Below are 115,343 nucleotides of genomic sequence, written 5' to 3'. Positions count from 1 at the left end.
AACTTTAAGTCCCTTGACAAAGGGCAGATTGCTCTGCTTCATTGCAGAATAATCACATACACCAACAATTAAGGCACGCAATGTTGCCATGTTTTTTTCACCCACCTGAAATGATTTATAACTAATTATATCATACGATTGTAGCTTGCAACCCTAGCTCTATAGCACATAACTTTAAACATCGGGCCAACTTGCCCTGCTTGCCGGTTTGTGAAGCTCCCCAGATTCCAAGTATCTATTTACATCTCTACTTCCATGGTAATCTTTGTTACATAGTCCTCTTTGCTCCTTGCAGTATCTTCACCTATCAGATATTCTTCATAAGCAAAGCTCCCCATTTGAAGGTGGTTTCTCTCTAAAAAGGCAAGCATTCTTTCATATGCTTCTCCCATGCTACCATATCCCCCTCGATGGTAACCAACAGCGTATAATCCTTTTGGTTTTATTCGGATATTCGGACGATCTTGCTTGTTGGTTATTTTTACAAAAAAGTAAGAACTATCATTATAATTGCCACTTAGGATTTTTTCCTTTGCCTGCATTATGCCAGCAAAAGAGGTTCCCTGTGACGACATGTTGGCTTCAAAATTATAAAAAGCCCACAGCCATTTCCAATAGTCATTTGAGCTGTCTTCGGTAAATAAACCGCTACAAATAATGGTTTCTTCTTCTTGTTCTTCTAATATAATTCTATCAATATCAGCCTGCATTCCTTGGTTCGTAAGATTGATATATTCTTCCAGAATTTGTTTAATATAATTCAACTGTTCAATTTCTTTATCGACCTCTATAATTTTCTGCTTTGATAGATTAACAATTAGCTCTGGTGTTCTTATATCCAGATAGGCTTTTATCTCTTTAAGAGGCATATTTAATTCTTTTAAGCTGGCAATGGTATAAAATACTTTTATTTGATGGTATGAATAATAACGATACCCTTTTTCATCTGTGATGGAAGGCTGGAACAGTCCAATGTCATCATAATAAAAGAGGGTTTTTTTATTAACTCCACAAATCTTGGCAAATTCTCCTGTCTTAAAGTAAGTTTTTTTGATTGTACTCATTTTCAATCTCCTTTCTACTATCCAGTTACAGTATACTAAATAATGCGTTATAACAAATATATAAAAGATAAATTTTAGCTGTATTAAAAGGGTTTGATAGTCATTTTCTTTTTTTGAGTTTTCCTATTGACTATACAGCTACGGCATACTTTATCTTATGATTATTAATAATTTGAGTCAAGAATGCAGATTGATTTCTGTGACTTCGTTGCTATAAACAACACATTGGTTCATTGAATTATGAGGAGAGTTTTTATGCAAAAAAATTGGAAAAAGAATGCTGGAATTTTTATCGCAAGTCAAGCGATATCCCTTTTTGGGTCATCTCTTGTGCAGTTTGCCATTACATGGTATGTCACCCTCAAAACACAATCAGGCATTTATGCCACGTTGACTATTATCTGCGGATTTTTGCCGACCTTTCTCCTATCCCCATTTGCAGGGGTATGGGCTGATCGATATGATCGCAAGAAGCTAATCATGCTGTCTGATGGTGGTATTGCAACATGTACCTTGGTGCTGGCAATCCTGTTTCTCACGGGGCATGACTCTATCTGGTTATTGTTTGTTGCATCGGTTATTCGTGCGTTAGGAGCAGCGATACAAACTCCTAGCGTGAATGCACTACTACCGGATATTATACCGAATGAACATCTGACCAGAATTGGTGGTATTAACAGTTCAATTCAATCTTTGATTACGCTACTGTCACCTATGGCCAGCGGCGCATTAATGGGATTCGCCAGCATTGAAAGTATATTCTTTATTGATGTGACAACCGCTGCCATAGCAATAATTTCTATGCTGGTTTTTTTTAAGCTACCTAAACAGGAAAAGAAAGTGGACATAGCGAAAGCACCGGACTACATGGGTGACTTGAAAGAAGGTCTTTCCTATATTTTTAGGAACAGATACCTGCGCAACGTTTTTGTGTTCTTTGCTGCTTTTGATTTTTTAGCTGCACCGATGGAACTGTTAACCCCTCTCCAAATCACTAGAACCTTTGGTAGCGATGTTTGGCGACTCACCGCAATCGAAATGACCTACTCGGTTGGTGTGCTGGCTGGTGGGATTGTTATAGCAGTCTGGGGAGGACTGAAAAACAAAGTCCATACCATGGCGTTGGCAGGGCTTATCATGGGTATAACGACCATCGGTATAGGATTACCGATTAATTTCGGCTTATATCTTCTATTTATGGTTTTATGTGGTGTGTCGGCAAATATCTTCTACACACCTGCTGTAGTGCTGTTGCAGGAAAAGGTTGAACCGGAATATCGGGGTAGAGTGTTTGGCATAATAACTATGATGACCAGTAGCCTGACCCCCTTAGGAATGCTCCTGTATGGTCCACTCGCTGATGTGGTTTCAATTGAATGGCTTTTGCTGGCAACCGGAGCTTTAGTGCTGATTATGACTTGCGCACTCCGGCTCAATAAGGCGTTGCTGAAAGCCGGAGAAAGCGGGACTACCTTTCAAAAGTAAGGATCGGAATGTGTCTAAAAATAACCCGTCGGCAACAATTTTAACGAAATAACGGGAACGATAGTTGAACATTGTAAATGAGAGAGCCCGCATATTCTGATGGCTCTCCTTATTAACTTGCTGGCTCTATTTCATTAACATCATGGCTCTCACTAATTAACCAAGTGGCTCTGCCGCAACGAAATATTCAAGAGATACTAAAAGGGCGTGATAACCTTTTTAATCAGGACTGGAAAGACGGTGAAATCACCCGTAATGATTACCGTCATATGAGTGAGGACTACGAGCGGCAAATTGAAGCGGCGCAAACGGTTATTGGAAATCTGAAAGCGGAACAGGCCGAGCTAGAAAAAGGCGTGGATACAGAGAATCCGTTTTTAACGGCATTCAGTAAGTACGAAAACATCGACAAGCTGACAAGAGAAATCTTGATTGAACTGATTGACCACATCAAGGTACACGAAGGCGGTGACATCAGCATACGGTTCAAGTTTGCCGACGAATACCGCAGGGTAACGGAGTACATTGAAGTCAACACCCATGAGGCGGCTATCTAACGCCGCCTATCCAAAGGCAGTTTGTTTTTCTAATATATATGGCCCATAGGAGCATACGGCGATGATATCCTTCACAGAGACACTTACTTTATATTGACTTACATCTTTATAGTTATCAGATCCTTCTATAGCTTGTAATATATTATGTAATGCAACCTGATGTGGTTTTGTTTTTAAATGATACGAGAACAGCGTATAAAAGAACTTTGTTATGTAAATTGCTTCACCACTTTTGCTGCAAATCTCGATAGCCTCACCGATTTTACCCTTGAAGTGATCCAAAACTGAATCAACAGGAAAGCCGTGGTTAATTGCTGAAGTAAGGATCGTCATTTACCCTGGCAGCAGCTCTTCAACTCTGGACTCTTTAAGGAATTGAACATAAGGGTCGAGGTATTCCTGCCTTCCATCTAAGAGGGAAATAGAGAGTGTATTGGCTTTAGCGAACATTTTAAAGGCTGAAATTTCTTCGCCTGCTTCTGTGCTTCCATCATCTAACAAAGACAAATCCGAATAGTCTTTTATACAGGCCAATGCAATTCCCTTCATTAGTTGGCTGAATCCGAAATAATAGACGATATGGCGTGTTCCATCCAAATAAATGTACCGTTTCCCAGACTCTAAAGATTGTTTTTGTCTAGAATATACTCTTTCGGCTGATAGAAGAAGTTTGCCGGCTATTTCAGTCATCTTATCCCATTCCTCAAAAGAGTACGCAGCTTTTAATAAATCCACCAAGGAGTAATTCTTAGATCGTCTAAGTATAATCCATCCAAGACCTCTACCCCCGCTTCATTCATTTTATCCGATTCCATAGCACTATTTTCCATGGGTCAATTGCAAAAATTCGGAATATGTTTCTGTGCGATAGTATTTAAAGTAGAGTACAATTCATCATTTTATATAATTATTAGACAACAAATGTAATACGACCAGGATAGTCAATTTTTCCATCCCCACTAAAGCCAACAAATCCGAAGCTTCTTCAAATAGGGCAGTGCTTCTTTTTTCAAATACCATATCATTAAATTTATCAGATAATTCCAAGGCTTTTAATGTGTAGTGGATTCCATCTTTATAGTTTCCTTCCCTAAAGAGATATAGAGACATTATATGATAGTATTTCGATAAATACTTTGTCATGCTATTCTGCTTTTCATAGTAAGAGATTGTATCTAAAACATCTGTCTTAAAGGATTGAATAACTTCATCTACATTAAGATTGTGTTTTAATGCTGCTTCAAGAATTGTAATTAATCCAGGAAACAGCTCTTCTGGCCTGGATTCTTTTAGAAATTGTACATAAGAATCCAAAACCTCCAGCTTCCCCTCAAGTAAACATACTATGTATGAATTGCCTCTGGCGAATAATTTAAAAAAATCAATTTCCTCTTTGGCTTTTTTGCTGCCATCGTCTAGCCAAGATAGATCAACATATTGTTTGATGCATTCTTTCGATTCCTCAAACCTCTCCATTTTGTGCAGGGCAATGCCTTTTGACATATAACTAAAACCAAAATAATAGACGACATGCCTTTTACGATCATCGAAAACATACCGTTTGCCAGCCTCTAAAGCCTTTTTTTGTTCCGAGTATACTTTGTTTGCTGATAGAAGAAGTTTGTCTGATATTTGAAGCATCTTACTCCATTCTTCCAAGAAGAAAGATGCCCTTATAAGATCAACTAAAGAATCAATTCTTAAATCGTCTAAATGCAAATCATCCAATGTACTCCCTCCACCTCGCACCATTTGCTTCGATTTTATAGCCTTACAATTTTTCATCCGTTGGTTTTCTCGCTTCCTCGCTACTCGACATGGGTAAAATAGACTGCGATTTTATATGGAGGGGCAGGCATGATAAGCTGGTTAGCATCGCGAAGACCTTGTGCTTCGCGGCTTTCGCGAGTACTCATGCCCGCAGAGGCTCCATGTCAAATCGCTCTATCGGCTTGAAAAAGGTGACTTTTACCGCAGAGTATAGCGAAGAGCCGTTTACTCATTGGTGTCTAATAAGGATTAGTGTCCTACACCATGAGCATTGGTTGTAACTGTGTTTGTGCTTACGGGGACCACTAAACTAATTAACCCGAATGTGATCATCACTGATATAAGTATTTTTTTCATTTTCCAATTCCTCCTTTAAAATATTGCTCATTAGGGCTACGTATCGTTGTTGCTGATCTACGCCTGCATAGCCCCTAAGCGACTCAAACAACGCTACACTTTTTCTAAACACTATTACGTCGTTAAAGTTACCAGAAGCTTCTAAAGCTTTCAATGTATTATGTAATGCAGCTTCATACTGCCCAGTTTTAAAGTAGTAGATTGAAAGCTTATAATAGAATTTTGCTACATAAATTGCTTCACCTTTTTTACTACAGATCTCAATAGCCTTGTCAATGTCGTTCTTAAATCGATCGAGAACCCCATTCGCGGAGAAACCATGGTCAATTCCTGACTTTAGGATAGTCTCCAAGCCAGGCAACAATTCTTCAATTCTGGATTCTTCAATGTACTGTACGTAGGGGGGAAGATATTCCTGCTTGCCTTCAAGAAGTGAAACAGTAAGGCTATTGCCCTTAGCAAACATTTTGAAAATATTAATCTCTTTTTCAGCCTCTTCTGTTCCATCATCCAGCCAAGAGAGATCAGTGTAAAACTTGATACACTCTTGTGCTTCCGCGTATCTTCCCATTTTTTCAAAGGCAGTTCCCTTCATCAGTTTGCTAAATCCAAAATAATAAACAATGTGCCTCTTCCCGTCTAAATAAATGTATCGCTTCCCTGAATCTATTGATTGTTTTTGCTTTGAGTACACCATTTCTGCTGATATCAGAAGTTTGTCAGCAATTTCAATCATTCTATCCCAATCCTCAAGAGAGTAAGCAGCTTTTAATAAATCTACCAAGGAGTCAATTCTTAGATCGTCTAAATATAATTCATCCAAGATCATTACCCCCACTTCGCACCATTTACTCCGATTTTATAGCATTATTTTCCATAGGTCAATTACAAAAATTCGTAATATATTATTTTCGCAATAGTATTGAAACATATTTGAGAATGTGGTAATTAGATTTCCAATGCGAAAGCGTAAAGTATGGGAACGGCAGGATAAATCTGTACTAGAACAACGGGAAGCCTGAAGTAAAAACATTAACTACCCGTCTCCTGAAAGAGGCGGTAAGAGCAAAAAAATAAATCCGACTTTCTCCAGTCGGATTTAAAATGTGTTTCTGCCTTTTCGGATTGTTCTTTTGGATTGAATGTACTTCTTCAAAGCAATCACGTTGATGATCGCAATGTCATACGAAAAAGAAAAACCGCTCCAAAAGGAACGGAATTTAATATACTTGCTTACGCCATTCTTCAATGGTTTGGATGGAAAACCCGGTAGCCTGAGCAATTGATGAACTATCCATGCCCATCATTATTAACTGTTTAGCCACCTCTTCCTTGCCTTTTAGCTCGCCTTTGTGCTGCCCTCTGCGCTCAATGTCATCCAAGATTTTTTCCAGTCCCATGAACAAAGCATCCCCTTTCACCCTTTGGTTAAATTGCAAGTTCGGCTCATTTTCCGGCACTTTTGCATTCCATTATACAACACAATCGGAATGATGGGCGGTAAATGATAAGCCTTTCGGTTGAGAACAGCGGTCTAGACATTTTTCATCTGGCAAAAAGAGCTTCAACCCACTGCAGTGAAGTTGAAGCTCTTTTATCAAACCGGCTGCATCACCTGCATAAACCTTCCCATCCGCTCCAAGGCCTTCTCCAAGTCGACAAGCGAGGTTGCATAGGAGCAGCGAATAAAGCCCTCTCCCCCCGATCCGAATACATGTCCCGGCACGACGGCCACCTTCGCTTCTTTCAACAGGCGCAGAGCGAATTGCTCGGATGACATGCCGGTAGAAGCAATGGACGGGAAGGCATAGAATGCCCCCTCAGGCTCATGACAGGCCAGCCCGATGGCATTCAAGCCGGCAACAAACAGCTTGCGGCGTTCATTATAGCTCGCCATCATCTCATCCTTGGCAGCAAGGCCTTGACGCAAGGATTCGAGCGCCGCGATCTGTGCAATGGTAGGAGCGCACATGGTCGTGTACTGGTGGACTTTCAGCATGCCGGCGATCAGCTCGCGCGGGCCGCAGGCATAACCTATCCGCCAGCCTGTCATGGCGAATGCTTTGGAAAAGCCGCTGATGACGATCGTACGCTCCTTTATGCCTGGTAAAGATGCGATACTGACATGTTTTCTCCCATAAGTCAGCTCAGCATAAACTTCATCCGAAATGACCACCAAATTATGCTTGATAACGAGCTCTGCAATCGGCAGCCAATCCTGCTCTGTCATTACTGCTCCGGTCGGATTACACGGATAATTGATCATCAAAACCTTGGAATAAGGCGTAATCGCCGCTTGCAGCGCTTGTGGGGTCAGCTTGAACCCCTCTTCGGCCGTAGCTGTCACCTCCACGATTTTACCGCCATGCAGATGGGCGATCGGTTCGTAGGCAATATAGCTTGGCGCCGGAATCAGCACCTCATCGCCGGGATCGATCACGGCCCGAAGCGCCAGGTCAACGGCTTGACTGCTGCCCACCGTCACGATGATTTCCTGCTCAGGGTCATAGGAAAGAGCGAAGCTGCTGGCAAAATAAGCCGAAATCTCTTCCCTCAGCTCCATCAACCCGGCATTTGAGGTATATTTCGTCTGACCTTCACGCAATGCCTGGATGCAAGCTTCACGTACCTTTTCCGGTGTAACGAAATCCGGTTCTCCGACGCCAAGGGCGATAGTATCTCCGCCAGCCGCATTCAGATCAAAAAAAGCGCGAATTCCCGATGGCCGAATCTCCCGTACACGAGAGGACAAAAACTGGCCTTTTCCCTCTTTACTAAACATATTGCACCATCCCCCACTCCCGTTTTCGTTCATGGAGCGAGCTGGCAATAATACGATCCAGCAGCTGTGTAAAAGTCATTCCTGCAGCAGCTGCGCTCTTCGGCAGCAGGCTGTTCACGGTCATTCCCGGCAAGGTGTTTACTTCCAGCACGTAAGGTACGTCGTGGTGCAAAATCATATCAACTCTTGCATAAATCTTGCACTGCAGCAATCGATAGCTGGCCAGTGCCGCCTCGCGCACACGCTGCTCAATAACGGGAGGCAGCTGAATCACCTTCTCCTCGGCGCCGCCGTCCTCATATTTTGCTTTATAATCAAACCATTCAGAATGCGCGGAGCGAATGCCGATGATTGGCAATACCTCGCCATCCACAATCGAGCAGGTAAGCTCCGTCCCTTTAATATAGGGCTCAATCAAGATCGTTTGGTCCAAACGGCAAGCCTCCTGCACAGCCGGCAGCAGTTCTTTCTCATGATGCACAAGCTGAATGCCGATGCTGGATCCCCCCATATTCGGTTTCACAATAACCGGATAGCCCAGCTGCTCTACCGCCCGCGGATCATAATCGTCTATTCCCTGCCAGTAGAGGCCCGCAGGCGTAAACACGCCCGCTGCCTTCAGCAGCATCTTGGACAGCTGCTTATTCATGCATAGGCTGCTTGCCAGGACACCGCTGCCGGTATATGGAATGCCCAGTGTCTCCAGCGCTCCCTGCACCGTGCCGTCCTCACCATATTGGCCATGCAGCGCCAAGAGCGCGAGATCGATGCCTGCCTGCTGAACCTGTGTGATTAAATCCGCCCGCTGATCGATCACAATTGGAACCACCTCATAGCGGCTGCGGTCCAAATGATGAATCATCTCTTGCCCTGTCTGCAGAGAAACCTCACGCTCAGTGGAAATCCCACCCATAATAACGCCAATCTTCATTATGACACCTCATTTTTCTTGAATAATCGTTATATGATTGCGAATTGCTTTTCCCGTTATGCCTAAAGAAAGCTGCGCGCCTGTTGGCCGATGATCCGAATCCCCCGCTCGATATTTTCATCCGTTACTCGTGAAAAACCAAGCCGCAATGTATTCGTCCCTTCGCCTTCCTGAATGAAAAATCTGTCTCCCGGTGTGAATATAACACCCTGCTCTCTGCAAGTTTCCAGCAGCTGGCGTGTATCTACGCCTGACGGGAAGGTCAGAAACAAATGCAAGCCCCCGTCGCCGGACAGCTGGGCCTGAGGGAGATGCGCTTCACAGCATGCTTTCGCAAGCTCATATTTGCGCTTATATTCCATACGTGCTTTTTTGACATATTTATCGAAGTTTCCATTGAGTAAATATTGATATAATACCGATTGATCAAGTGTTGATGTATGAATGGAACGTGCACGCTTAATGCTTTCCAGATGGTCGATCAGTGTCTTGTCTCCAAGCACCCAGCCCACCCGCAAGCCAGGGAATAGCACCTTGGAGAAGCTGCCAATATAGATGACCCCGTTCCCGCGCCCTGCTGTCGCTATTAATGGCGCAACATGCGCTCCCGAATAGCGCAGCTCCTCATTGAAGCCATCCTCGATTACCGGAATCTGATAACGCATCATGAGTTTCATCACGGCGCTGCGTTTCGCGGGTGACATGACGATGCCAGTAGGATTGTGATAAGACGGGGTCAAATAGGCCAGATCGAAGCGGTGTGGCTGCTTCTGCAATACCGCCTCAAGTTGCTCCACATCCATACCGTCACGCTCCATTGGAATGCCGGTAACCTCAAACCCTTGCAGCTTCAAATTTTTAATCGCTGTATGGTGGGTCGGATTTTCACAAATTGCCGCTCCGCAGCGGGCAGCTGGGCGCAGTGCAGACAGCACAATGTCAAAGCCTTCTGTAAACCCGCTTGTAATCAGCAAATCTTTGCCGCTGATATCGACTCCCTTATTCTCCATATAACGCGTCAGGTAATCGATCAAGGGCTTGTAGCCCTTGGCATAGCCATAGTTGAGCAGTACCTGCCCTTCGATGGCCATCCGGTCCAGAAAGGCCCGCCTTACATCCCCCAGATCAAACAGCTGCTCATCCGGAGCGATACTTGTGAATGAGATGGTTCCTTTTTTGGCACGAATGCCCTGCTTCATCATATCCAGCTCTACAGCCGATACGGCATACTCGTTCATTCTTGTCTTCCAGTCGATCTGCCACGCGGCGGCGGAGCCGTCAGCTCCTTCGTTATCTACGGTCAAATGGCCCGCCATAACAGCCACATAGCTCCCTTTTCCGGGAATCGCATACGTAAATCCGTCGTCCTCCAGGCCTTCATAAGCTGCAATGACTGTATTGCGGCTCACCTTGAGCACACTGCTCATTTCTCTTGTGGAGGGCAGCTTCTGCTCCGCCTGAAGCGCCCCTTTTATAATTAAACGTTTGACGTATTCTTTCACTTGTATCGCGACCGGGCGGTCATCGACAAGCTTGAAATCCTGGAACATCCTTCATCGCCCCCACTTGTAATGATGACACGCTACACGAAAGAAAAAAAGAACCACCCTGCTGGATTTTTCATCCTGGGATGGTTCCTTCATTTTGTTTAAATTTTCGAATCCGATTGTTCAACCTCAAACAGATCCAGGAAAAACATAAAGATCGGAATACCGATGATGAGGCCCCAAATCCCCAGATAATGCTGAGAAAAGATGAGGACCATGAACGTGTAAAACATCGGGATCTTTGTTTTATGTGCATACAGCCTGGGATTGAGAAAATACGTTTCAAGCGCATGAATGGCCAGGATCATGACGACCGTCCAGATGACAAGCGTAATGCCGCCGATCTGGAACCCAATGATGCCAATGGGGATGAACGAAATGACTACACCCGCTACTGGAATGAGACTAAGCAGGAACACCATGATCGTCAAAGCGAACAAATACGGAAATCCCATAATCCACAGTCCGATCATTGTCAGCACCGTGTTGAACAGCGCGATCAGCAGCTGTACTTCGATGACCTTGCCAAAAGAGGAAGTGAACTTTCGGCCAAAATATTCGAATTCCTTGTAAAGCCAGCTGATTTTGCTTGTGCGGAATTTTTCCGTGAAGGCGATAGTTTTCTTCCGCTGCAGCAAATAGAAGAAGCTGAGAAAAATGACAAAAAGGATGATCTCCAGCCACTTGCCCAATTTTGCAATGTAGTCGATGACATTTCCCAGATAGTCCTCGTACTTGACATCCCCTTTATGGAGTGCATCGATCAACCACTGAATGACTTGATTGTCGTTGGGAGTGGCAAGAAAAAGGGTGATGCTGTTAATCACGTCGCTAACCTGGCGGATGAGCTTCGGAACGTAGTTTGAAATGCCGATGACCAGCCCTGCCACGAGCAGCGCATACAAGATGATGACAACGACGGTCGGCGAAACGGGAAAAAGGCGGTTCAATTGCTTGGTGATGAATCCCTGCAGGCGTCCCATGACAAAGGTGACGAGGAACAGGAGAAGCAAAAGATTCAGCATATGCCGAAGACTGTACAACAGCACAACGACAAGTAGAAAAAACGAGATTCTTCGAACCCAGGTCTGGGCAAAAAAAGTGCGCAATGCTTCCATGAATTCCCCTCATTTACATTCATTAAAACCTCTATTACGGTGGTGAGCGTCCCGGGTTGCAATTCTGCTCAAATTATTCCATCCGTTCTATGTTGTTTAAGAATACCCCACTTCGAAACAAGAGGCAAGCCCGCATCTTACAGCTTCTCAAACAAGAAAATATCGCCAGCAATGTGGCGATATTTTCTGACCGTCAGCGGTATTTTCTTCAGCAGTTATCTGATATCACACATCCATCGGTGCCCGTTCATTAGAAGCATCGAACTTGCGCAATTCGTTCCTCATTTTGCATCCCATTTTGCAAAAAGTGCTTCTACCTTAGTGGAGTGTTTTCAACGCATCTGGCGAAAATGGAGTCAACTCGTCGATACGGCCATCGCGGATTTTACTTGCCCAAGCGGGATCAGCCAATAATGCCCGACCTATGGCTACCATATCGAACTCCCCGCGCTCCAGTCTCTCGATCAGCCCATCGATGTTGGCAATACCGGCTCCCTTTCCTTCGGTCAAGAGAGCCATAAATTCACTGTCCAATCCGACCGATCCAACTGTGATTGTCGGTTTGCCTGTCAGCTTTTTCGTCCATCCGGCAAGATTCAGATCAGAGCCTTCGAATTCAGGCTCCCAGAAGCGGCGGGTGGAGCAGTGGAAAACATCGACTCCCGCAGCGGTTAACGGTGCAAGAAATTGCTCCAGTTCAGCTGGCGTTGTGGCCAATTTGGCCGAATAATCACTGCCCTTCCATTGCGAGATGCGCAGCACGATGGGGAAGTCCGGTCCGACGGCGCTGCGGCAAGCTTCGATGACCTCCACCGCAAAGCGGGTGCGTTCGACCATATCACCGCCATAGCGGTCGGTGCGCGGGTTCGTTTGGTTCCAGAAAAACTGGTCAATCAAATATTGGTGTGCACCGTGCAGTTCGATCCCGTCAAAGCCGATGCGCTTCGCATCGGATGCAGCCTGCGCAAAAGCTTCCACGATTGCGGCGATATCTTCTTCCGTATAATCGCCGACATGGCCGCGGGCTCCCATATGCCAGATCTGCGGTATGATCCGCCCGCCCGCTTTATGTACCTCAGCCACTACGTTGGCCCAGCCGTTTAATGCCTCTTCGCCATGGAAGTGTGGTACATTTTCCTGATTGGACGAATCCGGATGATTGATGACCGTGCCTTCGGTCACAATAAGTCCGACTCCGTTTTCCGCCCTGCGGCGGTAATAGGCGGCTACATCAGCCCCCGGCACGCCTTCAGGAGAAAATTGCCGGGTCATCGGCGCCATCACGATGCGATTGGACAAAGTCATATTTTTAATTGAAAACGGCTGGAACAAAGCCTGAACGGAATTAGAGTTAGTCATAACAACCTCCAGATTTATTTTGTATTTTGACGGCAGTTTTTTGAATCTACAGTCAAGGAAAATCGAAAAAAAATATAATGCGTTCTATCTTCTTTTAGTATCACCTCCTTCACGGAGTTATTGCATACTCGCCTTTCTTGACTACAGAGTCAAGAAAATTTCAAAAAAAGACATGCATGCATTTTGTGGACAATACATGCACGTTGTTATAGTTATAGCCCCAGTCCCTCACCGCTCACAAGCCTTCAAGCGTCCTCCGCCATCATAAGCGCAATAACCGTACGCCATACCTCCGCGATCTGCTCCCGGGAAGCACCGGACTTTTCCATCACCTTTGCCCCGCTAAGAGAGTTGTTAAGGTGAACGGCAAGCTCTTTGCTGGTAAGACGGGTCGTAATCAATTGTTGTTCCTGGCCGCTGCGAATCACCTTCTCAAGTACCTGTTCGACCTGATTGAACATCAGCGCGACCTCACGGTTGACCTCTTCGTCTTCAGTACCAAATTCAAGCGCTGAATTCACGATGAGGCAGCCTCGGCTCATCGTTTCGTCGTTTTGACTCAGCGCAGCCTCGCATATAGCCTCCAATTTATTCAAGGGAGACACCTCCCGGGAGGCCAACTCTTCCAGCTTGGCTGTGTTCTGCTCCCTGTAAAGCGCCAATGCTTTTAAAAATAACTCACGCTTGTTCTTAAAGACACAATACAAACTTTGCTTCTTCACTTGCGTCGTACGGGTCAGATCATCATAGGAAGTCGCATTAAAGCCTTTCGTCCAGAATACCTCCATGGATTGGTTCAGCGCACGATCAACATCGAATTCTCTTGGTCTGCTCATAGGGGTATCATATCAGTTCTTGACTACGCAGTCAATTATCGTAGGTGTAATTGGCCAAATTCCTTTACAAGCATAACCGGCACCACGATCCTTTTTGCCTCACAAGCCCCTTCGATCTGTTCCATCAGCAGATTTACGGTCAATCGGCACATTTCCTCCTCATCTTGACGGACATATGGGACATTCGGCAAATCCGGCGGATCAAAGCTAATCAGCTCCAGATCATCCGGTACCCGTTTACGGGTTGCAGCCGCAGCTTCATAGGCGTTTCTACATAATTCCGTATTAGCTGTAACGGCACAGGTAATATCGGGGTTATTTTCAAAAAAATCTGCGATCTTAACGACAGATTGACCCGATGCGATCGTTTCCAACGGAAGGAGACACCATAAGCTTTTGTCGATCGGCAAGCCGCGTTCAAGGAAAGCCTGCTCAAACCCCTGCGCCCTCTCGTCTGTTACCGTATTCGTAATTTCCGGTGAAATGAACGCAATGGCCGAATGGCCTTTGTCGAGCAAATGCCTCACCGCTTCTCTTGTGCCGTTTACGTTGTCTGAGCTTACACTGTACGTCTTGATCTCTTTCAAAAAACGGTCGATCAGGACAAAAGGGAAACGGTCCAGCGACAGCCTCAGAATGGAATCGTTGTACGTCTCGTTTTCCACCGGAAAAATGATCAAACCGTCCACACCCTGCTTCAAAAAAGACGAGATAACCCTGGACTCCTCCAGCTGGGATTCGCGCGTAATTCTCACCATCACCTCATAACCTGCGGCTGTTGCATATTTCTCGATATAGTCCAGAAATCGCTGGTCCACTTTCGTTTTCATCGTCGGCAGCACTAGCCCGATACGTCCGCTTCTGCCCGGACCTGTAGTCCATTCGCCCAATTGCTCAAGCGTGGAAGCGTTCTCAGGTCTGCTCATGACAAACGTGCCCTTGCCCTGGATACGCACGAGCAGGCCTTCCTCTCTTAGTCCGACCAATGCATTTTTGCTTGTAATTTGACTGACACGGTATCGTTCGGACAATTCCTTCTCCGAAGGAACCCGATCGCCTTCCCGCAGTTTGCCAATGGCGATCATGCGCTTGATATCTTCCTGGATTTTTCTGTATAACGGCAATGATTTCAACGCCCACCACCACCTTTTAGAGGTTGTTCAAAAAGTCATCTTTTGATCACGAAGGAAGTCAGGGAGCGGACTCGACATCGAATCTTGAATTCAGCCGGGACTAAGCGGATGCTTCCGAAGCATGTTTCCTGCGGAAACATTTCAGGTGCTCACGTACCCCAAGTACGCTCCGCTCTTCAGTCCCTAGCTTCATTCAACTCCAGCGTTTTGAAAAAACGCACTTCGGAAGCATAGGCTTCGGTGCTGAAAACCTGACTTTTTGAACACGCACTTTTATGATGAAAGTTATCATAATCATATTATTATAAGATGATTTTCCGCTTGTAAATATGAAAAACGGTCCGGACCAGGTCCAGACCGTGGGTTATTCCGTTCCGTGTTTTGAAAAAACTGCTTGAAGACTGAAAAAATATCCTAAATTTAGTATATCTTATTTTGTACCGACTCGATACAATTCAATCTAGAAAGCGTTTTCTAAATCAGATTGGGAGGTACATTGCACATGAAACGGAACAAACGCTTATGGTTTAAACCGCTTTCCTTCGTCGTTATACTCGCACTGGCTTTAACGGCTATTCCGCTGCCGGCGGCTTATGCCGCATCATCCGGAATAGCGTGGCCCTCGCAGCAGATTGCCATCTTCACTCCGCCTTCAGGAGGAGCATGGTACCCGAGGATGCTCATGATTTCGCCGAGCGAGTGGCTCGTATCCTTCGACACCAACGCCGGTGGAGGCAATACGCGCGTTGCAGTTTCCAGAACGCAAGACGGCGGCTCCACCTGGAGCGAACCGGTCACAGTCGTCTCCAATGCGGGCGGCAATACGGCGAATGGCCAAATGATCAAGCTGCCAAACGGCGAGATTTGGTTAGCCTACCGGCTGGTTGTGCAGAAAGGCTCAACCTATGAAACCCAGTTGAATGTCCGTAAAAGCACCGACAACGGCCGCACCTGGAGTGATTTGCCGGGCGGATTGATCGGGAGTGCGACCGCCGACAGCTTTAAGGGATTGTGGGAGCCGCATCTGGAAATGATCAACGGCAAGATCGTTGTGCTGTATGCGGATGACAGTCCTGCCACGGCCGGAACGACCGGGAGGCAAAATTTGTACATGAAGACATGGAACGGAAGCGGCTGGGACAACCGCATCACAGTCAGCGACGGAGTCGCTGCCGGCTCCCGCGACGGTATGCCAGTCATCACGCGGATGAAGGACGGTCGTTATATCACCGTATTTGAGGCCTCGGATGTTCCCGGCCACCCTTTTGTCGTCAAATATAAAATTTCGCCGGATGGCTTTAATTGGTCGGGTCCCCGCCAAACGCTGTACGTGCCGACAGGCAACGGCAAAAAGGCCGGCGCTCCATTCGTCGTGAAGCTCGCTGACGGCCGTCTCATGGCCTCCTTCCAGACGGATGAAAGCAGCGCCAATACGGGAGATGCCTATAGCTCGATGCATACGATGATCAGCTCCGATAACGGCGCGACGTGGCAGGACAAATACAATGTATTCCCGGTATCCGATACGAAGTCCGCCAATTGGAACGCTCTGATGACCGTCGATTCGACCCGAGTCGCGGCTCTCACCAGCTCGGATTACCCGTCGTCAGGTATCTATTTGCGCTTCGGGTATACCAAGACTCCGTCACAGACGAATCTCGTCAACAATCCCGGCTTTGAAACGGCGAATGTGGCGGGTTGGACCACATACGGGGATGATTACCCCAATCGCATTCTTATCCATGGCGCAAATGATGGCGTCGGGCTGCCAGCGGCGGAAGGTTCCTACTTTGTCGGGCTCGCTGGCACAAGCGGCCCTTCGACAGCATATGTCGGCCAGACGGTCACCGGTCTGGATAATGGCACATATACCATGCGGGCCCGCTTGCGCAGCAGCGGTGGTCAGAACAGCTGTGTCATGGAAGTGAAGGATTATGGAGGCAGCACGCTGCAAACCGCCTTCCCGGTTACGGCTTCATGGACGCCTGTGACGATTCCGAATATTCAAGTGACAGGTGGCAAGGCGACGATCGGATTTTACGTATCCAACTCCTCCCCTTCCCAATGGGCGGATATCGATCAGGTCGAGTTTGTCCGGGAATGAACGGGACTCAATTACGTTGATTTCCGGTAACTGCCATGTTGCAGCTTTAGTGGAGCTGTGTGCTGGCCGTTCGTAGCTTGTGGCACATCTCCTTTCTTGAAAGAAGCCGCGATTTCCGCGGCTTCTTTGACGTTATCATTATCCAAGGTTCCTGTTAGAACGTCGAGATGGTCCACATTAAACCACAATGTTAGCCGAGAAAGCAAATCTTTATTATAATTGGGTCTTTTTACCTATTCACATGGAAATTAATCCCTGGTAGATTTTTCTTAGGCCAAAAAAGATCCAAATATTCAACATGGTACGACAGCAGCGGCCCATGAAAGTGGGTACGTAAAGCTACACGGCCAAGTTGGCATATTAGGCCAAAAGGCCGCCCAGTTTCGGAATACGACGGAAACCTCCGTCTATTCATATTACTCCACGATAGACAGGGGGATTTTACGAAGATAAAAGCGGTATTCAAATTGCTGGTAAAGACGTTAAGCAGATATCCTTACGAGAGCTTTTGCTAAGAGATCGACAACTATGAAGGAGGCAACATGAGCATGGAAAGAGGAAATTACAACAACTTAACGGAAACGGTGAGCCTGTCTGAACCAGTGAAGCCATATAGCCAATATGCGCCGGACATGCATGTGTCGGTGGGCTGCATCCCTTGCACCAGAGCCCACTTGTCGGCGGTTTCTGCCGCACTTAAGGCGGGAGATGCAGAGACAGCCCGGGAAGAGATCTCCGCTTTGCTGGAGTATGATTTGACACCGGACAAGCTGGCCGCCACACCGGAGAAAGACCGTGAAGTTTTAGCCAAGTATGCAGAAGCTATTTCCTCTATTCAACAAAAGCTGGCCGAACCTGTACCAGAGCTGACAGCAATAGCGGCATCCCTCAAAGAAGCGCTCCGCTTCGCTAGGGCAGACGGTATAGAGCATCCCGAAGTTCAAATACGGCTTGAGCGTTCGGAAGAGCATGCGAACGGATTGGAAAGAATTCGTTACGCCCCTGAAAATCTGCAGCAGTTAGACGAGAAAATGCGTGAGGAAATTAAACAGGTGCTGCCTGAGCTCCGTGAAGCGCGCCATAAACTTATAAATGGCATGGTTACACCGGATGATCTTGAATGGGTGGCAGCCCGTTATGCTCAAATCTCGCGTAGAGTCAATGGAGATCCGGATGCGGAGACTTTGGAACTTGCTCAGAAGGAAGCGACAGAACTGAACTCAAGATTTCGCAGGGATGTGCTGAAAGCCTGGGGAGGCCAATCGTATGAGTCAACCAGACAATGAGAAGGTGTATGAATTAGGCAAGACCTGCAGCCTCGAAGATCATCGCCAGTGCCAGCTTTCCACAGTTGTCGGCATGGCGGCTGACATCAGTCAACAGGAAGGTCTTGAACTGCCGCCGCAGCTTCAGAAGATCGTGGAGATGCAGACTGTGACTGTGAGTGGTTTGCAGTCAGCGCTTCGGGAATGGATGCATACCATTCCCGAGGATCAAAAAGAAGTTGCCGCAGACCTGCTTGATCTCGCTGAAAACGGATGATGTTATGGAGGGGGCCGCCCCCCTCCTTTTTTTCGCATCAATGTTAGACAACTGTTTTTTGCAGATCCATTAGTTTCTGTATAGTGACCAGAACCCCATTTTCTTCATTTGATTTTGTAATAAAACTGGCTGCCTCCTTGGTGTTATCACATGCGTTAACAACGGCAAAGCTGTACTTGGCAATTCCCATGAGCTCTACATCGTTTTCCCCATCTCCAAAAGACATGGTTTCCTCAAATGTTACGCTGAGCATGTTCTGCAGTGTTTTGACTGTCTCCCCTTTATGTGTATGAAGAGCCGTAATATCCAGCCATTTGGGTTCGGAATCTACAATATAGATTTGATCCGGCAATGTATTTTCAACATGTTTTCTTAGCGCAGAACTTCTGCTTTCCGGGTCGAAAACCGTAATTTTAATAAAATTGCTTTCAATTTGCTGAAACGAGTCAAGTTTAATCACGTTTTCATAAGAATGTTTAACTACGTTGAAAAGTTCGTCTTTTATTGAAGTGAGTACATAAGCGGCTTCGCTTGTACAAGCAATAATGGTGATTCCGGGATCAAATTGTTGGATGATGCTAATGGCTTTCTGGGCCAAATGATTGTCAATTGTAAATTCCTTGATGAGCTTTCCGTCTTTTTTTATTCTTGTTGCACTGTCCCCCAATATCCAGATGCCTTTGCCATGTTCTGCAAACAGCTTCTCCACCCGCTCACACTGCTTTCCGGTACATGCAGCAAAAGCAATATTTTGCTTCTGCATCTCGGCATACACCTGTTCAAATAATTCCGTATCAAATGATCCTTTGTTGTTTAAAAAGGTTCCGTCCAGATCAGTCACGATGAGTTTTATCATATGAATCCTCCGTAATGTATTTAATATTGGGCTGGGCTTCCGCAAATCGAAGTTTACTGTATGACATATTTTCAGCTCTGATGCTCTATTGTTTTTATCCATTTGAATCGATTTACTTTAACGAGCGCTACAAAACATTTCAGAATCTGATCACTCTTAAGAATGATAAAGATCATGACAGGTGAGAAATCAAAAACGAATGCTGCCAACAAAGATACTGGCAATATGAACAGCCACATAAAAATAAAATCATTATACATCACAAATGTCGTATCTCCGCCGCTTTGAATAATCCCCGATAATGCTGGCATTTGATAAGACGTTCCGATAACGGTTATAGATAGTATGGTCATAAACGCTACAGCAAGGTTCTTTGCTTCATCAGAAATGGAATACAAAATAAGAAAATAATCTTTAGTAACAAATAATACGATTGCGGCACATACACCAATCAAAATATATAGTACCTGAAGGGTTTTACTATAAGCTTTAACTTTTTCCAAACTGCCCTCGCCTACTGTTTTCCCCATGATTACCGCTGAAGCGCTTGCAGAAGCATAGGTTATCACCGTAACAAACTGGAAGATCGTTGCTGCTACACTATTAGCTGCAATGGCTGCAGTCCCCATATGACCCAGAATTCCAGTTTGCACAGCCATTGCCCCCGCCCATGACAGACTGGACAATAAGATGGGAAAAGCAATTTTTGCAAATGGTTTCAGAATCGACATATCCAGCTTCAAAAAATCTCTTATATGAAGTCGCAAAGTTAGATTGGCTTTTAACATATAGGCAATGACGATAATACTTTCGATAATACGTGAAATTAATGTAGCTATGGCCGATCCGTTTTGCCCCAATTCAGGCCATCCCAAATACCCATAAACCAATAAATAATTAAGAGTGACATTAATAACCAGAGTACATAGGGAAACCATTAAACCAATTTTCACAATTTCCATACTGCGCAGCGTGGCCAATAAAACATTGCTGATGGCAAAAAAAACATATGAACATGAGATGATCCTTAAAAACGTGGCCCCTTCTTGAATAACAACCTCATCCGTAGTTAGCGTTGATAAAAGCCCCGAAGAGCAAAACATGGCTACAAACCACATGAGACAACTGATCAAAAGTGATACCGCCATACCTGTGCCCGCGACTTTTCGAATAGAATGTATCTCTTTAGCGCCCCAAAGGCGTGATGCCAGAATAATGACGCTTTGTGAGCAGCCTATGATCAGAAATGTTGCGATAAATTGAATCTGATTGGCAAGCGCTGCTGCTGAGAGAGCGGTCTCACTATATCCACCGAGGATCAGGTTATCCGAAAGATTGACTCCTATTGTAATGATGTTTTGGAGACCGATGATCAAAGTCAGACTGAAGAAGGCTTTATAAAAACTTCTTTCTCCAACCAAGAGTTTCATGGATCTACTCCTTTACCCTAGTCGCATACGAGTTTCTTGCCCCTAAGCCGTTCCTCCGGCAGACCTTCCCTCTGCTTTATTGATATTCGCCTTCTTTGTTTCTTATATATTATGAGGAAAGTTTCGTTTCATTGTTTTCTTTTCCAAGTCCAATGGGCTTTGCCGCTTGAGCCAGCAAACCAGCGATGGTTACAGCGATAAGCACAATAATTAAGGCGCGAAGCAGGCCGACCGATTCGCCGATAATCCCCAAAAAAGGCGGGCCGACAAGGAATGCCAGATAACCGGCTGTTGATACCGCTCCTACCCTTGCCGCTACTCCACGGGGGTCATCTCCAGCAGCGGACAAGCCTACTGGAAAGCCGAATGCGGCGCCAAGTCCCCAAAGCACAATCCCGACCGTTGCAAAAGCGTAACTATGCCCGAATATAACAATAAGCAGTCCTGCTATAGCGAAAAGTGCGGATCCCCGCAAAATGGCAACTCTGCCGAACCGGTCGAGCAGCATGCCGCCTGCTGCGCGGCCAATCGTCATCGCGGCCACAAATAAGCCAAAAGCGAATGACCCCATGGCTGGCGTAACCTTGTATCCGTCTACCATGACAAGCGGCAGCCAGTCATTTGCAGAGCCTTCCGCAAAAGCCATGCCAAGCACAATGATACCAATCAGAACCGTACGCGGCTCTTTCCATACGGCCATGCGTTCTCTGGCACTCATTGGCGGATCATTCGAATCATTGCCAGTTTCTTTCCCGGTGCCTGCGGGTACCAGCCGCACTAAAAATATCACAGACAACAGGATAACTGTCACGACAAGCCCCATATGAATAGCTACCGGTATACCGGCCTTAATCGCAGCCGATCCTGCAACGGCTCCAAGCAGCGTACCTACGCTGAACGCGGCATGATAACCGGTCAGGAGCGATTTTTGGACAGCTTTCTCAACTGCCGTCCCCTCCACGTTCATTGCCACATCACATATCCCGTTCCCGAAGCCGAAGACAGCCAATCCCAAAAACACAGTGAGGCCGTTAATCAGCCATGAGCCGCCAATACCTACAATGATAAGTCCAATCGTACTGACTGTCAGCCCGGCAGCCATGACAAAACGACCGCCTTTATGCGCTATAAGATGACTGGAACTCAACAGACCGATAATAGAACCCAGGGCCAATCCAAAAATAATCCAGCCCATTTGTGACGTTGTAGCTCCCAGAGCATCCCGAATCGTTGGCGTGCGCGATACCCAGGATGCCATAGAATACCCGGGCAGTGCAAAAAAGAAATAAATAGCGATACGCCATAAATGAATTTGATGACTGTTTAATGCTTGGTTCATACTTGTCCTCCTAAGTCAAAGTGTTAAAAGCGCAACTTTGTAAATCTATTTTATAAAGTGTATTTATTAAGTATGCAGCATTTTTTTTCTTTGTCAAGAAGTCAATCAGCTGAACGGCAAAACGAAACCCCTTGAATCGAATCAAAGGGTTCCGTTTTGGTGAATTATTTGTAAAAGACCGCCTATTGGCGGTCAAATTGCACCTGCATCTCTTGCCGAATAGAACGACGGGTAATTCGGTCGATTATGACTTGCTCGGCTTGGCATCCAGACTGTGCTGCATTGCCCTATTCCAGGTGGACCCAGTCCAGGACGAATAGGCTCGGGGGTCCACGTGGTTTAGAAATGGGCCAGAGTCGGCTCCAATTCTTTGAGCGTCAGCCAGCGCATGCCTGCTTCAAAATCCTGCTGAAATGTCTGCTGCAAAATCACTTCAGGATATGACGGCATGGGCTGCCGAATCTGATAAGTTTCCCATACGGTCTTCCATGTCTCTTCTTCCACCGTGTCCTGATAGATCACTATTTTGTCCGGAGCGAGAACGGCATTGACGGTCTGAATGATTTGACATACCTTACCCGCAAACGTCATTTTGTCCATCCCGCCATTCCAATCCAGATCCATGGGGAGAAACTTGATCTCACCGGCCATGCCGTTTTTTCCTTTGACTATTTTTCCATCCAGATAGATCCCCATCCCTGGTGGGTATTTTGTGGGGAAATAGATGCCAAGCACAATTTGCTCGTCATCCAAATCCTGCTGCGCACAATATCCAATGACGGCAGCATTCACATCATTCTCCACCATCACGGGCAATCCGAATTGGGATTCAATTTCCTCGATCATGCGAACACCCGTCAGCTCCTGATGACTGGTCACGGTAATTTCACCATTGACCGCCTGCCCGGGAATGCCTATACCAATCACTTTAATGGAAGGATACAGTGTGAGGAAGTGACCGATAATTTCATAGAAGTGCTGCCGGTCAAAAACCGGCATTAAGTGTTCTTCTTTTACCAAAATATGATCTTCCAAATTCACGACTGTTACGGAAACAAGCTCCTGTTCTTGTTTCTCCTTGATGTAAATAACGAGCGCAAGACTAAAATCATAATTATAACGATAGGTCAGCGCGGGCCTTCCCCCGTTGGATGGAACGATCTCATCTTCAAATAGCTCTCCAAGATCATGCAGTTCCTTCACAAGGGAATTCACCGTAACTACACTCAGATTAGTCAGTTTGGCCAGCTGTGGTTTGGTTGCTGTTTCAACTCGTTTCATCACCTGGCGTACATTGTTTAAATTGATTTCTTTCATTAGAGTAGCGTTTGCTCTTTTCATAGGTCCACCTCTAATGCAATACTATAACATGACTGAAAGATAGATCAACCAATTAGGCTTGGCTGACCTATCTTTCAGTCGCGCAAATGCGAAATGAAATGAATTATGATTTACAGCGTGGATACATCAATAACGAACCGGTAACGCACATCACTGCGTAGCACCCGCTCATAGGCTTCATCTACCTGGTCGGCATGGATGACCTCGATTTTAGGGGCAATGCCGTGCTCTGCCGAGAAATCGAGCATTTCTTGGGTTTCACGAATCCCGCCTACGAGTGACCCGGCGATGCTGCGGCGACCCATAAGCAAGGAAAACACATTGTAATGATCGGGTGTGCCTGGTGCGCCGACATTGACAAGTGTACCGTCTATGCGAAGGAGCGATAAATAGGCATCAACGTCAAGATTGGCAGATACGGTGTTTAAGATGAGGTCAAAGCGACTGGCTAGTGTTTTGAATGTTTCCGGATCGCTGGTTGCAAAGTAATGATCTGCGCCCAAACTCAGCGCCTCATCCTTCTTATTCATGGAGCGGCTCAGGACCGTTACTTCAGCTCCAAGGGCATGCGCATATTGGATCGCCAGGTGGCCCAGCCCTCCAACCCCCAAAATGGCAACTTTTTTACCGGGACCGGCATTCCAGTGCATCAAGGGAGAATACGTCGTGATCCCTGCACACAGCAGCGGACTCGCTGCGTCCAGTTCCAGAGCGTCAGGAATTCGGACAACAAATCTTTCCGTAACCACAATTTTTTGGCTGTATCCGCCGTAGGTTGGATTACCATCGTAGTCCAGTGAATTATAGGTCTGCACCACGCCTTTTGTACAATACTGTTCCTCACCCTTAAGGCAATATTCACATTCCCCGCAAGAGTTTACAAAACAGCCCACGCCAACGCGATCGCCAACCGCAAATTTTGTAACTTTAGGGCCCACTGCCGTCACGACTCCGGCGATTTCATGGCCGGGAACCATCGGGAAAATCCCCTCCCCCCATTCACCGTATACGCTGTGAATATCGGAATGGCAAATTCCACTAAACTTAATATCGATTAATACGTCGTCCGGCCGCAATTCTCTCCTTTCAATCGTAGTCTTTTCGAATGGCATCTTTGCACCTGAGGCGCTAAGCACGCGTGTTTTGCACATGTTATCTCTACTCCCTTGCTTGAATTTTGCTTGCTTTTACAGCATAAATGTTAAAGTGAACTTGAAGTCAAGGGTGTTTTTTTCTAAGATAAATCAAGTATAATTAAATAGGTTCCGGCTCCACGTCGGTTAACCATGAATATGGGTATTGTTCCACGGGGCAAGCAGTTAGCACCGGTGGACAGATTGTTATTCCACGGATACGGCCTGTTTCACGTTAACATCCAACTGCGAATCCGATACAAACTGCTTCAGCGATTTGACTATTTTCAATGGCTTGAATGTGTTCTTCATAGCCAATATTGTTTGAATTATGTTAAAGTTCACTTTAATGAAAGCGGGGAGAGAAAAACATGCTAAGTATTAAAGAAGTCACTGAGATAACAGGAATAACCGCCTCAACACTTCGGTACTATGAAAGTGAACAGTTGCTTCCTCATGTAAAACGTGATGAAAATGGAAAACGTCTATATGATCAAGAAGATTTAAGCTGGATTGATTTTATTACCGCACTTCGGGCAACAGGAATGCCTATTGCCCAAATTCAGGAGTATGTATCTTTGTATAAAGAGGGAAATCATACAATTTCTGAACGTAAAATGATGATGCTTAACCACAAAAAAGAGATTGAGAAGAAAATAAAAGAACTCTACTATAATATGGATAAAATCAATTATAAATTAGCACTATACGATATTCTTGAGGCTCAAATAAACAATACAACAATTAAATTTTGATAAATTTGCTCCATCAATGCCATCCGCCTGTTCCATAATTTCCCCTTCCAGCAATAACATTTTTATTGAGACATTCATATATTTTAAGACCAAGAGATGAATGTCAATCCGAGAAGAAAAATGCTTCCCAACGACCAATAGGAGTGTGTTGCATTCATGAATCCCATAGAAGCTCTATTTTCAAATTTTTGCCCCGTCGGAAGGGGAAGTCTTAATGCCCTCTAATCAGGACTCGAAAAGGCGGTTAAAAATTGTTCAGGTCATATCTCCCAATGCACAGCCCCTCCCCTCCCATAAAGGAGGAACAGAGAAGGCTGTTTATGAATTGACCGAGGAGCTGGTGCGGCGCGGCCATGATATTACGCTGTTTGCTCCACGTGGCAGCAGAAGCAATGCCAAGCTCATCACCTATCCTGGAAATCTGACTCATGAGGGGCTTGCCGACTTTGTTCTGGATCGCCTTCCCAAGAACGTTGACGTCATTCATGATCATTCCTTCCGCTCATCGCTGGGATTGAGAAAACCGAATTTGCCAACTGTATGTACCATTCACCTCCCGGTAAAGCAGCAGGTTGATCATCCGGTGTATGTGAGCAAGAGAGCGCGGCAGCTTATGGGAAACAACCGCGGATACTGCGTTTACAACGGCATCAATCCTGACGAGTACCAATTTAGTACAGAAAAACATGATTACCTGCTGTTCTTAGGGCGGATCATCCGTAATAAAGGCATATTACAGGCCCTTGATATTGCCGAAAAGACGGGAAAACGTTTAATTATAGCCGGTCCGATCAAAGCCCCCTCTTTTTTTAAGAAAGAGGTTGAACCCCGTATATCGAAGAACCCGAAAATACGCTTTGTTGGGGCAGTGAACGGGAAAGAAAAACAGAAGCTGTTGAAGCATGCCCAGTGCCTTCTGTTTCCAATCTTATGGGAAGAGCCCTTCGGATTCGTCATGGTCGAGGCGATGGCATGCGGCACACCTGTACTCGCTTTGAAAAAAGGGGCGGTGTCCGAGGTGCTGTCCGATTTTCCTCAATTGATATGCAATTCGGTGGATGAAATGATTCAAAAGATTAAACGCCCGGACTACCCGGCGCCTTCGGATCTTCGGAAGCATGTAGTTAACCGATTTACGAACAAGAAAATGACGGAGGAGTATTTGAAAATATACCATGAAGTGATGGCCGAACGAAATGTGACAGCAAAACGGAAATTGACAGAAAAACGGAAAATAACAGCAAAACGAAATGTGGTGGCCAAACGAAAGTTATCGGTAAGGCGAAGTATGAAGGTCAATCGAAAAGTTCCGGTAAGTCGGAAGCTAAGGGCCAGACGGAAGTTATCGAAAAAATTAAGTATGACAGCCAAACGGAAAATACCGGTAAGATGGAAGTTGACGGCAAAGCGGAGGCTAAAAAGATAAATCTGGGCTCTGCTTGCAGTTTGATGAACAAAGTGATGTAAAAAAAGCTGACCGACTGGTCAGCTTTTTTGAATTGTTGTTTTATATGCTGAAGTAGTGGCCCTGTTCAAGATCCGGGATCAGTGCAGGCTGAACTGGACGCCAGCCCAAAAGTTCCTGAGTCCGTGCGCTTGACGTCGGATTGTCGGCTGACGCGAAGGGGCCGAGGAAGCCGAAATGGGCTTCTGCTTCTTCGGGGGAAATGCTGACCACCGGTACGTTCAGGTGGCGGCCGATGACTTCTGCAATGTCGCGGAATGGCACACCCTCATCGCCGACCCCGTGCAGCCGTGATCCTGCAGGCGCGGATTCCACCGCCAACCGGAAGAGACGAGCCGCATCGAGACGATGCACAGCCGGCCAGCGGTTGGAGCCGTCGCCCACATAGGCTGAAACACCCTTGGTGCGGGCGATGTTAATGAGGGTCGGCACGAAGCCCTGATCTCCTACGCCGTGGACGGATGGAGAGAGACGCACAACAGATGACCGCACTCCGCGTTCAGCCAAAGCAATAACCGCGTTCTCCGATGCGCCCCGGGGTATATCGGAGCTGATCAGGACTTCTTCCTTTCCAAGCTGCCCTGGGTGCGACCATGCGAGCATCAATGTTCCTGAGGTGTTTACGAACGGTTTGCCGGTACCATCAAGTACAGCCCCCATTGCCTCCACTGCACGCAGATCGGCTGCGACCCCATTGGCGAAATCAGAGAAGTCATGCTTAAACGCCAAATGAATAACGCCGTCTGCTGCGGCCGCACCGCTGCGGAGGCTGTCGAGATCGTCGAGGTCGCCGCGGTGAACCTGCGCGCCGGCTGCTGTTAAAGTCGCAGCGGCTGAGTCCGAACGGGCAAGGCCGACCACTTGATGCCCTGCTTCGAGCAGTTCTCGGACAACCGCGGTTCCAATGAAGCCTGTTGCTCCTGTTACGAAAATACGCATACCTTTATTTCCTCCTTTAAATTTTCCGGTATAGGATGATTGCTACAGGACAAATTATAATACGGAATATTAACTAAGTAAACCGAATTATATAAAAAAGTTAATTTATTTATTTTTGCAAAGAATGTTTATGTTGTCCGCAGTTTTCGATATAATAGGAATAATGAGTTTTGAAGGAGGCTTCAACCGGTGAGAAAACCCGTAAGTGAAGAAAAATATCTGCTGAAAATTAAACCCGTAATTAGGACAATCAGATTTAGTCAACTTAAAATAGATGAAATCGCAAAATATATGGATATTAGCAAAGTGACACTTTATAAGCATTTTTCATCCAAAGATGAAATCATCGAGAAGGTTGTAGATTACTCTATTAACTTCCTGCAAGATGTTGATGACGTGGTAGAGGATGATTCCCTTTCTTATATCGAACGGTTTCAAAAAACGTTTTTGCAATCCTTAATATGTGTGATTTATTTATCTGATGTATTCCTGCAGGATCTCAAGGAATTTTATCCGCCTCTTTTTGAGAAGCTTGCTGTTGCCCAGCAGAACAGAAACACAAACTTGCAGACTTTTTTTGAAGCCGGGATGGATCAGAACATTTTCAACAGAATGAATTCCGTGCTGTCCATGGTGCAGGATGACGCTGTGCTGCGGCGCATCATGGAACCGGCATTTTCTATTCAATATGATGTGACCTTGAAACAGGCCATTTTCGATTATTACCAAATGAAACAGTATCAATTGCTTAAACCGGAATATCTGGATACTGTGGACGATTCCGTTGTTGAACAAAATATCGTCAGAATTCTGCAAACGATCCTCTAAACATAAGATGGGTCAGCCAATTAAGTTTGGCTGACCCATCTTTCATTTGAGCAAATGTGTTTGAAATCTGAATGAATCAAATAACGCCCTGTGCAATCATGGCATCCGCCACTTTTGTGAAACCGGCAATGTTGGCCCCCACGACCAGATTGCCGGGATGGCCATACTCAGCCGCTGCATTTACGGACGATGTGTAAATGTTTTTCATAATCTCATGGAGCTTCGCATCCACTTCTTCAAAGGTCCAGGAGTATCTCATGCTGTTTTGTGCCATTTCAAGGGCGGAAACAGCGACCCCTCCCGCATTTGCGGCTTTGGCGGGCCCAAACAGTACATTCGCTTTGTGAAATACCTCAATGGCCTCAAGAGTGGAAGGCATATTGGCCCCTTCCCCGATAGCATTGACACCGTTCTCGACCAATGTGTTTGCTGTCTGCTCATCAATTTCATTTTGTGTGGCACACGGGAGTGCGATATCACACGGGATGGACCAGATATTTTCACAGCCTTCTACATAAACAGCATCCGGATGCTCTTTCACATATTCACTGATCCGTGTTCTTTCCACTTCTTTCAAACGTTTGACCGTGTCGAATTTGATCCCGTCCGGATCATAGACATAACCGTTCGAATCACTGCATGCCAGTACTTTAGCGCCCAGCTGTGTGGCTTTCTGAATGGCATACATGGCAACATTGCCGGAACCGGAGATGACAACCGTACTTCCCTCAAAATGCAGACCTTTGGATTTTAGCATTTCGTTTACAAAATAAACAGTACCATAACCGGTAGCCTCCGTACGGCCAAGACTGCCGCCATAACCGATTCCCTTGCCAGTCAGCACACCGGCTTCATTGCCGCCGCGAATTCGTTTATATTGACCAAACATATAACCGATCTCACGGGCTCCGACACCGATATCGCCTGCAGGCACGTCGGTATCAGGGCCGATATATTTGTACAGTTCCGTCATGAAGCTCTGGGTAAACCGCATAATTTCACCGTCTGATTTACCTTTCGGGTCAAAATCGGAACCGCCCTTCCCTCCGCCGATCGGTTGGCCTGTAAGCGCGTTTTTGAAAATCTGTTCAAATCCGAGGAACTTGATAATACTTGCGTTTACGGAAGGATGGAATCTCAGCCCGCCTTTGTAGGGTCCGAGAACGCTGTTAAACTGCACGCGGAAACCGCGATTTACTTGCACATCGCCCTCATCATTTACCCAAGGTACCCGGAAGGTGATCAATCTCTCCGGCTCGACGATTCTCTCCAAAATACCATGCTGCATATACTTCGGATGTTTGGCAATAACCGGAACCAGCGATTCAAGAATCTCTTTAACCGCCTGGTGAAACTCGTTCTCGTGAGGATTTCGTTTGACTACAGCTTCATATACACTCTGGATATACTTGTTTGCTGTTACTTCTGCTTGCTGCAATGTTGAACTATGGGCCACGATCTTCATCCACCTTCGTCATCAAATTATAAAATTCCAAACTGAATCCAAACCATTCATCACTATTTAGTTCAACATATTAATTGAAATGCCAACGGATTGGCAACTATTATTTACAATGCATGTTAAGTTTTTATTTTTTCAGGGTGATAAAACTTATTTATTGGGTTGATTTATGTAGACACAAAAAAAGCCCGTTAATTGGGCTTTTGGCTGGAGGTTAATTTTCCTGTGGAATATCCACAATGCCTCCCTTGCTATCAACTGTTCCAAACTCAGAAAGCTCACCGCTTTTGTTAATCAACCGGTAAGAAACACTTCCGACCGGGGCTGCATAGATGAATTCGGCGAACGTTGTTCCGGACACGTCAGGCTGTGCGCCAACTTCTTTCGAGAATGTATATTTGATGAAGAATATATTGCTTTGGTTCTGTTGTTTCGACACATCCATTTTCCCTTGCCACAAAAGCTCGGCATGTCCACCCGTTACTTTATAGTAATTTACAAGATCGTTATCCCGTATAAAAAAAGAATTTGTTTCGTTCCTCGGAAAGTAATAGTAGGTATTCTGAGATTCCAGATATGTCAGTTCAAGTTCTGCGGGCAGTCGGGAGACACGCGGCAGCTGTAATACAGCATTACGAGCCACGGATAATGAAGCATTTTTTGTTCTTTGCAGCACTTCATCCGTTGTTTTACCGATATAGACCGTTCGGGTTGATGGATTCCATACCAGCTCCGCATCAAATGCCTGGGAAACAGCCCGCAGAGGTATCATGGTTTTTCCTTCTTTATCAAGAAAAGGAGCGCTTTCAATGGTTTGGTTCTTACCGTTTACGCTGATCTGTTTACTTCCGATCGTTAGAACCGCTTTTGCATCTTCACCGGCAATCGTAACCTGCTTTGTGTTTTTGTTGTACTGGAATTGATACTCTCCCAAATTTTTCAGATCGGTTAAAGTAATGAAGGTCAGGCCATGGCGGACCACTACGCCGTTATAGGCCTGGTAGTTATTCACGTACACTTTCACCGGTTCAGAGCTTTGTGCATCCATACTGCCAGGCATTAGAGTAAAAGCGATACTTGCAGCAAGGATGGATGCTGCAAGCAATTTCGGAATTATTTTCATCGATACAATCCTCCCGTCAATGTAAGATCATTTTACATTAGTAAATCAGTGTTGTATATTCAGGCTCACAAATATCTCGCAATGACTCGAACCAGCTTGGCCGGGAACTCCCTCAGATTCGTAATATCCAAAAATCGTTCATTCCCATAAATTCGCTGAATGACTTCTTTGTCCTGACCGATTGCAGCAGCCAAAAACGTAATTCCTTTCCGTTCATACTCCGCAATGGTTTGCTGCATGTCCTGGGCAGCGTAATTTCCGGTATAATCGTCCATCGCTTTCGGTTGACCGTCGCTTAAGCTGATCAACAGCTTTGTCTCTTGGGGAGCAGCCGCTAGCTTCTCTCCCATGATTCTGAGTGCCATGCCGTCCCGGTTATTGCTTCTTGCACGAATGCCCATTAGCCTGAACCGATCATGGGAGTCCGCTTTATTGAAATCCGCATAAGCAAATAGCGACATTTGCTCCATCTTGGATACATTGGCTGTATCACCGTAGATCAAGATGGGAATATGACAAATTTGACAAAATTCATATACCGCGATCACCGCCCGCTTGGCTGCCTCCAGTCTCCCGAATGCAGCCATCGATGCGGATTCATCAATTCGCAGGCCGACTACCAAGGAAGGTGATTCCGTCGGAGGCCGTTTCTTGGCAAAATACCTGTAATCCCCGTAAGCCACGCTTTCTGCTTGAAACTTGGTGCCATAATAATGATTTCTCGCAAATTCAGTTGAAACCTCATGCTCCAGCAGCGGGAGCGTTTTTCTGGCAATTTCCCGTACGACAGGCATGAGCTCTTTGCTTAGGGAGATATATTCCTGCTGATATGCAGGAGTGTAATCCGGACGATGAATAATAAGCTTGACACCCTTATGAATCGACTCTGATACGATCTCCCGCGCATCTCGATTCAGCTTTTTCCGGAATTCGCGTTCTTTTTGCTTCGCATCCTCTGACATGGGTTCAGGATTCGCCTGATGAACCCTGGGCGAACCATTCTCCCCCAGCTCCGAGCTTTCCAGCGAACCGGAATCGTCGAGAGCACTGTCAGACGAGCTTTCATCGCTATCAGCGGACTTTTTAAATGCAATGCCTGTCTCTTCTTCATTGGGATCGGGCTCATAACCGGAATCATCAATATTTCCCCATGTCCTCATTTCCGCTGTATCTAAAACTCGTTTTTTTTTAACCCGTTCTCAACTTCATCGATTTTCTCCAACAGACCATGGGCTTTAAGCGCATCTTCAAGTATTTTAATTTCCTCTGCATCGGTCGTAATCTTGTAAATGACCTTATAATACAAAGATTCAATACCTGAAGCACCTCCGTCAAATGCGTCTACCCAGTAGAAGTAAGAGCGCGTGCCTGCCACTCCTTTAATTGCATTGGCACGGGCTGTTTTGTCCAGGATCATAATCGTCTCTGCAAAAACATCCAAAACCTGCTCATTCGTGCAGCCGGTTTTAGCACGTGCGCGTTCGATCATCACTTCTTTGGTCGGCAGATCCATCTTTTCCGAATGCTGCACTCTGTCACGCAGCGCTTCATTTAGCGGTCTGGCTCCCGCATAACTGCGGTTTGTTGTAATGACCGTGATAAAATCCGGGTGTCTGCGTATGACCTCTGTAGGGAGGTTGAGGCTGCCGTCCAGCTCCAAGGCCGAATTTAGCGCCATTAACACCGCGGCATCGCGAATAACGTTTGGCTCCTGGATTTCCAGAAGATAACCTTTCTGAAAAGCTCTGACGATCTCTGACGGATAAAAGCGATACTCAGCAGCTTCACTCTCGGCATTTTCCGCTGCGTTCTCCAGTAATTGCTTCATCTTTAGAGCGGCAGCTTCCCGAGTCACTCCCAGAACATCCATGATGACTTCCGTTGCACTTTGAAAACCATCGCTTTCATACAATGCTTGCAAAACGTTTTGATCCTCAGCGTCCATCTTCTCTAATCCTTCAGAGGAAACAACCGGTAAAATGGCACCAATAATATCTGATTTATCCATATCGGCAAAACAGGTTACTTTTGTGTAGGGAAGCCCGAAATTAGCGGACAATGCTTTGGCAAGCTGGGTTTTACCGGAGCCGGCGTCACCCTCCAGCAAAATATTGGCGATTTTCATTTCCCCGCGATTCCAGCTTCGCTTGATTTCTTTGCAAATGCGGTGTTCTTCTTCACTGATCTTATGAGATAAAGGTTTTTTCCATATCATTTCTATTTCTGCATCAGTCAATTCCCTATCGGGTGACAAAATATATTCCTGATTATTCACGGCTATTCCCCTTTCAACTCATATTTCTCTTTCTGTCCATTTAAAATCAAGATATAACATTCAGTAAGCCAATAAATTAGTAATTTACTAAATTACTAGTTCATAATAGCTTATAGCTTTTTATTCGTCAATCCGATTTGCCATCCATTTTTTAGATAAGGGAGATGCTCGTTGTATAAAGATCGCTTGCAAGGTTGCCTGTGATTTTCTAAAGGGACAGACATCTTAAGAAATAATAAAACCAGCGGCGTAAGACTGCCGCTGGTTTTATTATGCTATCATTTTCTTTAGCCCTAATACCCCATATCCTTCAAAATTGCTGATAACGTACGCAGCCGCTCACCGATCATTTCGCTGTCATCGCTTAAAGCCTGGTTGAACAGTTGGATGTCTTCATTGATTCTGTCATTGTCCGTGCATACGGCTACAGTCATGGCATCCCCCTGCAATCCAATTCGGTCGATGACCGGATTCTGCGGATCATATAAATGCTCGTACCTGTATGCTTCTCGAAAATGCTCCATAGACCTGCAGATAAGGATTGCCAAATCCAAAACGCGGTGAAGAGGCAGTTCCTCCGACTGTCGGGACCATTTTTCCCCTGTGTATCTCCATACTTTGGCGGAGATATCGACCTTTCCTCTATCGTTCCACTGAGCCAATCCCAGAGAAATACCTTTCGCATCCGTGTTATTAGAGAGCCTGCCGTCTACTTGCTCATAGTTTTCCGAGACGATAACAGGTTTATGCTTCAAAGTAGTTGGTATTTTCATTTTTTCTCCTTCTTTCCGTATACTAATTTAGTTATTTACTAATTTAGTAATTTGATAATATCTTATAATTTATTATTCGTCAATCCGTTATTGTCCAACCATTTTGAAATTAGGCAGCTGCAACGAAACTTGTTCACAGCTTATAACGATTGGGTCGCGGATATAGACTTAAAAAATAAACAAGCCGCGAAAAATGCGGCTTGTTTAAGGGGACTTAGCAGGCCTACGCTTTCTCCTAAGGCTGGTGCTTCCTGGCTTTCTCTTGCAAAATGGTACGCAGCTCTTTAATCTCCTCCTCTGTTATCGACTGCTCCTCGAAAAACTGAACGAGCATCGATTTCATTGTCCCGCCATAAATTCGGTTGAGAAAAGACTTCGCCTCGGCGATCTGACATTCGTTTTGCGTGTACAGCGGAATGAAGGTATATACCTTATAACTCTGATTGACGCTAACCACCTCTTTTTTGACCAGCCGATCCAATAGCGTGCGAATTGTTTTTGGCTTCCAATCCGTTTTTTCCTGTAAAGCGTGAGTAACCTCGTTGGCTGTTCGCGGAGCCTTTTCCCACAGCACGTTCATGACTTCCCATTCCGCTTCCGAAATTCGCGGCACCTGGTGAGACATCTCCATCACTTCCCATCTCCATAAATACCCTTATCCTGTAAAATCTTTAGTGTAATATCCGCCGCCGTACTTCCGTTTGAGCGATCCGCATTTTGGATGTTCGCTGCAAAGAAGTAGGTGTTCCCATGGCTCTCTACAAACCCGATAAACCAGCCGTTCGTATTTTTATGATTTACAGCGCCTGTACCTGTCTTGCCGTAAAGAACCGCGTCCCCCTCTTCTTCCAGCTTGATCGCATTCTTCACGGTCTGAACATGTTCTTCCCCGAATCCGAATTGATTTGTGTACATGGCCTTCAGCAATTGCACCTGTTCGACCGGAGATATTTGTAACGAAGAAGATTCCAGCCAATACGTTCCCGGCCCGCTGGAAATATCGGCGTTCCCGTAATGAATTTGTTTTATATATGCCTGAAAAACGCTGCGGTCAAGCTTGCTCTCCATCGTCTGGAAATACCAATTGACCGAGCTCTTCATCGCTGTACGCAAATCTTGATCCTTGTTCCACTCCTTATATGGATAAGTTTGGCCGTTCCATGCGATCGTCGAATTTTCGTCCGAAATAACACCTGCCTCCAGACCGATCAAAGCGCTGTAAATTTTGTATGTGGAAGCAGGCGGCACCCTCCATGTGCTTTTCCGTTCATTGTAGATGTGATATTGATCAGCTTGCATGTCGTATAATACAAAGGCTCCTTCATAACCGGAAAAATAATTGCCCAGATCCTCATAGACGGTGTGCTCTCCGTTAAAGGAATAACGTTGATCGCCGTCGCGGGCCAGCGCAGAAACGACCGGAATCTGACTTGCAACCAGGACGCCTGCAAACAGGACTACAGCAATGCTCTTGATTTTCAGCCCTTTTGATTCAGGGCGAAAGCCCGCAATCGTTTCGATGCGTTTTTTGAGTTGGCTGGCTGGGCTGACAAGCTGACTTGCAAGGGAGTAATTCGCAGGCCGTGACGCTCTGTCCGCAAAATTGATAATCGTATGGCCATATTCAACATGGCAGCGGTCATCCAGCAATTGCAGTACAGCGATATCGCAGGCGATCTCACGATCCAGCCTCATTCTTCCAAATGCGACCCAAACAAGAGGGTTAAACCAGTAGATCATTTGAAACGCCACAATTGCATAATTTGTGATGTTATCTTTGCTTTTCAAGTGACTCAATTCGTGCAGGAAAATATATTTGATTTCATCCAAAGAAAGCCAGTCCGAAAATCCGGCCGGAAACACAAAATACGGCTTGAACAAACCGGCCATCATCGGCGATTTGACTAACGGTGATTCCAGAACACCCACATTTTTATCGATGCCCAGCTGCTCCTTGCACTGCTCGAACAATTCTAAAACCTCTTGATTTGTTACCTGCTGGGAGCTGGTCTTCAAATCTTTGATTTTAAGCCAGGAGTGTAGTGTCACCATAGCAAAAGCGAAGCCCCCGGCTATCCAAACACCGGCTGTTATGGTCTGAAGAAACGGCGGAGCGGTCCGATTTACGGAAACCGTAAAGTCCTGCAGCCAATTTGTATTTGCGGTCACCAGATCTCCCGAATCGTTAACAGCGACACCTGTTCCATTGGGCAAAATGCCATCCAGGCCGGAAAAATACGTTCCGAAATGGAAAAAATGAACCGGTAGCAGAGGAACCGTTAATGCAGCGATCAGTACAAACCATATTTTATAGTGCCACTTCACAGTCAACTGCTTACGGAAGACAGTTTTGATCAGCATAATTCCGGCGGCGGAAATAGAAGAAACGATGAAGCTTGTAATCAACAGGGAAAAAAACATGCTGCTCCTCCCCTCCTTCCATCTTGTACAACCTCTTCTGAAGAATGACTACGTATGTAATCTGTTTTCAATACTACATTTGTAATCTATGAGTGTCAAATTTCAATGCCAACTTAGGTTTGGCGACGCAAAAGCCCCGCTCCAAGTTTGAGGGGGCAAAGTGAATATGCAGGAAGTTCCTTGTTAATTCGCTGGTTCAGTGACCTTTTCTTTTGTACGGTTTGTGCGAAAATTTCCCGACAGGTACAATCCCAGAAGCACAATAACGGTAGCTATGACGGCATACCAGGTGATGGGCTCACCCAGTATGATGGCAGCCAGAATATAACCTGTGACAGGATTCAAAAGCAGCCAGTTATTCGCTCTGACGGCATCCTGCTTCAGCAAATAAAACCAGAGCCCCATACTGAAAATCGAGAGACCGAAAACTGACCAAAGAAGAAATACTGCAAGATGAAGATCCAGACGGACCGGTGTTCCCGACTCCAAGAACAAAGTTGGGATCAACAGAAAAATGCCGCCGATGAACCCCTGCCACGCGTTTATTACAAGATTGGGCAGTTGCAGGTTGGCCTTTTTGTAAATCAGACTTCCGACAGCCATGGAGATCATTCCAAAGGTAAGGAACAAAATACCGGCTAGCGTGGCGTGACTATTTGCCAATGACGGGTAGGTCGCAATGAAAAGTCCGATGACGGACACCGCCATACCGAGCCATTCTTTCGCTCGAATATGTGTGCCCATAAAAAATAAGGAAAAAAGAGCAAACACAAAAGGACTTATGGGGAGAAAGAGATTGAAAATCCCGGCGGAAATCGTTCGAATGGATAAGCTGCCGAGACCCAGGAACAACGTGGTGTTCAATAAACCGAGCAAAAACAACATTTTCCATTCCCTTTTGTTAGGCAGGGGATATTTGCTCTTATTAAATCCGTAAATAAAAATCAGCAGCAGCAGCCCGGCGATAAGCAGACGCATGGTTACTAAAGTTAATGGAGGCGCCGACAGCAAGCCGATTTTCATTATAATAGCTCCTGATGAATATAACACAGTAAAAAGTAAACCGATTAACAATCCTTTCAAATTCATAACTTTGTACCCTTCTCTCTCTTAGTAGTTGTATTCCCCACTCCCAAATGGATGGTGTTGGTTACGGATTGATATTATAATGTATATTAAATTCTGAAAAGTACGCAGAATTTTATTATATAGTATTAAAAATAGAACTATTGGAGGAATAAAGGCCGTGGGCAACCGAGAGAATAAGAACGATTTAATTTCGGATATGGAAGGACGCGGATGTCCAATTGAAACTACATTGGATGTGATCGGTGGGAAGTGGAAAGGAATGCTTCTGTATCATCTGATCGACGGTCCGCGAAGATTTAATGAATTTCGCCGTCTCTATCCGAAAATTACGCAATTTATGCTCACTCTGCAGCTCCGTGAGCTTGAACGGGATGGTATTATTCTTCGAGAGGTTTATAAACAGGTGCCGCCTAAAGTGGAATATTCGCTGACTGAATTTGGCAGAACGTTGGAACCGGTCATTTTGTCGATGAGGAATTGGGGAGAAACTTATCAAAATACTGTTGAAGATATTCGATTACAATCGCAGCAGTCGGAAGAAGCTGAACACAATAACCAGGGCTAAAGCTGACTTCTTGTCCTTTGGCCAGCCCTTCCCGCCCGTTATGGCAAAAGGGTCAAGTTCTTGCCTCGAGAAAGGTTAAGAACTTGACCCAACAAAAAGACGAAATATTCGTTTTATGAATCGATTGTTGCGACCACTTTACCCGTAATTTTCCTCTCTTTTAGTTTAAGCAAGTATTCCGGAATTTCTTCCATAGAGATCATTGTAATGAATGGAGGGACAATTTTCTTCTCTACCAGTAATTTGGCAAAATCATCTCCAATTTCGGATAAACTGGATTGTGCTTTATAATCCCCTTCTGTATGGGCTGCCCCAAGCGCAATCTCATGCAGGGACAGGCCCTTTTCATAAAATCGAAGTCGATTGAAGTCAGGAAAGCCAGCCGTGACTGCGATTTCCCCGCCAAAGGCAAGCACATCAATATCCTTGGCAGCACTATCTGAACTTATTGTGTTCAGTATGTAATCAACACCTCTTTCGTTTGTCAGCTTCGAAAGGACCGAATATACGTCTTCTTTTGTATAATCAATTGCCTCATCCGCACCAAGATTTTTTACGTATTCCATGTCTTTTCCCCGGCAAGTAGCGTATACCGTTACCCCGCATAATTTGGCCAACTGAATGGCATAGCCGCCTACACCACCTGCGCCTCCGTGGATCAGTATGGTCTTTCCTGCTTTTGGTCTGAGTTTTTGCACGATGGCCTGATACGCTGTAAAGCCCGCCCCTGGAGTTGCGGCGGCCACCTCGTAAGAAATTGAATCTGGCAGCTTGCTTGCTGTATGAGCTGTTGTACAGGCGTATTCGGCAAATCCTCCATCCAGATTTGTTATACTGCGGAGATAGTATACACGATCTCCAATCTTGAAATTGTCCACCCCGCTTCCAACCGCATCCACAACGCCCGCGACATCTAATCCAAGCACCCGTTTCTTTTCACTCGTCAGACCTGTATACGTTGCAACTTGATAATCCGAGGGGTTTAAACCGGCTGCAAATACTTTTACCCTGATTTCATTATCTTTTGGGATGGGTTTCTCCCTATCCTGTATGATCGTTAGACTTTCTATTTTACCTGGTTCCTGTAACACAAGTGCTTTCATAAAGTATTACCTCCATCTTATATCGTTTTCAATTCCTGAACTAAAAGCTTATTTGACATTAAAATTCTGAAGAAATAGAATACATATGTATTGCCGTTACAATTGTAACATCCATGTTTTTTAAGGGTCAATTAGATCGGGGATGGACTGAACAAAACCGGAGGGATTGTAATGTCTGAGCATAAAACAACAGAATTACAGCGTTTAGAAGTTTTGCGTTTGAATAATATAGAATCAAACCGTATGACTAAAATGTGTATTGAAACGGCTTTGATTTCATTAATGAAGGATAGATCCTTCCAAGAGATATCAATTACAGACATCGTAAAACGCGCCGGTGTGTCCAGGACTGCGTACTACCGCAATTACAACTCCAAGGAAGATATCCTGCGAAGCATGATGAAAGAAATCGTGGATAAAGTCACGGATTCCATGAATCTGCATTTTCCAATAAAAAACAGTTTTGAATACTGGTATGTCTTATTCCAAACAATTGAGCAGCATGCGGATAGTTTAAAAATTCTTCTGATGGCCAATTTCGGTGATACCATACTAAGCGAATTCCACAAAATCATGAAGTTTTCTTTAACCGATAATAGTGATTTGGAAAACTACAAATCTTACTTTTGGAGCGGTGCCATATACAGTGTAATGGTAAGTTGGATTCGGGAGGGGATGCAGCAGTCGGTAGCAGAAATGGCGAATATTTGTTATCAAATCATAGACGGCATGGATGAGGACTGCAGCGGTGCTCAAAAAGAATAGGTTGAGTTTCACATCCAGGAGTGGATGGACAAAAATTTTATAGACCATTACATAAAAATTGATATAATAAATTGATTGTTCACGATGAAAATACGTCAAGTCAACTGAGGGGGAGTTTAAAAGGAATGGCTGAGAAAAAGGTCACCTGGCTGGAGCTATTTTATGATCTTCTGTTTGTAGCAGCAGTCTCAAAAGCAACACATGTCTTATTGCATGCAGAGCATGGAATCATTCCCATGGAATATTTGTTTAAATTTGTTTTGATTTTTGTTCCGATCTGGTGGGGATGGGTAGGACAAACGCTCTTTATCAACAGATTCGGACAGGATATTTTCATTCAGAGAGTATTAATCATCCTGCAGCTGTTTTTTGTTTTAATTATGACAGCGAGTCTATCCCCTGATTTTGATCAATACTATATCCCCTTCTTTATTGGATATATAGGCTCAAGAGCACTGACAGCCATCCAATATTTTTGGGCACATCGAGCAAAAGCCGCTCATCAACAAGTGACGGCTTCCTTTTTGGGCAAGCACTTTTTGTTCGGAATCTTGATATCCACCTTTTCACTTTTCTTTGACTCCTGGATCCGGTATGCCATTTTGTATTTGGGAATTGCCGTAGACATTGTACTTCCCTTGATTGGACGCCGGCATCTGGTGAAAACACCAATCAATACGCATCACTTATTTGAACGTTTTGCCCTATTTACCCTCATTCTTTTAGGTGAATCCGTCATCAGCATCCTTGCTGTGCTGCAGTTTAATAACTGGAATTTGTCATCTGTTTTGTTTATCGTATTTACAGCTCTGCTAATCATTGCAATGTGGTGGCAGTATTTTGACAATATAGAAACCAAGGTAAGCAAAGACATACAAACTGCTGGGCAAATGATCATTTATGGTCACCTGTTCGTCTATTTATCCCTGAGCATGATCGCTGCTTCCATTCAATTACTTTATCTAGAGCAGCTGGATTATTCATTTATGCTGATTTTTGTATTTGGATCTGTGCTGCTGTACTTTCTCTCTACATCTTTGGTGTTTCACCGGTACAGGCACAAACATCTGCGGCTCAAACCCTATCACTGGGCGGTATTCGTTGGAGTCATCGCTTGTTTTATCACGTTTGATTTGATTTATCATGTGCCCAATTATGTAATCGTTGGAGAAATCATGGTGTTCTTTGTCGCGTACGCGAAGTTAACAGCATAATGAGTTGATAAACCATCCAGGAATGTTCATATTCCCAGGATGGTTTTGTTTTTCTTACTTTTAGCCTTCTGTCAAATCAGCCCTCAAATCACTTGCCACTTCAATCATTTTGGGGATGACCGCTTCGTCGTAAATGGCTACATACAGATCCCCCATATAATGTCGAAAAGGAATTTTCATATCTCCGTAGCTCCACATGAAAAAGTCTCCATCGATGGACATTGTGCTAGTAGGCCCTGACACTGTATACACCGTTGAGTATGTAAAATCAGGCTTGGATGCAAAGTAATCCTTGCACTCTTCCAAAGTTATGGTTTGTTCCACTGAATTTTCCTGAAATGTCCTGGTGATGCGAAACCGCTGGCTCATTGAGACTCCTCCAATATGAAATTTGTTATATGTTTTCCCTGCACGTCATAATACTTGATTAAGTATTGGATTTGTGTCTATTATTAAAAAAAAGTGCTGAAAACATGCAGCTAAATAAGCTAAAGTCCATTGTACACTATTTCAGGAAAGTTTGGTGTTATCGCGATGCCTAAAGTGGATCGAAGAATTCTTAAAACGCAAGAAGCATTAAAGAAAGCCGTCATCGAACTGATGACCGAAAAAAGCTTTGATGAGATCACCATACAGGACCTTTCCGACCGCGCCAATGTAAGCCGGGGAACCATTTATCTACATTATCAAGATAAATATGATTTGCTGGATAAGCTGATTGAAGCCCATATGAATGAGCTCAGGGAAATATGCTTGTCCTCGGCGGATTTAGAGTATGTTGAAGCTGAGCTCTTGTGGTTTGAATATTTTGAACGGCATTATTTGTTCTTTTCAACGATGCTGGCCAGCAAAGGCGCCCCCTTTTTTCGGACCCGGTTCCTTGAGCTTGTTGTCAGTGTCCTTCATGAAGAAAGCTGCCAAACGGAAGGCAGAAATGAAGAGTTTCATTCAGATCTTGTTATAGAGTTTTTCGCCTCTGCGATTGTGGGAATCGTGGAATGGTGGTTCAAGAATGAAAAGCCTTATTCTCCCCAGGTTATGGCTGAACAGGTAGGCAAGCTTCTGGAGCGAAATCTCTAATAACAATTCAAAAAAGGATCAGCCATTGTTTGGCTGACCCATCTTTTTGACTTTGAACTCATTCATTACTGGCTTTGGCCTCGCTTGTTTGCGCCAGCTTTTCCTCCACCAGTTTCATTGGGGTTACATCATTTCCTTCAGGATCGACGACGGATACGCTTAACAGGGTATTTTTAAATTGCCCCCGAATGATCTGTAAATAATCCTGCCGCAGCACAGCTTGTTCGGACTTCTCGTGTTCAGTCAGCCCTTCCCCACGCTGTTTTCTGCTCAGCTCATTGATTCTATCGAGTATTTGGATCATGGTAATGCCCCTCTTTCATAGTAATGTAGAATGCGGAAAATGTTTTATGTTTAATTATCTTGATATAAAGATATATGTTTTTCATCCAAATGTCAATAGATAAAAAGCAGCTCCCATGATTACATCTATTACACTATCGCACAACAATGTGCGTTCTTGTGAGGGCATCGGGATTGAATTATGATTGGTTCCACGGCAAGAACGTTATTGGGAATCTTCCCTATAGCCGATTTATATTAAAGGAGCTGGATTTAATGAACCACAGCATAAAAAAAGAAGACATATTGGCAGCCTTCGAATTTAGACATGCCACCAAAGAATTTGATCCGACAAAGAAGATTTTTGCCGAGGATTTTGATTTCATTCTGGAAACGGCTCGGCTCTCTCCAAGCTCGGTCGGCCTTGAGCCTTGGAAGTTTGTTGTTGTTCAGAATGCGGATTTGCGCGAGAAGCTGCGCACCGTGAGCTGGGGGGCACAAGGGCATATGCCTACAGCCAGCCATGTCGTATTAATTTTGGCGCGTAAAGATGCAAGCTATAAGTCCGACTACTTCTGGCAGCAATTGACCGAGGTCAAGCAAATCCCTGCGGAGAACGTAAAAAACATGATGGGCCGCTACCAGTCGTTCCAGGAAGAGGATTTCAAGCTGATGGAGTCGGAACGCGCGCTGTTTGATTGGGCTTCGAAGCAAACCTACATTGCTCTCGGCAACATGATGACCAGTGCCGCCCTCATCGGCATTGACTCCTGCCCGATCGAAGGCTTCGATAGAGACGCTGTGGACGCCATTTTACGCGAAGAAGGACTGCTGGAAAACGATCAGTACGGAATCAGCATGATGGCTGCGTTCGGATACCGTGTCAAAGCTCCGCGTCCTAAGACAAGAAGAGAAGCGGCTGACGTGATCCGCTGGGTTGAATAAGAAACATTGGAACGCTGGTCCGGGTAAAAAGGTAGCCATTCTCGGAATGGGAGGGCTAGGCCATGTAGCGATCCAATTTGCCCACGCTCTGGGCGCTGAGGTAACAGTCTTGAGCCGTTTTCCTTGCTCATGGGTCGCCGCAGCCTTGCGGGCTCACTTGTTGGCGGTATCCGTGAAACACAGGAAATGCTCGATTTTGCAGCGGAGCACGGAATTGCCCCTAAAATCGAGGTCATCAGCGCGGACCAGGTAGACGAAGCATACGAGCGTGTACTGCGCAGCGATGTCCGTTATCGCTTTGTCATTGATATCTCTACTTTGTAAGACAGACAAGTAAAAAATATCAAGCTTCCAGCGCGCACCGATTTTCTATTGGTGCGCGCTGTTTGATTCTACCTGCTTTCTTTTTTTAATCTTTGGCCGTGTTAATTCGAAGCTGTGGTTCACCATTTCATGAATTTCCTGCTCCGGGAGTTCGCCATCCAGGATAAGAGTATTCCAATGCTCTTTGTTCATATGGTATCCGGGCGTCACTTCTTTAAAAAGGGTGCGCAGAAAATCAGCACGGCTGGGTTCGCATTTAAGGTTGACACATAGGTGGCCGTTATGATGAAAGATCAGCGCAAATATTTTCTTATTTCCTTTGTGACGCATTACAGTCCAATCTTCCCCAAAAGGGTGGTCTTCATAAGAGCTTGGATATGACAGACAGTACTCAATGATTTCATCTTTAGTCATCGTACGCCTCCGCAGATCGAAAAATGTCGTTGTTTCTTTTATGATAGCACATATGTTCGCCACACAACAATTACCCTCGCTTAACAATACAAGCACTCTCGTTTTACAAAACTCATATATGATCATATTGTAATATACTCTACGCATTGGAGTGTGAGGTTTGTGAAAAAGCGTGCTGTTCATGTTAAAAAAGCAATCCTTTCTATTGCGGCTGTTGGAGTTATTGGCTCTCCCCTTTTTGCCGCCAACGATCCTCACGTATCTGCTGCAACCACGAGCAACCAGAAATCCGCCTATCCGAAAAATGTCATCCTGTTTATTGGCGACGGGATGGGACAAGCCACCCGAGATGCGGTCACGCTGGCTACGGTCGGCAAATCCGGCAATCTGGAAATGGACAACATGCCTGTCATCGGACTTGTCAGCACGGATTCAGGCGATAACCTGGTGACGGATTCCGCGGCGGCGGCCAGTGCCATTGCCACTGGAGTCAAAACGTATAACGGCGCGATTGGCATGGATATGAAGAAAAAGCCGGTCACCACGATTATGGAGCAGGCCAAGAAAGCAGGTCTTTCCACCGGTATCGTCACGACGAGCCAGGTGACGGATGCAACGGGTGCGGCGTTTGGCGCCCATGTAGAGAACCGCTCGGCCCAAAGTGATATTGCCAAGCAGTATTTGGAAAAAAGTAAAGTGGACGTCATTCTCGGCGGCGGTGAAGATTTCTGGTATCCAAAAGGAACACCTGGAGCCCACAAAGATGCCCCGGCTGAAGATCCTGAAGAAGCAAGCAAAGGCACCCAGGGCAATCTGGTTGAGAAGGCTAAAAAGCTGGGTTATAAATATGTAACCAACAGCACTGAAATGAAATCCGCTTCCGGCAGCAAGTTGCTCGGCCTGTTCGCTAATGAGGAGATGTTTCAGGCGCATAATGAGCTGGGCAATTCCTATAAACCGACAGTCCCACTGCCTGACATGACAGCAAAAGCAATCGATGTGCTCTCCAAAAATAAAAAAGGCTTCTTCCTGGTGGTCGAGGAAGAAGGCACGGATGAGATGGCACATGACAATGAAGGCGAATTAACGATCAAAGCCGGCCAGCAGCTCGATAAAGCCGTGAAGGTGGCCAAGGACTATGCCAAGTCCCACCCGGACACGCTTGTTCTTGTGACGGCAGATCATGAAACCGGCGGCATGGCGATTGAAGGCGAGGACGACGAGGATGAATCCGGTGACGGTATGTCCAAGGAGGACGGCCCGTTTACCATCCATGGTTCTAATGAAAAATTTTACATCGACTGGACTACCGGCGGCCATACAGCGATCAATGTGCCACTGACGGCCATGGGACCCGGATCCGAGAAATTTGCAGGCAGTTATCCGAATACCGCCATTCACGATAAACTCGTGCAATTGTTGAAATTGAAGAAATAAGCATAAACAGTGTTAAATGAACATACAGGAAGTCAATGGGCGTCGGTATTATACCGGCGTCCTTTTTCAATAATTATTACGGCGGCAATCCTCTTCGCTTCTTTTGACCCCTCCCTATCTTCTTCTGAACGTATGGATACAAAGTGGACAATTAACCCATCCTATCATACACTGTGAGTTGACTTTCGTTTTCTAAAAACAGCCATAGAGAGGTAAGCTGATTTATGTATAAAGTGGCTATATGCGATGATGAGCAGCAGCAAAGAGAGCTTGTAAAAAATACGCTGATATCTTTATCGGTCAAGACGAATTTAAACTTTGAAATTGAAATGTTCAGCTCCGGAGAAGAACTGGTGGCCTATTATGAAAACAATAACCCCTCCTTCCATATCTTAATCTTGGATGTTGAAATGAACGGCATCAACGGCATTCAAACCGCCAGAAAAATAAGGAGCTTGAAGAACATTGATGAACAAATTATCTTTTTGACCAGCTACCCGGAGTATATGCTGGAGAGCTTTGATGTGGTGACCTATCAGTATTTAATCAAACCGGTTGCACCCCATATTTTTGAAGAAAAAATAGTAAAGCTGCATCAGTACTTTCAATCTCTGGATCAAAAATTTCTTGTCATTAAGTCGGCTTATGAAGAAGTGATTTTAAAACATGATGAGATTATTGCCATTGAAGCCGCCAAAAGCTTAACGATTAAAAATAAATTGCATTTTGTAACCCAGAATCAAACCTACGAGAGCAAAGGCATTATTTCGAACTATGCTTCAGCGCTCAAGGATTTTCATTTTCTGCAAATTCACCGGTCCATTATTATCAATCTGCTTCATGTCAAAAAATTTGCCGGAGGCAAGGTATTCATGTCAAATGCAATGGAATTGCCCATTGGGCGCTCGAAAATCAAAGAAGTAAAAGATACCTATACCAAATTTATGGTTACTGAGATGAGTTGATATGATGGATTACAGATTATTGCTGCTTAATTTTGTTGTTTCACTCGTCATGTGTTTGCAGCTGATTTTTTATTTCAACTCTGTTTTGAGCAAGTCCAACAAGAAGGCCAACAGTATGGTTTATTTGCTTATATTTTTGGTATTGGATTTTCTATATTTATGTGCTGAATTGCCTGCTCTTGTCTCTTCCCCCGCTGCGTTAATTGTGATCTTCAGTTTGGCCCATGCTTATCATGTGGATTTAAAATTAAAGATCATTTTCTCAACACTTTACGCCGTTTTGCTTACTCTGGTTAATTATATATCTACTTATATTTTGTATGATGTGGAGACATTTGATCTCAATAGTCTGCATAACATGAACAATGCACAATTTCTGTCTTCCAAAATTATGCTGCTCAGCTGTATGCTCATGTTTCCCCTCATTCAGATGATACGGCTGGTTGCCAAACGAAGAAGCTTCCCTATCCATACCCGCTACTATCTGTTATTCTTGATTGTGCCGGTTGTGAGCATTATCCAAGGCAATGTTATGTCTATGTATAGTGAAAAAAACATATATTATTTCATATCCATCTTTGGACTTCTGCTATTGAATGTGTTCATTGTCTATATCTTCGATAATATTGTCGAAAAATTCCAATTAATTCATCAGAATTCCCAACTGCAAAATCAGATGGATTATCAGGATGCCAACTATGAGAAAACGGTGCACAGCTTCAAAAACATTAAAAGAATCATTCATGATACGAACCAGCAGTTTTTGTATATTGAGGAATGTATCAAAAGAAACGAGCTCGAACAGGCACGTGAGCACATTAAAGTTACATTAAATAAAATTGAAGATGCCTATCACAGAGTGAATACCGGCAATCTGGTGATCGATGCCCTTGTTACGAATACGCTTAATATCGGACAGGCCAACGGCATTAAAATAGATACAAAACTCAGTTTAGCCAAGCAAGAAATTCACATTGAACGGTACGACTTATGTGTTGTTTTGGGTAACATGCTGGATAATGCGATAGAAGCATCCAAAAAGATCAAAGTCGCGGATGACAGGTATATGCTTATTAAAATCCATTCCAATGAGTCGGCCCTCTTCCTTCATGTCCTCAATCATGTGGAAAAAGAAGCTGCATCTTTGCACAGCCAAAAAGCAAATCCGGAATTTCATGGACTTGGCTTAACCAATATTTCAAGAATATGCGAGAAATACGGCGGCCATATGACGATTGAGACGAAAAATAAAGTATTTAATAACATGGTCGTGCTGCCCTTTCATACGAACAATCCCTGAACCTTCTGCTGTTTGGGGATTGTTTTTTGCGTTTGAGGGTCTTCCTGCCCTATATGCTCCTTGCTGATTGTATGCTGAAAGCAGCTATTAAACTAAGGAGCATACAAGGAGGAAAAAGAAATTGAAAAAAATAGGGATAACACTTATCGCTGTAATGCTTGTGCTGCTGCAGGTGCCCTGGGCTTCCGGGGCTTCGGCCGAAGGCAATGATGATACGGTTGCAGAGAAAGCCCGCAAGCTGGCTTCGGCACTAATATCCGATTATGGGGTTAGTTCCGTTCAATATGCCATTCTGGATAACGGTGCAATTACCTTATCCGATAGCGCAGGAGTAAATGGGAATGAAGCCGATGATTCCATTAACAAAGATACGATGTATGCCATTGGTTCTGTCAGCAAGATGTATTCAGCTGCCGCAACGATGATGCTGGTTGATGCCGGCAAGGTCGATATTGATCAGCCGCTTACGGCCTATATCAAGGATTTTAAAATGGCGGATGAAAGATACAAGCAAATCACTCCGCGGATGCTGCTCAATCACTCGTCAGGTCTTTATGGTTCCCATTATAAAAACAGCATGTTATTCGATGACAATTCCACAGAAAAGCATGATGAGCTATTGGCAAAGCTGCAGTCTGAGCGTTTAAAATCGAACCCTGGTGAATACTCCGTTTACACCAATGACGGATTTCAGCTGCTGGAACTTCTGGTTGAACGTGTGAGTGGGTTGACATACAGCGAATTCCTTGCGACCCATATCAGTAAACCGTTGAATTTAAATTTCACAAAAACACCGCTTGATCCATTTGACAGACAGCAGCTGGCCAAAACATATTTTCCTGGAATTGAGGGGCCCCTGCCTGTTGAAAATCCCAATATTGTCGGGACAGGCGGTCTTTACTCTACAGCAGAAGAGTTGACCAAATTTTCTGAAGTTTTAATGGGCCAGAAGCCAGATATTTTATCCAAGCAATCGGCAGCTGCCATGGAAAGTCCCGAATACCGGAAAGGAGTCTGGGTTCCTGAAGAGAGAAATATTTATAATTACGGGCTCGGCTGGGATGCGGTCGAATTGGCTCCGTTCAGTGATTATGGCATCACTGCTTTAAACAAAGGCGGGGATACCATAATGTACCACTCTGCCCTGATTTCCTTACCCGAGCATCATTTGTCAATGGCAGTCATTTCTTCCGGCGGATCTTCAATTTATGATACGATATTTGCTTCTAATATTTTGCAGGAGGTTTTAAAGGAGAAAGGCATTATTAAAGATATCACTCCTCCAAAAACAGCTATACCTCCTGTAAAAGTGGATATGCCCGCAGATTTGGCCGCTAATTCAGGCTTATACGGAACCGTTGGTGCAACCATACATGTGAATATTCAAAACGGGGAATTTGAGCTGCCTGATCTGATGGGTGGGATGATACCAGCCCAGAAATATGTGTATACAGGCAACAGCCGCTTCACCAGCAGTGACGGCAGTGCTGAAGTAAGCTTTGAGAAACAAACTAATGGAAAAACCTATATCAAAGCGAATGTGCTTTTGGACTTCCCGGGTTTGGGTCAAACTGAAGCGGTGTATTATGAATATCAAAAGCTGGACGATAACCCTGTAAATGATTCTGTGAAAAAGGCATGGGCAGATAGAAATAATAAGAAATACTATGCCCTGGATGAAAAAACAAACTCTCTATTTTATTTGGTGCCTACAGCAATTTTAATAAAGAATATAGCTGTTGATAAAGGTTATGCCAGCGGCACTAGAATTGTAGATGAAAACCATGCTGTCAATGCCGTCGAAATACCTGTGATGAACGGGAGAGATACATTTGATTTGAATTTTTACAAAAAAGATAACTCGGAGTACTTGCAGTCGGCTGATCAACACTTTATTCGTGAGGATGCTATTAAACCGCTGCCTGCTGCGGAAACATCCCAATATACAGTATCGTCCAATGGATTTGCGCAATGGTTTAAAATAGACGAAAGCACTGCGAATAAGACGATGGCTGTTGACTTTTCAAAAACCGGCAGCTTCGCCGTCTATGATGAAAACGGAACGGTTGTACACTTATCAAGAGTAAGTTCTGAGCATTCCGTGACCCTTCCAAAAGGCGGTCTGATCGTATTTGTCGGCAATGCGGGAGATGTCTTTAAAGTGAAGTTGAAAAATCAATAAAATTCATGGGCGAACCGCCAACGCTTTCTTCCGCGTTGACGGTTCGCCCTTTCTTTCTCAAAACCTAATTTCCGTAATAATCAGTTAAACCCGCCGTTTACACGAATCGTCTGTCCTGTTATCCAACGGGCTTTGTCGCTGACGAGCAGTTCCAACGCATTCGCGATATCCTCCGGTTCTCCGAGTCTTCCAAACGCGTTCATTTTGCGGAACGAATTAACCAGCTCCTCTGATTTGCCGTTCAGGAACAGCTCGGTAGCTACTTGTCCAGGCGCAATACAATTGATGATGATGTCCTTGGGACCGAATTCCTTGGCCAATTGACGGGTCAACTGCTCGACCGCCCCTTTCGTTGCGGCGTAGACGCTGTACCCCGGGAGCATCGCACCTGACACAGAGGTCGAGAAGTTGATGATCGTCCCGCCTTGCGCCATATGCTTCATCGCTTGCTGGCAGGCGAAATAAGTTCCTTTCACATTGATCTCGAAATGGCGGTCAAACATCTCCTCTGTCACGTCAGTGATCGTCACGGTTTCCATAATGCCGGCATTATTGACCAGAATGTCCACGTGCCCGAAACGCTCAAGCGTCTCCGAGAATAAAGCTTCTACCTCACTTATCTTGCCTACATTGGCGCGAATGGCAACGGCTTCGCCGCCGGATTGCTCAATCTCCTTTACGACCTCGTCCGCTTTCCCTTGATTCGAGGAATAGTTGACGACCACCTTCGCTTCGGCTTGAGCCAGTTGAAGGGCGATTTGCCGTCCGATGCCACGCGATGCACCTGTTACGATTGCAACTTTTCCATTCAAACTCATTGTTGTTCTCTCCTTTATCTTCTCATTTCGGCCGATCGGTTACCGCCGTGTTCGACCTTGCACATTCATTGTATTAAATAACGGAATGAATCTGTTAGAACATATCTGTTCGATCCTTGCCTAATTCTCTTCGGTTTCGTTAATATTAGAGTAACTATACTTCTCCTGAAAGGAGTCGGCAAACATTGGACAATACGAATGAATCAATTCGCACGGAACAGGCCTTGCAGCAGTTGGCGCTCCTGATAAGCCGCCATGCTCCTTCGAACGGCACGCATCAAACAGCCGTGCCTTCTTTGAAGCTGATGTATGCTGCACAGCCGTCAGAGCCCATGGAATCTGTATATAAACCATCCATTTGTGTCGTGGCGCAAGGGGCGAAAATGGCTCTGTTAGCTGACGAAACCTATCGCTATGATCCTTCATCTTATCTGGTCACTTCCGTCGAGCTGCCGATCATCGGCAGAATCATTGAAGCCTCGCCGGAAATCCCGTATTTAAGCTTGAAGCTCAGCTTCGACGCCGACGTCATCCTGGACATCGTGAAGGAGATGAATGATCCCGAACTCATTCCCGGGGAAGCCAGCCGCGGTATCACCGTGAGCCGGACGTCCCCCGAATTGATCGAAGCCCTCGTACGTCTTATGCAGCTGCTCGATGCACCCCAGGACATTCCGATCATTTCGCCGCTCGTCATCCGCGAAATTCTGTATCGGGTGCTGCAAAGCGAACAAGGCGTGCTCTTTCATCAATTTGCGATCAGCGGCAGCCATGCTCATAACATCGCTCAAGCGATCCAGCTGATTAATCGTCAGTTCAACCGGCCGCTTCTGGTCGAGCAGCTTGCAAAATCCGTAAATATGAGCACGTCTGCGTTTCATAAGCATTTCAAACGCGTCACGGCCATGAGCCCGCTGCAATACCAGAAATCAGTGCGCTTGCAGGAAGCCCGGCGCTTGATGCTGACGGAAAGCGTGCAAGCCACCGAGGCGGCCTACCGTGTAGGCTATGAGAGCCCGTCCCAATTCAGCCGGGAATATGCCCGCATGTACGGACGACCGCCGATGGTGGATGTTCAGGAGCTTCGCGGCGCGATTGCAGGCTCCTATGTGCTAGGCTGATTTTTTCGGCCGGACCAAGCCTGCAGAGACAAGAATAGGGCTCTGACGATTGGCGTCGAGTCCCTGTTCTTAATATGTCCTGTTTATGTTCATTTACGCCCCAGTACCGAAACTACAGCTTCACGAATTTCTTCGTAACCAGTACATCTGCAGATGTTGGACTGCAGCCAATCCGTAATCGTTGCCTGATCGGCATCAGGATGAATTCGTGCAAGTGCATGGATGTTCATAATAAAACCCGGGGTGCAGTAACCGCACTGGAAAGCGAACTTTTCCACAAATTCTTTTTGAACCTCCGTATCGTGAAGCCCTTCAATCGTCGTCACATTTTTTCCTGCTGCCTCGACAGCCAGCATAAGACATGATTTCATGGGCAGGCCATCGACGAGCACCATGCATGTGCCGCAGTCACCGTTCCGGCATCCCGGTTTGGCACCGGTAAGACCAAAGGATTCCCGCAATGTATCCAACAGCAGATCGGCAGAACGGATCGTGGCGGTCCGCACCTCGCCGTTCACATCCAGATCCAGCACAATGCGGGAACGATTCATATCCGTCATATTATTCCACCCCCAATGCTCTCAGCGAGTCTTCCAAAGCAAGTTCCAGGATAAGCTCCCGATATTCCGCAGAAGCTTTAATGTCACTCAAGACAGGTGCCGGCAGCAATGTACTGACTTGATCAATCCTCTCTTTCAGAGGTACTCCATGTTCATTTAACCGGGCTTCAATGGCTTCGGAGCGGAAAGGAAAAGCGCACACTCCGCTGAAAGCGACCCGAATTCCGGAATACATGCGAATGGCAGCCACGGTTACGATCGGATAATCGATGGCTGCGACTTTTCGTTTTTTTATTGTCATATAGGGCAATCTCGTATAGCTGTCATCCGTGACCGACTGGACAAGAAACTCCCCTCTTCGCAGCTGAAGAGTGCGTTCGAACACTTGAGCGATCGGCGCTTGCCTGATCCCGGCGGGACTGGCGATTCGCACTTCGCTATCGGTCAGCAATAGAGGAAGCACCGCTTCGCGGTATATGAACTGTCCGCAAATATTGCCGCCAAACGTGATTTTATTACGGGAGGTGCGATCGGCAACGCCGGCCCCTGTCTCTCCAAGCAGTGGAAACACCCGGGAATCGTAAAGCTCGGACAGCGTCAGCGCGGAACCGAGAATCAGCTTATGCTCCTGAACAGACATGGCGCGGCATTCAGGAATGCTTTTTAAATCAATCACGGCTCCGGTTACCACTTTGTTAAGTCTGCCCATGGTGATGATTTCCGTTCCTCCGGACCAATAAATCGGCATTTTACGCTGTATGTCCAATTGCTGAAAAAGGGTGACGGCTTCATAAATGGAGGCTGGCTGGTAATATTCGAAGTCATAGGGAATCATTCGCAGCCCCCATTTTTGTCCTCCAGATCGTTTCCGGGAAGAGAGGCAATTGATTCAGCTGCACTTCTGCGGCTCGTGATAAGGCGCTGGCCAATGCGGCCGGCATTCCGATCAGCCCATGCTCACCCAGCGCACGGCTGCCGAATGGTCCATCAAGGCACGGATTCTCGATAAATTCAACAACATACTCCGGATTCTCACTATAACGGATTAATGGGTAATCCCGCAGCGTTGGGTTATACACGACACCGCTGTCGCTGAACAGATATGTTTCCCGATTGGCAAAGCTTAGTCCCATGGACATCGCACCCATCACCTGGCCCAACGCCCCTTTCGGATTCAGCACCTTGCCCGCATCATTAACGGAAATCGCTTTGAGCAGCTTGTAGGAATAATCCCTTGTATCAAGCTCAATCTCCACAGCTTGGGCCCCCACGTTCCATTCCGGTCCTGGTGTGCCTTCACCGGTTACCGGATTTATATGATTCATTCGCCGCTGGATATAATGCCCGCGTCCAATGATTTGCCCGCCGATGGAATTTCCGTTTGGATACTTGTATCCATAACAAATATCCTTTACTTTGACGTTCACACTTGGATCGGCGCGGACATACACATGTTCCCATCCAAGTTCCAGATCGTCCGGATCTGCCCTCAGTACACATGCAGCAATGCTCAACAGCTGCCTGATTGCATCATCCGCTGCCTTGAGCACCGCACGGCCTGCCAGAAAAGTGCCGCGGCTGCCCACCGTTTTCCAATGCTCCGGGGAAATTTCGGTGTTCACCTTGAACTTCACGTGGATTTTATCCGCACTCATTTTCATCCGTTCCGCCAGCATTTGCGCCAGTACCGTTTTGGTGCCGGTGCCAACCTCCACGACTCCGGTTTCCAGGTTCAGGCTGCCGTCCGAATTGAAGGAAATGATCGCTCCAGAGCTGGCATCGGGGTCAAAAGAGGAATTTTTCCAAAAGCAGCTGATTCCCCTGGCCCTGATTTTATGCGCATCCACCTGCCTCACCTTCCATTCATCCCAGCCGGAAAGCGCATGCAAGCGCTGCATGCAGGTTTTGATGTCCCCCAAATTGCTGCTCGTCAGCACATCCCTTGTGGGAGCGGTATCGCCGGGGACAGCGATATTGCGCATCCGCAGCTCCCAGGGGTCCATGCCCAACTTTTCCGCCAACGTATCTATTGCTCTCTCTATCGCAAATGTCAGTTCTGCATGCCCGTATCCCCTGAATGCCGAGGCATAGGGATGGTTTGTGTAAAGTGTAAAGCAATCGCAATGCAAATGTCCGATCGAGTATGGGCCCGAGCAGTCTGCCAAAGCAGCCCGAGCAACGTCGCTTGATTTATCGTTATAAGCGCCGCCGTCAAACCGGTATACGATATGGGCCGCGGTGATTTTGCCTTGCAGCGTGCTGCCCAGCCTGATCGTTGCGTCAAGCCCGATATGTCCCGGTGAGGTCAGCATGTCTTCTTCTCGTGAGTTGATGATTTTGACTTTGCGGCCGCCCACCGCCCGTGAGGCTAAATAAGCGATCAGCTCCAGCTGGATCGCCGCCTTGCCGCCGTAGCCGCCTCCGACCAACGGAGCGGTGACTACGATCCAACCGGGATCAATATTGAAAAACTTGCCCAAATATTTCTTGATTGCAAAAGGGGCCTGGGTCGACGATTCGATATGTACGTGGCCGTTTGGCCTGATTTCTGCAGTAGCGCTCCGTGTTTCCATCGCCGCATGGTCCGATGGGGTGAATGAGACCGAATTTTCGACAATCATTTCACTCGTTCTCCAGCCCTCGTTCAGGTCACCCTTGCGAAGCTTGTTTATACAGGCAATGTTGGTTCCAGGGATCGGTATAACTCCTTGAGCTTTTTCATATTCGGCTAATCTTTCGTGAATGAGCGGAGCATCTTGCCGTAAAGCATCCGCCGGGGAGTTCACCACCGGTAGCGGCTCATATCGGACCCGGATCGAATCCGCCGCGCGTTGTGCCTGTACTTCGGTATCGGCAACGACCACTGCCACGGCTTCTCCATAAAATCGTACCCGGTCTCTGGCGAGGATAGGCCTGTCGCGAATTTCTTCTCCTGTAAGAACATCGCTGGCCGCACCGGTCAAAATGGCTCGGACGCCTGGTATCTGCCGGGCTTCAGCCGTATTTATGCCGATAATCCTTGCATGCGCGTACGGGCTGATCACAATCCGCACATGAAGCATGCGCGCATCCGTTTGATCCCCCGTATATAAAGCGGCCCCCGTCACTTTATCCCATGACTCTTTTTTTGGAACACTTCTACCGATCACCTCCAAAACTCCCGCTCCTTTCGAAGGCTATCCTGTGCAGTTTCCACAATACTGAATTATACGAATCGGGAAGATTCGTTATGCTCCTGAACGAAAAAAAACACTCCAATTATGGAATGCCGGGAATTAAGACAATCTATGCAGCTGTTTAAGAAACGCGGACGTTTCAGTGTATATCGCTGCTGAATATCGTTGGGGCTCGTCCAGCGTAATTTGCATTGGCGGTGGTTCAAGTGACGCAGCGGAAAGATCAGCCGATTCCGGGGTAGGGCTGCTCCAATATGAGCCAATCCTTCTTAGGAGGTTGGCCCATTGTTTTCTCTCAGGTTCCAATAGCGTCCCTGTGGAGTTCCATTCCGCAGCAATAATCACTGTTCTTTCCAAATACGCAGCCCCTTGCTTCATCAAGGCGACTCGATTTAGATTGTTCTGCAGCAAAGAACGGCTGGATTGTGCAGTTAGATTAATTTTGGTGCTTTCTTCTGCCTTCTCCGTCTGCTTTTCTACCTGGAACAATTTCTTCTGAAACCTTTGCAGTGCTGATTCAACAACATTTTTTTGATCCTCATGACAACCGTTTAGCATCCAGTCAGCCGCTTCAGTGAACTGCTCCGATAAACTTGTCATTAAAGCAAACACTTTGTTGTCAGCCTGTTTGACCAAATTCGGCGGATAGACGATCATATGGACGGCAAGTCCAACAGAAACGCCAATAAACGTGTCGCGGATCCGGTCCAGCCCGTAATGGTCTGATTGTTTTTGCAGCGCAAAAACGAGCAGGACACTTAACGCCACTTCTTGAATGACACTCTCTTTCCCTTCGATCAGCAAGGAAGCAGCAGAAATCAGAGCAAGCAGCAAAGCAAGCGTCCAGCCATTTAAGGCCATTTGGTCAGCTGCCCACAAGGTCAACGCAACGCCGAGAACGGTCCCGAACAGCCGATGGAGCGAGAAACGGATGGATTGAAAAATAGTAGTTTGCATACATAAAATAACTGATAGCGGCGCCAAGAAGGGATGCCTCGAGCCGGCCAGCTTGGCCAGCTCCCATGCAATCCCTGAAGCTGCAGACATTTTTATGATGAACACAATAAGATTGCCAATAGTTCGTACTTTTTCCTTGGTTGGTTGGGTCAATACACGCACTCCACTTCGCTAAATTTTGTCAAATGTAGAATGCGGCATCTGCCTCGTTTTTATGTATAAACATTCCAAGGCTGGTTTGTTGTCGTCAATTCCTCCCCCGACTCGACAGCTCTCTGCATCATGATCGACAAATAATGATCCTGCAGCGCCTCCTCCAGATCATAACATGACGGCCCGCCCTGCACATAATCCCCCATCTTCATCAAGCTTGTCGCAATAGCAATTTCATCATCTGACAGACGCCCGGGAATGAACGGATTTTCATATACCCATTCATCGTTGACTGTAATTCCGCGGTGGTAATATCCTTCCAGATTGCCGTTATGGCCTGTATCGACTCTTCGGAACTCTCCGTATAAAGGTGTGCGGAAATCCCTCAGATAACGGAACGTTTCGTCTGTCACTTCTCCGTGGCTCCCACGCACGACAACACGGTTTTTGCGAATCCATGAACGATACTGTTCCCCGGTAAAATCAAACAAGGCGAGCTTGTTGTCGAAGCGGAGTGTTGCAATATCCTGAACCGAATCGCCAATTTCCTCGCTTTCCGAAAGCCCATAACGCCCCGGCCCTTTCACGATCCTGGACGTAAACCGCTGCCCCCGGATGATGGCGTTCTCCCAGCCGATCCCCAGCAGCTGCCGGATTAGACTGATGCCATGATAACCGTGAGCAGCCGATACCTGCACCTGAGAAACCTCACCCAGTTTGCCTGATTTCACAAAAGCGATGCGTGCGGCATGCATTGGCTGATACAAATATTGCTCGGCCACCTGTACGCGCCCCTTCAGCTTGCGCAGTGACTCATACAGGGCAATCATGCCCGGGATATCCGGTGCCGGCGGCGTTTCCGTCAAGACCGGAATCCTCCTTTCCGCCAGTTCCAGTATACAAAGCGGTACGGCCTCTTTTGAAACAGAAACGACCGCAAACGCAATCGATCCGCTTGATGCAAAAGACTCCATATCACGATAGGTTTTTACTCCCCATTCGTTTTCAATCTCTCTTCCGCGTTCCTCGTCCCGGACAAGCATTGCCCGAACAGCAAATCGCCGTGGCAGCGCTTTCGCGATCCGTAAATAAAAATCGGCCCTCCATCCTCTGCCGACAATCCCGAATTCTATTTTAGACATAACCGCTCTCCTTCTATTATTACGATAAGATGTGCTTTCTATTTCCCTCGACATTACGTGTTGCAAAATAAGATAGGTCGGGAGCTTCAGAACACTCTTACATTATAATTCCGCTTTAGAACTTTTCAAGGACACTTGGCATGATCTCGTGTGCTCTATCCCCTCTTTAATAGGGGCAGTACCAGCGAAGCTGACACCACCCGCAAAGTAGATATTATTATATGGGGAAATTTATTGATGACCTCGTTGTACTCCTGCTGGGCATTGGTGATCGCCAGCTTTGAATAGATTTCCAACGATTTTCGACTTTCATGGCCGGAATATGACTGAATCATCGCATCGCCGACTCCTTACTTTTTCAGCCAAGTTAGCAGGAAATGACGGAGCTTGTGTGGTCATAAATTCTGAGTCAGCCCGGCTTCCTCGGAATACCTGGCCAAAATCTTTCGGATTCGCCGATCCGTGTATTTTTTCTTCCAGGAGGACTCAAATAAATACACAGCCTGCTTCTTTTTCATCGAATCTACATGCATGGCCAGCTGCAGGATCTCATCGTCCAAGTTATCGTCCTTCAGCAGCCGACCGGCATATTTCATCAGATTCAGCCGATCCGTATCGGTCAGACGTTTAGGTTTGTCCAGTGTGCGGCCCGCTCTGCTGCAGCTGAACAGCCTGGCCATCCTTCAGATCCGGAATCCGCTGCTTGCTGCTCATCTCGTCAGAATCTGCTGCTTCATCATCCTTTATGGCCACGACATCTCTCCATCTGCGTTTTAGTGTAAATATTTTTTCCTCATCCGGAATTCTAGCTTTTTATATTCATTGCGGTTGCTTGTCATCCAACGATTTTAATCATGCTGGCATAACTATAACGTCTTATTCACAGAATTTTAAGTTTTGCTTGTGATAGGAATGGAGAATAGCTCGTTTGAGGCATATGTTTATATGTTTCATCGTCATACACTAGAACTTGCAATTGTCCATTAAGGAAATTTATCTAAAAGGGGATCAAAGCAATGAAGCATCTATTTAAGCCTATCATCCTTATTTTAATGATGATGGTCATTATCAGCGGTTGTCAAAATGCTTCACAACAGCTGGGGGCAACAAAAGAGCACGCGCATAACGATCAATCGGCCAAACCTTATTTATCTTTCACAGACTTTGACGGGAAACTTGTTACGCTTCAGAAGAAACCTCAAAATATCGTTATTTTAAACGATCAAATTCTTCACTCTTTCTATCAGGTCGGGGGTAAAGCAGTCGGCATAACAAATGCTTTTACCATTGATCCGCCCGAGGAAGCAGCTAATGTGCCGAAAGTAGGCTTCATGCATGAGGTCAACATCGAAAAGGTACTGGCATTGAAGCCCGATTTGGTGATCGGCCAGCGGTTCACCCACGGCGAATTAAGAGGGATTTTTAAAGACGCCAACGTTCCTTTCGCCGACCTTAACACCCAATCCATTGAAGACATGAGACAGAATACGATTTTGATGGGAAAAATTACGGGCAACGAGAAAAAAGCTGAAGACCTTATCAAAGAAATGAACTCGCAAATCAATCAAGTGATCGATCGGATTCCAGAAGAAAAAGAGAGACCTACTTATGCCATTGTGACGGTTATGGGCGATGCTGCATTTGTTGAGCAGGGTTCTACGATAGCAGTAGATATTGCCGATCAATTGAAGCTTCATAATGTAACAGAGTCTTTGGACGGAGAAGTTATGGCTGGGTATATTCCATTCAGCCTGGAAGAAATGGCGATGATTGATCCGGATTATCTGTTTATTCTTTCTCATACCACGGATGAGGAAGCTGAAAAGATGATTGACAGCAATTTCAAATCGAACCCGGCTTGGAGTTCGCTTTCCGCTGTTTCAAAAGGCCATATGTACTTTCTCCCCAAAGATAAATTTGTCATGGCTCCTGGCGTCGATGTAGTCGATTCCTATAAATATATGGCTGATTTGGTTTATCCAAATCCATCGAAATAGCTGAACGTATGAATAAGACCACAGGGGTTAGAAAAAAGATACGCTGGAAACTCTCCATAATTGGACTTTTTTTAATCTTGGCTATACTCAGTGTCATCATTAGTTTGGGTTTTGGAGCAGTTTCCGTAGACGTTCGGTCGATTGTAAGTATTTTATTCGGGAACACATCCTCCGACTATTACTCGATCATATGGAATATCAGGCTCCCGCGTACACTGGTAGCCGTGTTCGTAGGGATAAATTTAGCGCTTTCAGGTGCATTATTGCAAGGGGTTATGCGCAATCCTATGGCTGACCCTCATATTATCGGCGTTTCCTCGGGTGCAGGTTTATTCGGAACGGCCATGCTGCTGGTTTTTCCCGCCTTTTCGCATTTATTGGTTCCCGTTGCCTTTCTTGGAGCACTGGCTTCAGCCCTGCTTATTTATATGCTGGCCTGGGACAAGGGAGTTTCTCCTATGAGGATCATCCTTGCCGGAGTCGCCGCTTCTGCTTTTTTAAACTCTGGAGTCTCGGCTTTGTATACCTTTTATAGCGATCGCATACAAGGGGCTGTTTCCTTTATGGTCGGAAACCTGTCCGCAAAAAGCTGGGGGCACGTAGAGATCATTGTTCCTTACAGCATCATCGGGGTAATCTTGGCTTTGCTAAGCGCTCAACGAATGAATGTGCTATTGCTGGGCGATGCCGAATCGAAATCGCTTGGACTGAACGCGGAAGGTTATCGTCCATGGTTTATCGCTATAAGCGCGCTGCTTGCTGCTAGTGCAATAAGCATTGTCGGTCTCCTTGGTTTTGTCGGTTTGATTGTTCCTCATGCTGCCCGGCTTATCGTAGGGAATGATTATAGAATACTGCTACCGGCTTCAGCGCTGCTGGGAGTGACAGTGCTGTGTTTGTCCGACACCATCGGTCGCGTCGCCTTTGCACCAATCGAGCTGCCCGTCGGTATCATCATGGGTGTTATAGGTGCTCTGTTTTTCTTATATTTGCTACGAAAGAGGAGGACGATATGATACTTGAGGCCAAGAATGTTCATATTGGATATCGCGATCATGAAGTCCTTTCGGCTCTAACTCTTCCGTTTGAATCAGGAAAGATCCACAGTATTCTCGGACCGAATGGTTGCGGCAAAAGTACGCTTTTAAAGGTGCTAGGAAAGCAAATTCAGGCTGCCGCCGGAGAAATTTTATTTAAGAATAGCGACATCAATAAATGGAGCAGAAAAGCTTTTGCTAGAGAACTCGCCTTTTTAATGCAAGTACACGAGAGCAATCCTGAGGTTACGGTCAGGCAACTAATCGAATATGGCCGTTTCCCGCATAAAAGGAAATTCGAACGATTGAGTCAAGAAGATCAGGCAATCGTGGATCAAGCTATCACACTTACTCATTTAGTGGATCTAACGGAGAGAACGGTAGATAGTTTGTCGGGAGGGGAGCGCCAGCGAGCTTGGATCGCAATGGCACTGGCTCAACAACCTACGATTTTGTTGCTGGATGAACCTACGTCCTATCTAGACATCCATCACCAGCTTGAAATCATTGACCTGATAAAACGGTTAAATATCGAACAGAACATCACAATCATTCTGGTCCTGCACGATATTAATCAAGCAGCAATGATTTCAGATCAAATCATCGTGCTTCGTTCTGGACAACTGTATGACTACGGTCTTCCCCGGAATGTCATTACGCAGAAAATGCTGCGCGATGTCTTTAAAGTTGATGCTGAAATAAATGCTTCTTCAGAAAGTGAAGCGATCTCTGTTTACAATTTTCGTCTTTTTAAAGGATGAATGACTAGCAACCTCTGAAAAAATCAGGGGTTGTTCAGGCTATTATTTTTTACGGAAAAGGCGGAGAAATAGCTATTAACCGGTTAGAGGATCAGGAGATGGCCGTACTGTCGCTTCACCTCCTGCAGAACTGCTTAGTCTACATCAATACCACCATTTTACAAAATATCCTATCTGATCGAAGATGGTACGATATGATGACTTCAGAAGACCTACGGCACTCACTCCTCTGGTTTACACACATGTGAACCCGTACGGAACGTTCAAGCTGAATACGAGTGAACGTCTTCCCCTGGAAGGGAGTGTGCTTGCGTGAGCGAAAGGCGTACATCTCCAAAACGCAAAGCGAAAGAGCTGGCCAAATATATCCGTGGGGAACGACCAGACTATGCTTATCTCAAAAGCCTATTCCAGCACCTTCGTGCGGAGCTGGAAGTCGAGGTGCCCAAAGCAGCAAAAAAACTCCCCTATGTACCCACAGAAGAGGAGCTAAAGCGATATTAAGATGCTGTCTGGCAGGCGAAGTTTTTTCAAGATATGATGATCGTGAAGACGCTTCTGTATACGGCCGTTCGGGTCAGTGAACTGATTAATATCAAGTTGGTCGATGTTGATTTCCGTTACTGCCAGATCCGCATTAATAGTGGCAAGGGAAAGAAGGATCGGATTATGCCATTCCCTCATTCGTTCAAGGAAATGTTGGCCATGCATGCTGATTCGATGAAAAAGAAGCAGGCGGTGTACCTTTTCGAATCATCATGGAAGAAGAAATATACCGATCGGGGAATTCGCAAAATCCTAGCCAAATATTCGAAAGCTGCCGGTATGACTCAAAATCTGTCTCCACACAAGCTACGACATTTCCTCTTAACCTGGCTAGAAAAACAAGGTATTGATGATGCGCTCATACAACCGTATTCGGGTCATGAAAGCCGTAAGTCATTAGAAGTCTATTCCAAACTTGCAATCACTGATGCTCAGGAGGAATACAACGAGGTAATTAATAGATTTCCCATTTAATAACATCTACCTTGCGGGTAGTGTCAGCTTTGCTGGTACTACCCCTAATAATAAGGAAGGGCCTGCATCGCACAAAAAAGGATCTTAAGGACGGGGCTTATCCCACCCTAAGATCCTTAAGCGATTCTGGAAGCTTAGATACTATTCTTTAATGTTTTCTTTTGTTAATTAATACCAACGCCAGCACTTGCATAACCTACAACCGCGGTAGCAATACCAAGACCGGAAGTTACTCTTATAGAAAATACCATCAGAAGCCGTGTACCTGCAGACACCGGTATTCCCAAACCTGATATGAGTCCACTGCTAATCGTTCCAATTGGAAGTAACCCTGTGAGTGATGGAGATAACGTAACTACTGCTCCTGGAATTGGATTGAAGATATTATTAGGTGTTGGTGAGCTATACAACTGGGCTGTTATCGTAATTGTTGATCCTACAAGATTCAAAGCCGCTGTCGTACTAAAGTAAGCCGCTATTGAATCGATCGTTCCATTGCGGGGAACAGAGAAGGAAAAGTTAAGAAGTGTTCCTCCTGCCCCTGTAAGATCAATAGCTCCACTGCCAAGCACAGTAACACCCGAGACGGAATTACCAAATCCGACCAGACCGGTTGTACCGACTAGCCCTCCTAGAACAGTAGTCAATTCAACCGGGAGGCCTGATGCAAACGGAATTATTGCACCTGCGCCACTGGTACCAGTAGCTCCAGTTGCGCCTGTGGCCCCAGTTGCACCCGTGGCTCCAGTAGCTCCCCTTTCACCGGTTGCACCAGTCGCACCCGTAGCCCCAGTAGCTCCAGTTGCTCCAGTAGCTCCAGCTGCTCCAGTTGCTCCAGTTGCTCCAGTTGCTCCAGTTGCTCCAGTAGCCCCAGTGGGCCCAGTGCCTCCCGTTGAGCCGGTTGCACCTGTAGCCCCAGTGCCTCCCGTTGCGCCCGTAGCCCCAGTAGCTCCCCTTTCACCAGTCGCACCCGTTGCCCCAGTTGCACCCGTGGCTCCAGTAGCTCCAGTAGCTCCAGCTGCTCCAGTTGCTCCAGTAGCCCCAGTGGGCCCAGTGCCTCCCGTTGAGCCGGTTGCACCTGTAGCCCCAGTGCCTCCCGTTGCGCCGGTTGCACCCGTTGCCCCAGTAGCTCCAGTTGCCCCAGTAGCTCCAGTAGCCCCAGTGCCTCCTGTAGCCCCAGTTGCCCCAGTTGCCCCAGTGCCTCCTGTAGCCCCAGTTGCCCCAGTTGCCCCAGTGCCTCCTGTAGCCCCAGTTGCCCCAGTAGCTCCAGTGGGCCCAGTGCCTCCTGTAGCCCCAGTTGCCCCAGTAGCTCCAGTGGGCCCAGTGCCTCCTGTAGCCCCAGTAACCCCAGTAACCCCAGTAGCTCCAGTGGGCCCAGTGCCTCCCGTTGCCCCAGTAGCTCCGGTCGCCCCAGTGCCTCCTGTAGCCCCAGTGGCACCCGTTGCGCCGGTAGCCCCAGTCGCCCCTGTTGCACCAGTTTCACCGGTTGCTCCAGTAGCACCCGTCGCTCCAGTCGCCCCTGTTGCACCAGTTTCACCGGTAGCCCCAGTCGCACCAGTCGCCCCCGTTGCACCAGTTTCACCGGTAGCCCCAGTCGCACCAGTAGCTCCGGTTGCACCTGTTGCTCCTCCTGCTCCTCCTGATGGTCCAGTCGCTCCGGTGGCTCCCGTTTCCCCAGTAGCGCCCGTTGCCCCGGTTTCCCCAGTAGCGCCCGTTGCCCCGGTTTCCCCAGTAGCGCCCGTTGCCCCGGTTTCCCCAGTAGCGCCCGTTGCCCCGGTTTCCCCAGTAGCGCCCGTTGCCCCGGTTTCCCCAGTAGCGCCCGTTGCCCCGGTTTCCCCAGTAGCGCCCGTTGCTCCCGTTTCCCCAGTAGCGCCCGTTGCCCCGGTTTCCCCAGTAGCGCCAGTAGCTCCAGTTGCACCAGTAACGCCCGTTGCTCCAGTTGCACCAGTAGCGCCCGTTGCCCCCGTTACACCAGTAGCGCCCGTCGCCCCCGTTTCCCCAGTAGCGCCCGTTGCCCCGGTTTCCCCAGTAGCGCCCGTTGCTCCCGTTTCCCCAGTAGCGCCCGTCGCTCCAGTTTCCCCAGTAGCGCCCGTCGCTCCAGTTTCCCCAGTAGCGCCCGTTGCCCCAGTTTCACCAGTGGCTCCAGTTTCACCTGTCGCCCCAGTGACACCCGTTGCCCCCGTTACACCAGTAGCGCCCGTTGCCCCCGTGGCTCCTGTTGCTCCGGAAACTCCTATAGCTCCTAATACACTCTCAAGTTTGGTTTGAAGCAGCATTTCTTTTCTAGTCAAATTATTAATAGTGTTTTGTACACTCGAATTAACCTGAAGAATATCGCTTACCGTAGCCGGCGGCGAGCTCACTCCTGGCAATGTACCAAGAACAAATTGAATCTTTTCCCCTTCGGCGTTCAGAATATGGCTTAGACCGATTTCTTCCATTGCAATAGATGTTAACAATAAGTTCATCGCGTCATCACGTGTTACCGAGATGATAGGGGTTATATTGGGTATATTCGATTGTGACAAAGTAGTACCCCCCTTAAAAAGTAATATGTTACTCTATAATGATATGGGGTTTACTTGAAAAGTTACTGGGTCGAACTCTCAATATTATGGAGTATCCTGAAAATATACTTTTGGCTTCCATCAGTAATCTAGTAACCCGCTTCATTTCGTACAATGAGGCAGAAATGAGTCGCTATCAAGGTGATTCCTTCGTAGGAGTTGGATCGAAACGTCCGGTAACAGCCGCCAATCTCTCCAGGCCCTCTAATGCTTCCGCATGATTCGGGCATTGCAGCAGAACACCTTTGTAACATTGGGCAGCAATATTCCAGTCCTCTATCATTTCTCTGCAGCGTCCAATATAATAAAGCGCCTGAAAACTTCCTGTTCCTTTAAGCGTCAGATGCTGCAAATGCGATTCCCCCAACCCCTGACAGGTTTGAAAAACGGTTTCGGCCTCAGCATATCTTTTTTTTACGAACAAAATGACCCCTTTATAGAAATGCATATCCACATAATCTGGGTAAAGTGCGATCACCTTATCAATTCCTGCCAGAGCCTGGTCAAAGCTACCGTTCGCGAGCAGCGAATCGTATTTTAATTTATAAAGTATCGATGGGGGGATCTGTCCCTGATTAATAAAGTGTTGGATGGAGATATTCACCTGTTCGAATGCTTTGGTATAATCCTTCAGGCGATAGTACTCACTCGCGATATGATAGTCTATCCACGGATTATGGTCAGATTCATCTCGTGCTCTGGTCAACATTGACATATTTCGTTCATGCTTATTTCTGGCAGTTGCCACCGAATCCAAGTATCCGTAATGATGCAAGACTGCAGGAAGCACCGCTGCCGCAGTGAAATCCTCAAGAACTTTACGTATGATGAGCTGCTCGTGAATATCGTTTTCAAACCGCAGGCCTAATCCATTACGAAATAGCCGGTACTGTGCCAACAAATACGCCTTGTTTGAATCAATATGTCTATCACCATAATAATTAATGATCGGGATCCCGAGTATGCAATGCTTATCATCCTGTAACATTTTGTTCCACAGAGATTCGTCTTTAACAACCAATTCTTCATCCGCATCCAGATAAAGAATCCATTCACCAGTCGCCCGTTCAATTCCGTAATTACGGGCCTGCGCAAAACTTCCATTCCAAGGGAAATCGTATATTTGAGCACCGAAGCTTTGGCAAATTTCTTTCGTTCGGTCTGTAGATCCCGTATCCACGATTACGATTTCGTCTACATATTGAAGTACACTGTTCAAGCAATTTTCCAGAAATAGCTCCTCATTATATAGAATCATACATAAAGAAAGCCGTTTTTTCGTTTCCAAATCCCAAGCCCCTCTCTATCGTTTTCTTATTTGTAAGTCGGTTAACTTGAAAATTTAATAGACTGCCACGATATTATTTAAATCATATGCGTGCTAAAAATGATGGTGTCGACTCAGCGACTCAGAAGAGGCCTTTTTTGAACTGAGGGAATTTCGATTTTCGTGTTAAATCATCATCTGCTCAAGAGCGTTATATAATGAAATGTTTAATTGTCTCCTTGATGCTGGCATGCTACCATGGAGTCAAAATGACTGGAGGGATTATTATGAAGAAATTTACAAATTCTGCGAACGTAAACAGCCGTATTTTCGAGGTAAGCGAAATTATTAAACGAAACGTATATTGGAGGAGTAGTGCTTGGAAAACCTGAAAAAGTTTTTAGCTTACTACAAGCCTTATAAAAAGCAGCTGATCGCTGACTTGTTCTTTGCCCTGCTTGCTTCGGCGGTAGTGCTCATCTATCCCATCCTCATTAATCAAATGACCGAAACCGCAATAAGCCCTGATGGAATCAATACAGAATTAATCATAAAAATGGCATGTATCTTTTTGTTTCTGATGGCCATGGAGTATGTCAGTAATTTCTACACCGACTATTTTGGCCATGCGATGGGCGCAAGGATGGAATCCGATATGAGGAACGATTTGTTCCGGCATGTGCAAAAGCTTTCGTTCCGGCATCACGATAATACAAGTACAGGCCAGTTCATGTCACGGATAACAACAGACCTGTTCGGTATTTCGGAGCTTGCCCATCATGGTCCGGAGGATATCGTTATCTCTTTAACGAGAATCGTGGGTTCGTTCTTTATTTTGGTAAATATTAATGGAACACTCACTCTCGCTATTTTCTTTGTATTATTTTTTATGTTTGTATTTGCGCACCACTATAGTAAAAAAGTAAAGAATGCGCTTAAAACAAATAAGGAGCGTATGGCTGACATCAACTCGCAGGTCGAAGACAGCCTTTCCGGGATTCGTGTAGTACAATCTTTTGCCAACGAAGACATCGAAATGCGGAAATTCAGAACCAGCAATCGCCGGTTTTTGCAAAGCAGAAAAAACGGTTACCGGGCCGAAGCCTTGTTCTTTAATGGTGTAACCGCCTTCATTTCATTTATAAATATCTTGGCTGTTAGCGTTGGCGCCATTTTAATCAGCTATAACCAGCTGCTGCTTACAGAGCTGATTACCTTTCTGTTATATATCAACACTCTTATCGATCCTGTGAAAAGACTGATGAACTTCAACAGCAACCTGCAAAACGGGATTGCCGGCTTTGAGCGTTTTACGGAATTGATGGCTATTGAACCGGATATTACGGATAAGCAGGATGCCAAAGCGCTAAGCGATATAAAGGGCAAAGTGGAATTTATAAACGTAGGTTTCCAGTATGCCAGCGACTCGCATTATGTGTTCAGCAATATCAGCATTACGGCAAATCCCGGTGAATATATAGCGCTCGTTGGTTCATCCGGCGTTGGTAAAACAACACTTTGCAGCTTGATTCCTCGTTTCTACGACACCAGTGAAGGTGTTATAAAAATAGACGGCATGAATATAAAAGGCGTCACACTTAAATCGCTGCGCGACAGTATCGGGATCGTGCAGCAGGATGTGTATCTATTTTCGGGGACGATTAAAGAGAATATTTTATACGGAAAGCCATGGGCAACAGATGAAGAAATTATCGAGGCTGCCAAACACGCGAATGCCCATGACTTTATTATGGGGCTTGTGGATGGTTACGACTCCTATATTGGCCAGCGCGGAGTAAAGCTGTCTGGCGGTCAGAAGCAGCGTCTAAGCATTGCACGAGTATTTTTGAAAAACCCGCCTATTCTTATATTTGACGAAGCGACCTCTGCCCTGGATCATGAGAGCGAGAAAGTGATTCAGGAAAGCTTTGAAAAATTGGCCAGAAACCGTACCACCTTTGTCATTGCGCACCGGTTGTCCACAATCAAAAACGCAGACCGCATTTTAGTGCTTTCGGAGCAAGGCATTGCCGAGGAAGGTACGCACGAGCAGCTTATAACCAAGAACGGAATATATGCGAAGTTCTACGGGATGCAGTGAACTAAGCGTAATCAAAACAAAACCCCGAGCAGCCACCAGGGCCAATCGGGGTTTCATACTTTTACTTTATAACTGAATTTAATGTTTCCGGCGTACCATGCCTATGTAGCAAAGAACGGCACCCAGCTCACAGACAGCAATGACGATGCCAAGTGGCAGTGCTGTCTCCTCTCCCCCCAAACCGACGAGCGGAGCGGCAATACCACCGATAATAAAAGAGAGCAGTCCGAGCAGCGCCGAAGCGCTGCCTGCATTATGTCCGTGATTGCGCAGCGCCAGCGTCATGCCGGACGTACTCACAATTCCGACGCTTGCGATCGTAAGGAACAACGGCGGCAACACCAAGTACAGCGCCCCTCCCGCCGCCAGCACACCAAGCAGCACAAGTCCTCCAATAACAGCCAGCGTCACCCCGGCCGGAAACAGCTTCGCTTCCTCCACTTTACCGGCAAGCCGCCCGGTAATCTGCGATGCGGCAATAATGCCAAGCGCGTTCATCGCAAAAATAACGCTGTATATTTGCGGAGATACGCCATAGATGCCCTGAAGCACAAATGGCGAACCGGATATATAAGCAAACATGCCTGCCATAATGAAGCCCTGTGTCAGAGCGTAACCCATAAACACCCGATCCTTCATCAGATTGCCAAAAGTTGTGAACGTACCGCGAATGCCGCCTGTTGAGCGGCGCTCCGACGGCAGCGTCTCCTTCATGCCGGCAAATACGGAAACGAGCATCAGAAGCCCAAAGATGCCAAGCACGATAAATACTACCGGCCAGTCTGCAAAGAGCAGCACCTGCGCACCGAAAATTGGAGCCAGTATAGGGGCTGCGCCGTTGACCAGCATCAGCATGGAGGAGAATTTGGTCAGCTCCGTTCCTTCATACATATCCCGTGCCATAGCACGCGAAATAACGATACCGGCGGCTCCTGCCAATCCCTGAATGAAGCGCAGCACAAGAAACAGCCCAATATTGCTCGTCACAACACAGAGCACCGATGTCACCGTGTAGATCATGAGACCCGCCAGCAGCGGACCTCGCCTGCCCCGCATATCACTTAAAGGACCTGCCAGCAGCTGGCCCAGCGACAGGCCAAGCATACAGGCTGTCAAGCTCATTTGAGCAAGCGAAACGGTCGTATGCAGATCGTCAGCCAGCTTGGGCAGCGCTGGCAAATACATGTCAAGCGACAGCGGCCCGAATGCGGACAGACTGCCCAGCAGCAATGCGATCCAAAGCCTTCTCTGTTTAACCGCGGGGGCTGCCCCTTTTTGATTTGTTGTTATGGATTTCATCTTCTTCCTCTTCAATCCTGAATGATTATAACTAGCACACAGGCAAGGCTAACATGAGCAGTACGGACCTGTCAATTGTTACACAAGCAATGGTTCAGTCACAAATAAAGCAGCCTCTGCATGACGGCAGAAGCTGCTTGGTCTTGTCTATCTTAATAGGCAGCAGAACTACTCCCTGTTTAGCAAATCCTCGCGGACCGGTGTAAAGCAGTCCAGCAGCACCGAAGCTTCCTTGGCGACTACCCCGTGCCTGGCTCCTCCTGGAATGACGATGGTCTCGCCCTGCCGGACAAGCCGGGTCGTTCCGTCGATTGTAAATTCCAGCTCGCCCCGGATACAGTAGCTCATCTGTTCATGGGGATGGCTGTGCTGATAGCCCTCCGCCCCGGCTTCAAAGTGGACCTCCATCATCATCAGCCCTGTGCCTGGCGCGAAAATTTTACGCTTCACTCCCGGCTCCGCTTGTTCCCATTCTCCAAAAGTCCTCGTATTCATGCACTCCTCTCTTAGGCAGGATGCAGTCTCTTTCGGTATTCGCTGGGAGATGTCCCCGCCTCTTTTTTGAATGTATTGCTGAAATAAGCCGCATCCGCAAATCCGAGCCTGTCGGCAATTTCCGTGATGCGAAGTGCAGTATGCTCAAGCAATCTGGCAGCTTCCCGCATGCGGACCGATGTCATGTAGTCGGTAAAGGTCACACCTTTTTGCTGCTTGAACAGCTTGCAGAAATAACTGGGATTCAGATGCGCGAGTGCTGCGGCTTCAGCCAGCATCAGATCAAAGCGCTGATTGCTTTCGATATAGTGAATGACCTGCTCAACCGGCGTTCGGGGGTGCTGCTTCCCAGTCTGCTGAACTTTGGAGACAGAAGCGGCCGTTTTCTGACGCTGCAGCCAGCTCCGGAAGCATTCCGTCATCTCCTCCGCTTCGACAGGCTTGAGAAAATAGTCAAATGCACCAAGCCGGACCGCCTGCTGTGCGTAAGCAAATTCATCGTGACCGCTGACGATGATAATATCCGCCGGTTTGCCTTCATTCCGGATTTGCTTAAGCAGTGTCAAACCGTCCATGACCGGCATCCGGATATCTGTCAGCACAATATCCGCATGACTGTGTTCCAGCCATTCCCACGCTTCCATCCCGTTGGGGGATTCATGTATAACAGTGAACGGCAGACTGATTTTTTCGATCACCTTGCGAAGCGCAGTCCTGACCCATTTCTCGTCCTCAACCAGCAGAATCCGATAGGTCATTGCATACCTCCCCCCATCTCTTTTCATGGAACGGTTTCGTTTCCTCGTAAGGCAGGACCATTTGAACGGTGGTCCCTTCTGATGGCCTGCTTTCGATCATCAATCCGAACTGTTCTCCAAATAAGTAGCGGATACGGCGGTTCACGTTATCGATTCCAATATGACCTGAAGAACGGGCGTTCGAATGCTCCAGACTTTGGCGAACGCTCTCCAGCCGCTCAAGAGACATGCCCGGCCCGTCATCGCCAACGGCAAGCACGAAGGTATTGCCGATGCGGTGTGCGGATATGGTAATGCTTATTCCTTTTGTGCTTGCTTCCAGACCGTGTACGATGCAATTTTCCGCCAAGGGCTGCAGCGTGAATTTGGGAAGCTGCTGCTTAAACACCCAATCGGGCAGATGAAAGCTGTATTCCAGTCTCTCATCAAAGCGGTACTTCTGAATACGCAGGTACATTTCCACAACGGCCAGCTCCTGCCGGACTGTGACGACAGGCTGATCTTCTTTCACGTTGTAGCGCAGAAGCCGCGACAGGGCGGCGGACATATCCGCAATCTCTTCCCGCTCCTCCGCGAGTGCCATGCCGCGGATCGTCTCCAGCGCATTATAGAGAAAATGAGGGTTGATTTGCGCCTGCAGCATCCGCAGCTCCGTTTCCTTATGCCTGAGATGGCTTTCCGCTTCTTTTACCCTCGAGACATACACTTCTTCAAGCAGCTCGGACAGCCGCTTCACCATCCGGTTGTAATCGGCCGTCAGCATGCCTATTTCATCCGCGTTTTCCACTTTGATATGGCCTTTGAAATCGCCGATCTCCACCCGTTTCATATGCAGATGCAGTCTCTTGATCGGCCTGATCAGGCTTGCGGCCAGCCCCAGACTCAGCACATACGCGATCAGCACAAACCAGGCGGTCGTGGCGAAAATGGCATGCGCCATCCTCGTTCTGCTCTCCATGAGCTCATGGTACGGAATTGAGGTCACAAGATGCCAGTTTAACCCCTCGCTGCGGCTGAATGTGAGCAGGCGCTTTCCGTTCTGCTCGAAAGTAAATGAACCGCTACTGCGATATTGCAGCTGCTGTACGATCCTGTAATCCGCAAGGGTTCCGATGAGCTTCGGGTTCGGATGAAATACGTATCTGCCCTCTTCATCCAGAATCATCAGGTAGCCGTTTCCGGACTGACCAAGCCGGACCTTGCGGGCGGTATCCTCCAGACGCCTATAATTCAGATCAATGACAAGCATGCCGAACGGCTTGAGATCCTGCGGACTGGCAATGCGCTTGGCGACTGACACGACAGGTTCTGCCTCGCCTTTCCAATGAATAACCCGTGCCAGCACCTTCGGCTTGCCCGTGACCGGCACGGTATCAAACCATGTCTCCCGCTCCGCATCCCGTATAGATGTTGTACCAGGCTGATCATTCGAATCAATGATCCGTTCGTGATCCAGGATCAGGGAGATGTTCGCCACATCCGACCGGGAGAAAGCTGAATTTTGCAGCACGTTCCGCACCCTGCTTTCATGTTCAGCGTCCGCCGCTTTGCCGCTCGTATAAGCGCGCAGAAATGCCGTCGTGTCGGGGTGGTTAATGATTTTCAGCGTGCTGATCTCAAAGTCGCGAAAATAATCCTCCACATAATGCTTTACCTGATCGATAATTTGCCAGCTGTAGCGTCTTGCTTCACTTTCCAGTGTCAACGATGACTGCCTGAAGGAGATATAGCCGGCAAGCAGCATGGGCACGAGCACAAGGATGGCCGAATATACGGTCAGCTTGGTCATCAGCGACCGGTCACGGAGCAGGATGGTTCGCAAAAGGCGTTTGAATGGCATCTGGTTCAAGCACTCCCCTACATTCCTTCCGGATTGTAGAACGATTCTGCATTCTGTGTGTTATATCCTCTATTTATTCGGCTTTGGCCTGTTCGATGGCATCCAGTATTTCACCATACTCGCTGCGGTATTTTTCGATGACCGGTTTCACGGCATTTTTCCAGGCATCCGCATCACTGATTTCCGTAATGACGGCCCCTCCCGCCCGCACCTGCTCTTCCGACTCTTTCTCATATTTGGCCCATTCTTCCCTTTGGAAAGCCGTTGATTCGACAGCCGCTTCCTTCACAATAGCCTGGTCCTCCGGGGACAGTGTATCCCACACCTGCTTGGATACGAGCAGCACTTCCGGCACTCTTTGGTGGGCGTCCAGAATATAGTTTTTGGCGATCTCAAAATGCTTGCTTGAATAATAGCTCGGATAGTTGTTTTCTGCCGCATCAATGATGCCGGTCTGCAGCGCGCTGTATACTTCCCCGTAGGCCATCGGTGTCGCATTTGCTCCAAGCGCTTCCATGATTTCGATATTGAGCTTGTTTTCGATCACCCTGATTTTCATTCCTTGCAAATCTTCAAGCTTCTTCACAGGCTCGGTTGAGTAAAAGCTTCGGGAACCGGAGCTGTAATAAGTAAGACCTTTTAAGCCTGAAGATTCAAGACTGTCCAGCAGCTTCGTTCCCGCATCGCTCTGCAGGAATTTCCATACATGATCGTCGTCGTTGAAAATGTACGGCAGGCTGAATACACCGTAATCCTTATTGAATTCAGCCATCGGTCCCGTGCTGACCCTGGTGAACTCGATGGCGCCAAGCTGCACCTGTTCAATGGCCGATTTTTCTTCCCCCAGCTGAGCTGACGGAAATACATCAATCGTGATGCGTCCGCTTGACTTTTCCTTCACCAGCTCGGCGAATTTCATGTCGCCTTTCGTGGTCGGATAATCGGCCGGATGAGTCTCAGCCAGCCGGAAATTGTATGTCGGGCCGCCTCCCTGCTCTCCAGTCCCCGCATTCTGGTTCTCAGTTCCCCCTGCAGAGCATCCGGCAAATGATACAGCTGCAGTAAGAAGGACTAACAGCAGCCCTTTTCTTTTTTGTCTTTTCATTATATAAGGACCTTCCTCTCATTATATTTCGTGCACACACTTTGTCTTACAGCGCTAAGACCCGTTAACCAAATTCGGCAGCCACATGGAGATGGACGGTACATACGTAATGAGCATCAGAACCGCCACCATCACGAAGAAAAACGGAATCAGTGCTTTTGTACCCTGTTCAATCGTAACCTTGCCTATCGCACAGCCTACGAATAATACCGTACCGACAGGCGGGGTAATCAATCCAATGCCCAAATTCAGGATCAGAACGATCCCGAAATGGACCGGATCCATGCCAAGCGCCGTCACGACCGGGAACAGAATGGGTGTCATAATCAAAATCAGCGGGGCCATATCCAGCGGTGCGCCAAGAATAAGCAGCAGAATGTTGATGATCAGCAAAATAATGAACGGTTCATCCGAAATGCCCAGCAGAAAATTGGTCAGCATCGTTGGAATTTTGAGATAGGTCAGAACCCAGGCAAAGGCATTGGAAGCTGAGATAAGAAACAGCACCATAGCTACCGTACGGAAGGTGCGTAAGAAAATGATTTTGATCCGGGAGAGCGGAATATCACGGTATATAAAGAAGGTCAATATAAAAGCATACACGCAGGCAATCGCTCCCGCTTCCGTAGCGGTGAACCAGCCGGTGAAGATGCCTCCCAGAATGATGACCCCGGTCATCATCGACAGAAAACCGTCCCGGAGGATCTTCGGAACCTCTTTCAGCTGCACAGGTTCTCCTTTGGCGTAACCTCTCTTGCGTGCAATGAAGTAGGATGTCGTCATCAGTGCAGCAAGCAGCACGAGGCAAGGCACAATTCCGGCCATAAAAAGGCTGGAAATGGAGACGCCGCCTGCCGCGAGCGCGTACAAAATCATGTTATGGCTGGGCGGCATGACGACCCCTTGAATGGCCGCAGCCGAGGTGACGGCGACCGAATAGTCAGCATCGTAATTTTTCTTCTTCATCATCGGGATCATGACCGACCCGACCGAGGATACGTCCGCCGCGGCCGATCCGCTGATGTTGCCGAAAAGCATGCAGGCGACACAATTCACCATGGCTAGCCCCCCGCGAATTGCCCCTACCGTAAGCTGCGCAAGATTGATGAGGCGAAGCGCAAGTCCGCCTTCACTCATAATTTGACCTGCCAGAATAAAGAACGGAATCGCGAGCAGCGAAAAAGAATTCATGCCCTGAATCATGCGCTGGCCGATCACCGCAAGCGGAATGTTCAGCGTTATGGCTGTCAGCAGGGATGATAAAGCCAGCACCAAAGCAATGGGAAACCGGAACAGAATCAGCACGACAAAACTGACCGTCAGCACAATAATGGCGGTTGTTATCATTCCATCAACTCCTCGTCAAGCTCCTTGTGCCGAACGGTATTGATGCCCAGAAGCTGCAGCAATGCATAGATGCATACGAGTACACCCGTTATCGGCATCACGACATACATGACGCTGCTGGGCCATTCCGTCGCGGACATGCGGTTGGGATGCATTAATTTTGTGAAATCCCAGCCGTACTTGATCAAATACAGCCCGAAGGCAAACGTAGAGAGGCCAATCACAATATCCAGCAATCGGTTGGCGCTGCGGGATAATCTGTTCGAGATCGTATCCATCGCCAAATGAAGCTTCTCCCGGAAGCCGATCGCGATGCCGAGAAACGAAAACCAGATCAGCAGCAGCAGCGTCAGCTCCTCGGACCAGAAAAATACAAATCCGAACAGCTTGCGCGTAAAGACCTGCATGGTTACGATCAGCGTCATGAGCGCGACTGCGCTTACCGCAAACGTCTCAATGGCCCGGTCTATACCTAAAGCGGCCGTTTTCAAGCTTTGTAGGATTTGGTGCAATGTCCTGCCCTCCTTTGCATGGTTAAGGTCTTCGCCAATTGTAAGCGATTGCAAAAATGCTGAACAGAGGAATGGATTGTGATTTTCTTGTAATATTTTTGTTTTTCGCAAGCGAGGCCCCGCCCGGTTCATTATCGGGCGGGGCCAGCTGTCATTGCAGGTAACGAAGACAGCCTTGGACGCGGAAAACCGCTCCAAGGCTGTCTGATGAATTCCGTCGGTATTTGATTCCGTTACAGCTCCACCACCTTGGTGGCAATATTGCCGCAGAACTCCCGGTCATGCTCCACAAACAAGATGGTCGGCTCGTAATCCAGCAATAACTCCTCGATCTGCATACGGGAAATGACATCTATAAAATTCAGCGGTTCGTCCCATATGAGCAAATGCGCCTGTTCGCAGAGACTTTTGGCGATAAGCACCTTTTTCTTTTGCCCACCGCTGAAATCCGCCATATCCTTCTCGAATTGCACCCGTGAAAAATCCAGCTTTCGCAAAATCGCTTTAAACAGGCTCTCATCAATGCCATGTTCCCGGGCATAATCCGATAAATTGCCCTGCAAATGCGAGGTATCCTGCGACACATAGGAAATTTGCAGCTGGCTTCCCCTGCGGAACGTGCCCGTATAGCTGATATCCTCTCCGCATATCAGTTTGATGATGCTGGATTTGCCTGAGCCATTTTTTCCGGATAATGCAATCCGGTCCCCCCGCTCGATCGTAAAGCTCAGATCCCGGCAGACCTCTCTCTCCCCATAATAAATCGCGACTTGCTCAAGCTCGGCGAGCTGCGGTTTATGGAAGCTCAGTTGCGAAATTTTCAAGCTTTCCGAGGTCTCGATGTTTTTCAAAAGTTTGGACTTATCCTCAATTGCGGACTGCTGCCTTTGTTCCATCGATTTGGAGCGTTTCATCATTTTTGCGGCCTTATGACCGACATAGCCTTTATCCACCTTGGAGCCGGAGTTTCTTGTCCCGTTCTTGGTTTTCTCTACCTGATGAGACCAGCCCTCCGTCCGTTTGGCCGCCTCCGTCAAGCGCTTGATGTCTTTGCGGAGCCTATCGTTTTCCCCAAGCTCGAAGTTGTCCTGGCGCTGTTTATTCTCCCACCAGTCGGAGAAGCTGCCTTTTTGGATTTCAATGTTCGTCCTGTTAATGGACAGAATATGATCCACGCAGTTATCCAGGAAAGCCCGGTCATGGGACACCAGGATAAATCCGCTTTTGCCGTTCAAATAGTCGCTGACGAGCCTTCTTGCCTCCATGTCGAGATGGTTGGTCGGCTCGTCGATTAACAGAAAGCTGTTTTCCTTGAGGAATAAAGCTGCCAGCATCACCTTCGTTTGCTCTCCGTTCGATAAGGAATTGAACGGCCGGTATAATACATCATCGGATACCTTCAGCAGCGAAAGCTCGCGCATCAACTCCCAAAGCACGTAGTCCGGATAAATTTCCTCTACGACGTCGAGGGTCTGACTTTCCTTGTTCTCTACCTGGAAAGGGAAATATTCAAAACTGACATCTGCGGAAATATGGCCGCTGTATTCGTATTTGCCAAGCAATAGGTTTAGGAAGGTCGTTTTCCCCCGTCCGTTTCTGCCCGTAAAGCCCAGCTTCCATGAGGTATCGATTTGAAAGCTGACGTTCTCGAAAATATTGTCATAGCTTCCGTCATAGGCGAACGTCAGATTGCTTACATTTATTAATGACATGAGTGGTAACCTCCTGCAAAAAAATAAGGGCTGCAAGAAAGTTACTACTTTCCTGCAGCCCTAATATACAGCAAGCCCTACCGACCCACGTATAGTGTCGGATAAGCATACACCGAAGAGATGAAAGGATGAAGTAACTTTCTTGCATAAAGAATAAAACATGCGAACCTGTTCGCATTATTGTTTTATATCCTTAGCAAGAAATATCCATCCGTTTCAGCTCCTGTCGTTTAAGTTGGTAATATCTTAACACATGCTTTAGGTGGCGTTCAACCCTGGGAATATGTATATCCAATGTTAAACAAATGATCGCATCTTTTTTCCTTTTTGTAACAATTTCTCAGCCAATTTCGTTTATGATGAACCGGGGCAGTTTCTTTTCTTCCCTAATCAATGAACCCGAGGATGACGTACATGAAAATAATCAACTTTTCAACTGCAGTTTTGCTGATCACTCTTTGCAGTCTGCCTCTGCAGGGATGCAGCCAAAATTTTGTATCCAAGGATGCTTCGCAGCAGCCCTCTACTTCTGTTAGCACCTCTGCTGCAGATCCAGCTCATCCATCTGCTTCTATGCCGGAGTCCGACTCTGCTGCTGCGCCTGACACCGATGCTGATTCAAGCGCTGAACCCGAAAAGACGCTTCTGCAAATTTACAATGGAAATCTTCAGGACGAGGAGAAGGTTCCGGCCCTTGCTGATCTGCTTGGCGGGTTGGACTGGCATAAGCTGAATGAAGCTTCCGGATCTGGTAAGTCTCTTGAAATTATAGAATACTTGAGCAAAAACCAGGATTATATCACTCCGGAGCAATATCCGCTGCTCTTCCAGGCAACCGAAGGCCTCGATGGAGCTTCAGCCGAATCGTACTCCGCTTTAGTTGGCGAGCTGTACTACAAAAACAAAGAAGAAATCGTGAGGACGATTGCCGTGATGAATGATCAGTCCAAGCAGCAGCAGATCATAGGACATATTGCTTATTATCTGACATACAAAGACATTGACCAGGAAAAGAGATCGCTTCAAACCTGGCTGAATTCCGGGAAGCTTGAGGCCGAAGAAGAGTTGGTTGTCACGGCATTGCTGGACCGCTTGAATCATCCTTATTGAGAGAAAGCCAGCCTCATTTCGGTCTGCATTCCGCGACTGAAATAAGGCTGGCTTTATTAAGAAAGAATTTATTTCACAGCAGGATGTTCAAATTTTGTATGCGCAAATCCTCGTACATGCGATCCGCGGCAGTTGAGCAGGAATAAGTAATTTGGGCATGCACATCCAGCAGGGTCAGCCGGCAGCCATGCTTGGCGCCTGTATCGATGCCGATTTTCCGGTTTGCCCGCCATAGCTCCCCGGGACTTGCCCCCATCCGGAACGTCGGCGTGTGACCGAAGATGACCGTTCCCAACTGGTCAGCGACTGAATCACTCTCTCCCCAGAACTCCTCACGGATCTCGGTCATATCTTTAAGCGTCTGGTCTTCAAGCGGCGCCCCTGGCCGGAAGCCTGCATGCACAAAGAGAAAGCCATCCTCCTCTATGTAAGCCGGAAGAGTATACAGCCAGTCAATCAGAGCCCGAACGGCTTTCGTCTTCTCTTTGGGCTGCTTCATTAGCTTGGTTTCCTTATTGCCAAGGATGGCCTGCGCGCCGCCCTGCACCAGCGCTTGTATGGTCTCAAGTGTGTCCCAGGTGTCAGGCGTGTCGTTAATGTAATCTCCGCCCAGAATAAGGCGGTCTTCACGGGGGTTATATGCAGCTTCGGACAGCAATAAAGACAATCCGTGCTTATGCCCGTGGATATCTGAAATAACCAAAAGGCGGCCCGTGTTTTCAGTTGAGTTCAACAAATTATCTACGGCCTTTCTGCTTTAATCTATGATCAGGTTGAATATAGAAACGCAGCTTCGCGTGGCAATTTCAAGCTGATCAAATTTCCCGGCTGCAGCGCTTCTCCGCTCAGCATATACAGCCTGCTGCCTTCCCCGCATTCCAGCAGAGATCGCCAATTGCTGCCTTCGAACGTACAGTGAATGACCCGTGCTTCAAGCAAACTGGAGTTGTGTAAGTCCTGAGAATTTGCCATTGGGGGCTCATTAGCTGTGTGTACAGTCAATGCTTCAGGACGAAAGCGGACCTCGCCTGCCATTCCTTCCCGGGGAGCATTTCCGGGTTCACAATGAACTCCGTGCAGTATGCCGGCTGGCGTCTTGAGCGCCAGGCCTTGTGGAGCAGCTATGAATTCACCGGACAGATGATTGATTGCGCCCAGCAGCGAAGCGGCCTGCCTGCTGGCAGGCCGGTTATAACATTCGATTGGTGAAGCGAACTGATCGATTGCGCCGCTGCGCATAATGAGCAGACGGTCCGCCATGGCGAACGCTTCCTCCGGATCATGTGTCACATGAAATACGCTCATTTTCAGCCGCCGGAACAAAACGGCCATTTCCGAGCGCATTTCAATACGCAGCCTCATGTCCAGATTGGACAGCGGCTCATCCAGGAGCATCAAGCGCGGTTCGGTCACCAGCGCGCGGGCGATGGCTACACGCTGCTGCTGTCCACCCGACAGCTGGGGAGGCAAGCGGTGTTCAAAGCCTTCAAGATGAAGCAGCGCAAGCGCTTCCTGTACCTTTTTCCTGATGGCGTCGGTGCCAAGCCGTTTTTGCTTCAATCCATAGGCGACATTGTCATACACATTCATATGCGGCCACAGCGCATAATCCTGGAATACCATATTCACGCCGCGCTTCTCCGGCGGAACCATTTTGGTAGAAGAAGCAATCTTCTGCCCAAGCAGACGAATCTCGCCTTCATCGGGCTGGGAAAGCCCTGCCACCAGCTGCAGCAGTGTCGATTTGCCGCAGCCTGAGGGGCCCAGCACACTGATGATCTCTCCCTCCTTCAGATCAAGGCTGACTCCGTTTAATGCTTTGACCTCCCCGTATCGTTTAACAATATTGCTGATCTCAAGCAGTGGGCTTGTGGTTTGGGCAGCTGATGTTTTCATATTTATTTCTTCGCCCCTTTTCTATAAAAAATACGTTCGGCCAAAATCATGATACATACGATGATGCCCCCGCCTGTGATCGTAGCTGCGGCTGCGTAGCCAAAGCGCATGTCTTCAAAGGCATCATCAATGGCGACAGGCAGTGTTTGAAAATTGGGCGGAAACAAGATCGAGTTCACCGCCAGGTCGAACACACTTGAGCCAAAGGCAGCAAGGCCAGCGGATACCAACGCTCCGCGCACGAGCGGAATCAAGATCATCCTCACCCGGCTCAGCAGCGAGGCTCCCTGCATTTGGGCCGCATCAAGCAGGCTTTGCGGCACTTTGGCCATAGCCCCGCTCATCACCCTGGTAATGATGGGAATCGCGCCCGCGATCGCTGCCAGCACCAGAATCGCCGGTTGGCCATATAACCGGAGTCCAAGCGGCTCCAGCCACTTTTGGTTCCAGACGAATATGTAACCGATCCCGAGCACAACACCCGGAACGGCGAAGGTAACCAGTGACGCCGTTTCAATAAGCCGCTTAAACCTGAATCTGGAATAAGCGAGCACAAAGCTTGCCGCAAGTCCAATGAGAAGACCGAATAGGGCTGCAGCTCCTGCAATCAAGAGCGACCTGCCAAGTCCGGGGAACAAGGCTGCCCCTTGCTTGAACAATTCCAGGTAGTTATCGAGCGTAAGATTACCGCTGGACAAACCGTCGGTCTGAACACGCAGAAGTGACATGACAAAGCTTGATCCGATAGGAATTCCGAGCACGATCAGAACAAAGAGCAGATTCCCGCCCGCGAGCAGCCATCGGTATTGGCCAGCCGTTGTCGGCACGGAAGGCACTGCACGGCCGGATAAAATATCATATCGAGCCCTGCGCAGCACATAAAACTGCAGAGCCATCGCAGCCGCAATGATCACAACCAGATACAGGGAAAGCACACCTGCCATATCAAAACGGATTGGTGACGTATAAATGGCGGAGTAAATGGAATAAGGCAGTGTGGGAAACTTATAGACGACAGCTATCGCCGATGGAAGACCGAAATCACCGATGGTGTCCATAAATACAAGCGCAGCTCCCGAGCAAATGGATGGCAGCAGCAGCGGCGCCTGGATCGTTCTCCATACCCTGAAAGGAGAAGCCCCGCATAATCTCGCGGCATCAGACAGCATCTCCATTTTCCATTCCATCGCCGCACGTACCGTGAGATAAGCGAGCGGGAATTTGCTTAAAGTCATCACGGCGATCAGTCCGGCCGGTGAAAAAACAGCTCTCGTCACCCACTCCCAGCCAAGCACGGAAACAGCCAGTCCGTTGCCTGCAGAGAACATAATCCAGCCCTGGGCAAGAATAAAGGATGGCATGATGAGCAGTATCCAGGCAGCGGCATCCAGCAGCCCCGCACCGGGAAACCGCCAGCGGGTACGCACCATTGCCAGCACGGTACCGAGCAGCGTGCCGAAACATGCAGTCCCGATCCCGAGCAGAAGCGAATTCTCCAGCGACTTTCGCCACAGCGGCCGGGTGAATACATCCCCCAGCAGCGAGATATCTCCGAAATTCAGATCACCAAAAAAGATACCAGGGAGCAGCACCTGGATGATGACCGCTCCCAAGGGAAACAGAACCAAAATGGCTAATAACAGGCTGACTGCCCAGCCCAGCCGATTCACACTCAAACCTTTCATAGTCGCTTACTGGACAGACTGGTCGGCAAACCATTGCTTGATTTCAGCTTCATGTTCGCTTGCCCAGGCAGCATCGGCAATATTCAGCTTGGCATTCGGATCACGTTCAGGCTTTGGTTTGGCGCCCTCTGCGGAAGGCTCGAAAAAGCTTTCGTCTCCTTCATCCACCAGCTGCTGCTGAACTTGCGGATCAAGAAGGAAGTTAACGAATTCCTTGGCTGCTTCGATCTGATCGGAATCCTTCTGAATAGCAGCCACCCTTACCGAGGCAGGCGCCCCTTCCGCGGGCCACACCAACTTCACCGGCTCTCCATCCGCCAGCATGCCGTACGCATTCGATTCCTGCAGCGCAGCTACGTCAATCTCCCCTGAAGTCATGGCTTGAACCACCTGCGGGTTTTTAGGATATACATGAAGTCCTTGCTTCATGAGGCTGTCGAAATAGGCTTGTCCGCCTTCCATGCCCTGTTGATTGAAAAACCAGGACACGAACGGGTAAGCCGGTGCTGCTACAGCCGGGTCGGCCATACCGACACGCCCTTTGATTGCATCCTTTTTCAGATCATCCCATGTCTTGGGAGCTTGCTCCTCAGAAACTTTATCCTTGTTATATACAATAATTCCGGCAGCGTGTGCGCCTGTCGGGTAATAAGCCCCATCTTCCGGGATAACGGCTTTGTACGCTTCCTTCAGGTCTGCGGCATTATCGGGAGTCCAGCCCTGCAGCAGCTGTCCGTTGGCGTCAAGACCATAAATCGAAGGCATCGCATCGATCCAGACCACATCCCATTGCGGATTGGATTTTTCCGCTTCAATCCTGGACATGATTTCGGCTCCGTTGCCGGAAACGATATTGAGTTTAATGCCTGTTTTTTTCTCAAACATGTCGCCGATCACGGCATCAAAATCATTCAGATAAACGGTAAGCTCTTGAGCTTGCGCAGGCGGTGTGTTACCTTTCCCCTGCTCCTCGCCTGCCGCAGTCTGTGATTGTCCTCCGCATGCCGTGACCGTCATTAAGGCCAGCGCACTGAAGGCGATGCCTGCTTTTTTAATCCACTTTTTTCCCACGATATATTTCCCCCTAGTATTAACTTAGCACTTCACTAAGACGCTCGTGCGTTATCTTAAACTTTAACCAAGCAATGTCATAACGAAGTTAAAGCAAATAACCGTTTTTATTAAATTTATCTATATATATTGTTAGTAACGAAGAAATCATCTATATTTTAAACAGAAAGCGAGGGTTGCGCATGAATGTACAGCAACTGAAAGTCTTTGTGGAAGTGATGAAAAGAGGAACGCTGCAGGGCGGGGCGGAGCATTTGGGGCTGAAGCAGCCTACGGTCAGTTTTCATCTGCGAAAATTGGAGGAAGAGCTGGGGGTGGAGCTTTTCCGCAAGCATTCCAGGAATCTGCGGCCAACCAAGGCGGCTGAAGAACTGCTTCCCTATTCACGTCATATTCTGTCCCTGATGGATGAAGCTGCCGAGCGGATGAGCATGCATGCAGCCAAAACGGGCATCAAGCTGAAGCTTGGAGCGAGCTATACGCCAGCCACCTACTATTTGCCGCCTTATCTGGCCGAATTCCGGCACAGATATCCATCTGTTCATCTGCTGCTGAATGTTAAGAAGGCAGAGAGCACACTGCACATGCTGCGAAATTATGAAATCGACGTGGGGATCGTGTCTCTGCCCCAAGAAGAAGAAAAAGGGCTCTGTGTGGTACCACTGCTCGAAGATGAACTGCAGCTGGTCCTGAGCCCTCAGCACCCTCTGGCCAATATAGAGCATCTGACCGCAGATCACCTGCAGGAGGAAACCTTTTTGCTGCACGAAGGCGGCACAACCTCGAGACGGCTAGCGGAAGAATGGGCGTCCGTTATTGGACTGGAGTTCAGATCCACTATGGAACTGGGGGCTATTGAGACGATAAAAGAGTCTTTGAAATACAGTATGGGGATAGGTGTGCTGCCACTGCGCAGCGTGCTTAGGGAGACAGCGGCCGGGGAGCTCGTGAAACGCCCCCTCCCGGGTAACGGGTATACCAACCGCAGGTATATCTGTCTGGTGTACCGGGACGAGCCCATTTATTCACAGCATACTAAAATGTTTATCGATTATATGCAGGCTGCAGCGGAGGTTAAGTTGAATCCGTAAATATCAACGAAGGGCGGATTGCGCGAAAGCCGACCGAAGCCTGTTTGGCGTAAAACTTTTGCGGGAACAGGCCTTCAAAGGCGCTCTAAATATGTTCTTTTATATAACTGCACAACTTGCGTTGCTACAGCTTCAATATCACTATCTATTTCCCCTAGTACGTAAGATTCCAATACTCCCATGGTTGCCGTTCCTAAAAACTTCAAAAAAATATGCTTATCGTTAATCGGATACGAATCCTCATTAATCTTTTTATTGATTTCTCCCATGGTAAAAGACAACAGCTTCTCGCGACATGATGAAGCGCGTGGAGCCGAACCTATGGTTAGACAATGGATTCCGAATAGTCATGCAGAAAGAGAAGAAGCTGATATGACGGATATAGATATGGTAGAAGCGGTTGATTATTACCGGACGCCAAGAGGTCAGAGTCCCAACTCCCCAAACAAACTGAAATTCACCAGCATAGGCTCGATCATCGGCTTTGATGCTTTCCATTTAGCAGACAGTCTGCTGACTCAGCCTTTGCAAATTATTGTCGGCGGCGTACAAGGAGCGTTTGGTTCCTATAAGGATGGCCATAAGCTTTATAACCGGGCAGCGTCTCAGAAAAAAGATTTGTTTGTTATTGAAGGGGCAAGTCACTATGACCTGTACGACAAGCCGGAGCCAGTTCGTAAAGCCTTTGAAAAATTAGGTGCTTTCTATAAAGAAATTCTTTAGGATAATGCACGGGGGTGTCTCAAAGACATCCTCTCAGTAATTCCCTTCTGATTTCTTTCATTTTCAAAAATTCGGAAAATCTATCATTTACAAAAAACTGGTTGTACATGGATTATATTTCCACTATACTTGGGTTGTAAGCGCTTCATTATTTAAAACTATCAGCTCTCCTACTTCATGCGCTGTCAATAAAGAGAATCCACAAAGCGAGGTGATCCCCTGCCAGATAGTCTAAACCGCTTGATGTCGGCTGATGTTCCGGAAGTGTCCAAGATCCAGGCTTTCATATTTTTTGAGGAGGGAACAAAATGTTAAGAAAAGGAATATGTGCGGTTGTGCTGCTCAGTCTCCTGATCACTCTGTTTCCCGCAAAACAAGCAAGCGCAGCGAACTGGACTCTCATTTGGGGCGACGATTTTAATGGGAACTCGTTAAACCGTTCCTATTGGACCCCTGAAATCGGTACCGGAAGCGGCGGCTGGGGAAATAATGAGCTGCAGTATTATACCGACCGTCAGCAGAATTTGAAGGTTGCCAACGGCAACCTGGTCATTACGGCCCAAAAAGAAGCCTACGGCGGAATGAATTACACCTCGGCCCGGATCAAGACGCAAAACCTGCAAACCTTTACTTACGGAAAAGTGGAAGCACGGATCAAGCTGCCGTCAGGCCAAGGGTTATGGCCGGCTTTCTGGATGCTGGGCAGCAACATCAGCTCGGTCGGTTGGCCGTATTGCGGGGAAATCGACATTATGGAACGGGTAAATAATAATCCTTATGTAAACGGCACTGTGCATTGGGATGCAGGAGGTTACGCTCAATACGGGCGGGAGTCGGGCAATCTGGATTTTTCCCAATACCATGTGTACAGCATCGAGTGGGACTCCAAGTATATCCGCTGGTTTGTTGATGGACAGCAGTTCAATGAATTTTATATTGAGAACGCAACCGGGAACACGGAAGAATTTCAGCGTCCGTTCTTTATTCTCCTGAATATGGCAGTTGGCGGAAACTGGCCTGGTTCTCCTAATAACTCAACGCCGTTCCCGTCGCAAATGCTAGTCGACTACGTGCGCGTCTATAAAGCAAGCTGACAGCAGGACGTCAATCCATGATGGAATGCCGGTATCATCCCCTAACGGGCTAGCGGACAAAACGGGCCAGGGGGACGTATCAAGCACACTAACGGCGAAGGATCGTCCATAAAAACGAGGGGTTGTCCCAAAGTCATCATTGCTGGCTTCGGGCGGCCCCTCTTCTCTTTCTCGCTTCCGCCAGCTCCGTTTCTGTACTGTAAAGCCAACTTTCCAAATATAATCTAATACACGATAACTTCTTCTAATTGCAGGGGAGGGAGATTCAAGCGATGGCGATACGTCCGCCAATATTGCAAAGAGGCGACACCATTGGCATTGTGACCTTGGGCAGCCCATTGGATGCAAGTGTCATTAATGCACGGATTGAAACTTTGAGATCGATGGAGTTCAACGTCGTTTTAGGACAATATGTATTTGCACAAAACGGCTTTCTGGCCGGTACAGACCAGCAGCGGGCATCCGATTTAATGATGATGTTTCAAAACCCGCAGGTGAAAATGATCCTGCCCACAAGAGGCGGCACTGGAGTGGCCGGCATTCTTCCCTACCTTGATTATAACGTGATCCGGAATAATCCCAAAATCGTTACAGGCTACAGCGACATCACTGTTCTGTTAAACGTGCTGTATCAATTTGCGGATTTAATCACATTTCATAGTCTGCTGCTTATAGACTTCAAAAACGAAACGCCCGCTTATAATTTTGACCAGTTTTTTGCCGCGACCTCCTTATTTTCATTGACCCGCCCAATACTGAATCCGCCCGGAATTCCGCTGGTGAGCAGAGTTCCGGGCAACGTCACGGGTCCGCTTGTGGGCGGCAATCTGACATCCTTTGTTGATACCTTGGGTACACCTTTGGAGATCGATACTCGGGGCAAAATTCTTGTGCTTGAAGAAACCCATGAACCGACCAATACGGTTTACAGATACTTGAATGATTTGAAGCTGGCTGGAAAGTTTCGTGATTGTATCGGCATTCTTATAGGGGAATGCACGGGGTGCCAGGTGGCATATGGCACATCCTATGAGGATTTAATCAACCAATTCATCGTGCCTCTCGGCAAACCGCTGATCACGAACCTGGCAACAGGACATGGACAGTACAAAGCGGCTTTGCCGATCGGCGCCATGGTGAATCTCAACTCGGTCAATAATTCCATTACGGTGGTTGAACCTGTTATCAGTTTAGTTTGAAAGTATAAATGGATAATATACTAGATTTCCTCTACGCTAAGGAACCGACTTTTTTAAAAAATCTGGCTTGTTAAGCTTAGCTCTTGTTAGTGACACAACTGGGGTTTCCTTAAAATTAAGGAAACCCCCGCATTCGTACATTAAGCCTTATTTTTGTTTTAATAGATGCGTTCGATTTTGTATCCTTTTTTCTTGAGTTCACTTGGGACACTCGGATCAATCACAACATGTGCAGAACCGACCATAACAAAATAAGTCTGTCCACTGTCATTCTGTAGAATTTCATCAAGTTTGTTTGCCATATTAATATTACGAGTGTCATTAAACTCTTGTTTGTACTCTTGATCAACACTCTCCAACCTATCCGACAGCTGATTAACAAATGCATCTCTATTGCTATTGTTATTGCCGTGCACCCAGTTATATCCTAATTGGTTTAACCAATCAGCTTGCTCCTCATATGTCTCTATATAACTTTCTAAAACTTGTACTTGTGTATCCATACTAAAGCCGCTTAGAACTTCATATTGCGTTTCGATCGTTTCTAGATCAACAATTTCTTTATCGTCTTCTTGGGCACGTTTAAGGAAATATAAATCAACTCCATACTCTGGTGTTAAAACACTTTGCTTCGTAACAAGATCTGCCAATAAACCCTCTACAAACCATGGCTGATAGTGATTAAAAGTCTCCATAGGCATTCCGTGTGCTTCAAATATGTCTGAAAGCTTTGCATAAGACTCTTTTGATAAAACGTCATCAAGCGTCGTATTATCATCAAATAAAGCCATTTCATTAATTTTCTCTTCATCAACTTTAGCTTCAAACAAATTTATTTCTGGAAGTATGACATCAGAACTCTCAAACGCTTCTTCAATTTCAGTTGCAAGCGGAAAAAAATCTTTATGACCTAAATGTATGCTTCCCAGCAAATACATGGTTGTCTCTCCGTTAACAACCTTCCATAAGTACCCTCCATCTCCATCATAATCAATAGAGAATAAACCAGAGAAGTAAATTTCAACACAACCAATTATTCCTTCCTTGAAATACAATTTTTGTTTGGTTAAATTTGATCGACTTAACCCTAACAGTACTGTCTCATCGCATGGGCAGCTATCTACTAAAAGCTACCGTCTAGCAACGCGTTCCATTGCAGTCGCGTTGCGCGCTCCACACTACCCGCTGCGGCACAGAGACCGAGCGCGATGTTGAGCCACATCGGCAGAGCAATGGGCGAGTTGAAGGTTCCGAAGCGCTGAGCGATCATAGGCACCTGAGTGACCGCATCGATGATCTGAGGGATGGCGAGAACCATAGGAACGATGAGCATGATCAGCGAAATGAAACCGATCCAGCGGCTCAACGCCGGGTGCTCGCGATCAAGACGAGCGCGCCGTCCTTCGGCGGAACTCTCGTCCGGGATGAGCTGGTGCACGGCTCCTTCGTCGGTGACGTAGTGGCATCGTTTGAGGCCGAAAACCGTGGACGCTACTTCGATCGTTCCTCCAGGCACGGGGAAGGCCGCAGGGAGTTTGGACTCGGCGTGATGTTTGCCATCGAGGTATAGATGGGCCTTGCCCTTACCGTCATCCGCCAGAAACTGTTGCCAATACGAGACGTCAACGGCGAAGACTACTTGACGGCCATCATCGTTTGTCAACGGGAGATAGAACAGGGCACGGGAGAGCGGCTGCCACCAGCGGAAGCCCTTTAGTGGGCGCCCGTTCCCGGCCTTGAACCGTCGCGCGGCTTTACGTCGACTCCTCTCTGTGAACACTTCTTCATCTCCCTTTTGTTTATTGAATTAACAAATTATTGCTATTTTTCAACAGAGGCGGAAGCCCGCCTCAACTCTTTCGCTCCGAGCTTTCACTGACGGACTTCATCACTGGATCCGAATATCGCCCGAAGTTGCCCGTACTTTGATAACGTCCGTCGTCTCTTGCGGGGATTCGGGTGCCTTGATGTGTCCTGAAGTGGTCTTCAGGTCGAAGAACCCTTTGAACTCCGGATCGGGCGACAAAGTCACGTCACCGGTACGGACGGAGATATCCAGGCTGTCCGAACGCTGCCCCGTCAGAGTAATGTTGCCGGAGGTCGATTTAAACACGCCTTTTCCGGTGAACCGGTCAAACTTGATATTGCCCGAATGCAGCGAGGTATCGGCCGAGCCGTCGACGTCCACGGCGGTAATGCTGCCGGAAGTCGACTGCACCGTCAGGGCGCCCTTCAGCCCATTCACCTTGATATCGCCGGAGTGCAGCTGGATTTCCGCATCCCCCTGGATCCGCTCCGCCGTAATATCCCCGGATTTTGAAGTTAAGCTCAACCGCCCGGCGGTGATAGCTTCCGCGTGCAGCTTGCCGGAAGAAACAGACAAGTCGATATTTTCCGCCTTCAAGCCGGTAAAGCTGGTGTTGCCGGAGCCCGATTTATAGCTGATCTGCTGCAGTCGGGCGTCATCCGCCAGCGCTACAATAATCTGCGCCTTGATGGACTTGTAGTTGGGGGCGGCTAATTTCACATCCTTCTGCAGCTGGAGATCCAGCGCATTTCCTGTGATCTCTGTCGCTTTCAACTGATCGATCGTGTTTTGCTGCATATTGCCGCTGATTTCCACATAGTTGGTGCCGTCGGGGCTGGCGATGAACTCCATGTTCACGTCATATTCGCTATCGATGACGAGCGCACTCAGCTCGTCCTGTGCAAACGTCCATTTCTGCTCATACGCGGGTAACTTGTCGACAAAATCGAGCGGTTGACAAGCCGTGCCGGCGAAGCTCAAGACGATCAGCGCGATTCCTAGGAAATACCACTTTTTATTGTTCACGATTAGTTCTCCCCTTCCAAGATTCGGATGTTCCATTCCATTCGATCACTAGCTTTTTGCTATAAATTTCGCGCTCAGGAGTTAGCTTGTAGTATTTGCACCGAGGACCGCCCGTGGACTAATAGCCTTCTCATTTTATATTGTTTAAATTCACTAGTGTCCGCAAATAATGGAGTAGGAATAACCAGATGGCGACGTTTCGACTCACGCCCGACATTGGGCTCACAACGTCGTTTTATATCTTGCTCTCGGTTGATTATTTGATCATTTTTAAAACACTCTTTATTAACTCTTCACTGTAATCTTCAAGGCTTAATTCATTTTGAGGTAATGACATCGACCCTGCTGTAGCGCCCCGAATGATAATTGCAATCACTTGAGGATCAAAATCACCAAATTCTTTAGCTTCTTGTCCTTTGTGAAGAATCTCTTTCAACAAAACATTTAATTCATCTTCATCATTAACTTCTGCCAGATAATAAGGAACATTGTCTGGTGTGCGACCATTAAAAATAATTTCAAGCAAAGCGTTGTTATTTCCACGGTTTGTACCCTGATATGCCAAGCTTGCTTCTATAAAAGTCATTAATTTCTCCATATACGTTTGTTTCTGTTCTACTTTTCCCTTAATAAAGGCTCGCTCTTGTTCAACCAAATACATCAAAGTATTTCTCATCAAATCTTCCTTACCAGAGAAATGATAAGAAATGAGTCCTGTACTTATGTTTGCTTTATTCGCTATTTTAGAAAGGCTTGTGCTGTGATATCCAATTTCCGCCAAGACTACTATAGCAGCTTTAATGATTTGTTCTCTCCGTGCATCAGCTATCAAATATTGTTTGTTTTCCATTTATTCATCCACCTTTATGTTATTGATTGTTCGTTTTTTATTTTGGACGATCAATCAATTTTTATTCTAAATACTTTTCTGACTTCTGTCAACGTTTTGTAAGGAGCTCTGCTGTTGAGAAAAGTTTACATTTTTGAAATTATGAACGGCTAATATACTAGATTTTCCTAACGATTTCACATTATTATGTATATAGGATGTTCTTAAAAGAATTTCCCGCAATGATTCGAGTAATCGTCAAAGGTGGTACTTTCATGAAAAAAAACAAATTACTATGGATTATATTAGGTGTTGTTTCTGCTTTTATTATTTTGTACTTTGTTATTCCTATTGTGCTTTACCTTTCTGTTACGACTTCTTCCCCATAAAACTATAAGTGTAAGTTGTACATGTGTGCGTGTCTGCTAAAGCATTGGGCAGTTTGAACGTCAAATGCAAAAAGCCCACGTTATCCGCGGACTTTTACTCTTCTCCCTCTATGAATCATTCAATTAACGTGGCCAGCGCTTCTCCGCAGACATCAATTTTTCAAATGGTGTATGCGGTTCGGTCTGGTACCAATATGCCACAGAGGCCAGGTCATCCTGCCGTTCAAACAAACCGCGGTTGCAGACGCCAATCTGCTGAATCGTCACCTTCAAATCGCTTTCAAACCGGATCGGGTCCATAATATGCCAGCGGTAGAAGCTTCGCATCGGCGGACAGTCTCCCAGGAATTGATCATTGTAATCCGTTTCGTGGTTGGAATAGAACGGATATCCGAGAAATGGCGTCGAATACGTGTTTTCAACGGCTTTGCCGTCAGGCTCTTTGGTAATGAACCCCCAGGCTCCTCCGAAATAATCCTCCATTCCTGTTCCGCATATCGTCGGATAGTCTTGATCCCCGTCCATGAAGAACTTCATTTCCCCTTCTCCCCACCAGTATCGTTCCAGGGCTGTCAGCGCAATATATGTCCCCACATAATGACCTTTACCTTGGACACCATCCAGAATGACATAATCCTCCGCTACCTTGGTGATATGCTGACGTCTCCACTGAGCATGAAAATACGCCGCTTCCTCCGGGATCGAGTCAAACAGTGTGTAATCGAATTGATAGAAGAAGCCTTCAATATCTCCAGGATGCTGATTCTCAATCGTCACCCGCGCGCTCTTCCGAAACGGCATGGGAAAGTAACAGTTGAAGCCGCGCGTAGGATTAACGACAATCGGCATGGAATTGACAACATGGGTTACCGCAAAACCGCTGCAGAAGAAATCACCGAGCGGGGATTCCACGGACGGCGCTTCCTCGTCATCCCAGTAAATTCGCAAAACGAGATCACGAAGGACAAAATAACCGGCTGGTGTCGAATTCGTCACAGTTATCCAGAAGTGCTGAAGCACCCCTGGACCAGTCATTTCGGCAAGCACGTTGGTCTCTCCGGCCTTCAGCGTAATGCATGGGCGCCCTTTGCGTGAGGGTCCCAGGTGGCTGGCCTCCTTGCCGCCGGCGCCTTTGTCTCCATGCGGGTTTTCCGCCGTAATGGAGCGGCTTTTCCCATTATTCATCAGGGGCAGGCTTGAGAGACTGTTCGTAAATGGACTGTTTAACATAGGGTCATCTCCTTGTTTTCAAACTTTATAATGTTACTGCTTCACGCCGCCTGCCATAATGCCGTCCATGATATTTTTCTCAAAGATTAGAACGAACAGAATGATCGGGAGGATGATAAACCATCCCATTGCACTGATCATGTCCCACGGCATTTCGAAGTTGCTTGCCCGCGGAATCAGGGTAATGCCGACACTCAACACTTTGATGTTGTAAGAGAAAAATAATGGCGTGAAAAAGTCGTTTAGACAGGTGATAAAATTGATAATGCTGATCGTGGCGATGGCCGGCTTCATCAGCGGAAAGACGATTTGAAACAAAATCTGCACAAAGTTCGCCCCATCCACCTCCGCCGCTTCTTCGATGGTGATCGGAATCTGTTTCAGAAAATTGTGCAGGATCATGACCGAAAAAGGGAGCAGCGCACTAGTGTACAAGATGGTTAATCCAGTGTAGGTGTCGATCAATTTTACGGATTTCATAAAATCATAAAGCGGTCTGGCCGTGATGATGCCCGGGATTAACGTTGAGAACAGAAGCAGCTTATAGGCGAGGCCTAGCCCGCTGGACTGCTCATTCCGGGCAAAAGCGTAAGCGGCTGCAATGCCAAACACCACAGAGGCGATCAGCGAGAACAGTGTGATGATCATCGTGTTATACATCATCTCACCAATGTTCATCTGGACAAAGAGATCACGGTAATTGTTAAAGGTCACGCTCTTTGGCAAATAATGAATCGGTGAGGTAAAGAGAGATCCTTTGGGAGTAATGGACGAAATGAATATCCAGTACAGCGGCAGGAGCACGATCACCGCCATGATGGCCGTCATGCTCCACCTTAAGGCAAAGGGGGCTATTTTCAAGCTCTTTGTATTCATGGTCGCCTCCTATTGTTCAGAGCGCTTGATCGCAAGCAAATTCAGACTGCTGAACACCATCATCAGCACAAACAAACAGACCGCAATCGCCGAGCCGTAGCCGATATTCAGGTTGGTAAAAGCTTCAATAGCGATCCGGTAAGCCAGCAAGCTTGTAGAGTCTCCGGGTCCCCCGGAAGTCATCGCATAAACGATATCGTAGCTTACGATTCTCCACAGAGTGAAGAAAATACATAACGTTAACAGTGTCGGCATAAGCAAGGGCAGCGTGATTTTGAAAAACGACTTCACCGTGCCCGCGCCATCCATTCTGGCTGACTCATACAGCTCTTCGGGAATAAACTGCAGACCAGCAAGCAGCAAGATGGCGAAGAAAGGCACATCCTTCCACAAATCCACGGCGATCACGGCAGCTTGTGCGGATGCCGAATGAATGAGCCAATCAAAGTGAAACCCGGGAAACACCCTGCGGATTAAATCATTAACGAGACCATACGTATCATTAAAGGCCCATTTGGCGGCAATCCCCGTTACGATCATCGGCATGGCCCAAGGAATTAAGGTGATCGTCCGCAGAAACTTTTTCCCCTTAAAGTTCAGGTTCAGCATTAAGGCCATCAGAATGCCAAGGATAATATGGAATACCATGGAGACCACGGTGAAAATGACGGTAAATTTAAGTGAAGTGATGACTTTATCATCCATAAGGACCTGCGCGAAATTGTCAAAACCGACGAAAGTATGCTGGCCGCCCTTGAACATATTGATTTCAAAAAAACTGTTATAGAGAGTGACCAGACTTGGGTACAGGGTCGTAAATCCCCTGATCAGCAGTACGGGTAGTATGAGCAGCCATGCCAGCTTTAATTTGGCGGAGGACCTTACGACTGACGTCATTAAACCCGGATTTTGTTTCGCTATATCTGCCGTTTTCAAGGCCATTCTCCTCTCTTGACGCATTAAACGTTACTTGCCTGAGTTCTCGCGGCCGATGCCGAATCATGGGATTATTTAATGCCAAGCCGCTCAATCTCCTTGTTTGCCTGCGCTGCGACTTCATCCAGACTGATTTCATCGGAAACGTACTTCTGGAAGATGGACCCGATGCTAGTGATAAATTCCATCGATTGCGGAACGATCGGTCTGCCGCGGAGGTTGCTGGATTTAATATATTCCCTGACCTTCTCTACCCCCTCGCCTTTAAAGCCGGGATCGTTGATTACATCAAGTCTCGCCGGCAGCCTGCCGGACATTTCGCTGTAAGCAATTTGTCCCTCTTTACTGGCAACATAGGAGAGAACCTTCTTGGCCGCTTCTTTCTTCTCTGAAGATTTGTTCAGCACATAGTGCCAGGAAGCCATAAAGGCGTCATTGGTTTCAAACTTCGGCATGGGCACGATGTCAAGCTGCTCCGTGCCGTATTTGCCGGACTTCTGAAAGGTGGGAATGGCTCCCGTATACATAAACAGCATGCCATACTTGCCGTCGATAAACTTCTGGATCATCGGGTCGTAAATGTCCGCCAGCTGCGAGAGCGGAGTTACTTTATCCTTTTGCGCCAGATCATGCATGAATTGCAGGGCTTCCTGCGTTTTCGGGTTGCTCCAGTCATAATAGTCCCCGCCAAACAGGTTGACGAAGGTGCCGATCTCGTTAAAGACGTAGCTCTTTTCCCAGGACCCTCCGTATCCGTACACATCCCCTTTGGTCACCGCCTTGGCATACGCGAGGAACTGTTCTTTGTTGGTCGGAACATCCATTCCCGCTTCCTTCAGCTTCTCATGGTTGACCCAGAACGCCAAAACCTCCATATAGCTCGGCACCGAGAAAATACTGCCGTTATACGTGATCATGTCCTTAACGTACTGCTCCGAGAAATTGGACACGACTTCCGGTGTCATGACGTCCTGCTCCAGCGGCTCCAAATAACCCGCTCTGGAGAAGGCCGTGATCAGCTCATCGTTGGTGTGCATTAAATCAATCGTATTGTCGCCAGAAGACAGGATCGTAGTCATCTTCGCCACCATATCATCCGGATTGGTCGGGGTGGCGACTACATTGATCTTCACTCCGGTCGCATCCTCTAATTTTTTCTGATACGCGGCCCACCCCGCCTGGGTTGAATCATTGGTCATCAATGTGATGCTTAGGCTGGAGCTGCTCCCTTGGTCTGGGCCTTGCGGATTACCCTGTGACGAATCAGCGCCTCCGCAGCCTGCGAGCGATAACGAGATCAGCGATATGCAAGCCAGGATGGAGATTACGAATTTCAGCTTTGGTTTGTTCATCTGCAGAAGTCTCCCCTTTTCTTGTCCTTGATGAGCCGGCCGGCTGTACAGTACCCATTATAGATTTCAAATGAAAGCGGTTAAATACAATTATCCGTGCAGAAAATATAAAATTTCACGAACTCAGCTCAGACAGGGTTATAGCCGGAGAATCGGACAAGCTAAAGGCTTTGAGGCCATTGTCAAAGCAAAATGTTTATGATATAACCGTTTACAATGATTTCGAAGCATGACTAAGCCCTGATTGTAAGCGTTTGCAGTGTATTATGACTTCGGTGGTGGTCTCTTTGCTCCTGATATCGAAAATGCACAAATTTCTCCGTTTTCATTTCAGCAGTTTCCGGAACAAGCTCATATTCGGTTTTTTCCTGATTGCCATCATCCCTCTTGTAGTGATCAGTCTGCTCTCTTACCAGCTGTCTTTCAAAATTGCCAGGGATGGCATACTGGAGTCCGTAACCTATTCCAGCAATCAGCTGAATTCTTCACTCGCCAACCGTTTTGAGCAGATGGAATACGCCGCAAACGCAATGCAATATTACATGTACACGCTGGTGCTTGAGCCAAGCCACTCCATTTCCAGCCAACTGGACAAATACAGCTATATTAAAAACAATATTTCCAATTTGAACTATACGTTTCATTTCGCGAACATTAATGTTTACACCCGGCCTGATTTTCTGTTCAGCAACCAGGGCATTAATTTCTTTAAACTGGATGAGCTGTCCAACCGTGGATTGTCCCAGGCCGATTTGCAGCAGCAATTAAACCGCATGCAGTGGCGGCTGTTTCCCGGGCAGCGGGAACCGTTTGTTAAATCGGGTTCCATGGCTTCCCGCGATTACCTGTCCGTGTTCAATGCATTCAAAAAAAAGGCCAGCAGCGAGCTGGAGTACGTCTATTTCATCGATATTGATGAGCGGGAAATCGCCAGGATGCTCGCTGACAGCAGTCCGGATCCGTTGGTGCAGACCTACATCGTGGACAGCGGCGGTCGTATCATATCCCACCCGGATCACACCAAGTTGGGTACAGTGATTGATGCGGACATGTTGAAAACGGTTCTGCACCATTCCGGCTCATCGGCTTCCTTCAACAACATTCAACTGATCATCCACCATAACGACATTACCGGCTGGTATGTCATTACTGAAGTTCCGGACTCGTACATTCGGCACCATACCAATGTGCTGGTCAATATTTTGCTGGTGATGATTTTGCTTGTGGTCATGATTGCCTTTTTCGCCAGCTTGTTTATTTCCAACAGCCTGAGCAGCAAAGTGAGGAGAATGGCCAAAGTGATGTCATCCTATCGCCTTAACGACACCCATAATCAGATTCTGGAATTGCATATGCCTGTGTCCGCCAAGAAAGCCCATCTGGATGAGCTGGACCAGCTGGCTCTTGTTTTCAATTCCATGATTCATAAGATAAATGACAACTTTCATACGATGCTGGGTATGAATTTGCAGGAGGAGAAACTCAAGTTTCAGCTCCTGCAGTCCAAAATCAATCCCCATTTTCTGTATAACATTCTGGAGTCGATCAAGACCTGCCAGTCTCTTGGCAGGATTGATGAAGCGAATACAATGATCACAAGTCTCGCCAAGTTCTACAGACTTATCCTGAAGAAGGGCGACGAACTCATTACAATCCGGGATGAGCTCGAAATCGCAGTATTATATCTTGAGCTGGAGAAGGTCAACCACAGCCGGTCATTGACATGGAAAATTGTACAGGCGGAACATGCAGAGTATTTCCTGATCCCCAAATTTACCCTGCAACCTCTGATCGAGAACAGCATTCGGCATGGTCTGCGCAGTGGAGAGGTATTGGAGATTCAAATTTCCGTCGAATACGGGGATGAGGATATGATCATCAGCGTCCGGGACAACGGAACTGGTATGCCGGCAGCGAAACTCGCCGATATTCGCGCCTCTCTGGGGCAAACAAACGCCGACACCAAACGATACTACGGAATCAATAACGTACACAAAAGGCTGTCCCTCTATTCCAATGCGCGAAGCGGTTTACACATAGACAGTGCGGAGGGGCACGGTACAACGGTGAGTGTCTTTTTTCAACAGATGCTGCCTGATGCTGAAGAATTCTAGAACTGAGGAGGTATGCTTCATGGACAGGAAAAAAATAATGATTGTTGACGATAACGAGCTTTCCGCGGAAGGCATTCATAAAAACATCGACTGGCATGAGCTAGGGGCAGAAGTATGCCATGTGACGACCAATGCTTTGGAGGTGGCAGACAAGATCCATGCCATGGAGGTCGACCTCATCATATCCGATATTTGCATGCCGGGAATGAACGGGCTGGACTTGTCCAAGGCCGTCCTGGGCAACAAGCCTCACACCAAAATTATATTGATCAGCGCATATGACGATTTCGAATTTGCCAAAGAAGCAATCCGCATCGGAGTCTGCGATTATGTGGAAAAGCCGGTTGATTACGTCTACTTGCAGCAGGTTGCCGCCAGAGTGCTGGAAGAATCGGAGCAGGAAAAAAAGATTTTACAGCAGCTGCAGCAGAGCCGTCCGGCCATGATCCGCAAATTTTATAGCGAACTGCTTGAAACCAGTCCCGATTACGCCGAATTTTTTCTTGCCGACCAGGCATCATATATGGGCCTTGACATCCATGCGGATGAATATATTTGTGCCGTCATTCAAATAGATAATTTCATCGAGGCCAAAAACACGTTCGGCATTGAGCGCTATCATGTGCTTGTCATGAGCCTTGCTGCTGAAGTGGAACGGTCGTTTTCCCGATACGGATTATCTTACACGTTAACACAGGGGAATAACCTGATGGTGATTTTGGGGAACAAAACGGGCACCAATGACGGCTTCTATTCATCAGTTTACAAGCAGTTTTCAGACATTCTCGACAAGCATGCCTCCTCTCCCTTACACCTTACCATTGGAATTGGTGATATTGTACCGAGCATCTGGCAGGTGTCCTCTTCTTACCGCAGTGCTAAAAATGCGGCGGGATACCGATTCATCTTCGGGGAAGGACATATTTTTAATATCCATGACATCCGCAGAAATCATTCCGGATCGGCTTTTTTTGCAGCAGGTGCAGCGAGTGATGAAGAACGGCTCATCCGGTTGATTTCGCAGAAGGATTTATCCGGCTTAAGGCAGTTCACGGATTCATTAGCGGCTGAACTTGCGGACCATTACATCGATAAAAATGGCATCATTGCTTGCATATACTCCATGCTGGCCCGGCTCAACCGCTTTCTCTACGATACAGAAGTAGATACGGCGCAGCTGCAAAACAGCATAAAAATCATGTTTGCGGATCTGGAACAGTTCCAGACCTGCGCACAAATATGCGACCGGTTATATGAGATTTGCGCGGAGTGCTGCAGCCAGCTGCAAGAATCTGTACAGTCTCAGCACAATCAAATCGCAGGCCAGGTTGTAAGTTATATCGAAGACCATTACATGAACGCGGACATGAGCATTCATGACATCTCATCCCATTTAAACATCAGTGCAAATTACCTGGGCGTTCTATTCAAAAAGGTAAAAGGGCACACGATTTCCGATTTCATTACCACCGTCCGGATTCAAAAAGCCAGGGAGCTGCTCTCCTGCACCCAGCTAAAGATTATGGAAATCAGTGAAAAAGTGGGCTATGCCAATCCCTACTATTTCAGCGCCAGTTTTAAAAAACGCACAGGTCGGACTCCTTCGGAATACCGATCCGCAGAACAAATAGGGCTGCGATAAAAATTTTGTGTATGCCGAACTTGGGCAGCAGCCTGTCTCAGCAGTCCCTTCTGAATATTGGTAATCAGTATGTTGGGTAAACCAGCCCGATATCACGTTTCCGGCGAAGAGTCCCTCCCTGGAATTCAAGCAATTCGTTGCCCTTGACGGAGAACTCCAGCTCTGCGCCTTGGTACAAAATGCTTCCTTCTACCGTTCTTGCACTCATTCCGAGCACTCCCTTCAGCTTACCGCTGCGGTCGGTAATCATCCGCACGCCGGCCGGAAAGCGGACATAGCTTTCCCCTTCGCGCAGAACTTCGCTGCCCTCCGGCAGGTTAATCAGCTCAAACATTGTTCCGTCAACGCAGCGGGCATAAGCCGTACACGATGCAATTTCCTCGCCGTGATCGAAATCGTAAGGCACCAGACCGGTAAACCACAGCTCGCCGTCAGGAGTCGGCAGAATGCCGCACAGCCTTTCAACGTAATCCAGCACGCATAGGATTGCCGGCGAGTATGCTTCCGTAAAGCCTTCCTCCCCGGTCCATGGGCTTAAGCACTGTGCGAAACGCTTCATTTTGGCCATCGCAGCCAGGATCGGGAACATGACCCACGTCAGCTCCACATGCCGGTCATGATGCTCGAAGGCGTGTGGAGCCCGGATCAGGCTTAAAAAGTTGGACGGGCCGCTCCAGCTGTTATAGCTGGAGAACGGGTCGAAGCGCGGATCGTCCATCGCCATGGAGGTGAACGGATATTTGGCAAAAAATTTACGTGTGTTCAGCAAATACTGCTGCAGCATCGTATCGAAAAACGCCCGGTCGCCGACCTCACATGCCATTACACGCAGCAGCACATCAGACTGCACACGGACGAACCTCTCAAGCCGATCCCGGTCGTAGAAGAAGTAGTCCTCGGTATCAAAGCATTGAGCAAATAGGCTTTGCAGGCTCTCCGCTGCCTTGACGCTCCAGTCTTCTCCGTTTTCGCCAAGCGCTTCGCCGATCCGGGCCAAATAGGTACGCTGGCAGTAAACGTTGGCCGTCAAATCCGGCGCGATGAACGGAAGAATCGGGGAGTCAGGGTAGCAGCGCGCCGGGTCGCCGATATGCGGCGTATCCGGCACATGCCAGAACCGTGGCGACAGGTCGTGCCCGGTATCGAATGTGCAGAACGCCTCGACACCGCCGGTGCCACGGGTATCCCGGTGCTCCGCCAGCCACTGGTCATACCGGCTCATCGAGGTGTACATCGTGCGCAGGAAATCGTCATTCCGCCCATGCAGCGCGTAATAATTCCAGACGCTGCGGGCCAGCGGCGTGACCATTTGAATTTGACGATACACCGAACCGTCCGCTGTCACCTTGTATGGCAACAACCCGTCCTCGCGCTGGTGAACCGCAAAAGCGCGGTATGTCGCCTCCGATACCGATGGTATGAACCGTGCCAGCAGTTCGGCGTTAATCGTGCCCGTGCTTTCCAGCCAGCAGCCAAGGTAAACGCCGCCCTCATGCAATATCGGCTGCGAGCCGCTGGTCGGAACAATGCAATCCAGCAGCTTTCCGAGCGCATGGTAGTACACCGTTTCCAGCCGGCCTGTCGATACGAACCGTACGCCGGACCGCTCCCATTCAGCCAGAACGGCGGCGTCCGATTCCTTCTTCAACTGGCCGACCTTGTGGGCCATGTCTATACTGCGCAGCCGTGTCAGCAACTGCTCTCTCATCCGATTTCCTCCTCGTTTGGTACCGGTTCCCCGGCGCAAGAACGTCTGTTATTTATTGCTTTCGAAAATTTTGACCGTCCCGCTATAAAAATCGGCGACTGCCTGCTCGACCGTTTTCTTGCCAAAGCCAATTTCCTGAATGGTCGTCTCCGCCAGCTTGGAAAATTCGGAGAATCCCGGCAGATTGTAACTGACCGCAAACGGTTCGCTCTCGGCCTGCTTGGAAACCCTGCTCGTATAGTCGTAAATGATACTGTCCACCTCGTTCGCATCGCTTTCGAGCAGCTTGCGGTTGGCAGCCGTTACCGGCACGCCGCGGTCGTTGCCAAGGATCTTCGCCGCATCCGGATCGTTGACCCAGAAGCTCATCAGCCGGGCAACCTCAGCCGGATGCCCGGTTTTGGCATAACCGGACATGCCCTGGCTGGATTCGAACACAACGCCGGTTCCCTTCTGCCCCCGTGGCACCTGCACGAGTGTCAGCTTATCCTGCGTCATGCCCTGCATCGCGGCAAGCTGGTTGGACGCAGCCAGCGTCATTGCGACCTTGCCTGTAATGATCAGCGACTTGCCCGTATCGGTCGGCGGATTGGATACCTGCAGCTCCGGTGTGGCAACGCCGCCAGCTTCGGCAGTCTTTTGCCAGAAATCAAACCATGGACGAATATCAGCTTCCGTGTAGCCAAGCTGGTTGTTCGGCATATCGTACAACTGCTTACCGTGCTGCTTTAAGTAAATATCCATGCCGTCGAAGGTGAAGTTATATGTGCCATAGTAACCTTTGCCGAGTTTATCGGAAATCTGCTTGCTGACCGCCGCATAGTCGTCCCATGTCCAGCCGTCCTGCGGAACAGGGATGCCCGCTTTCTCGAACATCGACGTATTGATGATGATGCCTCTGGCGTTGGCGCCTGCCGAGATATGCTGCAGCTTGCCGTCAAATGTGCCGTATTCCACCATGGCTTTATCCACATCCTTCAGGTCGAGCTCCTTGCCGACGTAAGGGGCAAGATCCAGCAGCACGCCCTTCTTTGCATAATCGACAACATTGCCGCCGAGAAAGAAAACGTCCGGTGCCGTGCCTGATGCAAGCTGCGTATTCAGCTTATCGAAATAACCGGAGTTCGGCGCGAATTCGCCGATTACCTTAATGTCGGGATTTTTCTCCATAAACAGCTTGAGTGCCTCATTCGTACGGTCAGCACGGGCTTGATCCCCCCACCACATCACGCGAAGCTCTACCTGCCCGGCCGCTGCGCCATCACCTTCGGGAGCTGATCCGGTATTCGCCGTTCCGCTGTTAGCGCCGGCTCCCCCGGGCGGTCCACCGCTCGTTCCTCCCGAGCATGCCGCCAGTACTGTCATCAGAAGAGCTAATGTGCATGCCAGCATTGTTTTTTTCATACAACTGCTCACCCCTGTTTTTTTGTATTGGTATAAAGCGCTTACAATTACGTTTTGCCAGGCTGCTAACTTTTTATTTCAAGTCACTTCTTATTTCAAGCCTGTCGTCGCAATCCCTTCCAGAAAGTACTTTTGGAACAGGAGGAAGACCGCCGTGATCGGCAGCAGTGACAGCGCGGACATCGCCAACAGAGCGCCCCAGTCAGACTGGCCGGAAGGGTCGAACAAGGAGCGGATGCCAAGCTGTACAGTAAAGAGCCGGATGTCGCTCAGGTAGATCATTTGACTGAAGAAATCGTCCCATGACCAGATGAATGTGAAAATCGCCGTCGTAATAAGCGCGGGTACCAACAGCGGCAGCATAATCCGCAAATATATTTGCCGCTGGCTGCAGCCGTCGATTGTCGCACTCTCATCCAGCTCGCGCGGAATGCCGCGAATGAACTGCACCATCAGCAGGATGAAAAAGGAATCATGCGCCAGCCATTTGGGCAGAATCAGCGGATAATAGGTGTTGATCCATTGAAGTTCATTGTAGATCATGTACTGCGGCACGAGTGTAACGTGGTAAGGCAGCATAATTGTCACCAGCATAAGTGTGAACCACAGCTTCTTGAACCGGAATTCGAGCCGTCCGAAGGCGAAAGCCGCGAATGAACAGGTGATGACATTTCCGAGTACACTCATAACTGAGATCAGGGCCGAGTTCATGAAAAAGCGCCCAAAGGATACACCGTTAAGTCCCCGCCAGCCATTGATGTAGTTATCGAGTGTGAACTGTGCCGGCCAAAGTCCCGTATTTGTGAAAATCATCGTGTTGGGCTTGAAGGAGCTGGCGATGAGCCACAGTACCGGATATAGCATGCCGATGCCGATCAGGATGATCACGACATGTCTGCCCAACCGGGTCAGATTTTGCCTGTTCGTCATGGCACGTTACCTCCCTTCCCTGCCATCACCGTAGAACACCCAATATTTCGAGGTGCTGAACACGATAGCGGTGAATATTCCGATAATGATGAGCATAATCCAGGCCAGTGCGGAAGCGTAACCCATGTCGAAGAAGGAGAAGCCCTTCAAATACAGGTAAAGCGTGTAAAACATCGTTGCATCCAGCGGGCCGCCGCGTCCGTCCCCGATCATGAAAGCAGGCGTAAATGCCTGAAACGAGTTGATGATGCTCATAATGAGATTGAAGAAAATGACCGGTGACAGCAGCGGGAGCGTAATCCGGAAAAACTGCCGCATTTTGCCCGCCCCGTCCACCTGTGACGCCTCGTACAGATCGGCCGGGATTTGCTTTAAACCAGCCAGGAAAATGACCATCGCCGAGCCGAACTGCCAGACAGACAGTGTCACGATCGTGTAGACGACGTAATCGGGATGGGAGATCCAGGACGGCCCTTCGATGCCCAGTCCGGCCAGCAGCCGGTTGACGACCCCGGTTCCTTCAAATAATTGCCGCCATACGATCGCTATGGCGACGCTTCCTCCGAGCAGGGATGGCAGATAATAAACCGTACGGTAAAAGCCGAGCGCCCTGATTCCTTTGTTCAGCGCCATCGCTATGAGCAGCGCGAAGATCAGCCGCAGCGGAACCGACAGGAATACGTATTTGAAGGTGACGGCAAGCGAGGCGGTGAACGTGCTGTCTTCGGTGAAAATCGTGGCATAGTTATCCAACCCGATCCAGACAGGCGGGCTGAACAGATTGAACCGGGTCATCGACAGGTACAAGGAAGCGAGCATGGGACCGAGTGTCAGGCAGAAAAAGCCGATCAGCCATGGCAGCAAAAACGTATACGCGGTCAGATTGTCCCGTGCTCTTGGCAGTTTGCGCATGCGGTGTACACCCTCCTTATGGGCGAATGATAGTTGGTATGGGTTTAGCATACCCGCGATACGCATGCGCCGGAATTCTATTTCTTCGGCTCTTCGCTCTTAATTTTTTCGGGTTGCCGCTGGCGGTACTCCGATGGGCTCATGCCGTACATGCGCTTGAACTTGGTGCTGAAATAGCTCGCATTGGAGAAGCCTGTCAGCTCCGCAATTTCCCACAAGCCCATCTTCGTCTCCTCCAGCAGGCGGGCGGCATGCTCCATACGGATGTCGGTCAAGTATTGAATGAACGTCTTGCCAGCTTTTGCTTTGAACATCTCGGAAAAGTACGACGGATTGTAGTTAAAGCGTTCGGCGATCATCGTTAAATTCAGGTCGAACATGTAATTATCGTCTATGTAGTGCTGTACCGCATCCATAAGTGATGGTTTGCCCTTCCACGTGAGCAGCGCAGATAGATACCCTTCACCCCACTGCTTAAATCCGGTGACGGAATGACCGATTCCCACGAAGGGCTCAATACCGATGTAAGCGAACACATTTCTCTTCAGCGTATCGGTTAGGGAGGCAAGTCGTTCATCGTCCAGCGTCGATATGAAATGCATCAATCCCGGATAGCTCGGATCACGAAATATGCACACCGCTTCGGCATAGGTATGCATGTTTTCGCGGCAGAGGAGCTCGAACGGCAGACGGAGCTTTTCCGGAGTGCGTACAGATTCTTGTCCCTCCAGATCGGATGACCGCTCCCGCAGCCCGACAGTCAGGAAACGGACGGCGCGGGCATCCCAGTCATGCAACTGGAACAGCCTGACCCGCTCCAGCATATCGCGCTCCTGGCCAGGTGTCTCCTTAACGAGATGCACGATGAAATGTTCTTTCATCTCCATGTAGTATTGTGACATTCTCCATTGCATGATGGATGCCTGGCCCTGCTCAACCCGTTCGGCATCAAGCTCTTGACGCAGCCGAGTCAACGCCTCGGTCAGCTCGGTTCTGGCAACAGGCTTGAGCAAATAATCTCTCGCCTGATGCCGGACGGCGGCCTTCGCATAATGAATATCCTCGTAGCCTGTAATGATGAGCAACCGCAGCTCCGGGTGCTGCTCACGGCACGCCTTCAGCAGGGAAACACCGTTCATGAGCGGCATATTCATGTCCGTGATGACGATATCAAATCCTTTATCGGCAAGCTTCTCCATCGCTTCGGCACCATTCCTCGCTTCCCCTGCGATCGTCAGGCCAAGCTGCTCCCAATTTATTTTCAGCCTTAGGCCCTGGCGGATTTCCGGCTCATCATCCACGATCAACACTCGATACATGCGCAATCTCCTCCCGGAATGGCAAAATAAGTTCAATGACGGTCCCTTCTCCGGCAACCGATTCAATCCGCAGTCCGAACAGCTTTCCATAATACAATCTGCAGCGGGCAAGTACATTGCCAAGTCCGATTTCCCGGCTGCGGCTGGCAAGGATTTGGTCAAGCTGGGCGTAGGCAGCCTGGTCCGTCAGCTTGCGCAGCAGCTCTGCAGGCATGCCCGGTCCATGATCAGCGACCGACAGCCGGACGCAGTCATTCTCTCTCCGTACCCGGATATTTACATAGGCTTCAGGCGATTGCCGGAAGCTGTACTTGACAGCGTTTTCAATTAAAGGTTGAAGAATAAATTTGATGATCATGGCATCTTCCAATCCTTCATCCACCTCCATGATCAGGTGCAGCTTGTCCCCGAAGCGGACTTCGAGGATGGACATATAATCCCTCACATATTTCAGCTCCTCTGCGAGCCGGATTACATCGTCGTTAATGCGGAGTGAGAAGCGCAGCATTTTGCCAAGCGATTCGATCACCTGCACCGTATCATCCGTCCGCTTCTGCATTGCAAGGGAACTCATCAGCTCCAGCGTATTAAACAGGAAATGCGGATTAATCTGCATAAGCAGCGTCTTGTATTCCGCTTGCTGGCGCAGCAGCTTCAGCTCGAACTCGCTTTTGATGTGGGTACGGAGCTGGCCGACCATGTTACGGAATGTCGAGGTGACAAAACCAACCTCATTGCGTACGCTGCTGACAGCGGGGATTTTGGCTTCGGCGCCCGCGAAATCGCCGCGCTGGACGTGGTGCATAGCCGACACAAGGCGCGACAGCGGCCTCGTAATCCCATGCGAGAGCCAGATAGCGATAAGGACGGACACAAGCAGCAGAATAACCGCGAACGTCATCATGCTGTCCCGCAGCTTGAAGAGCTGGCCGTACAGATCCGCTTCCGAGACGAAGCCTACCAGCATCCAGTCGGTACGGACTAGCTTTTTGTATACCAGAATCTCGTCTCCCTCCTCCTGTCCTGGGGTATATTCAACGCCCTGCTTGTTCGTTCCGGCGCGCAGTCCCCCCACCTTGCCCAGCATGTCTGCATGTTTGCTGTATTCCTTCTGGGACAGCATCGGCTGCAGAAGCTCATTCACGAGAAAAATCGTGCCGTTCTCTCCCAGGTGAATCCGGTTGAGCGGGTCCAGCAAATAGGAGGAGCTAATATTCACCTTCATTACGGTTTTGGCAAGAGACGGCTCGAAGTGTCCGATCGGCATCAGCAGGCTGATGACAGGCTTGTTATTGTACTGCTGCGAATACCGGTCGAGATGGGCAGGCACCCAGCGAATGCTGCGCTCCTTGAAATCCCGGTACCACGCCTCCTCTTTAAAGGATGGATCGTTGACCACCTCGTTGTTCATGCCGATTCGCAGTCCGTCATCCCGGTAAAGAAATACGGAGGAGATGATCGAATAATTGTTTGTCGTCTGTGTCAGAAAGCGGCTGAAGTTGAGGTTCGCAAGACTTTTCTCGCCTGCCGACAGCGTCGGATCGGCCATAGCCAGCTCCCACTGGTGCGTCAGCTCGCTGTTGAAGACGAGCGAGGAGAAATCATACATTTGCGCCTGGGCCATATCGATGAATGAGCCGTATTCGTCCATTTTCTCCAGTGCTGAAGACTCAAGATAGGAGCGGATAATAGAGCGTGATTCATTGAACAACAGCAGTGTCATGACGTAGAAAGACAGTACAAACAGCAGCACGAATGCCGTGATCAGGCGGCTTTTAAGCGAATACAGCATACGTCGGGTCACTCCTCTTCGGCTTTAAAGGAACGCCTTGACTTGGATGCCTTGGCGTCGAAAAATGGTTGACTTGCCTGTCTATCGAAAAAAGGGGGGACTCATGCTGGCGACGCCCATAGTATACCATGACAAATGATGCCTTCAACCCTCACCCATAACATAAATGAGAGGTACGCAAAAAGGCCTTGACTTCATCGCCAATTGATAATGGCGATTCGTCAGGCCAAGATGATTATACTGTGTTAATAAGCTGCGTTGCCCCTCCTGCTCAAAATTGCCAATGAGAAGGGATAAAAAATTACCAGCTTGCCTTTTTCACGCCAGGTATTTGCCCTCTGTGAGCAAGCTCTCGAAATACGATCCTGGATACCTTGAATTTACTGATATATCCCCTTGGACGTCCCGTAACCGAGCAGCGGTTATGCAGACGAGTAGACGATGAATCGCGGGGCAGCTTTTGCAAAGCGGCATAATCTCCTTTTTCTTTCAGTTCTCTCCGCTTTTCTGCATACTTTGCTGCTAATGCCTGTCTTTTCAACTCTTTAACAATCTTCGATTTCTTGGCCATATCTTTTCCCCCTTTGGTAGTATATTGGGTGCGTGGACCATGCAACATTTCATTGCACTATTCGTTTAACGCCGCCTTTAAAGCCTCAAGATTCTGACGCATGACTTTAATATAATCAAGCCCGTCGGCCAGCTCCTCTTCAGATAAACCTTCAATCGGATTCAGGACCGCGGATTTGGCTCCGATCTCGTTAGCTATCGTATCGGCCACCTTGGAAGAAACCAGCGTCTCGAAAAAGATCGTCTTCACGTTGTGCTCCTTCGCGAACTTGACGATGTCAGCCATCCGGGAAGGCGACGGCTCCAGGTCAGGGGACAATCCGGCGATCGGAACTTGGGCCAGTCCGTACTGTTTGGCAAGATAACCAAAGGCGGCATGCTGTGTGATGAAGTCCTTGCGCTTGCTGTTCTTCAAGGCTGCTGCAAAATCCTTGTCGAGTGCTTCAAGCTCGGCTACATAAGCATCGGCATTGACTTTGAACTGCTCTTTATATTGCGGTGCCGCTTCGGACAGGCCCTTTTCGATATTGCGCACCTCCTGAACGGCCAGTGCTGGTGACAGCCATACGTGCGGGTCCAAGCCCCCGTGGTCGTGGTGATGACCGCTTTCTCCGTGGCCCTCAGCTTCATGCCCATGTTCATCATGAGTGTGGTCCTCAGCTTCATGCCCACCTTCATCATGAGTGTGCCCCTCGTCTTCATGTGCATGTTCGTGAGCGTGTTCACTCTCTTCGTGAGACTCTTCGCCATGCTCATGCTCTTCCTCCGCACCATCCATTAGCTCGATCCCTTGGCTGGCTTCAATGGCCTTAAGCCCGGAGCCAGTGGCGCTGTCGAGAACCTGTTCCGCCCAGCCTTCCATGCCCGCACCGCTGTACACAAGCACATCGGCATCAGTAATGGCGGCCATATCCTGTGCAGTCGGTTCCCAGTCATGGGGCTCCATACCTGCTGGAACGAGATTTTCCACATTAGCCAGATCGCCTGCTATATGGCTTGTAAATTCATACATGGGATAAAAGCTCGTTTTGATTTCCAGCTTTTCTGTTGCCTTTATAGTTGCGGATGCTTCAGTTGAGGTGGACGAACTGTTGTTTCCAGCGCTTTTATTACCCTCCGAACTTGTGTTCGATCCGCATCCGGCTGCAACCAGCATTACGGACAGAGATAAAGCAGTTAAACTATAATTCCATAATTTCATTTTCTTAGGACCTCTCTTTAATTCAAAATTTTCCGGTATGTAATCTAAGGACAGACATTTGATGACCCGTTAATTCCTATGACCAGATAAGAATCGTATTTGAACGATAAAATCACCCCTTGGTTATTCGTAAATATTACATATTAACAATAAAACATAATATAGTAAAAATTACGATTTGTAAACCTCATTTAACTGCCCCACGCCGCTCATAAGCAAAAATAATCATCGACACTGCCAAAAGCGAGCAAATCATATACATTAACGAGTAAGAGAAAATGTCCGCAACCGGCCCCAGGATAACGCCTCCTATTGAGACTCCCAGGTCAGCCATTGCAATAAATAAACCGATCAGCACATTGCGGTTAGATTGCGGCAGAACAAAGCTCAAATACGTAGTTAACGTCGGGTAAAGCAGGGCCTGCGCTATTCCCATCAACAAGGCGCCCGCATAGAATACAGCCGCTCCGCCAACTATGGAAAAACTTATACATTCCGCAGCTGCCGCAATAATGAGCATAATTCCCATCACAAAAGATGTATGCCATTGGCCGTCCGAGGGGATTTTCTTTCTTAGGAAAAAGCGTGTAACCACAATGGTGCCTGCCTGAAGCATAAGGAAGATGGCCGCACTACTGTGTTCGATTTGCACGGCATACAATGGGATAAAGGTGGTTACCGCCCCAAATACAATGGAAGCGGCCAGCATCAGAATACTGCACTTGAATAAATGAGGATTTTTGATCAATTGACTGAAGGAGTACAGCATCGTAGAGTCCTTCCCCGTTTCCGACTTAACCGGGCCCGCCTCCTTTTTGTCCATTTTGACGCTAAAACCCGTTATCCCCGTTAGGACGACTATGCCGATCATCGTCAATGTAAAGGAATTCATATCCCCTGCCTGCCACATGCCTACGGCCAGCAATGGACCAATAACCCCAGGCATGGAAGCGCACAAGGAATACATCGATATGCCTTGAGAACGGTCCTTTTCCGGCAGCGCATCAATAATGCCGATCTGCAGCGACATGGAGAAAAATGCGGTGCATACTCCTTGCAGCGTCCGGGCGAAAAAATAACCTCCTAATCCAGTAAACGTATACAGTAATAATGCCAATCCATTTATGACCAGAATGGAGCGCAGCACGTTGACCGGACCTTGCTTCTGGATCACCCTGCCGGCCCAGGGCCGAAAGATCATCGTCGTAAACAAATAAGCCCCCATGATGATCCCGATGGTCGTGTTGTTCGCCCCCAGCGCGTCTCCCTTCAAAGGAATGATCACATTCAAAATGGAGTTGGCGCTAAAGTACAGAAGTGTCAGCATGTATAACCGCAGAAAAGGCCAAGACAGGGCTCCTCTCACATTTCTCCGCTCCTTCCACTACAACCATTCAACCGCTTTTCTTGCTCATATATTTACGTTATCATCATCTGCAGCAATTTTCTTGAATACGCTGACTGTACATCTTTTAATAATTGAACTGGGACGATCTCTTCAATTTGGCCCTTTCGGATAATCATGACTCTGTCGCAAATATAGGCTGCAGCCTGAATGTCGTGGGTAATGAAGATATAGCTCATACTGTAAATTTTCCTCAAGCTTTTGAGCAATTCAAGCACTTGAAATTGAACGGGGCCATCCAACGAACTAACCGCCTCATCCAATAAAATGCACTTCGGCTCCGTGGCGACCGCTCTTGCGATGCATACTCTCTGCGCTTCCCCGCCCGACAGCTCATGGGGGAATTTTTTTCGATAAGAGGGGGAAAGGCCAACCTGCCGCAGGAGAACATCGATCTTGCTATGAATATCTTCATGAATCTTTCGCCTCAGCATCAAGGGCTCCAGCATGGCCTGTTCCACAGTAAAAAACGGATGGATAGAAGAGGTATAATCCTGAAATACAGCGCTGATATTGCCGAGCCTGGCTTTTCGATCCTCTATTCTTTTTCCATTAAAGCAAACGGTTCCCCGATCGGGTTTCTCAATCCCCAGCAGCAAGCGTCCCAATGTGGATTTTCCGCTTCCGCTTTCGCCAATAATGCCGAGACACTCCCCCGCATTGACTTCAAAGCTGATATTATGAAGCACCTTCTGCTTTTCTTTTGAAAAGATTCCGTGCTTTGTATAGGACTTCTCAACATCTTCAACAGTCAACAACGTCAGCACCCCCCCATGATTTTCTTAAAATGCTGATTCAAGGCAAGCTTCGCATTTACCAAATGTCGGGTGTACTCATGCTCAGCTTCAGAGAATATAGCCTGTGTCGTTCCTCTTTCCACAATTTCTCCATCTTTCATGACCAGAATCTCATCCGCCACTTTCTTGACAAGGCCCAAATCGTGGGACACGAAAATCATGGAGCAGCCCGTTTCGGCCCGTAATCGAATCAACTGCTCTACGACCTCGAATTGAGAGATCGTATCGAGTGCCGTCGTCGGTTCATCGGCGATGATGATGTCAGGCTCCAGCACGATGGCCAATGCGATCATGATCCGCTGCAGCATGCCGCCCGACAGCTGATGCGGATACTTGTTCAGAGTTTCGGCCGGGTCCTTCAGCATCACCCTTTCCATCGCGTTTTTCATTTTGGCCGTGATCTCGCTTTTATTCCAGCCGTAATGCTGCCCAAGCGTCTCCTTGATGTGCATGCCGATGACGCTTGAAGGATCAAAAGCACGCATGCCCTGCTGCAAAATCATGTACAGATGTTTTCCACGCATTTTTCTCATTTCTCTTTCGGAAAGCTCGTTCAAGTTTACGCCATTGAACCGTACGGTGCCGGATTGGCGGATACCTGCTTTATTCAGCTTCAGAATGGCTCTGCAGGTCACGGATTTCCCGCTTCCGCTCTCCCCCACAACAGCCAGGCAGCCTCCTTGCTTGACATGAAACGAACTGTTGGAGACGATGACTTTTCCAGTAAGGCTATCCCGGACTCGCAAATTCGACACTTCCAAAACGTTCATAAAAGATTCATTCCCTCTCTCTTCTTTTCTGTCTCACCCAGGGGGGCTATCTCTCCTTGCAGTTTGGAACTCGTGCTCATCAATTTGGGGTCTAAAGCGACTTGAAGCGCGTCGGACAAAAAGTTAATGGCCGATACGACGATCACAGTGGCCAAACCCGGGGCTAACATGAGCTCCGGCCTTGAAAACATGACCTCTTTCGCTTCATTCAGCATCATCCCCCATTCCGCATGGGGTGCCTGGATTCCCAAACCGAGAAATGAAAAGCCTGATATTTGCAAAATCATCGTCCCGAAGGAGCTGCTGGAAATGACCGCGATTTCCGGGAGCGACACCGGAATGACATGCTTCATTATGATTTTAATGTTGCTGACTCCCAATACTTTGGAGAATTTGACGTAATCGGATTCGGCATATTTCATCACGGCCGTTCGAATAACTCGGGCAAACCAGGCCCATTTCATCAATACAAACGCAATCAGAATGTTCTCAAGCCCTGCTCCCAGAATTCCGACCACCGCCAGTGACATGACATAACCAGGGAACGAAAGCATAATGTCGCAAATTCTCATCATGAAGGAATCCGTTTTTCCACCGAAATAACCGGCAATGAAACCGAGCATCGCCCCAATACCTACTGATACGGCGAGTGCAACGAACACCCAAAGCACACTGGGACGAATTCCATAAATCAATCTGGATAATATGCATCGCCCAAGATGATCATTGCCGAACAGGTATGCCCAGGACGGGGAAGCGTATCGCAGCTCCATACGCACTTCCTCCGGGTCATGAGGCGCAAAAAAGGGAGCAAATATACCAACGATCACGACGGCGGTAATAATGGATAAGGATAGAGCCGCTAATTTGTCGTTCCAAATATTTTTTAATACCCTCATCTTAAAGGCCCTTCCTTAACTTAGGGTTTAACACCGCATTGATCAGGTCAGAGACGGTGTTGAACAGCACAAAGGCTACGGCTAATACTAGAACATAGGCCTGTATGATGGGGAAATCCCGGCCAAGAATGGAGTTTACGGTCAATGTCCCCAATCCAGGCCATGCAAAGATATTTTCCACGACGACGGTGCTTCCCAGAATAATGGGAATTGCCATGCAGAACACCGAAACCGCTACCTGCATCGAGTTTCTCAATATCCGGAGCGTAATCTTTCTCTCCGGCAAACCGCAAGCTCTGCCGTACAGCACATAGTCCTCATTTAAGTTACTTAACATGGAGCTTCTGACGATCCGGAAGTAGATCCCTGCGTAGCTGACCGTCAGAACGGTGATCGGCAGAATGTAGCTTTGAACCGAGTCCATTCCGCTTGTCGGAAGCCAATCAAGCTTGACGGAGAAATACCAGACGAGGAGGGTTCCAAGCCAGTAGGATGGCATGGATGCCAGAAAAAAGGAGACGCCTCTGATCGACTTGTCCAGCATCTTTCCTTCCCGCAGCGCACAGATGACACCGAGTGCAATGGATATCACGATAATGGCGACAACCGAAACCATCGTTAATTTAAATGTATTGAGAAAAGCCGGACCCAGCAGGGACCACACCGGTTTTCCCGTGACATATGAGCTTCCGAAATCAAGCTGCAGGCATGAGATGAGCCAATCGAAATAACGGATCAGGAACGGCCGGTCCATCCCAAGAGACGCCCTCGTTTCTGCGATGAGCTCACTCGTGATACTCGGCACGCCTTGTGCCCGCAGCACGACTTCAACCGGATCAAGCGGTGAAAGATGGATCAGACAAAACGTGAAAAACGAAATCAATAGAAGCAAAGGAACCGCTAACAGCAATCGTCTGACGATATAACCGCGCATTACAGCCTCCTTTTAATATGAAACTACTCTAAGTACATCTGCTCGAAAGGCAGCTCATACTGTGTCTGCTTAAAGGAAATGCCTTGCAGATTTGTCGGAGCCACAATTGTGATATTGCCGTTCGTAATAGGAATAAAGACAGCTTCATTATGGACAATCGTTAAAATATCCGCATATAACGACTTTCGTGCATTCTCATCCGTAGATACCATCACTTCTTCGATTTTCTTGTAGAGTTCATCGGCCTGTGGTATGCCGCTTGTCGTATGATAATAAGAAGATTCGGAAGTAAAGGCGGCGACTGTGCTTTGCGGGTCATAGGCCAGCCCCCACGTTTGATTGAACAGCAGATCATAATCGCCCGTTGCCCTTCGGTTGGCGATCGAAGAGGGTTCTTCGCCGATCAGTTCCAACTGAACCCCTATGTTTTTCAACGTATTTTGGATCATTTCGGACTGTGTTTTTTGGGAAGAAGAACTCACGTCATAATAAAGCTT

At 47.5% G+C, this 115,343-nt stretch carries 108 protein-coding genes and 4 pseudogenes (2 of these 112 running past the window's edge); 33 read left to right on the top strand and 79 right to left on the bottom strand.

What is annotated here, in order from left to right:
* Together ACI1P2_RS06180 and ACI1P2_RS06175 are read right to left on the bottom strand one after the other, a co-directional pair.
* Window positions 1-90 carry the 5' end (the start) of a hypothetical protein gene (locus tag ACI1P2_RS06180; RefSeq protein WP_355317854.1) on the bottom strand. The gene continues 132 nt to the left of window position 1, outside the view, so the window shows 90 of its 222 coding nt (coding positions 1-90); its start codon is at window positions 88-90; its stop codon lies off the left edge, out of view.
* 149 nt (window positions 91-239) lie between these two features.
* Complete coding sequence (locus ACI1P2_RS06175) at window positions 240-1,064, bottom strand: MerR family transcriptional regulator (RefSeq protein ID WP_355317852.1); 825 nt, start codon at window positions 1,062-1,064, stop codon at window positions 240-242.
* Window positions 1,065-1,319: 255 nt separating this feature from the next.
* Here ACI1P2_RS06175 and ACI1P2_RS06170 point away from each other — a divergent pair, with 255 nt between their 5' ends.
* Together ACI1P2_RS06170 and ACI1P2_RS06165 are read left to right on the top strand one after the other, a co-directional pair.
* Entirely contained in the window at window positions 1,320-2,549 is a 1,230-nt protein-coding gene (locus tag ACI1P2_RS06170; RefSeq protein WP_355317850.1) for an MFS transporter, read from the top strand.
* A 269-nt stretch (window positions 2,550-2,818) separates the two neighbouring features.
* A complete protein-coding gene (locus ACI1P2_RS06165) occupies window positions 2,819-3,106 on the top strand; it encodes a DUF4368 domain-containing protein (protein WP_355317849.1) in 288 nt (95 codons plus the stop codon).
* Window positions 3,107-3,112: 6 nt separating this feature from the next.
* Here ACI1P2_RS06165 and ACI1P2_RS06160 read toward each other — a convergent pair whose 3' ends face one another.
* From ACI1P2_RS06160 to ACI1P2_RS06105, 12 genes are all read right to left on the bottom strand, one after another.
* Window positions 3,113-3,439, bottom strand: coding sequence for a hypothetical protein (locus tag ACI1P2_RS06160; RefSeq protein ID WP_355317847.1), 327 nt, complete (start codon window positions 3,437-3,439; stop codon window positions 3,113-3,115).
* The gene (locus ACI1P2_RS06155) at window positions 3,440-3,796 is read right to left on the bottom strand and encodes a hypothetical protein (RefSeq protein WP_355317845.1); all 357 of its coding nucleotides are present in this window, start codon (window positions 3,794-3,796) and stop codon (window positions 3,440-3,442) included.
* A gap of 204 nt (window positions 3,797-4,000) precedes the next feature.
* Window positions 4,001-4,834: a hypothetical protein gene (locus ACI1P2_RS06150; RefSeq protein WP_355317843.1), complete on the bottom strand. Its 834-nt coding sequence runs from the start codon at window positions 4,832-4,834 to the stop codon at window positions 4,001-4,003.
* Window positions 4,835-5,186: 352 nt separating this feature from the next.
* Window positions 5,187-6,056, bottom strand: coding sequence for a hypothetical protein (locus ACI1P2_RS06145; protein WP_355317841.1), 870 nt, complete (start codon window positions 6,054-6,056; stop codon window positions 5,187-5,189).
* A 397-nt stretch (window positions 6,057-6,453) separates the two neighbouring features.
* Window positions 6,454-6,633: a hypothetical protein gene (locus ACI1P2_RS06140; protein ID WP_355317839.1), complete on the bottom strand. Its 180-nt coding sequence runs from the start codon at window positions 6,631-6,633 to the stop codon at window positions 6,454-6,456.
* 197 nt (window positions 6,634-6,830) lie between these two features.
* Complete coding sequence (locus ACI1P2_RS06135; protein WP_355317838.1) at window positions 6,831-8,015, bottom strand: aminotransferase class I/II-fold pyridoxal phosphate-dependent enzyme; 1,185 nt, start codon at window positions 8,013-8,015, stop codon at window positions 6,831-6,833.
* Complete coding sequence (locus tag ACI1P2_RS06130) at window positions 8,008-8,946, bottom strand: D-alanine--D-alanine ligase (RefSeq protein ID WP_355317836.1); 939 nt, start codon at window positions 8,944-8,946, stop codon at window positions 8,008-8,010. Before ACI1P2_RS06130 ends, ACI1P2_RS06135 begins: the two co-directional genes overlap by 8 nt.
* A gap of 62 nt (window positions 8,947-9,008) precedes the next feature.
* On the bottom strand, window positions 9,009-10,496 hold the full coding sequence (locus tag ACI1P2_RS06125; protein WP_355317834.1) for an aminotransferase-like domain-containing protein: 1,488 nt from the start codon (window positions 10,494-10,496) through the stop codon (window positions 9,009-9,011).
* 98 nt (window positions 10,497-10,594) lie between these two features.
* Entirely contained in the window at window positions 10,595-11,611 is a 1,017-nt protein-coding gene (locus ACI1P2_RS06120; protein ID WP_355317832.1) for an AI-2E family transporter, read from the bottom strand.
* 318 nt (window positions 11,612-11,929) lie between these two features.
* Window positions 11,930-12,970 carry an NADH:flavin oxidoreductase gene (locus ACI1P2_RS06115; protein WP_355317830.1) on the bottom strand — a complete coding sequence of 347 codons (1,041 nt, stop codon included), beginning with the start codon at window positions 12,968-12,970 and terminating at the stop codon, window positions 11,930-11,932.
* Window positions 12,971-13,215: 245 nt separating this feature from the next.
* Window positions 13,216-13,806, bottom strand: a complete 591-nt coding sequence (locus tag ACI1P2_RS06110) for a TetR/AcrR family transcriptional regulator (protein WP_355317829.1) — start codon at window positions 13,804-13,806, stop codon at window positions 13,216-13,218.
* A gap of 35 nt (window positions 13,807-13,841) precedes the next feature.
* On the bottom strand, window positions 13,842-14,939 hold the full coding sequence (locus ACI1P2_RS06105) for a GntR family transcriptional regulator (protein ID WP_355317827.1): 1,098 nt from the start codon (window positions 14,937-14,939) through the stop codon (window positions 13,842-13,844).
* Window positions 14,940-15,441: 502 nt separating this feature from the next.
* On the opposite strand from ACI1P2_RS06105, the gene ACI1P2_RS06100 reads away from it, so the two are divergent.
* Entirely contained in the window at window positions 15,442-17,043 is a 1,602-nt protein-coding gene (locus ACI1P2_RS06100; protein WP_355317825.1) for a sialidase family protein, read from the top strand.
* Between the two features lie 11 nt (window positions 17,044-17,054).
* Here the strand turns inward: ACI1P2_RS06100 and ACI1P2_RS06095 are convergent, their stop codons facing one another.
* Window positions 17,055-17,219, bottom strand: coding sequence for a hypothetical protein (locus ACI1P2_RS06095; protein WP_408976148.1), 165 nt, complete (start codon window positions 17,217-17,219; stop codon window positions 17,055-17,057).
* Between the two features lie 372 nt (window positions 17,220-17,591).
* Here ACI1P2_RS06095 and ACI1P2_RS06090 point away from each other — a divergent pair, with 372 nt between their 5' ends.
* Complete coding sequence (locus tag ACI1P2_RS06090) at window positions 17,592-18,329, top strand: hypothetical protein (RefSeq protein ID WP_355317823.1); 738 nt, start codon at window positions 17,592-17,594, stop codon at window positions 18,327-18,329.
* On the top strand, window positions 18,310-18,585 hold the full coding sequence (locus tag ACI1P2_RS06085; RefSeq protein WP_355317821.1) for a hypothetical protein: 276 nt from the start codon (window positions 18,310-18,312) through the stop codon (window positions 18,583-18,585). Before ACI1P2_RS06090 ends, ACI1P2_RS06085 begins: the two co-directional genes overlap by 20 nt.
* 43 nt (window positions 18,586-18,628) lie before the next feature.
* Here ACI1P2_RS06085 and ACI1P2_RS06080 read toward each other — a convergent pair whose 3' ends face one another.
* The 5 genes from ACI1P2_RS06080 to ACI1P2_RS06060 all read right to left on the bottom strand — a co-directional run bounded on the left by ACI1P2_RS06080 (window position 18,629) and on the right by ACI1P2_RS06060 (window position 24,702).
* Window positions 18,629-19,441: a Cof-type HAD-IIB family hydrolase gene (locus ACI1P2_RS06080; protein ID WP_355317819.1), complete on the bottom strand. Its 813-nt coding sequence runs from the start codon at window positions 19,439-19,441 to the stop codon at window positions 18,629-18,631.
* Between the two features lie 71 nt (window positions 19,442-19,512).
* On the bottom strand, window positions 19,513-20,871 hold the full coding sequence (locus tag ACI1P2_RS06075; protein ID WP_355317816.1) for an MATE family efflux transporter: 1,359 nt from the start codon (window positions 20,869-20,871) through the stop codon (window positions 19,513-19,515).
* Between the two features lie 109 nt (window positions 20,872-20,980).
* On the bottom strand, window positions 20,981-22,210 hold the full coding sequence (locus tag ACI1P2_RS06070) for an MFS transporter (protein ID WP_355317814.1): 1,230 nt from the start codon (window positions 22,208-22,210) through the stop codon (window positions 20,981-20,983).
* A 339-nt stretch (window positions 22,211-22,549) separates the two neighbouring features.
* Entirely contained in the window at window positions 22,550-23,551 is a 1,002-nt protein-coding gene (locus ACI1P2_RS06065; RefSeq protein WP_355317812.1) for an ROK family protein, read from the bottom strand.
* Between the two features lie 110 nt (window positions 23,552-23,661).
* Window positions 23,662-24,702, bottom strand: coding sequence for an NAD(P)-dependent alcohol dehydrogenase (locus tag ACI1P2_RS06060; RefSeq protein ID WP_355317810.1), 1,041 nt, complete (start codon window positions 24,700-24,702; stop codon window positions 23,662-23,664).
* Between the two features lie 353 nt (window positions 24,703-25,055).
* On the opposite strand from ACI1P2_RS06060, the gene ACI1P2_RS06055 reads away from it, so the two are divergent.
* Both ACI1P2_RS06055 and ACI1P2_RS06050 read left to right on the top strand, forming a co-directional pair.
* Window positions 25,056-25,439, top strand: coding sequence for a MerR family transcriptional regulator (locus ACI1P2_RS06055; protein ID WP_355317808.1), 384 nt, complete (start codon window positions 25,056-25,058; stop codon window positions 25,437-25,439).
* Window positions 25,440-25,653: 214 nt separating this feature from the next.
* Complete coding sequence (locus ACI1P2_RS06050; RefSeq protein WP_355317806.1) at window positions 25,654-26,865, top strand: glycosyltransferase family 4 protein; 1,212 nt, start codon at window positions 25,654-25,656, stop codon at window positions 26,863-26,865.
* Between the two features lie 81 nt (window positions 26,866-26,946).
* On the opposite strand, the gene ACI1P2_RS06045 is transcribed toward ACI1P2_RS06050, so the two are convergent.
* On the bottom strand, window positions 26,947-27,843 hold the full coding sequence (locus ACI1P2_RS06045) for an SDR family oxidoreductase (protein WP_355317804.1): 897 nt from the start codon (window positions 27,841-27,843) through the stop codon (window positions 26,947-26,949).
* Window positions 27,844-28,032: 189 nt separating this feature from the next.
* Between ACI1P2_RS06045 and ACI1P2_RS06040 the strand changes: the two genes are divergently transcribed.
* The gene (locus ACI1P2_RS06040; RefSeq protein WP_355317802.1) at window positions 28,033-28,671 is read left to right on the top strand and encodes a TetR/AcrR family transcriptional regulator; all 639 of its coding nucleotides are present in this window, start codon (window positions 28,033-28,035) and stop codon (window positions 28,669-28,671) included.
* Window positions 28,672-28,747: 76 nt separating this feature from the next.
* Here ACI1P2_RS06040 and gdhA read toward each other — a convergent pair whose 3' ends face one another.
* The 8 genes from gdhA to ACI1P2_RS06000 form a co-directional block, all read right to left on the bottom strand.
* The gene (gene gdhA, locus ACI1P2_RS06035; protein ID WP_408976147.1) at window positions 28,748-30,109 is read right to left on the bottom strand and encodes an NADP-specific glutamate dehydrogenase; all 1,362 of its coding nucleotides are present in this window, start codon (window positions 30,107-30,109) and stop codon (window positions 28,748-28,750) included.
* Window positions 30,110-30,347: 238 nt separating this feature from the next.
* The gene (locus ACI1P2_RS06030; protein ID WP_355317798.1) at window positions 30,348-31,256 is read right to left on the bottom strand and encodes a copper amine oxidase N-terminal domain-containing protein; all 909 of its coding nucleotides are present in this window, start codon (window positions 31,254-31,256) and stop codon (window positions 30,348-30,350) included.
* A gap of 65 nt (window positions 31,257-31,321) precedes the next feature.
* Window positions 31,322-32,416 (bottom strand): vWA domain-containing protein, encoded by a 1,095-nt coding sequence (locus ACI1P2_RS06025; protein WP_355317796.1) that lies wholly within the window; start codon window positions 32,414-32,416, stop codon window positions 31,322-31,324.
* Between the two features lie 11 nt (window positions 32,417-32,427).
* Window positions 32,428-33,471, bottom strand: a complete 1,044-nt coding sequence (locus ACI1P2_RS06020) for an AAA family ATPase (RefSeq protein ID WP_408976146.1) — start codon at window positions 33,469-33,471, stop codon at window positions 32,428-32,430.
* Window positions 33,472-33,824: 353 nt separating this feature from the next.
* Entirely contained in the window at window positions 33,825-34,304 is a 480-nt protein-coding gene (locus ACI1P2_RS06015) for a DUF6530 family protein (RefSeq protein WP_355317792.1), read from the bottom strand.
* A 235-nt stretch (window positions 34,305-34,539) separates the two neighbouring features.
* Window positions 34,540-34,929, bottom strand: coding sequence for a penicillinase repressor BlaI (blaI, locus tag ACI1P2_RS06010; protein WP_355317962.1), 390 nt, complete (start codon window positions 34,927-34,929; stop codon window positions 34,540-34,542).
* A 5-nt stretch (window positions 34,930-34,934) separates the two neighbouring features.
* Window positions 34,935-36,725, bottom strand: a complete 1,791-nt coding sequence (locus ACI1P2_RS06005) for a BlaR1 family beta-lactam sensor/signal transducer (RefSeq protein WP_355317790.1) — start codon at window positions 36,723-36,725, stop codon at window positions 34,935-34,937.
* A 183-nt stretch (window positions 36,726-36,908) separates the two neighbouring features.
* Complete coding sequence (locus ACI1P2_RS06000) at window positions 36,909-37,814, bottom strand: DMT family transporter (RefSeq protein WP_355317788.1); 906 nt, start codon at window positions 37,812-37,814, stop codon at window positions 36,909-36,911.
* 157 nt (window positions 37,815-37,971) lie between these two features.
* Between ACI1P2_RS06000 and ACI1P2_RS05995 the strand changes: the two genes are divergently transcribed.
* Window positions 37,972-38,379 (top strand): winged helix-turn-helix transcriptional regulator, encoded by a 408-nt coding sequence (locus tag ACI1P2_RS05995; RefSeq protein ID WP_408976145.1) that lies wholly within the window; start codon window positions 37,972-37,974, stop codon window positions 38,377-38,379.
* Window positions 38,380-38,492: 113 nt separating this feature from the next.
* Here ACI1P2_RS05995 and ACI1P2_RS05990 read toward each other — a convergent pair whose 3' ends face one another.
* A complete protein-coding gene (locus ACI1P2_RS05990; protein ID WP_355317786.1) occupies window positions 38,493-39,482 on the bottom strand; it encodes a zinc-binding dehydrogenase in 990 nt (329 codons plus the stop codon).
* 171 nt (window positions 39,483-39,653) lie between these two features.
* On the opposite strand from ACI1P2_RS05990, the gene ACI1P2_RS05985 reads away from it, so the two are divergent.
* Together ACI1P2_RS05985 and ACI1P2_RS05980 are read left to right on the top strand one after the other, a co-directional pair.
* On the top strand, window positions 39,654-40,247 hold the full coding sequence (locus ACI1P2_RS05985; protein WP_355317784.1) for a TetR/AcrR family transcriptional regulator: 594 nt from the start codon (window positions 39,654-39,656) through the stop codon (window positions 40,245-40,247).
* Window positions 40,248-40,372: 125 nt separating this feature from the next.
* On the top strand, window positions 40,373-41,461 hold the full coding sequence (locus tag ACI1P2_RS05980; RefSeq protein WP_355317782.1) for a low temperature requirement protein A: 1,089 nt from the start codon (window positions 40,373-40,375) through the stop codon (window positions 41,459-41,461).
* Window positions 41,462-41,521: 60 nt separating this feature from the next.
* Here the strand turns inward: ACI1P2_RS05980 and ACI1P2_RS05975 are convergent, their stop codons facing one another.
* On the bottom strand, window positions 41,522-41,830 hold the full coding sequence (locus ACI1P2_RS05975) for a hypothetical protein (protein ID WP_355317780.1): 309 nt from the start codon (window positions 41,828-41,830) through the stop codon (window positions 41,522-41,524).
* 165 nt (window positions 41,831-41,995) lie between these two features.
* Here ACI1P2_RS05975 and ACI1P2_RS05970 point away from each other — a divergent pair, with 165 nt between their 5' ends.
* A complete protein-coding gene (locus tag ACI1P2_RS05970; protein ID WP_355317778.1) occupies window positions 41,996-42,541 on the top strand; it encodes a TetR/AcrR family transcriptional regulator in 546 nt (181 codons plus the stop codon).
* A gap of 58 nt (window positions 42,542-42,599) precedes the next feature.
* On the opposite strand, the gene ACI1P2_RS05965 is transcribed toward ACI1P2_RS05970, so the two are convergent.
* Window positions 42,600-42,845, bottom strand: coding sequence for a DUF896 domain-containing protein (locus ACI1P2_RS05965; protein WP_355317776.1), 246 nt, complete (start codon window positions 42,843-42,845; stop codon window positions 42,600-42,602).
* 254 nt (window positions 42,846-43,099) lie between these two features.
* Between ACI1P2_RS05965 and ACI1P2_RS05960 the strand changes: the two genes are divergently transcribed.
* Both ACI1P2_RS05960 and ACI1P2_RS05955 read left to right on the top strand, forming a co-directional pair.
* On the top strand, window positions 43,100-43,768 hold the full coding sequence (locus ACI1P2_RS05960; RefSeq protein ID WP_355317774.1) for an NAD(P)H-dependent oxidoreductase: 669 nt from the start codon (window positions 43,100-43,102) through the stop codon (window positions 43,766-43,768).
* A 1-nt stretch (window position 43,769) separates the two neighbouring features.
* Window positions 43,770-44,092 (top strand): annotated as a pseudogene (locus ACI1P2_RS05955) (hypothetical protein); the annotation flags it as partial.
* 45 nt (window positions 44,093-44,137) lie between these two features.
* Here the strand turns inward: ACI1P2_RS05955 and ACI1P2_RS05950 are convergent.
* Complete coding sequence (locus ACI1P2_RS05950) at window positions 44,138-44,506, bottom strand: MmcQ/YjbR family DNA-binding protein (protein WP_355317772.1); 369 nt, start codon at window positions 44,504-44,506, stop codon at window positions 44,138-44,140.
* 162 nt (window positions 44,507-44,668) lie between these two features.
* On the opposite strand from ACI1P2_RS05950, the gene ACI1P2_RS05945 reads away from it, so the two are divergent.
* The 4 genes from ACI1P2_RS05945 (at window position 44,669) to ACI1P2_RS05930 (ending at window position 50,390) form a co-directional block, all read left to right on the top strand.
* A complete protein-coding gene (locus tag ACI1P2_RS05945; protein WP_355317770.1) occupies window positions 44,669-45,943 on the top strand; it encodes an alkaline phosphatase in 1,275 nt (424 codons plus the stop codon).
* A 224-nt stretch (window positions 45,944-46,167) separates the two neighbouring features.
* Window positions 46,168-46,908, top strand: coding sequence for a LytR/AlgR family response regulator transcription factor (locus ACI1P2_RS05940; protein ID WP_355317769.1), 741 nt, complete (start codon window positions 46,168-46,170; stop codon window positions 46,906-46,908).
* Window position 46,909: 1 nt separating this feature from the next.
* Window positions 46,910-48,208, top strand: coding sequence for a GHKL domain-containing protein (locus tag ACI1P2_RS05935; RefSeq protein WP_355317768.1), 1,299 nt, complete (start codon window positions 46,910-46,912; stop codon window positions 48,206-48,208).
* 121 nt (window positions 48,209-48,329) lie between these two features.
* Window positions 48,330-50,390, top strand: a complete 2,061-nt coding sequence (locus ACI1P2_RS05930) for a serine hydrolase domain-containing protein (RefSeq protein WP_355317766.1) — start codon at window positions 48,330-48,332, stop codon at window positions 50,388-50,390.
* 80 nt (window positions 50,391-50,470) lie between these two features.
* On the opposite strand, the gene ACI1P2_RS05925 is transcribed toward ACI1P2_RS05930, so the two are convergent.
* A complete protein-coding gene (locus tag ACI1P2_RS05925; protein ID WP_355317765.1) occupies window positions 50,471-51,208 on the bottom strand; it encodes an SDR family oxidoreductase in 738 nt (245 codons plus the stop codon).
* A gap of 185 nt (window positions 51,209-51,393) precedes the next feature.
* Between ACI1P2_RS05925 and ACI1P2_RS05920 the strand changes: the two genes are divergently transcribed.
* Window positions 51,394-52,329, top strand: coding sequence for an AraC family transcriptional regulator (locus tag ACI1P2_RS05920; protein WP_355317763.1), 936 nt, complete (start codon window positions 51,394-51,396; stop codon window positions 52,327-52,329).
* A gap of 89 nt (window positions 52,330-52,418) precedes the next feature.
* On the opposite strand, the gene ACI1P2_RS05915 is transcribed toward ACI1P2_RS05920, so the two are convergent.
* From ACI1P2_RS05915 to ACI1P2_RS05880, 8 genes are all read right to left on the bottom strand, one after another.
* Entirely contained in the window at window positions 52,419-52,889 is a 471-nt protein-coding gene (locus tag ACI1P2_RS05915; RefSeq protein WP_408976144.1) for a (2Fe-2S)-binding protein, read from the bottom strand.
* Window position 52,890: 1 nt separating this feature from the next.
* Entirely contained in the window at window positions 52,891-53,724 is an 834-nt protein-coding gene (locus ACI1P2_RS05910; RefSeq protein WP_355317761.1) for an FAD binding domain-containing protein, read from the bottom strand.
* Window positions 53,711-56,044 carry a xanthine dehydrogenase family protein molybdopterin-binding subunit gene (locus ACI1P2_RS05905; protein ID WP_355317759.1) on the bottom strand — a complete coding sequence of 778 codons (2,334 nt, stop codon included), beginning with the start codon at window positions 56,042-56,044 and terminating at the stop codon, window positions 53,711-53,713. Before ACI1P2_RS05905 ends, ACI1P2_RS05910 begins: the two co-directional genes overlap by 14 nt.
* Window positions 56,045-56,164: 120 nt before the next feature.
* Window positions 56,165-57,184 (bottom strand): FUSC family protein, encoded by a 1,020-nt coding sequence (locus ACI1P2_RS05900; protein WP_355317757.1) that lies wholly within the window; start codon window positions 57,182-57,184, stop codon window positions 56,165-56,167.
* Window positions 57,185-57,234: 50 nt separating this feature from the next.
* The gene (locus ACI1P2_RS05895) at window positions 57,235-58,317 is read right to left on the bottom strand and encodes a Gfo/Idh/MocA family protein (RefSeq protein WP_355317755.1); all 1,083 of its coding nucleotides are present in this window, start codon (window positions 58,315-58,317) and stop codon (window positions 57,235-57,237) included.
* Window positions 58,318-58,472: 155 nt separating this feature from the next.
* Entirely contained in the window at window positions 58,473-58,652 is a 180-nt protein-coding gene (locus ACI1P2_RS05890) for a hypothetical protein (protein ID WP_355317753.1), read from the bottom strand.
* Between the two features lie 60 nt (window positions 58,653-58,712).
* On the bottom strand, window positions 58,713-58,997 hold the full coding sequence (locus tag ACI1P2_RS05885; protein ID WP_355317751.1) for a hypothetical protein: 285 nt from the start codon (window positions 58,995-58,997) through the stop codon (window positions 58,713-58,715).
* On the bottom strand, window positions 58,945-59,070 hold the full coding sequence (locus ACI1P2_RS05880) for a hypothetical protein (protein WP_355317750.1): 126 nt from the start codon (window positions 59,068-59,070) through the stop codon (window positions 58,945-58,947). Before ACI1P2_RS05880 ends, ACI1P2_RS05885 begins: the two co-directional genes overlap by 53 nt.
* Window positions 59,071-59,333: 263 nt before the next feature.
* Between ACI1P2_RS05880 and ACI1P2_RS05875 the strand changes: the two genes are divergently transcribed.
* The 6 genes and pseudogenes from ACI1P2_RS05875 (at window position 59,334) to ACI1P2_RS05850 (ending at window position 63,132) form a co-directional block, all read left to right on the top strand.
* Window positions 59,334-60,314 carry an ABC transporter substrate-binding protein gene (locus tag ACI1P2_RS05875; RefSeq protein ID WP_355317748.1) on the top strand — a complete coding sequence of 327 codons (981 nt, stop codon included), beginning with the start codon at window positions 59,334-59,336 and terminating at the stop codon, window positions 60,312-60,314.
* A gap of 8 nt (window positions 60,315-60,322) precedes the next feature.
* Window positions 60,323-61,330, top strand: coding sequence for a FecCD family ABC transporter permease (locus ACI1P2_RS05870; protein ID WP_355317746.1), 1,008 nt, complete (start codon window positions 60,323-60,325; stop codon window positions 61,328-61,330).
* A complete protein-coding gene (locus ACI1P2_RS05865) occupies window positions 61,327-62,112 on the top strand; it encodes an ABC transporter ATP-binding protein (RefSeq protein ID WP_355317744.1) in 786 nt (261 codons plus the stop codon). The genes ACI1P2_RS05870 and ACI1P2_RS05865 overlap by 4 nt, the downstream gene beginning before the upstream one ends.
* Before the next feature lie 38 nt (window positions 62,113-62,150).
* Window positions 62,151-62,428, top strand: a pseudogene (locus tag ACI1P2_RS05860) (Tn3 family transposase); the annotation flags it as partial.
* Window positions 62,425-62,616, top strand: coding sequence for a hypothetical protein (locus ACI1P2_RS05855; protein WP_355317742.1), 192 nt, complete (start codon window positions 62,425-62,427; stop codon window positions 62,614-62,616). The pseudogene ACI1P2_RS05860 and the gene ACI1P2_RS05855, both read left to right, overlap by 4 nt.
* Window positions 62,617-62,652: 36 nt before the next feature.
* A complete protein-coding gene (locus ACI1P2_RS05850; RefSeq protein ID WP_355317740.1) occupies window positions 62,653-63,132 on the top strand; it encodes a tyrosine-type recombinase/integrase in 480 nt (159 codons plus the stop codon).
* Window positions 63,133-63,296: 164 nt separating this feature from the next.
* Here ACI1P2_RS05850 and ACI1P2_RS05845 read toward each other — a convergent pair whose 3' ends face one another.
* Window positions 63,297-65,660: an exosporium glycoprotein BclB-related protein gene (locus tag ACI1P2_RS05845; protein WP_355317738.1), complete on the bottom strand. Its 2,364-nt coding sequence runs from the start codon at window positions 65,658-65,660 to the stop codon at window positions 63,297-63,299.
* Window positions 65,661-65,835: 175 nt separating this feature from the next.
* On the bottom strand, window positions 65,836-66,987 hold the full coding sequence (locus tag ACI1P2_RS05840; protein ID WP_355317737.1) for a glycosyltransferase: 1,152 nt from the start codon (window positions 66,985-66,987) through the stop codon (window positions 65,836-65,838).
* 358 nt (window positions 66,988-67,345) lie between these two features.
* On the opposite strand from ACI1P2_RS05840, the gene ACI1P2_RS05835 reads away from it, so the two are divergent.
* Complete coding sequence (locus tag ACI1P2_RS05835) at window positions 67,346-69,067, top strand: ABC transporter ATP-binding protein (RefSeq protein WP_355317735.1); 1,722 nt, start codon at window positions 67,346-67,348, stop codon at window positions 69,065-69,067.
* Window positions 69,068-69,145: 78 nt separating this feature from the next.
* On the opposite strand, the gene ACI1P2_RS05830 is transcribed toward ACI1P2_RS05835, so the two are convergent.
* From ACI1P2_RS05830 to ACI1P2_RS05795, 8 genes are all read right to left on the bottom strand, one after another.
* Entirely contained in the window at window positions 69,146-70,366 is a 1,221-nt protein-coding gene (locus ACI1P2_RS05830) for a multidrug effflux MFS transporter (RefSeq protein WP_355317733.1), read from the bottom strand.
* 168 nt (window positions 70,367-70,534) lie between these two features.
* Window positions 70,535-70,861 carry a cupin domain-containing protein gene (locus ACI1P2_RS05825; RefSeq protein WP_355317731.1) on the bottom strand — a complete coding sequence of 109 codons (327 nt, stop codon included), beginning with the start codon at window positions 70,859-70,861 and terminating at the stop codon, window positions 70,535-70,537.
* Window positions 70,862-70,872: 11 nt separating this feature from the next.
* A complete protein-coding gene (locus ACI1P2_RS05820; RefSeq protein ID WP_355317729.1) occupies window positions 70,873-71,619 on the bottom strand; it encodes a response regulator transcription factor in 747 nt (248 codons plus the stop codon).
* Window positions 71,594-73,459, bottom strand: a complete 1,866-nt coding sequence (locus ACI1P2_RS05815) for a cache domain-containing sensor histidine kinase (RefSeq protein ID WP_355317727.1) — start codon at window positions 73,457-73,459, stop codon at window positions 71,594-71,596. The genes ACI1P2_RS05820 and ACI1P2_RS05815 overlap by 26 nt, the downstream gene beginning before the upstream one ends.
* 73 nt (window positions 73,460-73,532) lie before the next feature.
* On the bottom strand, window positions 73,533-74,564 hold the full coding sequence (locus ACI1P2_RS05810; protein WP_355317725.1) for a TRAP transporter substrate-binding protein: 1,032 nt from the start codon (window positions 74,562-74,564) through the stop codon (window positions 73,533-73,535).
* 54 nt (window positions 74,565-74,618) lie between these two features.
* Window positions 74,619-75,911 (bottom strand): TRAP transporter large permease, encoded by a 1,293-nt coding sequence (locus ACI1P2_RS05805; RefSeq protein WP_355317723.1) that lies wholly within the window; start codon window positions 75,909-75,911, stop codon window positions 74,619-74,621.
* Window positions 75,908-76,423, bottom strand: coding sequence for a TRAP transporter small permease (locus tag ACI1P2_RS05800; RefSeq protein ID WP_355317721.1), 516 nt, complete (start codon window positions 76,421-76,423; stop codon window positions 75,908-75,910). The genes ACI1P2_RS05805 and ACI1P2_RS05800 overlap by 4 nt, the downstream gene beginning before the upstream one ends.
* A 233-nt stretch (window positions 76,424-76,656) precedes the next feature.
* Complete coding sequence (locus ACI1P2_RS05795; protein ID WP_355317719.1) at window positions 76,657-78,135, bottom strand: Lsa family ABC-F type ribosomal protection protein; 1,479 nt, start codon at window positions 78,133-78,135, stop codon at window positions 76,657-76,659.
* A 414-nt stretch (window positions 78,136-78,549) separates the two neighbouring features.
* On the opposite strand from ACI1P2_RS05795, the gene ACI1P2_RS05790 reads away from it, so the two are divergent.
* Window positions 78,550-79,245, top strand: a complete 696-nt coding sequence (locus ACI1P2_RS05790; RefSeq protein ID WP_355317717.1) for a hypothetical protein — start codon at window positions 78,550-78,552, stop codon at window positions 79,243-79,245.
* A gap of 73 nt (window positions 79,246-79,318) precedes the next feature.
* On the opposite strand, the gene ACI1P2_RS05785 is transcribed toward ACI1P2_RS05790, so the two are convergent.
* The 4 genes from ACI1P2_RS05785 to ACI1P2_RS05770 all read right to left on the bottom strand — a co-directional run bounded on the left by ACI1P2_RS05785 (window position 79,319) and on the right by ACI1P2_RS05770 (window position 83,897).
* Window positions 79,319-79,948, bottom strand: coding sequence for a metallophosphoesterase (locus ACI1P2_RS05785; RefSeq protein WP_355317956.1), 630 nt, complete (start codon window positions 79,946-79,948; stop codon window positions 79,319-79,321).
* Window positions 79,949-80,013: 65 nt separating this feature from the next.
* Window positions 80,014-81,141: an ABC transporter ATP-binding protein gene (locus ACI1P2_RS05780; RefSeq protein ID WP_355317715.1), complete on the bottom strand. Its 1,128-nt coding sequence runs from the start codon at window positions 81,139-81,141 to the stop codon at window positions 80,014-80,016.
* A gap of 2 nt (window positions 81,142-81,143) precedes the next feature.
* The gene (locus ACI1P2_RS05775; RefSeq protein ID WP_355317713.1) at window positions 81,144-82,826 is read right to left on the bottom strand and encodes an ABC transporter permease; all 1,683 of its coding nucleotides are present in this window, start codon (window positions 82,824-82,826) and stop codon (window positions 81,144-81,146) included.
* A gap of 6 nt (window positions 82,827-82,832) precedes the next feature.
* A complete protein-coding gene (locus tag ACI1P2_RS05770; protein ID WP_355317711.1) occupies window positions 82,833-83,897 on the bottom strand; it encodes an extracellular solute-binding protein in 1,065 nt (354 codons plus the stop codon).
* Window positions 83,898-84,079: 182 nt separating this feature from the next.
* On the opposite strand from ACI1P2_RS05770, the gene ACI1P2_RS05765 reads away from it, so the two are divergent.
* The gene (locus tag ACI1P2_RS05765) at window positions 84,080-84,988 is read left to right on the top strand and encodes a LysR family transcriptional regulator (protein WP_355317709.1); all 909 of its coding nucleotides are present in this window, start codon (window positions 84,080-84,082) and stop codon (window positions 84,986-84,988) included.
* A gap of 74 nt (window positions 84,989-85,062) precedes the next feature.
* Here ACI1P2_RS05765 and ACI1P2_RS05760 read toward each other — a convergent pair whose 3' ends face one another.
* Window positions 85,063-85,257 carry a TetR family transcriptional regulator gene (locus ACI1P2_RS05760; RefSeq protein ID WP_355317708.1) on the bottom strand — a complete coding sequence of 65 codons (195 nt, stop codon included), beginning with the start codon at window positions 85,255-85,257 and terminating at the stop codon, window positions 85,063-85,065.
* A gap of 22 nt (window positions 85,258-85,279) precedes the next feature.
* Between ACI1P2_RS05760 and ACI1P2_RS05755 the strand changes: the two are divergent.
* From ACI1P2_RS05755 to ACI1P2_RS05745, 3 genes and pseudogenes are all read left to right on the top strand, one after another.
* Window positions 85,280-85,711, top strand: a pseudogene (locus tag ACI1P2_RS05755) (alpha/beta hydrolase); the annotation flags it as partial.
* A 308-nt stretch (window positions 85,712-86,019) separates the two neighbouring features.
* A pseudogene (locus tag ACI1P2_RS05750) lies at window positions 86,020-86,796 on the top strand (glycoside hydrolase family 16 protein); the annotation flags it as partial.
* A 281-nt stretch (window positions 86,797-87,077) separates the two neighbouring features.
* Entirely contained in the window at window positions 87,078-88,004 is a 927-nt protein-coding gene (locus tag ACI1P2_RS05745) for a S66 peptidase family protein (RefSeq protein ID WP_355317706.1), read from the top strand.
* 158 nt (window positions 88,005-88,162) lie between these two features.
* On the opposite strand, the gene ACI1P2_RS05740 is transcribed toward ACI1P2_RS05745, so the two are convergent.
* From ACI1P2_RS05740 to ACI1P2_RS05705, 8 genes are all read right to left on the bottom strand, one after another.
* Window positions 88,163-88,942 carry a TraB/GumN family protein gene (locus tag ACI1P2_RS05740; RefSeq protein WP_355317704.1) on the bottom strand — a complete coding sequence of 260 codons (780 nt, stop codon included), beginning with the start codon at window positions 88,940-88,942 and terminating at the stop codon, window positions 88,163-88,165.
* Window positions 88,943-89,127: 185 nt separating this feature from the next.
* Window positions 89,128-89,784, bottom strand: a complete 657-nt coding sequence (locus tag ACI1P2_RS05735) for a hypothetical protein (protein ID WP_408976143.1) — start codon at window positions 89,782-89,784, stop codon at window positions 89,128-89,130.
* A 108-nt stretch (window positions 89,785-89,892) separates the two neighbouring features.
* A complete protein-coding gene (locus ACI1P2_RS05730) occupies window positions 89,893-90,837 on the bottom strand; it encodes a DUF4097 family beta strand repeat-containing protein (RefSeq protein ID WP_355317701.1) in 945 nt (314 codons plus the stop codon).
* A gap of 256 nt (window positions 90,838-91,093) precedes the next feature.
* A complete protein-coding gene (locus ACI1P2_RS05725; protein ID WP_355317699.1) occupies window positions 91,094-91,687 on the bottom strand; it encodes a TetR/AcrR family transcriptional regulator in 594 nt (197 codons plus the stop codon).
* A gap of 491 nt (window positions 91,688-92,178) precedes the next feature.
* Window positions 92,179-93,285: a glycoside hydrolase family 172 protein gene (locus ACI1P2_RS05720; protein ID WP_355317697.1), complete on the bottom strand. Its 1,107-nt coding sequence runs from the start codon at window positions 93,283-93,285 to the stop codon at window positions 92,179-92,181.
* A gap of 33 nt (window positions 93,286-93,318) precedes the next feature.
* Complete coding sequence (locus tag ACI1P2_RS05715) at window positions 93,319-94,161, bottom strand: carbohydrate ABC transporter permease (protein WP_355317695.1); 843 nt, start codon at window positions 94,159-94,161, stop codon at window positions 93,319-93,321.
* Window positions 94,162-94,170: 9 nt separating this feature from the next.
* Window positions 94,171-95,097: a carbohydrate ABC transporter permease gene (locus ACI1P2_RS05710; RefSeq protein ID WP_408976142.1), complete on the bottom strand. Its 927-nt coding sequence runs from the start codon at window positions 95,095-95,097 to the stop codon at window positions 94,171-94,173.
* 71 nt (window positions 95,098-95,168) lie between these two features.
* Window positions 95,169-96,449: an ABC transporter substrate-binding protein gene (locus tag ACI1P2_RS05705; protein ID WP_355317693.1), complete on the bottom strand. Its 1,281-nt coding sequence runs from the start codon at window positions 96,447-96,449 to the stop codon at window positions 95,169-95,171.
* Between the two features lie 266 nt (window positions 96,450-96,715).
* Here ACI1P2_RS05705 and ACI1P2_RS05700 point away from each other — a divergent pair, with 266 nt between their 5' ends.
* Together ACI1P2_RS05700 and ACI1P2_RS05695 are read left to right on the top strand one after the other, a co-directional pair.
* A complete protein-coding gene (locus ACI1P2_RS05700) occupies window positions 96,716-98,563 on the top strand; it encodes a cache domain-containing sensor histidine kinase (protein ID WP_408976141.1) in 1,848 nt (615 codons plus the stop codon).
* Between the two features lie 19 nt (window positions 98,564-98,582).
* Window positions 98,583-100,205 (top strand): response regulator, encoded by a 1,623-nt coding sequence (locus ACI1P2_RS05695; RefSeq protein WP_355317689.1) that lies wholly within the window; start codon window positions 98,583-98,585, stop codon window positions 100,203-100,205.
* A 64-nt stretch (window positions 100,206-100,269) separates the two neighbouring features.
* Here the strand turns inward: ACI1P2_RS05695 and ACI1P2_RS05690 are convergent, their stop codons facing one another.
* The 14 genes from ACI1P2_RS05690 to cntA form a co-directional block, all read right to left on the bottom strand.
* Window positions 100,270-101,913, bottom strand: coding sequence for an MGH1-like glycoside hydrolase domain-containing protein (locus ACI1P2_RS05690; RefSeq protein ID WP_355317687.1), 1,644 nt, complete (start codon window positions 101,911-101,913; stop codon window positions 100,270-100,272).
* Between the two features lie 48 nt (window positions 101,914-101,961).
* Entirely contained in the window at window positions 101,962-103,317 is a 1,356-nt protein-coding gene (locus tag ACI1P2_RS05685) for an ABC transporter substrate-binding protein (RefSeq protein WP_355317685.1), read from the bottom strand.
* Between the two features lie 90 nt (window positions 103,318-103,407).
* Complete coding sequence (locus ACI1P2_RS05680; RefSeq protein WP_355317684.1) at window positions 103,408-104,247, bottom strand: carbohydrate ABC transporter permease; 840 nt, start codon at window positions 104,245-104,247, stop codon at window positions 103,408-103,410.
* A 6-nt stretch (window positions 104,248-104,253) separates the two neighbouring features.
* On the bottom strand, window positions 104,254-105,159 hold the full coding sequence (locus ACI1P2_RS05675; protein ID WP_355317682.1) for a carbohydrate ABC transporter permease: 906 nt from the start codon (window positions 105,157-105,159) through the stop codon (window positions 104,254-104,256).
* 77 nt (window positions 105,160-105,236) lie between these two features.
* Window positions 105,237-106,478 carry a response regulator gene (locus ACI1P2_RS05670; protein WP_355317680.1) on the bottom strand — a complete coding sequence of 414 codons (1,242 nt, stop codon included), beginning with the start codon at window positions 106,476-106,478 and terminating at the stop codon, window positions 105,237-105,239.
* Entirely contained in the window at window positions 106,453-108,270 is a 1,818-nt protein-coding gene (locus ACI1P2_RS05665; RefSeq protein ID WP_355317678.1) for a sensor histidine kinase, read from the bottom strand. The genes ACI1P2_RS05670 and ACI1P2_RS05665 overlap by 26 nt, the downstream gene beginning before the upstream one ends.
* A gap of 301 nt (window positions 108,271-108,571) precedes the next feature.
* Window positions 108,572-108,841: a 30S ribosomal protein S14 gene (gene rpsN, locus ACI1P2_RS05660; protein WP_355317676.1), complete on the bottom strand. Its 270-nt coding sequence runs from the start codon at window positions 108,839-108,841 to the stop codon at window positions 108,572-108,574.
* 57 nt (window positions 108,842-108,898) lie between these two features.
* Window positions 108,899-110,041: a metal ABC transporter substrate-binding protein gene (locus tag ACI1P2_RS05655; protein WP_355317674.1), complete on the bottom strand. Its 1,143-nt coding sequence runs from the start codon at window positions 110,039-110,041 to the stop codon at window positions 108,899-108,901.
* A 187-nt stretch (window positions 110,042-110,228) separates the two neighbouring features.
* A complete protein-coding gene (gene cntE / locus ACI1P2_RS05650) occupies window positions 110,229-111,407 on the bottom strand; it encodes a staphylopine family metallophore export MFS transporter CntE (protein WP_355317672.1) in 1,179 nt (392 codons plus the stop codon).
* Window positions 111,408-111,460: 53 nt separating this feature from the next.
* Entirely contained in the window at window positions 111,461-112,204 is a 744-nt protein-coding gene (locus ACI1P2_RS05645) for an ABC transporter ATP-binding protein (protein ID WP_355317671.1), read from the bottom strand.
* Window positions 112,205-112,206: 2 nt separating this feature from the next.
* On the bottom strand, window positions 112,207-113,013 hold the full coding sequence (gene cntD, locus ACI1P2_RS05640; protein WP_355317669.1) for a staphylopine uptake ABC transporter ATP-binding protein CntD: 807 nt from the start codon (window positions 113,011-113,013) through the stop codon (window positions 112,207-112,209).
* Window positions 113,010-113,912, bottom strand: coding sequence for a staphylopine uptake ABC transporter permease subunit CntC (gene cntC, locus ACI1P2_RS05635; protein ID WP_355317665.1), 903 nt, complete (start codon window positions 113,910-113,912; stop codon window positions 113,010-113,012). The genes cntD and cntC overlap by 4 nt, the downstream gene beginning before the upstream one ends.
* A 1-nt stretch (window position 113,913) precedes the next feature.
* Window positions 113,914-114,846 (bottom strand): nickel/cobalt ABC transporter permease, encoded by a 933-nt coding sequence (gene opp1B / locus ACI1P2_RS05630; RefSeq protein WP_355317663.1) that lies wholly within the window; start codon window positions 114,844-114,846, stop codon window positions 113,914-113,916.
* Window positions 114,847-114,869: 23 nt separating this feature from the next.
* Window positions 114,870-115,343, bottom strand: the 3' end of a protein-coding gene (gene cntA / locus ACI1P2_RS05625) for a staphylopine-dependent metal ABC transporter substrate-binding lipoprotein (RefSeq protein ID WP_355317954.1). The gene runs 1,137 nt beyond the window's last position; 474 of the gene's 1,611 nt are visible here — the last part of the coding sequence; the start codon falls outside the window, past its right edge — the gene reads right to left on this strand; it ends in the stop codon at window positions 114,870-114,872.

This window comes from Paenibacillus jiangxiensis, from assembly GCF_046098255.1.
Classification (GTDB): domain Bacteria; phylum Bacillota; class Bacilli; order Paenibacillales; family Paenibacillaceae; genus Paenibacillus; species Paenibacillus jiagnxiensis.
This window is presented reverse-complemented; position numbering and strand designations above follow the sequence as displayed.

Coding starts and splice junctions, on each gene's coding strand:
- ACI1P2_RS06175 (WP_355317852.1), bottom strand. CDS start 1,064: ATGAGTACAATCAAAAAAACTTACTTTAAGACAGGAGAATTTGCCAAG.
- ACI1P2_RS06170 (WP_355317850.1), top strand. CDS start 1,320: ATGCAAAAAAATTGGAAAAAGAATGCTGGAATTTTTATCGCAAGTCAA.
- ACI1P2_RS06165 (WP_355317849.1), top strand. CDS start 2,819: ATGAGTGAGGACTACGAGCGGCAAATTGAAGCGGCGCAAACGGTTATT.
- ACI1P2_RS06160 (WP_355317847.1), bottom strand. CDS start 3,439: ATGACGATCCTTACTTCAGCAATTAACCACGGCTTTCCTGTTGATTCA.
- ACI1P2_RS06155 (WP_355317845.1), bottom strand. CDS start 3,796: ATGACTGAAATAGCCGGCAAACTTCTTCTATCAGCCGAAAGAGTATAT.
- ACI1P2_RS06140 (WP_355317839.1), bottom strand. CDS start 6,633: ATGGGACTGGAAAAAATCTTGGATGACATTGAGCGCAGAGGGCAGCAC.
- ACI1P2_RS06135 (WP_355317838.1), bottom strand. CDS start 8,015: ATGTTTAGTAAAGAGGGAAAAGGCCAGTTTTTGTCCTCTCGTGTACGG.
- ACI1P2_RS06130 (WP_355317836.1), bottom strand. CDS start 8,946: ATGAAGATTGGCGTTATTATGGGTGGGATTTCCACTGAGCGTGAGGTT.
- ACI1P2_RS06125 (WP_355317834.1), bottom strand. CDS start 10,496: ATGTTCCAGGATTTCAAGCTTGTCGATGACCGCCCGGTCGCGATACAA.
- ACI1P2_RS06120 (WP_355317832.1), bottom strand. CDS start 11,611: ATGGAAGCATTGCGCACTTTTTTTGCCCAGACCTGGGTTCGAAGAATC.
- ACI1P2_RS06115 (WP_355317830.1), bottom strand. CDS start 12,970: ATGACTAACTCTAATTCCGTTCAGGCTTTGTTCCAGCCGTTTTCAATT.
- ACI1P2_RS06110 (WP_355317829.1), bottom strand. CDS start 13,806: ATGAGCAGACCAAGAGAATTCGATGTTGATCGTGCGCTGAACCAATCC.
- ACI1P2_RS06100 (WP_355317825.1), top strand. CDS start 15,442: ATGAAACGGAACAAACGCTTATGGTTTAAACCGCTTTCCTTCGTCGTT.
- ACI1P2_RS06090 (WP_355317823.1), top strand. CDS start 17,592: ATGGAAAGAGGAAATTACAACAACTTAACGGAAACGGTGAGCCTGTCT.
- ACI1P2_RS06085 (WP_355317821.1), top strand. CDS start 18,310: ATGAGTCAACCAGACAATGAGAAGGTGTATGAATTAGGCAAGACCTGC.
- ACI1P2_RS06080 (WP_355317819.1), bottom strand. CDS start 19,441: ATGATAAAACTCATCGTGACTGATCTGGACGGAACCTTTTTAAACAAC.
- ACI1P2_RS06075 (WP_355317816.1), bottom strand. CDS start 20,871: ATGAAACTCTTGGTTGGAGAAAGAAGTTTTTATAAAGCCTTCTTCAGT.
- ACI1P2_RS06070 (WP_355317814.1), bottom strand. CDS start 22,210: ATGAACCAAGCATTAAACAGTCATCAAATTCATTTATGGCGTATCGCT.
- ACI1P2_RS06065 (WP_355317812.1), bottom strand. CDS start 23,551: ATGAAAAGAGCAAACGCTACTCTAATGAAAGAAATCAATTTAAACAAT.
- ACI1P2_RS06060 (WP_355317810.1), bottom strand. CDS start 24,702: ATGTGCAAAACACGCGTGCTTAGCGCCTCAGGTGCAAAGATGCCATTC.
- ACI1P2_RS06055 (WP_355317808.1), top strand. CDS start 25,056: ATGCTAAGTATTAAAGAAGTCACTGAGATAACAGGAATAACCGCCTCA.
- ACI1P2_RS06050 (WP_355317806.1), top strand. CDS start 25,654: ATGCCCTCTAATCAGGACTCGAAAAGGCGGTTAAAAATTGTTCAGGTC.
- ACI1P2_RS06045 (WP_355317804.1), bottom strand. CDS start 27,843: ATGCGTATTTTCGTAACAGGAGCAACAGGCTTCATTGGAACCGCGGTT.
- ACI1P2_RS06030 (WP_355317798.1), bottom strand. CDS start 31,256: ATGAAAATAATTCCGAAATTGCTTGCAGCATCCATCCTTGCTGCAAGT.
- ACI1P2_RS06025 (WP_355317796.1), bottom strand. CDS start 32,416: ATGAGGACATGGGGAAATATTGATGATTCCGGTTATGAGCCCGATCCC.
- ACI1P2_RS06020 (WP_408976146.1), bottom strand. CDS start 33,471: ATGATATGGAAAAAACCTTTATCTCATAAGATCAGTGAAGAAGAACAC.
- ACI1P2_RS06015 (WP_355317792.1), bottom strand. CDS start 34,304: ATGAAAATACCAACTACTTTGAAGCATAAACCTGTTATCGTCTCGGAA.
- blaI (WP_355317962.1), bottom strand. CDS start 34,929: ATGTCTCACCAGGTGCCGCGAATTTCGGAAGCGGAATGGGAAGTCATG.
- ACI1P2_RS06005 (WP_355317790.1), bottom strand. CDS start 36,725: ATGTTTTTTTCCCTGTTGATTACAAGCTTCATCGTTTCTTCTATTTCC.
- ACI1P2_RS06000 (WP_355317788.1), bottom strand. CDS start 37,814: ATGAATTTGAAAGGATTGTTAATCGGTTTACTTTTTACTGTGTTATAT.
- ACI1P2_RS05990 (WP_355317786.1), bottom strand. CDS start 39,482: ATGAAAGCACTTGTGTTACAGGAACCAGGTAAAATAGAAAGTCTAACG.
- ACI1P2_RS05985 (WP_355317784.1), top strand. CDS start 39,654: ATGTCTGAGCATAAAACAACAGAATTACAGCGTTTAGAAGTTTTGCGT.
- ACI1P2_RS05980 (WP_355317782.1), top strand. CDS start 40,373: ATGGCTGAGAAAAAGGTCACCTGGCTGGAGCTATTTTATGATCTTCTG.
- ACI1P2_RS05975 (WP_355317780.1), bottom strand. CDS start 41,830: ATGAGCCAGCGGTTTCGCATCACCAGGACATTTCAGGAAAATTCAGTG.
- ACI1P2_RS05970 (WP_355317778.1), top strand. CDS start 41,996: ATGCCTAAAGTGGATCGAAGAATTCTTAAAACGCAAGAAGCATTAAAG.
- ACI1P2_RS05965 (WP_355317776.1), bottom strand. CDS start 42,845: ATGATCCAAATACTCGATAGAATCAATGAGCTGAGCAGAAAACAGCGT.
- ACI1P2_RS05960 (WP_355317774.1), top strand. CDS start 43,100: ATGAACCACAGCATAAAAAAAGAAGACATATTGGCAGCCTTCGAATTT.
- ACI1P2_RS05950 (WP_355317772.1), bottom strand. CDS start 44,506: ATGACTAAAGATGAAATCATTGAGTACTGTCTGTCATATCCAAGCTCT.
- ACI1P2_RS05940 (WP_355317769.1), top strand. CDS start 46,168: ATGTATAAAGTGGCTATATGCGATGATGAGCAGCAGCAAAGAGAGCTT.
- ACI1P2_RS05935 (WP_355317768.1), top strand. CDS start 46,910: ATGATGGATTACAGATTATTGCTGCTTAATTTTGTTGTTTCACTCGTC.
- ACI1P2_RS05925 (WP_355317765.1), bottom strand. CDS start 51,208: ATGAGTTTGAATGGAAAAGTTGCAATCGTAACAGGTGCATCGCGTGGC.
- ACI1P2_RS05915 (WP_408976144.1), bottom strand. CDS start 52,889: ATGACGGATATGAATCGTTCCCGCATTGTGCTGGATCTGGATGTGAAC.
- ACI1P2_RS05910 (WP_355317761.1), bottom strand. CDS start 53,724: ATGATTCCCTATGACTTCGAATATTACCAGCCAGCCTCCATTTATGAA.
- ACI1P2_RS05895 (WP_355317755.1), bottom strand. CDS start 58,317: ATGTCTAAAATAGAATTCGGGATTGTCGGCAGAGGATGGAGGGCCGAT.
- ACI1P2_RS05890 (WP_355317753.1), bottom strand. CDS start 58,652: ATGATTCAGTCATATTCCGGCCATGAAAGTCGAAAATCGTTGGAAATC.
- ACI1P2_RS05885 (WP_355317751.1), bottom strand. CDS start 58,997: ATGGCCAGGCTGTTCAGCTGCAGCAGAGCGGGCCGCACACTGGACAAA.
- ACI1P2_RS05875 (WP_355317748.1), top strand. CDS start 59,334: ATGAAGCATCTATTTAAGCCTATCATCCTTATTTTAATGATGATGGTC.
- ACI1P2_RS05870 (WP_355317746.1), top strand. CDS start 60,323: ATGAATAAGACCACAGGGGTTAGAAAAAAGATACGCTGGAAACTCTCC.
- ACI1P2_RS05865 (WP_355317744.1), top strand. CDS start 61,327: ATGATACTTGAGGCCAAGAATGTTCATATTGGATATCGCGATCATGAA.
- ACI1P2_RS05850 (WP_355317740.1), top strand. CDS start 62,653: ATGATCGTGAAGACGCTTCTGTATACGGCCGTTCGGGTCAGTGAACTG.
- ACI1P2_RS05830 (WP_355317733.1), bottom strand. CDS start 70,366: ATGAAATCCATAACAACAAATCAAAAAGGGGCAGCCCCCGCGGTTAAA.
- ACI1P2_RS05825 (WP_355317731.1), bottom strand. CDS start 70,861: ATGAATACGAGGACTTTTGGAGAATGGGAACAAGCGGAGCCGGGAGTG.
- ACI1P2_RS05820 (WP_355317729.1), bottom strand. CDS start 71,619: ATGACCTATCGGATTCTGCTGGTTGAGGACGAGAAATGGGTCAGGACT.
- ACI1P2_RS05815 (WP_355317727.1), bottom strand. CDS start 73,459: ATGCCATTCAAACGCCTTTTGCGAACCATCCTGCTCCGTGACCGGTCG.
- ACI1P2_RS05810 (WP_355317725.1), bottom strand. CDS start 74,564: ATGAAAAGACAAAAAAGAAAAGGGCTGCTGTTAGTCCTTCTTACTGCA.
- ACI1P2_RS05805 (WP_355317723.1), bottom strand. CDS start 75,911: ATGATAACAACCGCCATTATTGTGCTGACGGTCAGTTTTGTCGTGCTG.
- ACI1P2_RS05795 (WP_355317719.1), bottom strand. CDS start 78,135: ATGTCATTAATAAATGTAAGCAATCTGACGTTCGCCTATGACGGAAGC.
- ACI1P2_RS05790 (WP_355317717.1), top strand. CDS start 78,550: ATGAAAATAATCAACTTTTCAACTGCAGTTTTGCTGATCACTCTTTGC.
- ACI1P2_RS05780 (WP_355317715.1), bottom strand. CDS start 81,141: ATGAAAACATCAGCTGCCCAAACCACAAGCCCACTGCTTGAGATCAGC.
- ACI1P2_RS05775 (WP_355317713.1), bottom strand. CDS start 82,826: ATGAAAGGTTTGAGTGTGAATCGGCTGGGCTGGGCAGTCAGCCTGTTA.
- ACI1P2_RS05765 (WP_355317709.1), top strand. CDS start 84,080: ATGAATGTACAGCAACTGAAAGTCTTTGTGGAAGTGATGAAAAGAGGA.
- ACI1P2_RS05760 (WP_355317708.1), bottom strand. CDS start 85,257: ATGGGAGAAATCAATAAAAAGATTAATGAGGATTCGTATCCGATTAAC.
- ACI1P2_RS05745 (WP_355317706.1), top strand. CDS start 87,078: ATGGCGATACGTCCGCCAATATTGCAAAGAGGCGACACCATTGGCATT.
- ACI1P2_RS05740 (WP_355317704.1), bottom strand. CDS start 88,942: ATGTATTTGCTGGGAAGCATACATTTAGGTCATAAAGATTTTTTTCCG.
- ACI1P2_RS05725 (WP_355317699.1), bottom strand. CDS start 91,687: ATGGAAAACAAACAATATTTGATAGCTGATGCACGGAGAGAACAAATC.
- ACI1P2_RS05720 (WP_355317697.1), bottom strand. CDS start 93,285: ATGTTAAACAGTCCATTTACGAACAGTCTCTCAAGCCTGCCCCTGATG.
- ACI1P2_RS05715 (WP_355317695.1), bottom strand. CDS start 94,161: ATGAATACAAAGAGCTTGAAAATAGCCCCCTTTGCCTTAAGGTGGAGC.
- ACI1P2_RS05705 (WP_355317693.1), bottom strand. CDS start 96,449: ATGAACAAACCAAAGCTGAAATTCGTAATCTCCATCCTGGCTTGCATA.
- ACI1P2_RS05700 (WP_408976141.1), top strand. CDS start 96,716: ATGACTTCGGTGGTGGTCTCTTTGCTCCTGATATCGAAAATGCACAAA.
- ACI1P2_RS05695 (WP_355317689.1), top strand. CDS start 98,583: ATGGACAGGAAAAAAATAATGATTGTTGACGATAACGAGCTTTCCGCG.
- ACI1P2_RS05690 (WP_355317687.1), bottom strand. CDS start 101,913: ATGAGAGAGCAGTTGCTGACACGGCTGCGCAGTATAGACATGGCCCAC.
- ACI1P2_RS05685 (WP_355317685.1), bottom strand. CDS start 103,317: ATGAAAAAAACAATGCTGGCATGCACATTAGCTCTTCTGATGACAGTA.
- ACI1P2_RS05680 (WP_355317684.1), bottom strand. CDS start 104,247: ATGACGAACAGGCAAAATCTGACCCGGTTGGGCAGACATGTCGTGATC.
- ACI1P2_RS05675 (WP_355317682.1), bottom strand. CDS start 105,159: ATGCGCAAACTGCCAAGAGCACGGGACAATCTGACCGCGTATACGTTT.
- ACI1P2_RS05670 (WP_355317680.1), bottom strand. CDS start 106,478: ATGTATCGAGTGTTGATCGTGGATGATGAGCCGGAAATCCGCCAGGGC.
- ACI1P2_RS05665 (WP_355317678.1), bottom strand. CDS start 108,270: ATGCTGTATTCGCTTAAAAGCCGCCTGATCACGGCATTCGTGCTGCTG.
- rpsN (WP_355317676.1), bottom strand. CDS start 108,841: ATGGCCAAGAAATCGAAGATTGTTAAAGAGTTGAAAAGACAGGCATTA.
- ACI1P2_RS05655 (WP_355317674.1), bottom strand. CDS start 110,041: ATGAAATTATGGAATTATAGTTTAACTGCTTTATCTCTGTCCGTAATG.
- cntD (WP_355317669.1), bottom strand. CDS start 113,013: ATGAACGTTTTGGAAGTGTCGAATTTGCGAGTCCGGGATAGCCTTACT.
- cntC (WP_355317665.1), bottom strand. CDS start 113,912: ATGAGGGTATTAAAAAATATTTGGAACGACAAATTAGCGGCTCTATCC.
- opp1B (WP_355317663.1), bottom strand. CDS start 114,846: ATGCGCGGTTATATCGTCAGACGATTGCTGTTAGCGGTTCCTTTGCTT.